At 32.7% G+C, this 115,343-nt stretch carries 96 protein-coding genes, 2 tRNA genes and 1 other RNA gene; 52 read left to right on the top strand and 47 right to left on the bottom strand.

The genetic code is table 11. The annotated features are described in order from the left end of the window. Positions 1-16: 16 nt before the first annotated feature. The 19 genes from EG240_RS02060 to argS all read right to left on the bottom strand — a co-directional run bounded on the left by EG240_RS02060 (position 17) and on the right by argS (position 23,571). Positions 17-3,106, bottom strand: a complete 3,090-nt coding sequence (locus EG240_RS02060) for an efflux RND transporter permease subunit (RefSeq protein WP_125016899.1) — start codon at positions 3,104-3,106, stop codon at positions 17-19. A 3-nt stretch (positions 3,107-3,109) separates the two neighbouring features. Next, complete coding sequence (locus tag EG240_RS02055; RefSeq protein ID WP_125016897.1) at positions 3,110-4,213, bottom strand: efflux RND transporter periplasmic adaptor subunit; 1,104 nt, start codon at positions 4,211-4,213, stop codon at positions 3,110-3,112. Between the two features lie 2 nt (positions 4,214-4,215). Beyond that, positions 4,216-5,469, bottom strand: a complete 1,254-nt coding sequence (locus EG240_RS02050) for a TolC family protein (protein ID WP_235830320.1) — start codon at positions 5,467-5,469, stop codon at positions 4,216-4,218. An 84-nt stretch (positions 5,470-5,553) separates the two neighbouring features. Beyond that, positions 5,554-6,903 (bottom strand): sensor histidine kinase, encoded by a 1,350-nt coding sequence (locus tag EG240_RS02045; protein WP_235830319.1) that lies wholly within the window; start codon positions 6,901-6,903, stop codon positions 5,554-5,556. 6 nt (positions 6,904-6,909) lie between these two features. Further along, complete coding sequence (locus tag EG240_RS02040; protein WP_125016893.1) at positions 6,910-7,584, bottom strand: response regulator transcription factor; 675 nt, start codon at positions 7,582-7,584, stop codon at positions 6,910-6,912. Positions 7,585-7,676: 92 nt separating this feature from the next. Beyond that, entirely contained in the window at positions 7,677-9,437 is a 1,761-nt protein-coding gene (locus EG240_RS02035; protein ID WP_125016891.1) for a MutS-related protein, read from the bottom strand. Then, a complete protein-coding gene (locus EG240_RS02030; RefSeq protein WP_125016889.1) occupies positions 9,437-9,919 on the bottom strand; it encodes a MepB family protein in 483 nt (160 codons plus the stop codon). The genes EG240_RS02035 and EG240_RS02030 overlap by 1 nt, the downstream gene beginning before the upstream one ends. A 122-nt stretch (positions 9,920-10,041) precedes the next feature. Then, positions 10,042-11,709, bottom strand: a complete 1,668-nt coding sequence (locus EG240_RS02025) for a S8/S53 family peptidase (RefSeq protein ID WP_125016887.1) — start codon at positions 11,707-11,709, stop codon at positions 10,042-10,044. Positions 11,710-11,880: 171 nt separating this feature from the next. Beyond that, positions 11,881-12,435, bottom strand: coding sequence for a peptidylprolyl isomerase (locus EG240_RS02020; RefSeq protein ID WP_125016885.1), 555 nt, complete (start codon positions 12,433-12,435; stop codon positions 11,881-11,883). 10 nt (positions 12,436-12,445) lie between these two features. After that, the gene (locus EG240_RS02015; RefSeq protein ID WP_125016883.1) at positions 12,446-13,162 is read right to left on the bottom strand and encodes an SH3 domain-containing protein; all 717 of its coding nucleotides are present in this window, start codon (positions 13,160-13,162) and stop codon (positions 12,446-12,448) included. A gap of 74 nt (positions 13,163-13,236) precedes the next feature. Further along, entirely contained in the window at positions 13,237-14,118 is an 882-nt protein-coding gene (locus EG240_RS02010) for a bifunctional 5,10-methylenetetrahydrofolate dehydrogenase/5,10-methenyltetrahydrofolate cyclohydrolase (protein ID WP_125016881.1), read from the bottom strand. A gap of 75 nt (positions 14,119-14,193) precedes the next feature. Continuing rightward, positions 14,194-15,531 carry a signal recognition particle protein gene (ffh, locus tag EG240_RS02005; RefSeq protein ID WP_125016879.1) on the bottom strand — a complete coding sequence of 446 codons (1,338 nt, stop codon included), beginning with the start codon at positions 15,529-15,531 and terminating at the stop codon, positions 14,194-14,196. Between the two features lie 144 nt (positions 15,532-15,675). After that, the gene (locus EG240_RS02000) at positions 15,676-16,308 is read right to left on the bottom strand and encodes an NAD(P)H-dependent oxidoreductase (protein ID WP_125016877.1); all 633 of its coding nucleotides are present in this window, start codon (positions 16,306-16,308) and stop codon (positions 15,676-15,678) included. Between the two features lie 2 nt (positions 16,309-16,310). Continuing rightward, positions 16,311-16,736, bottom strand: a complete 426-nt coding sequence (locus EG240_RS01995; RefSeq protein ID WP_125016875.1) for an organic hydroperoxide resistance protein — start codon at positions 16,734-16,736, stop codon at positions 16,311-16,313. Continuing rightward, a complete protein-coding gene (locus EG240_RS01990; RefSeq protein WP_125016873.1) occupies positions 16,733-17,161 on the bottom strand; it encodes a MarR family winged helix-turn-helix transcriptional regulator in 429 nt (142 codons plus the stop codon). Before EG240_RS01990 ends, EG240_RS01995 begins: the two co-directional genes overlap by 4 nt. A 122-nt stretch (positions 17,162-17,283) precedes the next feature. After that, positions 17,284-18,963: an MBOAT family O-acyltransferase gene (locus EG240_RS01985; RefSeq protein WP_125016872.1), complete on the bottom strand. Its 1,680-nt coding sequence runs from the start codon at positions 18,961-18,963 to the stop codon at positions 17,284-17,286. Positions 18,964-18,974: 11 nt separating this feature from the next. Then, on the bottom strand, positions 18,975-20,384 hold the full coding sequence (locus EG240_RS01980; RefSeq protein WP_125016870.1) for a LysM peptidoglycan-binding domain-containing protein: 1,410 nt from the start codon (positions 20,382-20,384) through the stop codon (positions 18,975-18,977). A 23-nt stretch (positions 20,385-20,407) separates the two neighbouring features. Continuing rightward, on the bottom strand, positions 20,408-21,724 hold the full coding sequence (locus EG240_RS01975) for a GDSL-type esterase/lipase family protein (protein WP_125016868.1): 1,317 nt from the start codon (positions 21,722-21,724) through the stop codon (positions 20,408-20,410). 68 nt (positions 21,725-21,792) lie between these two features. Further along, on the bottom strand, positions 21,793-23,571 hold the full coding sequence (gene argS, locus EG240_RS01970; RefSeq protein ID WP_125016866.1) for an arginine--tRNA ligase: 1,779 nt from the start codon (positions 23,569-23,571) through the stop codon (positions 21,793-21,795). A gap of 203 nt (positions 23,572-23,774) precedes the next feature. Here argS and EG240_RS01965 point away from each other — a divergent pair, with 203 nt between their 5' ends. Further along, positions 23,775-26,171 carry an outer membrane beta-barrel family protein gene (locus EG240_RS01965; protein ID WP_125016864.1) on the top strand — a complete coding sequence of 799 codons (2,397 nt, stop codon included), beginning with the start codon at positions 23,775-23,777 and terminating at the stop codon, positions 26,169-26,171. Positions 26,172-26,832: 661 nt separating this feature from the next. Here EG240_RS01965 and EG240_RS01960 read toward each other — a convergent pair. Next, positions 26,833-27,495: a sterol desaturase family protein gene (locus EG240_RS01960; protein ID WP_125016862.1), complete on the bottom strand. Its 663-nt coding sequence runs from the start codon at positions 27,493-27,495 to the stop codon at positions 26,833-26,835. A 66-nt stretch (positions 27,496-27,561) separates the two neighbouring features. Further along, positions 27,562-28,569 carry a 3-oxoacyl-ACP synthase III family protein gene (locus EG240_RS01955; RefSeq protein ID WP_125016860.1) on the bottom strand — a complete coding sequence of 336 codons (1,008 nt, stop codon included), beginning with the start codon at positions 28,567-28,569 and terminating at the stop codon, positions 27,562-27,564. A 200-nt stretch (positions 28,570-28,769) separates the two neighbouring features. Between EG240_RS01955 and EG240_RS01950 the strand changes: the two genes are divergently transcribed. After that, positions 28,770-31,193 (top strand): S9 family peptidase, encoded by a 2,424-nt coding sequence (locus EG240_RS01950; protein WP_125016858.1) that lies wholly within the window; start codon positions 28,770-28,772, stop codon positions 31,191-31,193. 97 nt (positions 31,194-31,290) lie between these two features. Then, positions 31,291-31,761 (top strand): lipocalin family protein, encoded by a 471-nt coding sequence (locus EG240_RS01945; protein WP_125016856.1) that lies wholly within the window; start codon positions 31,291-31,293, stop codon positions 31,759-31,761. Between the two features lie 12 nt (positions 31,762-31,773). On the opposite strand, the gene EG240_RS01940 is transcribed toward EG240_RS01945, so the two are convergent. Beyond that, positions 31,774-32,712, bottom strand: a complete 939-nt coding sequence (locus EG240_RS01940; protein ID WP_125016854.1) for an ABC transporter ATP-binding protein — start codon at positions 32,710-32,712, stop codon at positions 31,774-31,776. A gap of 41 nt (positions 32,713-32,753) precedes the next feature. After that, complete coding sequence (gene trxB, locus EG240_RS01935; protein WP_125016852.1) at positions 32,754-33,698, bottom strand: thioredoxin-disulfide reductase; 945 nt, start codon at positions 33,696-33,698, stop codon at positions 32,754-32,756. A 237-nt stretch (positions 33,699-33,935) separates the two neighbouring features. Here trxB and EG240_RS01930 point away from each other — a divergent pair. The 11 genes from EG240_RS01930 (at position 33,936) to EG240_RS01880 (ending at position 41,885) form a co-directional block, all read left to right on the top strand. Beyond that, positions 33,936-34,010: transfer RNA gene (locus tag EG240_RS01930), tRNA-Pro, on the top strand. Positions 34,011-34,048: 38 nt separating this feature from the next. After that, positions 34,049-34,123 (top strand) — tRNA-Pro (locus EG240_RS01925). A gap of 204 nt (positions 34,124-34,327) precedes the next feature. Continuing rightward, entirely contained in the window at positions 34,328-34,936 is a 609-nt protein-coding gene (gene udk / locus EG240_RS01920) for a uridine kinase (protein ID WP_125016953.1), read from the top strand. Positions 34,937-34,945: 9 nt separating this feature from the next. After that, on the top strand, positions 34,946-35,287 hold the full coding sequence (locus EG240_RS01915) for an FtsB family cell division protein (RefSeq protein WP_125016850.1): 342 nt from the start codon (positions 34,946-34,948) through the stop codon (positions 35,285-35,287). A 6-nt stretch (positions 35,288-35,293) separates the two neighbouring features. After that, complete coding sequence (locus EG240_RS01910; protein WP_125016849.1) at positions 35,294-36,664, top strand: methylmalonyl-CoA mutase subunit beta; 1,371 nt, start codon at positions 35,294-35,296, stop codon at positions 36,662-36,664. 44 nt (positions 36,665-36,708) lie between these two features. After that, on the top strand, positions 36,709-36,948 hold the full coding sequence (locus tag EG240_RS01905; protein ID WP_125016847.1) for a hypothetical protein: 240 nt from the start codon (positions 36,709-36,711) through the stop codon (positions 36,946-36,948). Next, positions 36,938-37,231: a type II toxin-antitoxin system RelE/ParE family toxin gene (locus EG240_RS01900; RefSeq protein ID WP_125016845.1), complete on the top strand. Its 294-nt coding sequence runs from the start codon at positions 36,938-36,940 to the stop codon at positions 37,229-37,231. Before EG240_RS01905 ends, EG240_RS01900 begins: the two co-directional genes overlap by 11 nt. Before the next feature lie 9 nt (positions 37,232-37,240). Then, on the top strand, positions 37,241-39,364 hold the full coding sequence (gene scpA, locus EG240_RS01895) for a methylmalonyl-CoA mutase (RefSeq protein ID WP_125016843.1): 2,124 nt from the start codon (positions 37,241-37,243) through the stop codon (positions 39,362-39,364). A 124-nt stretch (positions 39,365-39,488) separates the two neighbouring features. Next, the gene (locus EG240_RS01890) at positions 39,489-39,680 is read left to right on the top strand and encodes a hypothetical protein (RefSeq protein ID WP_125016841.1); all 192 of its coding nucleotides are present in this window, start codon (positions 39,489-39,491) and stop codon (positions 39,678-39,680) included. Positions 39,681-40,059: 379 nt separating this feature from the next. After that, positions 40,060-40,572 (top strand): hypothetical protein, encoded by a 513-nt coding sequence (locus tag EG240_RS01885; RefSeq protein ID WP_125016839.1) that lies wholly within the window; start codon positions 40,060-40,062, stop codon positions 40,570-40,572. Between the two features lie 338 nt (positions 40,573-40,910). After that, the gene (locus EG240_RS01880; protein WP_125016837.1) at positions 40,911-41,885 is read left to right on the top strand and encodes a T9SS type A sorting domain-containing protein; all 975 of its coding nucleotides are present in this window, start codon (positions 40,911-40,913) and stop codon (positions 41,883-41,885) included. 39 nt (positions 41,886-41,924) lie between these two features. Here the strand turns inward: EG240_RS01880 and EG240_RS01875 are convergent, their stop codons facing one another. Together EG240_RS01875 and EG240_RS01870 are read right to left on the bottom strand one after the other, a co-directional pair. Continuing rightward, a complete protein-coding gene (locus tag EG240_RS01875; RefSeq protein ID WP_125016834.1) occupies positions 41,925-42,488 on the bottom strand; it encodes a hypothetical protein in 564 nt (187 codons plus the stop codon). 32 nt (positions 42,489-42,520) lie between these two features. Next, positions 42,521-44,491: an endonuclease gene (locus tag EG240_RS01870; protein WP_125016832.1), complete on the bottom strand. Its 1,971-nt coding sequence runs from the start codon at positions 44,489-44,491 to the stop codon at positions 42,521-42,523. Positions 44,492-44,586: 95 nt separating this feature from the next. On the opposite strand from EG240_RS01870, the gene EG240_RS01865 reads away from it, so the two are divergent. Beyond that, positions 44,587-45,078 carry a TlpA disulfide reductase family protein gene (locus EG240_RS01865; RefSeq protein WP_125016830.1) on the top strand — a complete coding sequence of 164 codons (492 nt, stop codon included), beginning with the start codon at positions 44,587-44,589 and terminating at the stop codon, positions 45,076-45,078. Between the two features lies 1 nt (position 45,079). Then, positions 45,080-45,751 (top strand): thioredoxin family protein, encoded by a 672-nt coding sequence (locus tag EG240_RS01860; protein WP_125016828.1) that lies wholly within the window; start codon positions 45,080-45,082, stop codon positions 45,749-45,751. A 43-nt stretch (positions 45,752-45,794) separates the two neighbouring features. Here EG240_RS01860 and EG240_RS01855 read toward each other — a convergent pair whose 3' ends face one another. From EG240_RS01855 to EG240_RS01835, 5 genes are all read right to left on the bottom strand, one after another. Beyond that, the gene (locus tag EG240_RS01855) at positions 45,795-47,138 is read right to left on the bottom strand and encodes an FAD-dependent oxidoreductase (protein WP_125016826.1); all 1,344 of its coding nucleotides are present in this window, start codon (positions 47,136-47,138) and stop codon (positions 45,795-45,797) included. 190 nt (positions 47,139-47,328) lie between these two features. Continuing rightward, positions 47,329-48,405, bottom strand: a complete 1,077-nt coding sequence (locus EG240_RS01850) for an agmatinase family protein (protein WP_125016824.1) — start codon at positions 48,403-48,405, stop codon at positions 47,329-47,331. 99 nt (positions 48,406-48,504) lie between these two features. Further along, entirely contained in the window at positions 48,505-49,227 is a 723-nt protein-coding gene (locus EG240_RS01845) for a hypothetical protein (protein ID WP_125016822.1), read from the bottom strand. Between the two features lie 49 nt (positions 49,228-49,276). After that, positions 49,277-51,688 carry a TonB-dependent receptor gene (locus EG240_RS01840; protein WP_125016951.1) on the bottom strand — a complete coding sequence of 804 codons (2,412 nt, stop codon included), beginning with the start codon at positions 51,686-51,688 and terminating at the stop codon, positions 49,277-49,279. A 63-nt stretch (positions 51,689-51,751) separates the two neighbouring features. Then, positions 51,752-53,437, bottom strand: coding sequence for a M23 family metallopeptidase (locus tag EG240_RS01835; RefSeq protein WP_125016820.1), 1,686 nt, complete (start codon positions 53,435-53,437; stop codon positions 51,752-51,754). A gap of 160 nt (positions 53,438-53,597) precedes the next feature. Here EG240_RS01835 and EG240_RS01830 point away from each other — a divergent pair, with 160 nt between their 5' ends. From EG240_RS01830 to rny, 4 genes are all read left to right on the top strand, one after another. After that, a complete protein-coding gene (locus EG240_RS01830; protein ID WP_125016818.1) occupies positions 53,598-53,888 on the top strand; it encodes a hypothetical protein in 291 nt (96 codons plus the stop codon). 6 nt (positions 53,889-53,894) lie between these two features. Continuing rightward, complete coding sequence (locus EG240_RS01825; RefSeq protein ID WP_125016816.1) at positions 53,895-54,194, top strand: cell division protein ZapA; 300 nt, start codon at positions 53,895-53,897, stop codon at positions 54,192-54,194. A gap of 65 nt (positions 54,195-54,259) precedes the next feature. Then, positions 54,260-54,365: non-coding RNA, 6S RNA (ssrS, locus tag EG240_RS01820), on the top strand. A 47-nt stretch (positions 54,366-54,412) separates the two neighbouring features. Further along, complete coding sequence (rny, locus tag EG240_RS01815; RefSeq protein ID WP_125016814.1) at positions 54,413-55,978, top strand: ribonuclease Y; 1,566 nt, start codon at positions 54,413-54,415, stop codon at positions 55,976-55,978. Positions 55,979-55,996: 18 nt separating this feature from the next. Here the strand turns inward: rny and xerD are convergent, their stop codons facing one another. The 4 genes from xerD to EG240_RS01795 all read right to left on the bottom strand — a co-directional run bounded on the left by xerD (position 55,997) and on the right by EG240_RS01795 (position 59,174). Beyond that, on the bottom strand, positions 55,997-56,917 hold the full coding sequence (xerD, locus tag EG240_RS01810; protein ID WP_397337312.1) for a site-specific tyrosine recombinase XerD: 921 nt from the start codon (positions 56,915-56,917) through the stop codon (positions 55,997-55,999). A 56-nt stretch (positions 56,918-56,973) separates the two neighbouring features. Then, complete coding sequence (locus EG240_RS01805) at positions 56,974-57,579, bottom strand: porin family protein (protein WP_125016810.1); 606 nt, start codon at positions 57,577-57,579, stop codon at positions 56,974-56,976. 52 nt (positions 57,580-57,631) lie between these two features. After that, positions 57,632-58,420, bottom strand: coding sequence for a porin family protein (locus EG240_RS01800; RefSeq protein ID WP_125016808.1), 789 nt, complete (start codon positions 58,418-58,420; stop codon positions 57,632-57,634). A gap of 127 nt (positions 58,421-58,547) precedes the next feature. Continuing rightward, positions 58,548-59,174, bottom strand: a complete 627-nt coding sequence (locus EG240_RS01795) for an outer membrane beta-barrel protein (RefSeq protein ID WP_125016806.1) — start codon at positions 59,172-59,174, stop codon at positions 58,548-58,550. Positions 59,175-59,527: 353 nt separating this feature from the next. Between EG240_RS01795 and aroQ the strand changes: the two genes are divergently transcribed. After that, on the top strand, positions 59,528-59,944 hold the full coding sequence (gene aroQ, locus EG240_RS01790) for a type II 3-dehydroquinate dehydratase (RefSeq protein WP_125016804.1): 417 nt from the start codon (positions 59,528-59,530) through the stop codon (positions 59,942-59,944). A 69-nt stretch (positions 59,945-60,013) separates the two neighbouring features. Here aroQ and EG240_RS01785 read toward each other — a convergent pair whose 3' ends face one another. Next, positions 60,014-60,478, bottom strand: coding sequence for a Dps family protein (locus EG240_RS01785; protein WP_125016802.1), 465 nt, complete (start codon positions 60,476-60,478; stop codon positions 60,014-60,016). A gap of 111 nt (positions 60,479-60,589) precedes the next feature. Here EG240_RS01785 and EG240_RS01780 point away from each other — a divergent pair, with 111 nt between their 5' ends. Continuing rightward, on the top strand, positions 60,590-61,528 hold the full coding sequence (locus EG240_RS01780) for a LysR substrate-binding domain-containing protein (protein WP_125016800.1): 939 nt from the start codon (positions 60,590-60,592) through the stop codon (positions 61,526-61,528). Positions 61,529-61,571: 43 nt separating this feature from the next. On the opposite strand, the gene EG240_RS01775 is transcribed toward EG240_RS01780, so the two are convergent. The 4 genes from EG240_RS01775 to EG240_RS01760 form a co-directional block, all read right to left on the bottom strand. Next, positions 61,572-61,772 carry a hypothetical protein gene (locus EG240_RS01775; RefSeq protein ID WP_125016798.1) on the bottom strand — a complete coding sequence of 67 codons (201 nt, stop codon included), beginning with the start codon at positions 61,770-61,772 and terminating at the stop codon, positions 61,572-61,574. A gap of 81 nt (positions 61,773-61,853) precedes the next feature. After that, a complete protein-coding gene (mnmD, locus tag EG240_RS01770; RefSeq protein WP_125016796.1) occupies positions 61,854-62,522 on the bottom strand; it encodes a tRNA (5-methylaminomethyl-2-thiouridine)(34)-methyltransferase MnmD in 669 nt (222 codons plus the stop codon). Continuing rightward, entirely contained in the window at positions 62,522-62,971 is a 450-nt protein-coding gene (locus EG240_RS01765; RefSeq protein WP_125016794.1) for a hypothetical protein, read from the bottom strand. Before EG240_RS01765 ends, mnmD begins: the two co-directional genes overlap by 1 nt. Beyond that, complete coding sequence (locus tag EG240_RS01760; protein WP_125016792.1) at positions 62,971-63,477, bottom strand: DUF4920 domain-containing protein; 507 nt, start codon at positions 63,475-63,477, stop codon at positions 62,971-62,973. The genes EG240_RS01765 and EG240_RS01760 overlap by 1 nt, the downstream gene beginning before the upstream one ends. Positions 63,478-63,718: 241 nt before the next feature. Between EG240_RS01760 and EG240_RS01755 the strand changes: the two genes are divergently transcribed. The 3 genes from EG240_RS01755 (at position 63,719) to EG240_RS01745 (ending at position 66,601) form a co-directional block, all read left to right on the top strand. After that, positions 63,719-64,789, top strand: coding sequence for a branched-chain amino acid aminotransferase (locus EG240_RS01755; RefSeq protein WP_125016790.1), 1,071 nt, complete (start codon positions 63,719-63,721; stop codon positions 64,787-64,789). A gap of 78 nt (positions 64,790-64,867) precedes the next feature. Then, positions 64,868-65,056: a hypothetical protein gene (locus EG240_RS01750; RefSeq protein WP_125016788.1), complete on the top strand. Its 189-nt coding sequence runs from the start codon at positions 64,868-64,870 to the stop codon at positions 65,054-65,056. 276 nt (positions 65,057-65,332) lie between these two features. Then, positions 65,333-66,601: a site-specific integrase gene (locus EG240_RS01745; protein WP_125016786.1), complete on the top strand. Its 1,269-nt coding sequence runs from the start codon at positions 65,333-65,335 to the stop codon at positions 66,599-66,601. Between the two features lie 278 nt (positions 66,602-66,879). On the opposite strand, the gene EG240_RS01740 is transcribed toward EG240_RS01745, so the two are convergent. The 6 genes from EG240_RS01740 to EG240_RS01715 form a co-directional block, all read right to left on the bottom strand. Next, the gene (locus EG240_RS01740) at positions 66,880-69,855 is read right to left on the bottom strand and encodes a type I restriction endonuclease subunit R (RefSeq protein WP_125016784.1); all 2,976 of its coding nucleotides are present in this window, start codon (positions 69,853-69,855) and stop codon (positions 66,880-66,882) included. Between the two features lie 4 nt (positions 69,856-69,859). Further along, complete coding sequence (locus EG240_RS01735; RefSeq protein WP_125016782.1) at positions 69,860-71,185, bottom strand: restriction endonuclease subunit S; 1,326 nt, start codon at positions 71,183-71,185, stop codon at positions 69,860-69,862. Continuing rightward, positions 71,185-72,960 carry a class I SAM-dependent DNA methyltransferase gene (locus tag EG240_RS01730; RefSeq protein ID WP_125016780.1) on the bottom strand — a complete coding sequence of 592 codons (1,776 nt, stop codon included), beginning with the start codon at positions 72,958-72,960 and terminating at the stop codon, positions 71,185-71,187. The genes EG240_RS01735 and EG240_RS01730 overlap by 1 nt, the downstream gene beginning before the upstream one ends. Before the next feature lie 66 nt (positions 72,961-73,026). Continuing rightward, complete coding sequence (locus EG240_RS01725) at positions 73,027-73,983, bottom strand: hypothetical protein (protein WP_125016778.1); 957 nt, start codon at positions 73,981-73,983, stop codon at positions 73,027-73,029. Between the two features lie 3 nt (positions 73,984-73,986). Then, positions 73,987-75,567, bottom strand: coding sequence for an AAA family ATPase (locus EG240_RS01720; RefSeq protein WP_125016776.1), 1,581 nt, complete (start codon positions 75,565-75,567; stop codon positions 73,987-73,989). 11 nt (positions 75,568-75,578) lie between these two features. Beyond that, complete coding sequence (locus EG240_RS01715) at positions 75,579-76,625, bottom strand: helix-turn-helix transcriptional regulator (protein ID WP_235830317.1); 1,047 nt, start codon at positions 76,623-76,625, stop codon at positions 75,579-75,581. 509 nt (positions 76,626-77,134) lie between these two features. Here EG240_RS01715 and EG240_RS01710 point away from each other — a divergent pair. Genes EG240_RS01710 through EG240_RS01660 form a run of 11 tightly spaced genes read left to right on the top strand, consistent with a single transcriptional unit; the run spans position 77,135 to position 83,736 of the window. Then, entirely contained in the window at positions 77,135-77,527 is a 393-nt protein-coding gene (locus EG240_RS01710; RefSeq protein ID WP_125016947.1) for a single-stranded DNA-binding protein, read from the top strand. A 44-nt stretch (positions 77,528-77,571) separates the two neighbouring features. Continuing rightward, the gene (locus EG240_RS01705; RefSeq protein WP_125016774.1) at positions 77,572-78,645 is read left to right on the top strand and encodes a DUF932 domain-containing protein; all 1,074 of its coding nucleotides are present in this window, start codon (positions 77,572-77,574) and stop codon (positions 78,643-78,645) included. Positions 78,646-78,697: 52 nt separating this feature from the next. Further along, complete coding sequence (locus EG240_RS16775) at positions 78,698-79,081, top strand: hypothetical protein (protein WP_235830316.1); 384 nt, start codon at positions 78,698-78,700, stop codon at positions 79,079-79,081. Between the two features lie 20 nt (positions 79,082-79,101). After that, complete coding sequence (locus EG240_RS01695) at positions 79,102-79,584, top strand: DUF1281 family ferredoxin-like fold protein (protein WP_125016772.1); 483 nt, start codon at positions 79,102-79,104, stop codon at positions 79,582-79,584. Positions 79,585-79,595: 11 nt separating this feature from the next. Continuing rightward, positions 79,596-79,934 (top strand): molybdenum ABC transporter ATP-binding protein, encoded by a 339-nt coding sequence (locus tag EG240_RS01690; protein WP_125016770.1) that lies wholly within the window; start codon positions 79,596-79,598, stop codon positions 79,932-79,934. A gap of 14 nt (positions 79,935-79,948) precedes the next feature. Then, entirely contained in the window at positions 79,949-80,143 is a 195-nt protein-coding gene (locus EG240_RS01685) for a hypothetical protein (protein ID WP_125016768.1), read from the top strand. Between the two features lie 12 nt (positions 80,144-80,155). Continuing rightward, on the top strand, positions 80,156-80,782 hold the full coding sequence (locus tag EG240_RS01680) for a PRTRC system protein E (RefSeq protein ID WP_125016766.1): 627 nt from the start codon (positions 80,156-80,158) through the stop codon (positions 80,780-80,782). A 26-nt stretch (positions 80,783-80,808) separates the two neighbouring features. Beyond that, positions 80,809-81,027, top strand: coding sequence for a PRTRC system protein C (locus EG240_RS01675; protein ID WP_002978317.1), 219 nt, complete (start codon positions 80,809-80,811; stop codon positions 81,025-81,027). 17 nt (positions 81,028-81,044) lie between these two features. Beyond that, positions 81,045-82,211, top strand: a complete 1,167-nt coding sequence (locus EG240_RS01670; protein ID WP_125016764.1) for a hypothetical protein — start codon at positions 81,045-81,047, stop codon at positions 82,209-82,211. Continuing rightward, entirely contained in the window at positions 82,208-82,930 is a 723-nt protein-coding gene (locus EG240_RS01665; RefSeq protein ID WP_125016761.1) for a PRTRC system protein B, read from the top strand. The genes EG240_RS01670 and EG240_RS01665 overlap by 4 nt, the downstream gene beginning before the upstream one ends. Then, positions 82,930-83,736 (top strand): PRTRC system ThiF family protein, encoded by an 807-nt coding sequence (locus EG240_RS01660; RefSeq protein WP_125016759.1) that lies wholly within the window; start codon positions 82,930-82,932, stop codon positions 83,734-83,736. The genes EG240_RS01665 and EG240_RS01660 overlap by 1 nt, the downstream gene beginning before the upstream one ends. A 534-nt stretch (positions 83,737-84,270) precedes the next feature. Here EG240_RS01660 and EG240_RS01655 read toward each other — a convergent pair. After that, on the bottom strand, positions 84,271-84,837 hold the full coding sequence (locus EG240_RS01655) for a hypothetical protein (protein ID WP_125016757.1): 567 nt from the start codon (positions 84,835-84,837) through the stop codon (positions 84,271-84,273). 165 nt (positions 84,838-85,002) lie between these two features. Here EG240_RS01655 and EG240_RS01650 point away from each other — a divergent pair, with 165 nt between their 5' ends. The 6 genes from EG240_RS01650 to EG240_RS01625 all read left to right on the top strand — a co-directional run bounded on the left by EG240_RS01650 (position 85,003) and on the right by EG240_RS01625 (position 91,241). Next, entirely contained in the window at positions 85,003-85,635 is a 633-nt protein-coding gene (locus EG240_RS01650) for a response regulator transcription factor (RefSeq protein WP_125016755.1), read from the top strand. A gap of 112 nt (positions 85,636-85,747) precedes the next feature. Further along, a complete protein-coding gene (locus EG240_RS01645; protein ID WP_125016753.1) occupies positions 85,748-86,476 on the top strand; it encodes a sensor histidine kinase in 729 nt (242 codons plus the stop codon). 458 nt (positions 86,477-86,934) lie between these two features. Then, positions 86,935-87,891, top strand: a complete 957-nt coding sequence (locus EG240_RS01640) for an alpha/beta fold hydrolase (RefSeq protein ID WP_125016751.1) — start codon at positions 86,935-86,937, stop codon at positions 87,889-87,891. A 279-nt stretch (positions 87,892-88,170) separates the two neighbouring features. Beyond that, a complete protein-coding gene (locus EG240_RS01635; protein ID WP_125016748.1) occupies positions 88,171-88,989 on the top strand; it encodes a PD-(D/E)XK nuclease domain-containing protein in 819 nt (272 codons plus the stop codon). Between the two features lie 299 nt (positions 88,990-89,288). Next, on the top strand, positions 89,289-89,693 hold the full coding sequence (locus EG240_RS01630) for a hypothetical protein (protein ID WP_125016746.1): 405 nt from the start codon (positions 89,289-89,291) through the stop codon (positions 89,691-89,693). Between the two features lie 75 nt (positions 89,694-89,768). Continuing rightward, the gene (locus EG240_RS01625; protein WP_125016743.1) at positions 89,769-91,241 is read left to right on the top strand and encodes a hypothetical protein; all 1,473 of its coding nucleotides are present in this window, start codon (positions 89,769-89,771) and stop codon (positions 91,239-91,241) included. 365 nt (positions 91,242-91,606) lie between these two features. On the opposite strand, the gene EG240_RS01620 is transcribed toward EG240_RS01625, so the two are convergent. After that, entirely contained in the window at positions 91,607-92,050 is a 444-nt protein-coding gene (locus tag EG240_RS01620) for a response regulator transcription factor (RefSeq protein WP_125016741.1), read from the bottom strand. Positions 92,051-92,548: 498 nt separating this feature from the next. Between EG240_RS01620 and EG240_RS01615 the strand changes: the two genes are divergently transcribed. From EG240_RS01615 to EG240_RS01570, 10 genes are all read left to right on the top strand, one after another. Beyond that, a complete protein-coding gene (locus tag EG240_RS01615) occupies positions 92,549-93,484 on the top strand; it encodes a helix-turn-helix transcriptional regulator (protein ID WP_125016739.1) in 936 nt (311 codons plus the stop codon). 222 nt (positions 93,485-93,706) lie between these two features. Next, positions 93,707-95,905, top strand: a complete 2,199-nt coding sequence (locus EG240_RS01610; RefSeq protein ID WP_125016736.1) for a hypothetical protein — start codon at positions 93,707-93,709, stop codon at positions 95,903-95,905. After that, on the top strand, positions 95,905-99,378 hold the full coding sequence (locus EG240_RS01605) for a hypothetical protein (protein WP_125016734.1): 3,474 nt from the start codon (positions 95,905-95,907) through the stop codon (positions 99,376-99,378). Before EG240_RS01610 ends, EG240_RS01605 begins: the two co-directional genes overlap by 1 nt. 2 nt (positions 99,379-99,380) lie before the next feature. After that, complete coding sequence (locus EG240_RS01600) at positions 99,381-100,037, top strand: hypothetical protein (protein ID WP_125016732.1); 657 nt, start codon at positions 99,381-99,383, stop codon at positions 100,035-100,037. A gap of 5 nt (positions 100,038-100,042) precedes the next feature. Continuing rightward, positions 100,043-100,696 (top strand): hypothetical protein, encoded by a 654-nt coding sequence (locus EG240_RS01595; RefSeq protein WP_125016730.1) that lies wholly within the window; start codon positions 100,043-100,045, stop codon positions 100,694-100,696. Positions 100,697-100,749: 53 nt separating this feature from the next. Then, complete coding sequence (locus tag EG240_RS01590) at positions 100,750-107,310, top strand: hypothetical protein (protein ID WP_125016727.1); 6,561 nt, start codon at positions 100,750-100,752, stop codon at positions 107,308-107,310. A gap of 13 nt (positions 107,311-107,323) precedes the next feature. After that, positions 107,324-113,305, top strand: a complete 5,982-nt coding sequence (locus EG240_RS01585; protein WP_125016725.1) for a hypothetical protein — start codon at positions 107,324-107,326, stop codon at positions 113,303-113,305. Between the two features lie 307 nt (positions 113,306-113,612). Further along, complete coding sequence (locus tag EG240_RS01580; RefSeq protein WP_125016723.1) at positions 113,613-114,158, top strand: hypothetical protein; 546 nt, start codon at positions 113,613-113,615, stop codon at positions 114,156-114,158. Between the two features lie 19 nt (positions 114,159-114,177). Continuing rightward, a complete protein-coding gene (locus tag EG240_RS01575) occupies positions 114,178-114,975 on the top strand; it encodes a hypothetical protein (RefSeq protein WP_125016721.1) in 798 nt (265 codons plus the stop codon). A 17-nt stretch (positions 114,976-114,992) separates the two neighbouring features. Further along, positions 114,993-115,343: hypothetical protein (locus tag EG240_RS01570; protein ID WP_148096336.1), on the top strand; the 351-nt coding region annotated here is incomplete at its 3' end.

Raw genomic sequence — 115,343 nt, 5'->3', positions numbered from 1 at the left:
ATTAATAATAAAAAATCTATGATTTATGTTTATGATAAGCGATATAGAAAACAACTGGTAAAACAGTAAAAGAAAGAATCAAACAAATCAATAATCCACCTACAATCATAATTGCTAAAGGTTTTTGAATTTCAGAACCCATACTCGTCGAAAGTGCAGCAGGTAATAATCCCATTGAACCCATCAAAGCAATCATAACAATAGAACGAATTCGAGAACTTACTCCCTTTTCAATAGCTAGTTTTAGTGAATCTTTTTTCAAATATTCTTTCATCACAGCAATCAAAATAATAGCGTTAATAGTATTTACTCCAAAAAGAATGATTAATCCGATTCCTGCAGAAATACCAAAAACGGTTCCTGTTATCCAAAGTGATAAAAATCCGCCAATAAAAGCAAAAGGAATAGTTATCGAAGCAATTGCAGTATCTTTCATATTACCAAAATTACTATACAACAATAATAAAATAAGAACCAAAGAAATTGGAATTACAGTCATTAATTGATTTGTAGCACGTTCTTTACTTTCAAATTCACCAGCCCATTCTAAATGATTTTCTTTTGGAAGTTTAACTTCTTTGGCAACAACATCTTTGGCTTCTGCAATTGTACTTCCTAAATCACGACCTTCGATACTAAAACCAACTCCGATGTAACGACTATTTCCTTCGCGATAAATAAAAGCTGGTCCTGTTTGATATCCGATGGTTGCAATTTCTTGTAAAGGAATATTTTGACCATTACTAGTTGGAATTAAAATGTTTTTAATTTTATCTGGTGTATTTCGGTAAGATTCTTGAAAACGCAACACAACATCAAATTGTCGGTCATTTTCATAAAACTTAGTTGCAGCTTGCCCACCAATTGTCATAGCAATTACAGCTTGAACATCGGCAGTTTGAATTCCATATTTAGCCATTTTAGAATCGTGCAATTGAATGCGTAATTCGGGTAAACCGATATTTTTATAAACATTAATATCTGTAATTCCTTCAACTTTTTTTATTGAATTAGCTACGTCATTTGCGTAAGATTCCAAATCATATAAATCATCTCCAAAAATCTTGATAACTAACGAACTTTTAACTCCAGCAACATATTCTTCAACATTATCTTGAATGGGTTGACTAAATCCAAAATTGATTCCTGGATAATGATTTAATTGTGTTCGAAGTTCTTGAATAATTTCATCTTTTGATACCGAACGATTCCAATCTTTCTCGTCTTTTAATTGCACATTAAATTCGATATTAAAAAAACCTGTAGGATCAGTACCATCATTTGGACGACCTGTTTGAGTCAAAATAAAATCAATTTCTTTACAATTATCAACCATAATTTTTTTCATCTCTTTTGTCAATTTGGTTGATTCTTGCAAACTAATACTATTAGGTAAAGTAGCTCGAATATAAATAGCGCCTTCGTTTAATTGTGGTAAAAACTCAGAACCATAATTAGAAAATTTAATCGCACACAATGCTAACAAACCAATAAAAAATGCTACCGTAACTTTTTTGTATTCAAACGTTTTTTGAAACATTCCATAAATGGTTTTATGAAAAAAACGTGTAATAAAATTTTCTTTTTCTTCGATGTTCTTTGTGAACAACAATTTACACATTGCTGGTACATACGTCAAGCTTAAAATAAGCGAACCTAAAAGTGCATATCCTAAAGTAAATGCCAAAGGTGTAAACATTTTACCTTCAACTTTCTGAAAAGAGAAAATTGGTAATAGTGCAACAATTAAAATAATTAATGCAAAGAATATATAAGAGGCAACACTTCCAGCACTTTTTTTAATAGTTCCTAATTTACTCATTTTAGCAAATCGTTCTGGACCAACTTTATGCTGTAGCGTGGCTAAAGAAACAAAAACGGTTTCGACAATTACCAAAGTTCCTTCGAGTAAAAGACCAAAATCTAAAGCTCCCATCGAAATTAAATTAGCTGGTAAACCTTGAATCTTCAGCATAATAATCGCAAATAAAAACGATAGCGGAATTACCGAAGCAACAATTACTGTCGATTTCCAATTGTATAAGAAAACAAATACGATTAACGAAACCAATAACACACCTTCTACTATATTTTTAGAAACTGTATTTACTGTATTGTTCACTAATTTAGTTCGGTCCACAACCGTTTCTATCTGAACATTTTCAGGAAGCGTTCTTTCATTACGTTCTGTTATTTTTTCTTTTAACCTATCGATAACTTCAGAAGGATTTTCACCTCGAAGCATAATTACAATTCCTTCAACCAAATCATCGTGTTCATTGTAACCAACCTGACCTAAACGCGGTTTACTAGAAATAGCTACATTAGCTACATTTTTTATTAAAATTGGAGTTGAACCATTTAACTTAATTGTTATATTTTCGATATCCTCGATTTTATCTAACAAACCAACTCCACGAACTACGTAAGCTTGGTCACCTTGTTGAATAACATCTCCACCAACATTTATGTTAGATTTAGAAACAGCTTCATAAACATCTAAAGGTGATAAGTCAAAATTTTTAAGTTCGGTTGGATTGATTTGAATTTCAAATATCTTTTCTTCTCCACCAAAGCTAATCACATCGGCAACTCCAGGAACACCAAGTAATTCACGTTCAATTATCCAATCTTGAATAGCAGTAACTTCTTTAATCGGTAAATCACTTTTAATTACATATCTAAAAATCTCACCTGTTGCTCCCGAAGGTGGCTCAACAGAAACTTCAGCGTTTTCTGGCAAACTAATTCCATTTAATTTATTTGAAACATATTGTTGCGCATAAAAATCATCTACTCCGTCTTCGAACTGAACAGTAACAACAGATAATCCAAAAAGTGACACTGAACGAATGTTTGATTTTTTTGGAATGGCATTCATTTCTTTAGAGATAGGTAACGTAATCATCTTCTCCATTTCTTCGGCGCTACGTCCTGGCCATTGTGTAATGATTCGGGCTCTGGTGTTTGTTACATCCGGAAATGCTTCGATAGGCGTGTGCTTTAAAGCGTAAATTCCACCAAATAATAAACCTAAGGTCAAAAACATCACCAAAGAAGTATTTTTCAATGAAAACGTAACTATTGCTTGTACTAACTTCTTCATTGATTATGGCTTTAATTGTTCAAAAATTAATAATGCATTTGTTGTTACGATTTTTTCATTAGCATCGAATTTTTCTTTGATATAAGTAAACTCTTCATTTTGAGCAAAAGAATTGATTTTACGAATTTCTAATTCGCAATCGTTTTTATAAACCACAACATATTCTTTATTATTATTAAAAACTTTTGCTTTATTTGGAATAGCGAAAGCAACCTCATTACTCAAATTTTTATCAATAATAATATCTGCTCCAAGTCCAGGCATTAAATTTAAATCCTGATTTTCTAAAACAACTCGTGCTTTTAAAACGTGTTCATTGTCATCAAAAACATTATATATTTTATCTATTTTACCTTGATATAAATCATCAGGATAAGCAACAGTTCTAACTTTAACCGCATCTCCAACTTTTATGTATCTTAAATTACTTGCGTAAATATTAACCATGACCCAAACTTGCTTTAGATTTGAAATTGCAAACAAAGGTTCGCTATCTGAAGTTAAAGTTTGACCTTTGCTGATATTTTTTTGAATGATATAACCATTTTTTGGAGCAACAATCTGAAAAATTCCATTTCCTGCAGCTTTGTATAAATTTAAATTTTCTTGAATCCGATTTTTTTCCAATCGAGCTTGAGAAAGTTCGTTTTCTGTTTCTAACAAATCCGGAGCTGCAAGTAATCCGTCCTGTAACATTTCATGTTGCGATTTTTTCTTTTGCTCTAGAAAAACAATTTGACTTTGTAATGCTTTTTGTTGTTGAATTAATTCTTGAATTTGAAATGATTTAACAGTTGCCAAAACTTGACTTTGTTTCACATAATCTCCTAATTCAAATGAAACGTTTTCTACAAATCCTTCAAGTAAACTTTTAAAAGCAACCAAATCATTTTCGTTATATTCAATTTTACCAGAAAATGTCATTTGTTCTTGAACAGGTTGTTCAAAAACTTCTGAGATTTGAGTAGTCTTTTTTAATTGTTCATTTAAACAAAACTTCTGAGAATCTGAATTGCTAATAGGCATTTCTTCATTTGTGTTTTTCGCACACGAAAACAAGGTCATAAAAAAACCTGTAACTAAAATATATCGACTTATTTTTTTCATACCTAAAAATCTTTTCCTGCTAAATATTGTAACTTTTCGTAATTTGCGTAATATTGATTTACCCAATGATTATAAGCTTTTTGAGACTCTAAATGTGCTTGAGTAAAATCTATAAATTCCATTAAAGTGATGTGTTTATTCTGTAAATGTTTGTAATAATTTTGAAGTAAATCAGTCGCATTTTCTTGACTAAAATCGTTACGTTGCTTCATTAACTTTTCAAATTGAAACAACTGAGCAATGGCAAAATTAGAATCGTTTTCAATTTGACGTTCAATGGCACTTCTTTCTACTTTTTGCATTTCGATATTGCTTTTGGCAGCAGAAATATTTCCTTTGTTTCTATTAAAAACGGGCAAATCAAAACGAACACCAACACCAACAAAATCACGCATAATATTGCCTCCACGGTCATAGTTTACTTGCAGATTTAAATCAGGAATACGTTGCGCTTCTTCTAAATCTAATTGTTTTTGTGCTAAATCAATTTGGTTGGTTTGAAGCATTATAGAAATGTTGTTTTGCTGCGTTGTTTCAGAAATATTTAATGGAATTTTTTGAGACAAATTTGTAGGAATAATCGGAAAAACAATTTGCTCTAATTTTAAATTCGGAATTTGAGTTAATTGCTGTAACCTCAATAAATGTTCAGCCTGTTCTTGAAGTAATTCCGCGTTTTCAGATTGTAAATTCAAGAAAGCAGTTTGCACACGATATGCATCAGCTTGAGAAATATTTTTCAGATTTGCTTGTCGTGTGTATTGTTCATTTAATTGCTGATAAAGTTGCACTAAAGCTTCTGTTTGTTGACGCGTTTCACTGATTCGAAACAAATTCCAATACGTTAATCGAAGTTCTTTTTTAAGCTCACGAAGTAATTCTTCGAACTCAAAATTCGCTTGTTTAATTTCGTTTGCTTTAATCGCAACTCGTTTTTTTCGTTTACCTGCTGTTTCAATTAACTGTTCCAGTTCAAGTGAAATTTGTTGCGTTTGTCCGTATTTACCAAACAAATAAGGAAGTTGTTCAGCCGACCCATTTTTCCATAAATTCACTTCGCTGATTGCTAAGGATGGATTTGGAAGCAGTTTTTCTTGAATAAGCAAAGCTTCAGATTGAGAAATCTGATATTTTTTTGCAATTAAACTTAAATTATTTTGCAAAAAATAAGTTTCAATTTCTTGCAAATTAAAATTCTGCGCTTGTGTTGGTAAAACACAAAAACAAGAAATTACTAGGGTTGATAAGATATTCATTTTCACTTTCAAATCATTTGATTCAAAAGTAGAAGTTGAAAATTAAGGTAAATTTTAAGTTAGATTAGAATTCGATTAGAATTATTAAATATTTTCAGGAAAAGAAAGCTTTGCAATTGTTCCTTTTGGTTGATTATTTTTCAACTGTAATTGGATATTATGCAGAGTAAAAATGATATTTGCCATTGATAAACCAATACCTTTTCCGGTATAAAACTGCGTATTTTGTCCACGAAAAAAGTTAGCCGTTATATTTGGAACATCGTCAAGTGGAATACCAATTCCGGTATCAAAAACAGAAATCTCTAAATGATTATTTTTATCTTCAAAAAGAATCTTAATCGGTTGATTGTCTGAATATTTTATTGCATTTTCAATAATATTATTCAATGCTAATTGAAGTAACTGCGGATTGCCGTTTATGATTAAAAAATCAGAATTCTTAACCAAAATATTCACTTCGATTTGAGCATTATGATACAGAATCATTTGTTCAATAACTTGCCAAATAATTTCATCGATATGAATTTTAGTAAATTCGAATTTGGTTTTAGCGCCTGAAAGCAACATCATATTATCCAACGTTTCTTCTAAATCAATAACATATTGACTCAATTGATTTAAAACTTGTTGGTATTCTTCTTTTGAACGGTCTTTGTTATGCGTTACTTCCAAAGTCAATAACAATGCGGTAATTGGAGTGCGAAGTTCGTGCGAAACGTAATCGATAAAATTCTTTTGAATTATAAAAGTTTTGTCAATTCGTTCAATAAAATGATTGTAACTTTTAACTAAATCTTGAATTTCGGTATAAGAATCTTTGGTTTGTAAAGGTTTAGAAAAATTGACATTATCGCGTTCTTTAATTTGGTCGATAATATTTGTCAAAGGTTGAAAAGCAAATTTTCCTAATAAGTTCGAAAAAATATAAACCATCACAATTCCGACAAGAAAAACAATTGTCAAAATCTGTAATAACGTCAAAAGTTGTTGATTAAATTCAGATTTAGATTCTCGAGTAATGACCACAAAATCACCTTCGTTATCCTTATAAAACAATCCATTGTAAAAAAAATCTTTTGTAATATAATTGCTTTCGTGTTGCGAGCGAACTTTATTTAAAAAGCTTGTAGAAATATCTGTTGCGGCATTCATTTCTCCTCGAACCAAAATATTTTGGTCATTAAAAACGGCAATATTTGAACGCGAAATCGATTTTCTTAATTGGTCAATAACGGTTTCACGTTCTACAACGCCCGTTTCATCTGCTTCTAAATAATAAATGGCAGCTAATAAAGTTTTATTTTTTAATGAAAGTAATTCATTATGTTCCATCTTTTTATAAAATGAAAAATAAATAGCGGCAGAAGCAACCAAAATTACAATCGAAAAAACTGTAACAGAATAAAAAGATAAACGATGTTTTAGATTCATAACATTTTACTTAAACATATATCCGACGCCTTTTACTGTATAAATAAATTTATAATCTTTCATTTCTAATTTATTACGCAAATAAGAAATGTAAACATCTACAACATTGGTATGATTATTAAAATTGATGCCCCAAACGGCATTTAAAATTTGAATTCGAGAAACCGTTTTATTTTGATTTTCAATTAAATAAATTAACAATTTATATTCTCTTGGAGAAAGTTCAACTTCGACATCATTTAGAAAAACTTTGTATTGATTCAAATCGATTTTCAGCGCATTAAAAATCAGAATTTTAGAAACTTCATCTTCTTGTTTATAATTTAATCTTCGAGTTAAAGCTTTAATTCTAGATAATAATTCATCAAAATGAAAAGGTTTAGTTATGTAGTCATCAGCTCCATAATCTAAAGCCGAAACTTTATCTTGAACATTATTCAATGCACTTAACATCAAAATTGGAACAAATATTTTTTTAAATCGTAAGGTTTGAACCAACTGAATACCATCAATTCCAGGAAGCATAATATCGCAAATTATCAAATCCCATTGAATAGATAAAAAATCTTGCAAAACTTCTTCTGCCGATTTGCACAAAGTAACCAAATAACCGTTTTCTTCTAATCCTTTGATAAGAAAATCACTGATTCGTTTATCGTCTTCAACAACAAGTATTTGCATATTTTATTGATTTAAAAACAAATATAACAAATTCAGAAATTGTTTTTCCGAATTAAAGTCAATTCTAATTGAATTCTAATTTTGAAATCGAATTAAATAATTTCCATTTTCTTCATAATGAAAGTTGCGTTTTTGTTTTGGCAAACGCCGTCTTTAAGCTTGTAATCAAAATGTAATTCGTTGTCAATAATTTCAACCTCAAAACACATATTACGCATCGATTGTGGATATTTATAGGTAGTTTCGCAAACTTCTAAATCGTGCGTTGCAATCATTCCCAAAACATTTAAATGATGTAGTTTCTCAATAACACCAACCGTTCCTGATTTTTTATCGTCTGAATTTGTTCCTTTTAAAATCTCGTCAAGTAAAACAAATATTTGTTGCTTTTCAGCTTCGGTTACAATTTGTTTTAAACGTTTTACTTCTGCGAAAAAGAACGATTCGCTATCCGAAAGTGAATCAGTTAATCGCATAGAAACCCATAACGGTAAAGGAAAAACTTGAGCTGATTTACAATCGATTGGTGCTCCAACATAACTTAATACCAAATTGATTCCGACCGTTCGTAAATAAGTACTTTTACCACTCATATTACTTCCGGTTAAAATCACAAATTGTTGATTGGTAAAATCAATCGAATTTCGAACTCTTTTTGATTTAGATAATAACGGATGTCCTAACTCTTCAAACTGAATTTTATCTTGAGTAATCGTAGGATAAACATATTCTTGATTGTTGTATGCAAAATTTGCTAAGCTATTTAAAACTTCAATTTCTCCAATAATCGAAACCGAATCCCACAAAAAAGCTAAATATTTTTCTTTCCAATTTTGAAGCTTTTTATAAACCCAAAAATGATATTGAAACGTTCCGTTAAAAGCTATAAAAATAAAAAGATTGGCTACGGTATTTAATTTTTCGAAAATATTTGAAAGCTCAGTTAAAGCTTCATTGGCATTTACATTTTCATTTTTTAATTTTTCTTGAATCTGTTTTAAATATGCTGATTCGAATTCATTTTCATTAAAAAAACGAATCATTTTAGCATATTGCTGCAAGCTGAAAGCGATTTTATCACCTTTTCCGATTTCTTGTAAAATGAATTTTGTGAAAGCTCCAACAGCAAATAAATTCAAAGAGAAAACAAAAATCGTAAGTTTATCGAAAACTGGATGTAAATCGAAGAAAGAACCAATAATTGAAATCAATAAAAGCAAAGGAAATATAATTGCTAAAATTGAAAAGATTTTATTTGGTTTTGCAGTTTGCGTTTCTGTCCAATTTTTAATGGCGTTATTTTCTTTATCAGTTGTATTTGCAATAGCTGCTAAAGTTTGAAAATGCTGACGAAATTCGGTTTTTGAAGCTAGTTCTTCAACAGCTTTTTGCTTTAAAGAAATCGTTTCGGAAGTTGGAATTTCTTGCAAACTTACTGCCAATTTATTTTTCCCTAAGGAAGTTCCTGTACGATTAATGAATTGAAAAATGGAATTTCGTCCAAATAAATCCAAATCATACGAAAATGCGTGTTGCGGATTTAGAAATTCTTTACCTTCATCAAAATTAAATTTACCATCTAAAAAGGCAATTTCATCTTCATTAATCTTTTTTAAGGTTTGATGATAAATTACTTTTTCTTGTTTTTTAATGTAGATATTTACTATTACTAAAAAAACAACGAATAAAATCAATGCGTAAAATCCGTAGATTCCATCTCGGTTATAAAGCATTAAATAAAAAAAATAAATGGCTGCGATTAATAAAACCAAACGCGTCCAACTTAATATCGTTTTTTGCTTGTTTAGTTTATTTAAGATTGCTTGTTGTTCTGCTATGATTTTTTGATACATTATATTTTAAATATTTTATCGAATTGTTTCAAACTGTCTTTTTCATTTTGATTCAAATTTACAAAATAAGGCAATTGCCAATTTTGCGTTTTCATTGCTTGCGAATTTAAAGAAACGCACCAAGAAGGATATAATCTAAACCCACGCTTTCCTTCTTTGTCTGAACTTAAAATCTTATTTTGAATTAGAATTGATTTTGAAAACACAAAAATTCCCTTATTAATATCATCTTCAACTTCAATTAAATAAAAATCAAATAAATCTGAAGCTTCAAACGGAATGGTTTTTCCATCAGAATCACGTTTCCATAAAGCGACAAAACAACCTACTTTTTTAGGAGTAATTTTAGCCTTACGATATTTTATCGCTAATTTTTTGATTTCGAAATTGCAACCAAAATAATCTTTTGCTTCAATTTCTTGCGTTTGATTTATGATTTTCTCTTCGAAAAAAGATTCTATTAACGATTGAAAATTTTGCATTATTTAGTTAAAAATATAAATATGAGAATTTTAAGAATTATGAAATTTGATTTTCAAAATAAAGTTTGAAGATACAAAAAACCACCTCGATTTGAGATGGTTTAGATATATATTTTCTAAAACTATTTTATGATAATTTTTTTAGATTGTTCTGCATTATTTGATTTCATTTTCAAAATATACATTCCGCTATTTAAAAAAGAAACATCAATCGAACTATTATTTTCATAATTAGACATCATAAAAACTTGTCTTCCTAAAGTATCGAAAATCGTAATTTCATTTGATGAAAATTCATCTGGAAAAGAAACGAATAATTCATTTGAAGCAGGATTTGGATAAACGTTCATTGGAATTGCATCAACTTTATTTGTCGATAATAAATAATTATCCAAATTTAATAAAGCAGCTTGCATATTTGGAAGTGGTCCGATTGGCTCATTTGCATTTATTCCCTGAGTAAATCCAGTAGTAACCAAAATATTTTTTACTTCAGTAGGAGTCAAAGTAACATTCGAAGCTTTAGCACGTGAAAGCAACGCAATAACACATCCTGCTACGACAGGTGTTGCAGAACTTGTTCCATTAAATTGTGTATAAGATTGATTTGGATCGTTACCCAAAAGCGCATGATCTCCATAACCAGAAGTCAGAACATTCATTCCCCAACCTTGTAAATTCACACGTTGCCCGTAGGTACTAAAACTCAATCTTGCGTGTGAAATAGTTGATGAACCAGCACCAACAATAATTGCACCCGAATCTCCACGATTCATATAATTTTGATAAGCTGGACTATCTAAATTTTGATTTCCATTCCCTGCTGCAGCTACGATATGAATTCCAGCAGAAGTTGCCGCGTGAGTTATATCCCAAATTGAATTTACATATTCAGCAGGAGCATAATTTGGATCGTCACTTGTAGCACCAGCTCCTCCAGTTTGCATTTCATAAATTATTACATCACCAGCAAGAGATTGATTTACTGCAGCGACTACAGCACCTAATCTACTATAACCAGAAGTTGTATATTCTGGAAAAACTTTAAACTCTGAAATTCCATGTTGCATTCCAGTAATTCCATAATTTCCGTTATGAGCTGCAATTACACCCGCAGTTGCAGTTCCATGATCTACCCAACCTGGATCAACTGCTGTATTTATTGGATTTGCATTAGAGAATTTAGAATCTGTTAATTCTTCGTGCGTTAGTGACATTCCATATTCAACATCACGAACACGAATTCCTTGTCCAAAAACACCTTGATTCCAAGCATATTGCATATTAACACCAGGATTTGCCTGAATATATGTTTGTTGCTGTAAATAATTCGGTGTTACAGGAGGAATATCGACTGAAGGTGGAGCAATTGGAGTTAACGAATTTAATTCGGCATAACGTACAAATTTAAACGTTTCTAATTGAGTTGCAATCGTGTATAAATCTTGATTAGAAATATCGTTATTAACAACATAAATGCCTTTCAAAACCAAAACTGCAGCATGCGAATTTGAATATTTAATTGCATCTTTTTTTAATGTTTCAAAGTGATCTTCATCCCATTGAAAAGCAGATTCTAATTGTAAAGAATGAGAATTTACAAAATTTTGAAAGTCTTGGTTTTGATTATAATAATATTCAAAAACGTTGTCTTGATTATCTGGAATTTCAAATGAAATAACTAACTGATGTTTATCGTCATTACTCAATCGAAATTGCCCTTTTCTATCTTGAGAATTAGATTTTAAACTTAAAGCTAAAAATAATACTAGGAGTAATTTTTTTTTCATTTTTTTATAAAAACATTAATAACTGTAAATTTATAATTTTTAATTACTTTTCAAAAGAATTAATCACAAACATTGAATAATACCTAATATTTTAGACCATTTTATTCAATTATACAAACTTTAAATTTAATAGTCTGCAAAGGAGCATCGTTTTTATCTGTCTTAGTTTTGCTAATCATCGAATCCTTCTATAACTTCACCAAAAACAGTATAATCGCCATCTAAACGAGGTAAACCACCTTGAGTTAAATAGGCTTGAATTTGTTCATCAGTGAATTTAATTCCTTTCTGATTTTGCAATTTCTGTAAATCTTCCATTGTTACAGGTTTTCCAACGACAAAATAAATCTGATTTAAGAAAGAAGCTTTATCGATATTTTCATCTCTTCCAGCTCCTAAAGCTCCGAGCTTATGAAAAGCGCGAAGATCGAATTCAGGCAGTAGTCGTTTACGTTTTACTAAAGGTAAGTTAACTTCACGTTTTGCAATTTCATCATCATGTTCGCCACCTTGAACTACAAAGTTTTCGATTATTCGATTGAAAAATGCTCCTTGATAAACATCTTCTTTTATCGCAGTTAAAACTAAATCGCGATGTTTGGGAGTGAAATCATATAAGACCACTTTGAAGTTTCCGTAAGAAGTTTCGAAAAGTAGTTGATATGATTGAGCAGAAATGCTTAATGGAATAAGGAAAAATAAAACTATAATATAAGATCTTTTCATTTGCTAAAAATTAAAATGGAATCACGGTTTTCTTATTAATAAGTTTACCGTTTTTAATTACAAATAAAACAGCATAAGCTCCGGCAGCATCAGAATTCAAACTTGAAATTGTTATAATATCATCAGTTGAATCGTAACGAATGTCTATAAAAAAACTATCTGCTTGTTCCTTAAAAAAATGAGGCTCAAAAAGATTTTCAAATTCTAATGTGGGAATCTCAAAACGTTTAGCTTTCTGAATAATTACAATAGATTTATATTTTTTTCGAGGTATATTTCCATCAGTACCCCAAATTTCCTTTCCTTTATATGAACCGAGAAAACCGTTTTTTTTAGATAAATATTTTCCTTCTACTTTTTTATTAAAATCATCAATGGAAATTACAACTTCAATATTTAGGGCTTTATTTTCAAAATACATAACGTTATCAATAGTTTTTATAAAATTGATAGGAGTAAAATCTTTTAAACTTATCAATCTGGACTTATGAATAAAACCACCGATAGATTCATCATTATTTGATGAAAAATCAACATTCATCCAATTTGGATTATCCGTATAATCGAACTCTAAAACATACTCTCCCGATTTAATTTTAGAAACAATTTTACTATTTGAATTAGGTTTATCTCTAAGATTCACATAACCATCTTTATCAACTATTTTATAGAATTGTCCATAAATTGAAGTTGAAAATAAAATAAATACCAACAATATTTTTTTCATCTTAATTTTTTTAAACTTGAAGATACAAAAAAACCACCTCGAAATGAGATGGTTAGATATATAAAAATCGTAAATTATTTTTTTGCTTTGCGTTCTCTTGCGATTAATGTATTTTTCATTAACATTGCAATAGTCATTGGTCCAACTCCACCTGGAACTGGTGTAATCCAAGATGCCTTTTCAGCTACTTCATCAAAAGCAACATCACCTTTAATAACGTAACCTTTTGGATGATTTTCGTCGGTAACACGAGTAATTCCAACATCAACAATAACAGCTCCGTCTTTAATCATATCAGCTTTTAAAAATTCTGGAACTCCTAAAGCCGTGATAACGATATCAGCTTCACGAGTGATTTCTTCAATGTTTTGAGTTGCCGAATGCGTTAATGTAACGGTTGCATTTCCTGGATAAGCTTTACGACTCATTAATAAACTCATTGGCTTTCCAACGATATTAGAACGACCAATCACCACAACATTTTTACCTTTTGTTTCGATTTTGTTACGCTCTAATAATTGTAAAATTCCGAATGGAGTTGCAGGAATAAACGATTCTAATTCCAAAGCCATACGTCCGAAATTTTCTGGATGGAAACCATCAACATCTTTATCTGGATTAACAGCATTTAAAACCTTTTGCTCGTCGATATGTTTTGGCAAAGGCAATTGAACGATAAAACCGTCGATATCGTCATTGTCATTCAATTCGTTGATTTTAGCTAATAATTCTTCTTCCGTTGTTTCTTCAGGTAAAGAAACCAAAGTAGAATCGAAACCAACTTTTTCACAAGCTTTTACTTTACTTCCAACGTAAGTTAAACTTGCTCCGTTACTTCCTACCAAAATAGCAGCTAAATGTGGAACTTTTTCTCCACGTTCTTTGATTAAAGCTACATCAATAGCGATTTCATTTTTAATTTCTTCAGAAACTTTTTTTCCGTCTAGTAGTTGCATTCTTAATTGTGTTGTTGTTGTTTTTATATAAATGTAAAGGATTAAACTTCATTGAAATTTAATCCTCTAATATTTTTATTGCATTCCTTTCATTCCGCCCATCATTCGCATTAGGTTTTTACCTTTTGCACCTTGCATCATTTTCATCATTTTGCTCATTTGGTCGAACTGTTTAAGTAATTGATTTACTTGATTGATATCTGTTCCTGAACCTTTTGCTACACGTATTTTACGTTTTGCATCAAGCAATGTAGGTTTAGCTCTTTCTGCTGGAGTCATTGAATGGATAATAGCTTCGATATGTTTGAAAGCGTCGTCTTCAATTTCAACATCTTTTAATGCTTTTCCAACACCAGGAATCATCCCAACAAGATCTTTCATCGATCCCATTTTTTTCACTTGTTGAATTTGCGATAAGAAATCGTCAAAACCAAATTCGTTTTTAGCAATTTTCTTTTGAAGTTTACGAGCTTCTTCTTCGTCGTATTGTTCTTGAGCACGTTCTACCAAAGAGATAACGTCACCCATTCCTAAAATACGATCTGCCATACGATCTGGATAGAATACATCAATTGCATCCATCTTCTCGCCTGTTCCAATAAATTTAATCGGTTTGTTTACGATTGATTTAATAGAAATCGCAGCTCCACCACGAGTATCACCATCTAATTTTGTTAGAACAACTCCATCAAAATTTAAACGGTCGTTAAACGCTTTTGCTGTATTTACTGCATCTTGACCTGTCATTGAGTCAACCACAAATAAAGTTTCTTGAGGTTGAATTGCTGCGTGTACATTCGCAATCTCGTTCATCATTTGTTCGTCAATTGCTAAACGACCAGCTGTATCGACAATAACAACATTGAATCCATTTTGTTTTGCATAAGCGATTGCGTTTTGCGAAATCGAAACTGGATTTTTATTTTCTGGCTCTGAATAAACTTCAACACCAATTTGTTCACCAACCACGTGCAACTGATTAATCGCTGCTGGACGGTAAATATCACAAGCTACCAATAATGGCTTTTTGTTTTTCTTTGTTTTTAGGAAATTAGCTAATTTACCAGAAAAAGTAGTTTTACCTGAACCTTGTAAACCAGACATTAAAATAACCGAAGGATTTCCAGACAAGTTTACACCAGCTGCATCACCTCCCATTAATTCTGTTAATTCATCTTTAACGATTTTAACCATTAATTGCCCTGGCTGTAACGTAGTTAATACGTCTTGACCAATTGCTTTTTCTTTTACGCGAGTGGTAAAATCTTTCGCAATTTTAAAGTTAACATCGGCATCTAATAAGGCACGACGCACTTCTTTTAAAGTATCGGCAACATTTACCTCAGTAATTTTACCGTGACCCTTTAATATATGTAGAGCTTTATCTAGTTTATCACTTAAATTATCGAACATACAGTTATCTTTTTAAACTAAGCTGCAAATATATAATAATATAGCTGAAGTGTCAAATCCTTAGAAAATTAAAAATACTTTTTTTAAGAAAATCCAAAAAGAAAAAAGCTACTTCCGATTTGAAAGTAGCTTTTGGTGGATTTTCTATATTTCGATTACAAAATCAGATTTTGGATTTCGAACCTTTTTCATATTTTTCAACCAGTCATTTTGTTCATCTGAATAACCAACATACATTAACGAAACGCTTTTTAATCCTAATTCGTTTAAGTTTAAAACTTCGTCAACAACAGCATTATTAAAACCTTCTACTGGAGTTGAATCAATTTTTAATTCAGCGGCTTGAGCTAACGCCATTCCCAAAGCAATATAAGTTTGACGTGCAATATGTGCGTGATTTTCTTCTGCTGTTTGTTTCAGATAAATTTCTTTAATCATATTTGTATAACTTGAAAAACGTCCACGTTCTAATCCACGTTCATCTGTAGTTAAATCATAAATATCATCAATGCGTTTTTCAGTATAACGATCCCAAGCTGCAAAAATTAAAACGTGAGAACAATCTCTCATACATTCCGGATTTAACGAACCTGAAACCAATTTTTCTTTTACATCTTGATTTTTAACAACAATCAATTTAAATGGTTGTAATCCTGATGAAGTCGGAGCTAAACGAGCTGCTTCTACAATTTTATCAATATTTTCTTGACTTACTTTTTTTGTTGAATCATAAGCTTTAACAGCGTGTCTCCAATTCAAATCTTCTATTAAACTCATAATTATTCGTTATTAGAAACTGTTAATTTAACTTCCATATTTCCACGAGTTGCGTTTGAATACGGACAAACTGAATGTGCTTTTTCAATTAATTGTTGCGCAATTTCGATAGAAACACCTGGAATATTAGCGTGTAATTCTGCTGATAAACCAAAACCACCCGCTTCATTCTGACCGATAGCTACATTTGCAGTTACGCTTGTCATACCTGTTTTGATTTTTTCCATTTTGATAATCATATTCAATGCGCTGTCAAAACAAGCAGCATAACCTCCAGCAAATAACATTTCTGGATTTAAAAAATCATCATTTAAGCCACCTAAAGCTTTAGGCATTTTTACATCAATGTTTAAAACTCCATTTTCAGAAGTTACTTTTCCGTTTCTTCCTCCGGTTGCAGTTGCTGCAGTTGTATATAATGTTTTCATTTTTCTATGGTATTAAAAATTTTATTTATAATTGTTTTGAATTGTAAAATCTCTTCAGGTGATAATTGAACTTTTTCCATTAACTGAACTGGAATGCAAACGGCATCTTCTTCTAAAGCAATTCCTTTTTCAGTCAAAGAAACATCAACAATTCGTTCGTCTTGTTTTGAACGTTCACGTTTAACAATTTGTTTCGCTTCTAATCGTTTTAATAAAGGCGTCAATGTTCCACTATCTAATCGTAGTATTTTACCTATTTCGCAAACATTTAATTTTTGATGTTCCCACAAAACCATCAAAACCAAATATTGTGGATAAGTTAAATCTAACTTTTCTAAAAGTGGTCTGTATTGATTTGTGATTTCCTTTGATAAAGCATAAATCGGGAAACACAATTGATTTGATATTTTCAGTAAATCTTCCATTTCTATTTTTTACATTACAAATGTAACTTACAAAATTAAATTGTGCACAATTTAATTTTATAAAACTTTGTTAATCTTTTTTCAAAAAAAAAACCACCTAAAAAAATTAAGTGGTTCTATTTTTAAAACTGAAAATAAATAAACGGTTGTGGTCCTTCTTGTGCGGTTGCGAAAACCAACCAATAAACCAATGCCAAAATAATTGCTTTTCCGACAAGTGGCATAACAATAAAAATATGCTGAACTTTTTTCATCCAAGCTTCTGGAATAAAATGCCAAACCAATCCGAATAACATAACCAAGAAAACATTTGTGTAACCTTGATAAATAATAAACCATTGATTGAAATCGAAAGTTAGATTTCCAATATTTTTGATAATATCTAATGCTGTTGGAAAATCTTTTGCTCGGAAAAATATCCAACAAAAGGTTACAAAATTGAAAGTCAGAATCACAGCAAAAACATTCCAAACTGATTTCAACGGTGACTTTTTATCGTTATCTGGAAAATAATCTAAAAATAGTTTATGAACTGCTAAAGCTCCTCCGTGTAACGCTCCCCAAACAATAAATCGTAAACTTGCACCGTGCCACAATCCACCTAATAACATTGTTGTCATTAAATTGACATCGGTAAACATCGTTTTCTTTTTGTCTTTTGCGAATAAAAATGAAATACAAAACACTAAAAACGAACCAGAAGCGATAATTAAAGGTACATAAGAAGTTTGATACATATAAATTCCCCATCCAAATAAAGCAACGAAAAACAACACTGGAAATAAGAATCCAGCAAAAGTACCTTTACGGTTTCCTCCTACGGAAATATATAAGAAATCTTTTAACCAAGTTGACAACGAAATATGCCAACGACGCCAAAATTCGGTAATCGATTTGGATTGATATGGTGTTCTAAAATTGGTTGGCAATTTGAATCCTAACAACAACGCAATCCCGATTGCCATATCTGAATATCCAGAAAAATCACAATAAATTTGAATTGCGTATCCATAGGAAGCCATTAAATTTTCGAACGGTGTGTATGCGTTTGGTAAATCGTAAACGCGGTCAACAAAATTGGAAGAAATATAATCTGAAATGACTACTTTTTTTATCAAACCTCCGATAATCAAAAGCATTCCATAATTCATATCTTCTTTTGTGATTTTAAGCTCAGTATAAATCTGAGATAAAAAATCTTTTGCACGTACAATCGGACCAGCAACTAATTGTGGAAAGAATGAAATAAAGAATAAGTAATCGATATAATTTTTGGTTGGTTTAATTTCTTTACGATAAATTTCAATCACATAACTAATCGATTGAAACGTAAAAAACGAAATCCCAACAGGTAAACCAATTTTCTGAAATTCGATATATGATTCGCTCACCGTGTTGATTGAATCAATAAAGAAATTCATATATTTAAAATAGCCAAGCAATCCTAAATTTACAATTACGCTCAAAGAAACAATCACCTTTTGGGTGGTTTCAGATTTGGAATAATACATCCGTTTGGTTACAATATAATCAAACAAAGACGAAATCAAAATCAACAAAACAAATGCGCCACTCGATAAATAATAAAAGAATAACGAGAAGCAAATTACATATAATAAACGAGGATAAAACGTCTTTCTGAGTGAAATATAAATCGCATAAAACACCAAAAACATTGCAAAAAAACGAGCTGTGTTAAACAACATCGGTTCGGCTGGGTTGAAAGTAAACCAAGAACCGACAGTTTCTGCATTAAAAAATTCCAATTGTGGAATAATGTGTTGGTCAAACCAATTTTTCATATAGTAAAAAACTACTTGTTAGAAATATAATTTTGGTACGCGTTTAAAAGTGCTTCAGCTAATATTTTCCCTTGTTGTTCATATCCTTCTTTGGTGTAATGAACTTCATCTTTCGCTAAAAAACCTTTTTGTTTATTAATTTTCACACCATTTTCTCCACCAAAAGCTTGGTACATATCAAAAACGGCAAAGGTTTTATTTGTATTTGCAAATTCAATAATTCCCTTTGTATATTCTGCGATAAAGGTATTTTCGAAACGTTTGTGCAAAGTAGAAGGCGGCGGCGTTGTTACTAAAATTGCAGTATTTGGGTTAGTTTGTTTTACTTTCGAAACAAAGATTTGCAAATTGACCATATAATCAGCTACAATAAGTCGGTCAAAAGATTCATTGGTTCCTAAACTTACAATTATCAAATTTGGATTTAAAATTTGTAATTGGTCAAAAAACATATCAAATTGATTGTAATCAGAAAGCTTGGCGCCGTTTACTCCAATTCCGCTAAAAGTGATTCCAGATTGATTATTTTCTAAAAGCAAACCACTTAACTTATAATCTGATTTAGATTCGTTTGCAATCAAATAAAATTCATCTATTGCTTTTGGTGAATTATAAGAAAATGATTTATCATCAAAAGTCAAATCAACTAAATCAAAATTTGGAATAGAAACTTCTGATTCAATCTCTTTTTCTTCTCCAACTTTTAATGATTTTCCAATTGCTAATTTATTCGATTTTAAACCATTTGATTTTTTTATAAAATCAACAGAAACTCCATATTTTCTAGAAATACTAGATAACGTTTCTCCTTTTTTAACTTTATGATTTTTTGCTTTAATGGTTTGCTTTTCTAAAGAAATTCGATTTCCATTTGCAAATCCAACATTAAAAAAACGTTCCTTATTTGGAGTAATTATTTTTATGGAGTTCGGATAATCTTGCTCATTTTTTATATCAACTTCAATAACCGCATTTCTATTTGATGTAGAAATGGTATAACCTGAAATTCCTATTGGATTTTCATCTGCTGGACGTACATTTCGACTTGAAGAAAAATTAGCATTCGACTTAAAATTGACTTTAGAAGTTCCATTCGTTTTTACTAATCGATGAGGAAAAATAAAACCCAAACCAGCGTTTCCGAATTTTTGTTGAAAAATATCCTTAATAAAAACGCTTGAAAAATCAGCTTGAATGTGCGAATCTCCAATCTGAACCATTCGAACTTTTCCTTCTTTTTTAGTTTCTAAACTTTGTAATTGTTTGAAAAAAGGAAACAAAACTTCTGGATTTAGAATTTCAAGAGGATTTGATTTTTCAATAGAAATCGTATCTGACGTAGAAACATTATCAGAAGACTGAGCAAAAGTGGTTTGACCAAATAGAAAAACAAATAAGCTTATTGATAGTAAATATCGCATTTCAAAAGTGATTTAGGTGGTTATTATTTGTTTGATTGTTTTTTATATTCATCATAACCAAACATAATTTTGTCATAAATCAAATCAGAAACTACTTTAGCTCCACGGAAATTAAAATGTGTATAATCTTTATTCGCTTTCTTTGGTTCTTCGTCAGCCCATTTTATCATCGAACCTTCACCACCCATCAATTGAAATAAATTGACAAATGTTGCATTTGATTGCTTGGCATAATTCAATTGTGCTCTCATTAAAGGAATAACAGCAGAATCTGTTTGCATTTTAGAATCATATTTCGTTGATTTATCTGCAATCGAAATAATCAAAATCGGAACGTTTGGTATCGCTTCTTGTAAATGTGCCAAAACTTTTTTCATCTTATTTTCGTACCAAGTAAAGTTTTTTGAACCGTAACCCAAAACGTTAGTTCCATATTGAAGTACAATCAAATCATATTGTAAATCTTTATTAAAACTAGACAAAACTGCAGGCTTAATACTTGTAATAGGTAATCCAGAATTCCCTCTGTTTGAAAAATTATCTACATAAACCCCTGTTTTTCCAGAAAAATCAACTCCAAAAATTGGAACATTACCAGCGTTTTTAAAATCTAATTTCAGCTTCTGGCTCGAACTTCCTAAAGTCAATTCATTAACCATCTGACTAGGTTTCAAATCTTTATAAAGCGTATCTTTTCCTCTAATTACAAGAACTTGACCGTTATTAGATTCTGATTTCCCATAGAAAAGCGTTGGATTATTTAATTCGGTTAAGTGTTTGATTTTTGAAGCTTCAAAACTTACCCAATTGGTTGCAGCTGTATCTTTAGGAAAGAAAACATTTCCGCTAATTCCAAATGAAGTAGAAAGATTCTTGGTATTTACAAACGAATACGACTTCCATTTTTTGGAAAATTGTTGTTTGATAGTTATTCTTGAAGCAGCCGATTCGGAAGTTACATTAACAAAACCTACTCCTTCTCCACCAAAACGATCTTGAAAATTACTTCTAAAATCTTGAACAATCATATCACCATCGTTCATTGAATCACCAAAAAAAGCAATACGAATTTTGTCGTTATTACCATTCTCAATTTGAAGTAACTTTTCGTAAAAAGAAACTAGATGTTGGTAACCTACATAATCGGATTCATTAAAATCTACAAATTGATTATCATCTTGTAGAGTATCATTATTAATAGCGTTTGAATCTTCTTCCGCAAGTGCTTCGAGCATTAAACTATCTACAACAATATTTTTCATAGTTGTATCAGCAACAGGAAAAAGCTTCGTTGGCAAAAATGGTTTAATAAAAACAAATGCAATTATAGATAAAATCATAATTGCAAATGTTTGAATAAAATAATTCTTATTTTGATTCACTTTATTATATAAATAAAATCCGGAAATTACATTCTATTCGGAACTTCGATTCCCAATAATTGGAACGCGTTCTTAACAGTTTGTGCTACTTTGTTAGATAATTGAACACGGAAAATTTTCTTAGTTTGATCTTCTTCTCCAAGAATTGAAACCGATTGGTAGAATGAATTGTATTCTTTTACCAAATCATACGTGTAATTTGCGATTAATGCTGGACTAAAAGATTTAGCCGCTTGCTGAATTACCTCAGGGAATTGAGCTACTATTTTCAACAACTCTTTTTCTTTTTCGTGTAATTCGGCAACCTCAACATTTACGTTATAATCAAAATCTGCTTTACGCAAAATAGACTGAATACGCGCGTAAGTATATTGAATAAACGGACCTGTATTTCCGTTAAAATCTACAGATTCTTTCGGATCAAATAAGATTCGTTTTTTAGGGTCAACTTTTAAGATGTAATATTTCAAAGCTCCCAAACCAATAATTCGATATAATTCTGCTTTTTCAGTATCAGAATATCCGTCTAATTTACCTAATTCTTCAGAAATTTCACGAGCTGTTTTTGTCATATCAGCCATTAAATCATCAGCATCTACAACAGTTCCTTCACGAGATTTCATTTTTCCTGATGGTAAATCAACCATTCCGTAAGATAAATGGAATAAGTTTTCTGCCCAATCAAATCCTAATTTCTTTAAAATTAAGAACAATACTTTAAAGTGATAATCTTGCTCATTTCCAACAGTATAAACCATTCCGTCAACATCTGGAAAATCTTTTACACGCTGAATTGCTGTACCGATATCTTGCGTCATATAAACAGAAGTTCCGTCAGAACGAAGAACCAATTTCTCATCTAATCCATCTTGAGTTAAATCAATCCAAACCGAACCATCTTCTTTTTTATAGAAAACACCTTTTGCTAAACCATCTTCAACAACGTCTTTTCCTAATAAATAGGTGTTACTTTCGTAATAATTGCAATCAAAATCAACACCGATATTTTTGTAAGAAACCTCAAATCCTTCGTAAACCCAACCGTTCATCTTTTTCCAAAGCGAAACCACTTTTTCATCACCAGCTTCCCATTTACGTAACATTTCTTGCGCTTCTAACATTAAAGGCGCTTGTTTTTTCGCTTCGTCTTCCGTTTTACCTTCAGCAATTAAAGTGTTGATTTCTTCTTTATAAGCTTTATCAAAAGCTACATAATAGTTACCAACTAATTTATCTCCTTTTAAACCTGTTGATTGAGGAGTTTCTCCGTTTCCGAATTTTTCCCAAGCCAACATTGATTTACAAATATGAATTCCACGGTCGTTAATTACCTGAGTTTTATAAACTTTTTTTCCCGAAGCTTTAATGATTTGTGCAACCGAATATCCTAAAAGTACGTTACGAACGTGACCTAAATGCAATGGTTTGTTTGTGTTAGGTGAAGCATATTCGACCATAACAGCTTTTCCGTTTGCATCTGGTTGTACAAAACCAAATTCATCGTTTTGTTTTATTTCTGAAAACTGATTTGTATAAAAAGAATCTGCAATTACAATATTTAAGAAACCTGCAACTACATTAAATTTAGAAACTACCTCAACATTTTCTACTAAATAGTTTCCGATTTTAGTTCCAATCTCAACCGGATTTCCTTTAATTAATTTTAATAAAGGAAAAATAACAACGGTAACATCACCTTCAAAATCTTTACGAGTTGCCTGAAATTCAACCTTTTCAAAAGAAACTTCAAACAAACTTTGAACAGCTTGCTGTATATATGGAGTTAAAATATTTTGTAACGACATTTTATATTTTTTTAAGAGTGCAAAGATACATTTTTTACACTCAAAATTATACAGAAAAAGTAGTAAGAAATTTCGATAAAAAAAAATTAAAAAAAAAATCATTTTAACTGTAACAAAGAAATCAATTCATCTACTAATTGATAAATGCAATCAAAAACGCTTTGCTATTGTGTAATACAAAGTAATATGTAAAACAATCAACCATGAAAACAAAATTATTTTTCTTCTGTTCCTTTTTATATTCAGGTATAATGATGGCGCAAAATCCAGGAACCGTTACTGGGATATTAAAAGACGAAAATAGCAAAGAAGCTATAAGTTACGCTTCAATTTCTATTAAAGATGGAGATCAAATCATAACAGGTGATTTATCTGATGATGAAGGAAAATTTACCATAAAAAATATTCCTTTGAAAACTACCGAAGTAATCGTTGAATACATTGGATTCAAAACTTATACAACGACTATTACATTATCTGACAGTAATAAAAAAATCGATTTAGGTACAATTTTATTACATCCGGATTCAGAAATGCTTGAAGGAATTGTTATCAACGCAGAACGTTCGGTTACAGAACAATTGGTTGACAGAAAAGTAATTCATGTTGGAAAAGATTTATCAACTGCAGGTGCAACTGCTTCTGAGATCATGAATAACATTCCGTCTGTGAACGTTGATCAGGATGGTAATATTTCGATGCGTGGAAATGAAAACGTTCGTGTTTTAATAGATGGAAAACCAACGCAAATGGATCCAAAAACATTGCTAAAACAAATTCCTTCAAACTCAATTGATAAAATTGAATTGATTACAAATCCTTCGGCTAAATATAATCCAGAAGGAATGTCAGGAATGATTAATATCGTTTTGAAGAAAAATATGCAAGACGGTTTTAACGGAAGTTATAACGGAAACATCACTTTTGCAAAAGTTCCAAAATTCAATCAAGGGATTGATTTAAACTTAAGAAAAGGAAAAATAAATGTTTTCGGTAATTACAATTACAACGATAGTGAAACATACAATTGGGGAGAAATCACACAATTAGACGATAATAGCCAACAGTTATTTGATATTGTAAACAAAAATAAAATCCATACATTCAAAGTAGGTTTTGATGTTTACGCAAACGATAAAAATACGTTGTCATTCTATACAAACCAAACGTACGCAGATGGAGTTGGAACGGTAGATAACAGGATTTTATATCCAACAAATACAGCATTTTATCAAACGGATAGATATTCAGGAGATGATAAAACTCAAGTTTATAATGCAGCTTGGAAAAAATTATTCGCAAAAACAGGTCAAGTTTTAGATCTTGAAGTAAATTATAACACAACAAAACAAAAACAAGGTGGTGAATTTGCGATTATTGGAAATCCAAATAATCAATATAGTGATATTAGTGACAATACAGTAAATGCAGTTCAAGCAAATTTAGATTACATCCATCCGATTGGAGAAAAGTCGAAATTAGAAGTTGGAGCAGAATATCGCGAAACGAATATTGATAATACATACGACACAACAAACATCATTGCAAACAAAACGGATTTTACGTATGACGTGAGTATTGCATCTGCTTACGCAACTTTCGGAACAAAATACGAAAAATGGGGTTATCAATTGGGAGCACGTATAGAAAAATATGATGTAAATGCAAATTACACAATTTCAAATAATAAAGATAAATTCAAAGATGATTATTTAAATATTTATCCATCGGCATTTTTAAGCTATACGCCTACCCAAACTGATTTCTTTCAATTAAGCGCAAGTCGTCGAGTGGATCGTCCGAATGTTTGGCAAACACGTCCGATTCGTGATTATAGTACACCAAGAGTTATCCAAGTTGGAAATCCAGAATTACAGCCACAGTTTACAAATTCATTAGAATTTAATTATACAAAAATCTTAGGTGTTAAAGGAAGTATTTCTGCCGGGGCTTATTACCGTGTGATTAGTGATCCGATTGAAAGAACATTTTTCTTAGACACTTCAACTCCAGAAGCAATTGCAGAAAACAAAATGATTATGAGTTACGGCAACTTTGATCAATCTTCTGCATACGGAGGAGAAATCTCTGCAAATTACAAATTGAATAAATGGTGGGATATTCAGCCAAGTGTGGAATATTATTTCAGAAATCAAAAAGGAATTGTTTCTGTTTTAGACCAAAATACAGGACTAGAAAAATTTGAGAACAGAGAAATTGACAACGGTGTTTTCAATGCGAGATTGAACAATAATTTCAAAATTACACAAAATTTCCGTGCTTCATTATTCGGATTCTATCGTGGAGATTCAAAAGGAATCAATGCAGAAATGAAAGCAATGTATAAAATTGATGCCGGATTACGTTATTCGTTCTGGGAAAACACAGGAAGTTTAAGTGTTCGTTTCAACGATGTTTTCAATACAATGAAAGCTGCATTTATCGGAGATTCGCCATACCGTCAAAAAGGAGAATTTACTTGGGAAAGTCAGTCCGTGTTTGTTGGTTTTAATTATATGTTCGGAACGGCAAAAAACAGAGCTGCTCAACGTAAACAAAGAGATAATAACGAAGTACAAAAATCAGGAGGTTTCTTTTAATATATTTTGAATTAGTTAGCAAAGAACTATTATTAAAACCCCGAAAAAATGCTTAAAATCTGCAAAAATTAAGCACATTAAATCCAATTGAAAGAGCTCGTTTTCACGAGCTCTTTTTTGTATCATAATTTAAAATATCGTTTATTATAGCCTTTAATATTAATTAGAAAAATACCTATTGGATAAAAAAAAGATGCTAAAACAAGTGCGGTTTTCTCAATAATTGATTTTGGTAATTGCATTACACACTTAATCAAAATGGAATAGTTTATAATTATAGATAGAAAAATAAAAATAGAAGTTATAACAAACATTCCATAATAAAATGAAGCTAATAAAATTCGTACAAAAAATGAAACTGATAAAAAAATGATTATTAAATCTAATACCAAAATTACAAGTGTTATTTTATTGAAATTCCTGATTCGATTAGCCCAAATATAATTCGAATAATAATTATTGAAAATGATATTTGAAATTAATATCAACCAAATTACTTGAATTATTAGATTAATAATCAACCAATCTTCAAATCCTGAAAATTCAAAAACTAACAAACTAATTAAAAAAAGGGTAATAAATAAAATTTTCATTACTAGAAATTTTAATATCCATAAATATATAAAAAATCCTCAGAAGCAACCGCCTTGAGGATTTCGTATTATTTATCAAACATTAAATCTTTTACTTTTTCTTTATTTACTTTTTCTTTTTTCACATCGAACATCGTTCCGAAAACGCGGTCCCAAAACGTATTACTCACTCCAAAACCAAGTTCCTCATCTTTGTAATGATGCAAATGATGATTGTCCCAAAGTGGTTTCATAAATTTAAAAGGCGGCGCTATTGCATGAATCAAATAATGCATAGATGCATACAACAAATATCCAATCATAAAACCAGGAAAAAAAGCAAAGACATAATTTCCAATAATCAAATATTGAATTCCGAACAACAAACTTGCTAAAATTAAACTTGGAATTGGAGGCATAAACAGCCGTTGTTTATCTCTTGGAAAGTGATGGTGATTACCGTGAAATATATAAACAATCCGTTCGAGTTTTGGATTTTCTGTCATAAAATGAAAAATATAACGATGCGCAATATATTCAAAAAATGTCCAAAAAAGTAATGCTCCAAAAAAGATTGAAACCATCTGTAAAACAGAAAATCCTACAGAAATGTATGCGTAATACAAACTGTAGGATAATATTGGAATGTACATCGCCCAAATTACGGCTGGATATCCTTTTGTAAGATTTTCTAAAAACTTATTTTCAAAGATTTGAGCTTGACCTTTGTTGTGTATTTTTTCAAATTTCATACAATATAAATTTAGTTTCTTAAAATTAAGAAAAAAATCATTGTATTTTAAAAAAATTAAGAAAAATCACCAACGAATAATAGCACTTGCCCAAGTGAAACCACTACCAAATGCAGCTAAGACAACTAAATCGCCTTCTTTAATTTTACCTTGCTCCCAAGCTTCGGTTAATGCAATTGGAATTGAAGCTGCTGTCGTATTTCCGTATTTTTGAATGTTGTTATATACTTGATCATCTGTCAATTTAAACTTGTTTTGAATAAACTGAGAAATTCTCAAATTCGCTTGATGTGGAACCAACATATTGATATCAGAAACTTGTAAATTATTTGCTTCTAAACCTTCGTTGATAACTTCACTAAAACGAACCACTGCATTTTTAAATACAAATTGCCCATTCATATAAGGGAAATAAGATTCATCATCAGGATTATCATCCTTTAAAATATCTGTGACCCAACGTTTACCCATTCCTGGCGCAATCAAGGCAAGTTCTTCTGCGTGCTGACCTTCAGAATGCAAATGTGTTGACAAAACTCCTTTAGTTGTATCTTCTTCTCTTGATAAGATCGCTGCTCCTGCTCCGTCTCCAAAAATCACAGAAACACCTCGACCTCGAGTTGTCATATCCAATCCTTTTGAATGAACTTCTGAACCAATAATCAGAATGTTTTTATACATTCCAGTTTTGATATATTGATCTGCAATAGATAGCGCATAAATAAATCCAGAACATTGATTACGAATATCTAACGCTCCAACAGTTCGTAAACCTAATTCTTTTTGAATCATTACACCTGGACCTGGAAAATAATAATCTGGACTCAAAGTAGCAAAAACGACAAAATCAATATCTTGAGGATCAATTTTAGCACGTTCAATAGCAATTTTCGCAGCTTTAATAGCCATTCCAGAAGTAGTATCTTCTTCTAAGGCAACGTGTCTTCTTTCTTGAATTCCAGTACGTTCTTGAATCCACTCATCGTTTGTTTCAATTAACTTAGATAAGTCATCATTAGTTACAACATTCTCAGGAACATAATATCCTAATCCAGTAATTTTTGAATGATACATGTTTATATTTTTATATTAATATTTTAGTCATTTTAAGCTGTCAAATTTACAATAAATACTTCATTGAAAAACAGTTAAAAAATTGGATTTAACATTTTTGAAAAAGTTTTTCGTAAATATTCGCAATTAACGCGTCGTTTTTTGGCTATTTATTGATTATCAACTAAATTAGCATTTTATCCGTTAACTATAAAAATATAATGAGGAAATATTACAAAACATTATTAGCCCTAATCATTGGAACAACAACTATGTTTGCACAAGAGAATGTTACGTACCAAAAACCATCAAAAGAAATTTTACAACTTGCCGATTTCGAAAGAGCGCCATCTGTATCGATGGATTCAAAAAAAGAATTAATGCTTTTGACTTATCGAAATACCTATAAAAACTTAAACGACTTAAACCAAGACGAATTGCGTTTGGGTGGTTTACGTATCAATCCAAATACAAATATTAGCAGTACAGCGACTTTTATCAACAACATTAAATTGAAAAAAGTTACTGACAAACAAGAAACACAAGTTAAAGGCTTGCCTGTTGACGCTAATATCAGTAATTTGAGTTGGTCTCCAGACGAAACAAAAATCGCATTTACAAACACAACAAATTCAGGAAATGAACTATGGATTCTAGATATTAAAACAGCAACTGCAACGAAATTGACAGATGCAGTTTTAAATGCTAATTTAGGAAATCCGATTACTTGGTTTAAAGACAATCAAAACCTAATGATTAAAGTTTTACCTGAAAACAGAAAAGCTTTAATTGATCCTGCAAAAGATATTCCGACTGGTCCAATTGTTTCAGTTAGTGAATCAGGGACGGTTTCTCAAAACAGAACGTACCAAGATTTATTAAAAAACAAAACAGACGAAGCAAATTTTGAAAACATTGTTACTTCTGAATTGTACAAAATCGATTTAAAAGGAAACAAAACGCTTTTCAAAAAAGGTGATATGTTTGTTGGTGAAACTTTTTCTCCAGACGGAAATTATATTATGTTAACTGTTTTGGAAAAACCTTTTTCATACATCGTTCCATTAAATCGTTTTCCAATGAAAACAATAGTTTACGATGCGAATGGAAAAGAAATTAAAGTAGTAAACGAATCTCCAATTAATGAAATAATGCCAAAAGGTTTTATGGCTGTTAAAACAGGAAAAAGAAGTTTATCTTGGCGTGCAGATCAACCTGCATCTTTATTTTTCGTTGAAGCTTTAGACGGCGGAGATCCAGCAAACAAGGTTAAATTTAGAGATGAATTATTTACTTGGGAAGCACCATTTACAAAAAATCCTGAATCGTTAACTAAAACTCCACAACGCTTCGGTGGAATTTCTTGGGGAGATGACCAAACAGCAATTGTTTACGACCAATGGTATGACACACGAAATGAAAAAACATATTTATTTAATCCTTCAAAAAAAGATGGTTTAAAAACAATTTGGGATCGTAATTCGCAAGATATTTATTCTGATCCAGGTGATTTCCAAACTACAAAAAATAAATTCGGAAGACATACTTTACAAATTGAAAACGACCAATTGGTTTTAGTTGGTGAAGGTCATACTGCAAAAGGTCAGTTTCCTTTTATCGATGTTTTGGATTTGAAAACTTTAAAAACGAAACGTTTATACCAATCGAATTTTACTGATAAAATCGAATCGATTTCTTCGATTGTTGATTTCGACAAAGGAAATATTTTGGTAAACATTCAATCAAAAAATGATTATCCGAATTATTATTTCAGAAACATCAAAAAGAAAAACGATATAAAACAGATTACATTTAACGAGAATCCGTTTGTAAGCATTAAAGATGTTCATAAAGAAGTAATCAAATACAAACGTAAAGATGGAGTTGAACTTTCAGGAACTTTATATTTACCAGCAAATTACGATCGCAAAAATAAAACAGAGAAATTACCTTTATTAATTTGGGCTTATCCAGCGGAATATAAAGACAAAAACAGTGCAGGACAAAGTTCAGCAAATCCAAACGAATTTACGTTCCCGTATTACGGTTCGTTCGTTTATTGGGCAGCGAAAGGTTATGCAGTTTTGGACGATGCCGCTTTCCCAATTATCGGAGAAGGTGAAACAGAACCTAATGATACATTTATTGAGCAGTTGGTTGACAATGCAGCAGCAGCGATTGATGCCGTTGATAAATTAGGTTATATCGACAGAACAAAAGTTGGAGTTGGAGGACATTCATACGGAGCATTTATGACAGCAAATTTACTTTCACATTCAGATTTATTTGCTTGTGGAATTGCAAGAAGTGGCGCTTACAACAGAACATTAACTCCATTTGGTTTTCAACGTGAACAACGTAATTATTGGGAAGTTCCTGGTGTTTATAACACGATGTCTCCTTTTATGAATGCTGAGAAAATGAAAACTCCAATGTTATTAGTTCACGGAGAAGCAGATAATAATCCTGGAACATTTACTTTACAAACAGAGCGTTATTTTCAAGCTTTAAAAGGATTAGGAGCTCCAGTTCGAATGGTTTTACTTCCAAAAGAAAGTCACAGTTATGTTGCTAAAGAAAACATTCTTCACCTACTTTGGGAACAAGAGCAATTCTTGGATGAACATTTAAAAAATAAAAAATAATATCTTTTCTAAAAGAGTTCGATTTTATCGAGCTCTTTTTTATTTTTTTATTTCATAAAAAAATGTACTTTTATACCATAATTAACAAATAAAAAAAATGAAAAAGATTATTTTAGGAATCACAACAATAGCTTGTTTAGCTATTGCTTCTTGTTCTAGTGACGACAATTCGACTCAGGACAATCCAGTTGTGGAATCTCCATCTAAAAAGTTCGAAGGTAAATGGAAAATGGTTACCGGCATAGTTATTTACAATGGTCAAACTCAAACACAAGATTTAAAACCTGGTGATTGCGACTATGATTTTTATGATTTAAAATCAAACGGTTCAAAAGATGAAGTTTACCATGAAACTGAAAACAATTGTACAGAAACAAATTGGGTTGGTACTTGGAATTATAATGCCGACGAAAATACGATTACAGCTATAGATTCAGATGACAACTATACAGTTGTTTTTGAAATTATAGAATTTTCAACAAACACTATGAAAGTTAAACTAATTGAAGATGATGGTGTAAATCCAGAAGATTCCGGTTTTGAAATTTATTCTATTTTACAGAGATAAAAAAAATCTGACTTAGGTCAGATTTTTTATTTTAAATTTAATTTTGCCAAAGTAATCCTTTTCAGCATTTACAAAAAGTTCACTTTCACAAAATTTCACTTTCAACAGAAATCCATTCCCTTTAAAATACGATTTAACAACCTGAGCTTCAAAACCATCATAAGAAATTATAATCTGATGCGGTCGTAGAAACAAAACATTTCCATCTGATTTTCCAAAATAAGCAGTCGGAATAACATTTATATCACCTGTAAGACGAGCGATATATTCCGTTTTAGGAAAATTGTAGATTTGATTTGGAGTTGCTTTTTCAATCAAATTTCCATTTTGCATTACGATAATTTCATCTGAAAACATCAAAGCTTCATCTGGAGTATGCGAAGTAAACAAAACGGTAATTCCTTTTTTCTTACAATAATCAAACAGATGACGACTGATTCTATTTTTCTGAAAAGAATCGATGTGACTAAAAGGTTCATCAAGCAACAAAACTTCTGGTTCTAAAGCTAAAACACGAGCCAAAGCCACACGCTGCATCTGGCCACCGCTTAACAACTTAGCTTTTACATTTGCAAATTCAGTCATTTCAACCAATTCTAAAAGTTCGTTTACACGATTGGCTTTTTCTTTTAAATAAAAATTCGAAAGAAAACGACCAACATTTTCAGCTACTGAAACATACGGCATCAAATCAAAATCTTGAGCTAAATATTTCATATAATCCATACCAGGAACCAAATGGAATTTAGGTCCTAAAATCTGTTTTTTATTCCAAAACAATTCACCTGAATCAGCATCTAAAAGTCCATAAATCAATTTCAATAAAGTTGATTTTCCTGAACCACTTGCTCCGATGATTGAAATAACTTGTCCTTTTTCTACAGAAAAACTAACCTTATTTACTACAGAATCATTTCCATACGAAAATGACAATTGTTTAATTTCTAACATAAATCTAAAAAAGAAAAAGCGACTAAAAAGTCGCTTTAAAATTATTTACTAGCTAAATAACGCTCAGCATCTAAAGCTGCGATACAACCCGAACCTGCTGCGGTAATAGCTTGACGGTAATCTTTATCTTGAACATCTCCACAAGCAAAAACGCCTGGAATGTTTGTCTTAGACGTTTTTCCTTCTGTAATCAAATATCCTGTTTCATCCATATTCAATTGACCAGCAAAAATATCTGTATTTGGCTTATGACCAATAGCAACGAAAACTCCAGTTGCAGCAATTTCATGCTTTTCACCCGTCACACGATTTACTACACGAACACCTGAAACCAATTGACCATCTCCTAAAACCTCATCAATTTCAGAACTCATTAAAATTTCGATGTTTGCCGTATTTCGAACACGTTCTTCCATAATCTTAGAAGCACGGAATTTCTCAGAACGAACCAACATTGTAACTTTATTACATAAATGCGATAAATAATGCGCTTCTTCACAAGCAGAATCCCCTGCTCCAACAATAATTACATCTTGTTTTCTGTAGAAGAAACCATCACAAACAGCACAAGCAGAAACTCCTCCACCCATTTGTAAATAATGTTGCTCTGAGGGTAATCCTAAATATTTTGCAGTTGCACCTGTAGAAATAATTACGGTTTGTGCGTGAATTTCAATCGTATCATTAATCCAAACTTTTTTCACATCTCCAGATAAATCAACCTTTGTTGCCCAACCATCACGAACATCAGTTCCAAAACGTTTTGCTTGAGCTTGTAATTGATTCATCATTTCTGGACCAGTAACTCCTTCTGGGTAACCTGGGAAATTTTCAACTTCGTTTGTTGTTGTTAACTGACCACCTGGTTGCATTCCTTGATACATAACCGGATTCATATTAGCACGAGCTGCATAAATTGCTGCTGTGTATCCCGCAGGACCTGACCCGATAATTAAGCATTTGATATTTTCTATATTTTGTGACATTATATAATGTTTTGAATAAACTAAGTTTCAAACAAAAATAGCTATTTAAAAAGAAAATCAAATCATTTAATTCATATTTTGTATCAATTAAAGGATTGGATAAATTTATAATCGAAATTATTTCTGAATTAAAAAACTGAAAATCTATGTTTTAAAAAAATGTTTCAAAAAAAGATTTGAATTTACTTGCAGATATAAAATTTTGCCCTAAATTTGCACTCGTAATAATGAAGCTATCGGGGTGTAGCGTAGCCCGGTTATCGCGCCTGCTTTGGGAGCAGGAGGTCGCAGGTTCGAATCCTGCCACCCCGACAAATTTCTTCTTATTACTAAAAAACAGATAACCACCTCGGGGTGTAGCGTAGCCCGGTTATCGCGCCTGCTTTGGGAGCAGGAGGTCGCAGGTTCGAATCCTGCCACCCCGACAAAACAAAAGCTTCAAGTTTTCTTGAAGCTTTTTTATTTCTCCCCAACTTTTGCGCTTGACCCCAAAAAAGCATCGAAAAAGATTAATCAACTTATCTAATCAAAAACTGAAGTAAAAATCACTAACTTTATGACTTATAATTGATTCATTTAAATGCTTTAATAAGCTTAAAATTATTATTTTTGTGGAAAATAAAATCAATATGTTAGTTATAGGAATTGCTGGAGGAACAGGAAGCGGAAAAACAACTGTAGTTCATCAAATTATGAGTGAATTACCAGAAACAGAAGTAGGAATAATTTCTCAAGATTCATATTATAAACAAAACGACCACTTAAGTTTTGAAGAAAGAGCGTTAATTAATTTCGATCATCCTAGAGCGATTGATTTTGAGCTTTTAACGCAACACATTAAACAATTAAAAGAAGGAAAAAACATCAATCAACCCGTTTATTCTTTTGTACATCACAACAGAACTGATGATTATGTGTTAACTCATCCTAGAAAAGTAATGATTGTTGAAGGGATTTTAATTCTTACAAATCCTGAATTACGTAATTTATTTGATATTAAAATCTATGTTCATGCAGATTCTGACGAACGCTTAATCCGTCGTTTAAAACGTGATATCGCTGAACGTGGAAGAGATATGAACGAAGTTTTATCTCGCTACCAAAACACATTAAAACCCATGCATGAGCAATTTATTGAACCAACAAAAGCTTATGCAGACATCATCATTCCAAACGACACGTATAACACAGTAGCAATAGATATTGTTCGAACAGTAATCAACGAAAAAATTTCTTAATTTAGTAAAATGAAAAAAATAATAACCAAACTTACATCAAAGTATCCATTTTTAAAATGGATGACTAATCGTTTTATTTTAGTAACGGTTTTCTTTGTGACATGGTTATTCTTTTTTGATACTTATGCCTTTTTTGACCATTTAAAAATAAATGAAGAAATCCAAAAGTTAGAGGAAAATAGAGATTATTACAAAGACGAAATCCTTAAAGATGAGCAAACCATTAAAAAGCTTCATCGAATGGAAGAAGTTGAAAAATATGCTCGTGAAAAATATTATATGAAACGCGAAAATGAAGATATCTACATCATTGATATTGAAACCGTTTCTGAATCCGATTCAAAAAAATAAAATTACATGACTAATAATTTATTTAATGAATTTGAAAAAATCACTTCAAAACAGTGGAAAAATCAAATTCAATACGAATTAAAAGGAGCCGATTATAACGAAACCTTAATTTGGGAAAGCTTAGAAGGCATTAAAGTAAAACCTTTTTATCATAATGATGAAGATGTGGTTACAAATGCTGTTGAGACAAAAGCTTCGAATTTTAAAATTGTTCAAGAAATTTTTGTTCACGATGTTGAAAAATCAATATACCGAGCTAACGACGTTTTAAATCGTGGAGCAGATAACATTCGTTTCATTATCGAAAATCAAGAAACCGATGTTGTTTCTTTATTAAACGGAATCAAATCAAACGTAAATTCAATTTACATCCAGTTAAGTTTCTTATCAGAAACATTCGTTGAAAAAATCAATACAGAAGCTGGTAAATTAGCTGCTGAGATTTTTGTTTTGGTTGATCCAATTCATCAACTAGGAAAAGATGGTAACTGGTTTACCAACCTAAACACAGATTTTGAAGCTTACAACAAAATTGTCAACGCTTACAAAAACATCAATTTCGTTACTGTAAACGCTCAGCTTTATCAAAATGCTGGTGCAAACATGGTACAACAATTAGCTTACACATTAGCACATACCAACGAATATTTAAATCGTGTTCCAAACTTTGAAGGAACGATTACCGTTTCGGTTGCAGTTGGTACAAACTACTTCTTTGAAATTGCTAAACTAAGAGCTTTACGCTTACTTTTCGAAGCCTTAGTAAACGAATACAACCCGAACATTACTTTACATATTTTAGCAACTCCTACAAAACGTAACAAAACCATTTACGATTACAACGTGAATATGTTACGTACTACTACAGAATGTATGAGTGCAATTTTAGGTGGAGCCGATGCAGTCGAAAACTTAAATTACGATGCTTTATTCCATAAATCAAACGAATTTGGTTCTCGTATCTCAAGAAATCAACTATTGGTTTTAAAAAGCGAAAGTTATTTGGATAAAGTAAACAATCCAGCAGACGGAACATATTACATTGAAAACTTAACGCAACAATTAGCAGAAAAAGCGTTGACTTTATTTAAAGATATCGAAGCTAATGGCGGATTAATTACGCAATTAATCGAAGGAACGATTCAACGTAAAATTGCCGAATCTGCAACTAAAGAACAAGCTTTGTTTGACGAAGGTAAAGAAGTGCTTTTAGGAACAAACAAATATCCGAACGCACAAGACAAAATGGCAAATGATTTAGAATTATTCCCATTTGTAAAAAACAACCCTCGCAAAACATTAATAAGTCCAATCATCGAAAGACGTTTAGCTGAAAATTTAGAGCAACAACGTTTAGAAGTTGAGAAGAACAGTTAAGTTATCTGCTTGTTTTTTTGTAACTTACAGAAAATATAATAATTATGGAAGCAATCAGACAATTTGTAAAAGTTAAGAATCGAGAGGTAAATATCGTTTTACCAGATGATTTTATCGCTGATGAAGTTGAAGTTATTGTTTTAGCAAAATCAAATGATTCAATACCTTTTGAATTAACAGACGAGCAAAAACAACTTTTAGATACACGATTAGCTGAGCCTGAATCTGAATATATTTCTTCTAAAGAATCTTTAGAAAAGATTAGAAAAAAGTATGGCTTTTAAACTCATCGTTTCTAAAAGAGCACAAAGCGAAATTGAAAATGCAATGGATTATTATGCTGAAATCAACAAAACTTTGGCACTACGGTTTTATTCTTGTGTTGAACAAGTTTATGATATATTAAAAATAAATCCGTTTTACAAAAAGATTCATAACGATTTTAGAATAGTTCCGATAGGTACATTTCCATTCAATATTATTTTTCATATCGAAGAAGCAAACGAAACAATAAAGATACTATCTTGCTTTCATACATCAAGAAATACAATAAATTATCCTAGATAATTCAATCAAATGAGAAAAGATATTCAAAATATACAATTACCGAAAAACAAAAATATCCAAGCTTCAAACGAAAATATGTTTGAAACTGCTGAAGGTATTTCGGTTAAAAAAACCTACCAACTTGCGGATATTGAAAACGCAGAACAAATTGGTTTCGGAGCTGGTTTTGCTCCAAATTTAAGAGGTCCGTATGCAACAATGTACGTTCGCAGACCTTGGACAATCCGTCAATACGCAGGATTCTCAACTGCTGAAGAATCAAATGCTTTTTACCGCAGAAACTTAGCTGCTGGTCAAAAAGGACTTTCAGTTGCATTTGACTTAGCAACGCACCGTGGATACGATTCTGATCACGAGCGTGTGGTTGGAGATGTAGGAAAAGCTGGTGTTGCAATTGATTCTGTTGAAGACATGAAAATCTTATTTGATCAAATTCCTTTAGATCAAATGTCGGTTTCTATGACCATGAACGGAGCAGTTCTTCCAATTTTAGCATTCTATATCGTAGCTGCAAAAGAGCAAGGAGTTGATGAAAAGCTACTTTCAGGAACGATTCAAAACGATATTTTGAAAGAGTTCATGGTGCGTAATACGTACATTTACCCACCTACTCCATCTATGAAAATAATTGCAGATATCTTTGATTATACCAGTAAGAAAATGCCAAAGTTCAACTCGATTTCAATTTCTGGATATCACATGCAAGAAGCTGGAGCAACTGCAGATATTGAGTTAGCTTACACTTTAGCAGATGGTTTAGAATACATTCGTACAGGTTTAGCTGCAGGTATGAAAATCGATGACTTCGCTCCTCGCCTTTCATTCTTCTGGGCAATTGGTATGAATCATTTTATGGAAATTGCAAAAATGCGTGCTGCACGTATGATTTGGGCTAAGTTATTGAAACAATTCAACCCAGAATCAGAAAAATCGTTAGCGTTACGTACACACTGTCAAACTTCTGGTTGGAGTTTAACAGAGCAAGATCCATTTAATAACGTAGCTCGTACGGCAATTGAAGCTGCTGCTGCTGCATTTGGTGGAACGCAATCGTTACATACAAATGCTTTAGATGAAGCTATTGCTTTACCAACAGATTTCTCTGCACGTATCGCACGTAACACACAAATTTTCTTACAAGAAGAAACTAAGATTTGTAAAACAGTTGATCCTTGGGCAGGAAGTTATTATGTAGAAAGCTTAACTTCTGAAATTGCTGACAAAGCTTGGAAATTAATTGAAGAGGTTGAATCTTACGGTGGAATGACAAAAGCTATTGAAGCTGGAATTCCGAAAATGCGTATCGAAGAAGCATCTGCTCGTAAGCAAGCACGTATTGATTCTGGAACGGATGTAATTGTAGGAGTTAACAAATTCCGTTTAGAAAAAGAAGATCCGTTACAGATTTTAGAAGTAGATAACCAAGTAGTTCGCCAACAACAAATTGAGCGTTTAAATTCAATTAAAGCTTCTCGTGATAATACCAAAGTACAAGCTTGTTTAGCTGCTTTAACCGAAGCCGCAAAAACAAACGAAGGAAACTTATTGGATTTAGCTGTTGAAGCTGCAGAAGCTAGAGCAACTTTAGGAGAAATTTCTGATGCTTTAGAAGAAGTTTACGGACGTTACAAAGCACAAATTAGAACCATTAGTGGTGTTTATAATAAAGAGATGAAAGCAGACGAAAGTTTTGAAAAAGCAAAACAATTAGCGGATGCATTTGCAAAACAAGAAGGTCGTCGCCCACGTATTATGATTGCGAAAATGGGACAAGACGGACATGACCGTGGTGCAAAAGTTGTTGCTACAGGTTATGCCGATGTTGGTTTCGACGTAGATATGGGACCCTTATTCCAAACGCCAGCTGAGGCTGCAAAACAAGCTGTTGAAAATGACGTGCATGTTTTAGGAGTTTCTTCTTTAGCGGCAGGTCACAAAACTTTAGTTCCGCAAGTAATTGAAGAATTAAAGAAATACGGTCGTGAAGATATTATGGTTATTGTTGGTGGAGTAATTCCAGCACAAGATTACCAATATTTATTCGATGCCGGCGCGGTTGCCGTTTTTGGTCCTGGTACCAAAATTGCAGAAGCTGCCATTACCATTCTGAATGTTTTAACAGACAATGAATAAACTAAAAGTCCTGATATAATACATCAGGACTTTTTCGTTTTTAAAAAAATTACTAAAACTAAGTCTTCTAAAGTAAATCCTTTTTAGGCACATCCGATTCATACTAATGTGAATAAAAAGTGAGATGGTTAGAATTAATACCCAACTAAAACTTGCAGTTACTAGAAAGAAATATAAATCAGATATGTTCAATTACGACGGAATCATCGCATTAGGTAAAACGTTTCCTAGTATAAAAGACAATCGGATGATAAAATGGTTTACTACTAGCGATGAAACCCTATACTGCAAAACCAAAATATATGCATCTTTATAATTAAAATATAACAAAATCAGGAGCTTACTCAGTTTCGAGATTGCTTATTACCTTTGTTGATCAATGAGCAAGTGAAGATAGATTAACAATTATACTCCAAAAAGAAAGACCTCATCGGTCTTGATTTTTGGTATTAAAACGAGAAGCTTCTCATTTGCTATCGAGAAGCTTCCCTTTTATAACACTAACTTTATCTTGATAAATCTAACGCATTTAAATTCAAATAAAATTTAAAAAAGGCATATTAAGCTAAACCTTAATTCATATATAAAACAAATAAAATTACATAAATCGAAATGCTATTTAAAGCTTGTAGTTGAATTGATTTTCAAAAAAAAAAAATTCAACTAGAATCAAAAGCTTATCTTTAAAGTAAAAAATGGAAAAGATACTTAGAGTAGAACATCACAAACTGATAAGTGCATTATTTGCATTATTCTTTGCGATGTGTATTACGGCTTATGGTTCGTTTAATGCTTTCGTAGGCGCATTTTCAGAAAACTTAATTGCCTTGGTTATTGCAATACCATTATTAATTTTCTTTCTATTCTTAAGTTATTTCTTTTTCAAAATTGCAATCAATTACAATACCTATTATCTATTAAAATACAACGAAAGAGGTTTTTCTTACTTACATCAACCTAACATTAAAGGAACTACTCGAAGTATGACGATTCAGACTTTTGAAAAATATTACTATAAACCTAAATATTACAACTTCCCTTTTTTGTACGTAAAAGCCTTTCAACTAGCAAACAACAAAATTGAAATTGTCTATGAAAACAATCGTATTGAAAAATTTCCTGTGGAGCTTTCTCAAGAAAAAACGAAGAAAGGAATTGTTTTATTAAATAGCTGGCTCGATGCGTACAATAAAAAGAACATTAAATAATGTTTGAATTACTACTTAATCATCTGAAACATAAAGGTTTTTTCACCTACAGCTATGCAATTTATATTCATCTGAATGAAATAAAGGGTAAATGAGCTGTATCTTTTGCGCTACCTAAATAGGATGAGGTTTGGAGTTTAGATGCTGACAAATAAATTCCTAAACTTGAAAAAATCAACCAGCAGTTGCCAACAAAAAGAAATACGAAAGTATTATTATCAACGAGCCTGAAAAACATAAAAAATTTGACATCAATTATTATTTACAGTACTTTACAGTTAATATTTAATCAAAAATGTCCAAAAAAAGACTAATTTAGACAACTAAAACTTTTAAATATGAAAAAAATTACACTTTTAGCAATTACGCTATTAACATCTATTTGTTCAACTGCACAAAATTCATATACCTTTAGTGCTACTCAAGGAACATATACAGATTTGGTAAATCCAACATCAATGAACAATAATCAGTTTTGGGATTGGGATGAGTTTGGCCCAGTGGCTTTACCTTTTTCGTTTTCAGTGTTTAATAATTCATTTTCTCATTTTATGTTTTCTGATGATGACTTTGTTCTATTAGATTCTAGTTCATTAGATAATATGGAGAGTTATACCGTACTAAAACCACTAGTCGCATCCATTCAAGATAGAGATATTACAGAAAATGGTTCGCTATCTCCTATTTCGTATAAAACAGAAGGTACAACAGGAAGTCGTATTTTTAAAATGGAAATTAAAAATGCAGGTTTAGAAGAAGAATATTGGGAAAATGAAACTTTAAATTCATTCTTGAATTATCAGATTTGGCTTTACGAAGGAACTGGTAAAATCGAATATCACTTTGGTCCAAGTTCAGTAAGTAATTTACTATATTTATATGGTGATGATGATGAAATTTATTCACTTTTTGCAACTGAAACTCCAACTTTTTTTAATTCTGTATTCCTTACTGGATTAAATACAAATCCAACTTATACTGAAAATTCTGATGAAAATTTGGAACCGGGAACTGGTCTATCTGCAATTCCTGCAAATGGTCAGATTTATACGTTTACTGGCGGAACATTATCTACAAAGAATGAAACAGAGATTAGTTTTAAACTTTTCCCTATTCCAACAGAAAACGAATTGAATGTTTCGTTAACTGAGATAGCAGATTATAATTATGCTATTTACGATATTCTTGGTAAAAAAGTAATTTCAGGAGAGATGAAAAACACAAACGAATTTAGTATTAATACTTCTAATTTAACTTCTGGAAGTTATTTAATAAAGATCAATAATACGATTAAAAAATTCATTAAGAATTAAGAACACAAAAAAACGCTCAACCTATGTTGAGCGTTTTTGTTATATTATACTTCCTATGTAATTATCGTTGGTAACGGTTCGCCAAACCTCAACATTGTTAATCCATTTGTCTTTGTAAGGCAAACTTTTACAGTTTAACTGAAGCAAATCCACTTGATTAATTTCTGTTAGATGTGCGTTGTCTTCCCAATAATAAGCAAAAACTTTTTTGTTGGTTTTATCTTCTGGAAATAAAGCAACGGTATGTTTGATTCGTCCTTTGATTTCTTCAGATTTTAAGACTTCCATTCGTTCTTTTTTGAAGTTGGTTTTAACCACAATCAAAAAGTTATCATCTCCGATTTTACTTACTGGCGTAATTTCTTTTAGAAAGAAATCTGTATAAATCTTATCGGCAATGTATTTGGTACGAATATCAAACTCAAAATTATACAAGGGATTTAAATCCTCAGGAAGAGCAAAATCTTCAGAAGCTGCAAAACAAATCGTGGTTACAAATCGATAAAAAGTATATTCAACACGAATTAACTGTTGATGTACTAGCTTCTCTCCTACTGTAAAACTTGTTTTGGAAACTTCTTTAATTTCTCCTGTGATAATCATACTTTGCTTTTATTTCAATGCGAAAATACAATTTATTTTACAATAAGCTTTTGTGTTTTCGTTTTATCGTTCGAAGTTACTTTGACCAAATAAACTCCACTTTCAAAAGTTACAGGAATTGTTGCTGTTTGATAGAAATTATGTTCCGAAACTTTTTGACCAATCATATTGTAAATAACCACATTTGCGTCGTTTTCAATTCCAGAAATCGTAACTTCATTCTTAGCAGGATTTGGATACATTACAAAATTTACTGAAGTAAAATCATCGTTAGATAAAGTTCCATTCCAAACTTGTCCTGCATTTTCTCCCCAAATGTAACTTGCTAAAGCTGGCATATCAATAAACGGATTTCTGTTATACTGCCACGTTTGAATATAATTGTTTCTGTTCATTTCAAAATCATCAGCTGGATCAAGGTTATTCCAAGATATCAAAGTTGCTAAATCACCCATTTGATAATCTAAAGTTGTATTTCCGTTTACTAAATCAAGAGCATTGTAACGTATAGCCATATAAAACAATGAGCGAGCAACGTCACCTTTCCAGCTTCCTTGATCTCCTTCTATTCCATTATACATCCCTGTTTCAGTTCCGTAGTTTTTATCACTTCTTGAACTGTTTACTGGTCCGTCTTCCGCTCTGATATGATGTGCGTCTGAATGTCCTGCAAAAATATCATCTGCGCTTGTTGGCTCCCAAATGTTTATTCCATCAGGAATATCTTCTGTTCCTTCAGCAAAACCACCAGTAGATTGAGGGAAAATATGTTCTCTGTTCCAGAAACCTGTCGAAACACTTGTTGTCTGATATAAATTTTTGGCGCGAGGCGCCTCAGAATACAACAACCAAACATCATTACTGTTTAAAGGATTTTGGTCAGCAACTTTTAAAATATCAACAACATCACCATAAGCATGCTTTCTTACCACATTAGGATTAGCAATAATATCTTGAATTGCTTGTTTCAAAGCATCTCCAGATAACCCAATTAAAGAACTATAATAATCTTCTGTATAAGTTGGAGTTACTTGTCCATAAGTTGGATTTAAAGGTGTTCCGAAATTTGAAACCGTGAAATTCACATCAACAATATTGATATAAATAAGGTCATTCATTCTGATGAAACCTGTTGGAAGAGTTCCGAATTTTAAACGAAGTACTTCATCTCCTTCTGTCAAATCATCGTCAAGAATTTGAACGGTCTTTGTTACAGAAGTTTGTCCAGCCGGAATGGTTACATTTAAATCAGCTACATAATCACTCGCATTGAAACTTCCGCTCGTTAAAGTATAAGTAAAACTTAAATCGGTTGTAACCGGTTGTTGCGTTGTAAAAGTAATCGGAAAACTCGTTCCTTCTAATTTATCAGAAGTATCAACTGTAATTGTTACACCATTAAAGGTGATTCCTGTTCCGTCATTTAATGCTCCTGGAGATGGAATTCCTGCGCTATAACTTCCATCGTTGTTTCTCCGAATTGAATGTACAGTTTGTTGACCAGATTGATTTTCATAAGCATAAGTTGTAATTCCTAAAGCTGTTAAAAGCTCTGTTGGTGGTGTTGCGGTATTTCCGTGTCCAATAGCGTGAATTAAATTGGTTGGAGAAGCAGGTGTAAATTCTTGATAATCCAGAATGTTTCCTTGATAAATAGCTACTGCATCAGGTCCGTTTTGTATTGTTGAATTTGGAATGACGTAACTTGGCGTTGGAGAAACAGCTGCGTTTCCTACAACCACTAATCCGTTTGCATCAGTCGTAAGTCCAGTTAAGTCAACCGAAAAATAAACTTTTAAGGCTGTAGAACCTGAAGTATTTCCGTTAAAAAAGACTAGAACATAACCGTCTAAAGAAGCAAAAGGTTGCTGCGATTTTATTTCAACAAATTCTAACAAATCAGTACTTGGTGTATCTGAATCAATTTCATTAATCACAAACTGTTGTGCGTTTACAGATAAACCAAAAAGCAAACCTGAAAAACAAAGTAGTTTTTTAATCATTTTTTAATATATTTATGCAAATATACTTCTTATTATAAAAAACATAACACATAAAAGACTAATAATCTTCAACTTAACAATATAATAACTTTATAATGAATAAATATTTAATAATTTTATCGTCTTTATTTTTTTTAGCTTGTAAAACTGAGAATAAAGAAACTCAGAAAATTGAAATGGGAAAGCATGAAACTGTCTTTAAACATTTCGAAAAAGACAACGATACTTTATATGTAGTGAATTTCTGGGCTACTTGGTGCGCACCTTGTGTGGAAGAGATGCCTCATTTTACAAAAGCGAATGAAACATTTAAAGATAAAAAGTTTAAAATGATATTGATTTCATTGGATCGCTCGAAAGATTTCGAAACTAAAATGAAACCATTTATTAAGGATAACAACATTGTTGCGGACACCTATTTATTAGATGACAACACAAGGATGAATACTTGGATTCCGTTAATTAATAAACAATGGGATGGTCAAATTCCGGTAACTGCTTTTTATAAAAATGGAAAACAAATTGGCTTTGTACCAAACACATTAAACTACGAAACATTAGAACAAATCATTAAACAAAATTTATAATATGAAAAAACTTTTAATTCTATCAATGGTTGTAATGAGTTTTATTTCTTGTAAAAAAGAAGATAAAGCAACTGAACAGAATACCACAAACGACACCATTAAAAAAACAGAAACTGTAGAAACAGTAAAAACAGGTTACCAAATCGGAGATGAAGCAATCGACTTTTCATTAAAAAACATCGATGACAAAATCGTTTCACTTGCTAATTTCCCAGATGCAAAAGGTTTCATTGTGATTTTTACCTGTAATCATTGCCCGTATGCAGTTGCATATGAAGACCGAATTGTAGCTTTGAATAACAAATATGCTTCTTTAGGTTATCCAGTAATTGCAATAAATCCAAACGATCCTGCGGTTCAGCCAGAAGATAGTTTTGATGCTATGAAAGTTAGAGCTAAAGAAAAAGGATTTGCTTTTCCTTATTTATTCGATGAAGGACAACAAGTTTATCCAGTTTATGGTGCTACAAAAACACCGCACGTATTTATCTTAAATAAAGAAAATGATAAAAACATTGTGAAATACATCGGTACAATTGACAATAATTATGAAGATGCAAACGCAGTTACTGAACGTTATGTTGAAACAGCTGTTGATGCTTTATTAGCAGGAAAAGAAATTCAACAACCAACAACAGTTGCCGTTGGATGCACAATTAAGACAAAAAAATAATAGAACTAAAAAGCCGTTTCAGATTTAAATGAAACGGCTTTTTTTATTTTAATTTAGATAAAATCATAGATTCAATTTCTTCAGAATCCCAAATGTTTTCAATGTTTTCGATAGACATAATTTCATCCATAATGTTTTTTTGTTGATCTCCAATTGCTAAAGCATCAATATATGGATTTAAACTAAAAGTTACACGATCGTATAAAGGCAACCATTTGTTTGGATATTTTTCGGTAAACTTTGCCTCGATTTTCTTTTGTAATAAGAATTTTTCATCAGCTGTATTGGTTCCCATTTCAACGAAATTACGGAAAGATAATTCTGCAATTGCATCGGCATTGGGTTTACGAATCTTTTGATATTCTTCAAAAATCGTTTCCCAATCATTGCCGTGTTTTTCCATTTGACGATACATTTCCGAAATATCTTCGAAACCTGCATTCATACCTTGTCCGTAAAACGGAACGATAGCATGAGCTGCATCTCCAAGTAAAGCAACTTTATCTTTAAAAGTCCAAGGATAACAATGTGTTGTAATTAATGAACTCGTAGGATTTTTGAAATAATCAGCAACCAAATCTGGTATTAATTCTTTGGTATCCGGAAAATTATTCATGAAAAAGTCTTTTACTTTCTCTTCTGTATTTATAGCTTCGAACGAATTTTCACCTTCAAAAGGCATAAATAAAGTACAAGTAAAACTTCCGTCTTCGTTAGCTAAAGCTATCAACATAAATTCGCTACGCGGCCAAATATGAAACGAATTTGGATCAATCTTGTGAGTTCCATCTTCGTTTGCAGGAATACATAATTCTTTATATCCTAATTTCAAAAAAACTTGGCTATAATCAAAAAGATTCTGACGTTGCATACGATGTCTAACTCGAGAAAAAGCACCATCGGTTCCGAAAACTTTATCGAACTTCAAATCTGTCCAATCGCCACGTTCTGTTTCTCCAATATGAATAATTGCTTCTTCAAGATTTACATCCCAAATCTTTTGTTCGAAATGAAAATGTATTCCTTTTTCTTCTGCAATATCAATCATAAGACGATTTAAACCACCGCGAGAAACCGAATAAATACTTTCGCCTTTCATCCCGTATTTCTGAAATGCAAGCGTTCCGTCTTTTTTATGAATTGCACGCTTGTCCATCGGAATGGCAATTTCTCTGATTTGATCTCCAATCTGAACATCATCAAGAGATTTCCATCCACGAGTTGAAATAGCTAAATTTATAGATCTTCCTGAAAATTCTATTTTTCGAATATCGGCACTACGATCAAAAACATGAACATCGTGACCTGCTTTTTTTAAGTAAATAGCTAATAAAGTACCAACTAAACCAGCGCCAATTACGGCTACTTTTAAAGAATCTTGTTTCATTCCTGAAGTTTCTTTGTTTTAATATAAAACAAAAAATTATTAATGCCTAAAAGTACAATTTAAATTTTGTGTAACAATAAAATTGTTTAAGAAATAAGAAAATCATTGTAAACTATTTTATTATTACCTATTATTTTTCGTTTGATTGAATTATACACAAAAAAATCCCCTTAACGGGGATTTTATATATTTAGAAATTTATTCTATTTCCAACATTCAATTTGTTGTTTTTTGCAAAAACTCCACACATATGGAAAAGTAATCTTGCACCAACATTTCCATCCCAATCATCTTCACCAGGAGCAACCTCAACTAAATCCATTCCGATTATGTTTTTATTAGAAACCGCTAATTGATTTAATAAATATGTTGCTTGCTCATAAGATAATCCGCCTGGAACTGGAGTTCCTGTGTTTGGACAATACCAACGATATAAAGCATCAATATCAAAACTTACGCAAACATTTTCAGGTAATTCGTTAATGATCTCATCACATTGTTGTTTCCAAGTTTTCCCTTCGAATTGAGCCGTTTTTAAATCAGCATCTGTGTGAACAATAACTTTGTTTGATGATTTTACAACCTCAACTTCTTGCTCACAGAAATCACGAATTCCTACTTGAACAATTTTAGAAACTTCTGGTAATTGAATGGCATTATACATAATTGATGCGTGCGAATAAGTAAAACCTTCGTAAGCTTTTCTTAAATCCATGTGTGCATCGAAATGTAAAATTCCAAACTCTTTATTATTTTCGGCTAAAGCTTGATAATATCCAAGTGGAGTTGAATGATCTCCTCCTAATAAAATCACGCGTTTACCTTTATTTTGCCAATATAAAACTTTAGCTTTTACTTCTTCGTTTAATGTTTTACAAGCTTTATTGATTTTATCTAAATCTGACTGTAAAGTTGGAAACGTTTCTATATCTTCTCCGTTTTCTAAAGCTTCGATAATTGGTTGTGCTAACCCTTTATATTTTTCACTTAAAGTTGACCAAGATTCTGGCGCTTCATCTACGTAAATTCCTAATTTCCAAAGTTCAGGAAATTCTTGATGTAATAAATCAATTTGAAAAGAAGCATTAAAAATTGCTTCTGGTCCTTCTGATGCTCCTGCACCATAACTTACCGTAACTTCCCAAGGAACTGGAACAATAATGATTTCACTTTCTTCTGCAGTGAATGGTAAACCATAAATATTAGCATCTGCTAAACCCGGTTGTGAAGGATCGAAGTTATCAATCTTAGACTGTTTTGTTGACATTTTTATTTCAGTAATTTTTTACAAATGTATCATTTTTGTTTGAATACGATTATTCGAACACAAAAAAAATCAGCCTGAAAAAGCTGATTTTATAGTAATTTATTTTAAAGGAGAATACGATTGAAGTTCCCATTTTGGTGCATTCAAATCGATATAATAATAATTGATTGTATCATTAGAATCAAACTCTCCGTTTTTATTAATATCTTCAATAGATCTAAAATACAAACGATTGTTTTCAAGAACTACATTCCAATCTAATAATTCCTGAAACTCTGGAGTTAACTTTGTGAAGTTTGTTCCGTCTGCATTGGAAACATACAATGCTTTAATATCATTTGAATCATACTTCCCATCACGATTTGTATCTTTATCTACTAACGAATAAACCAATAATTTCTTACCTGTTTTAAGTGCGAATTCGTCTAAAAAAGTAATGCTCTGAATTTGCATTTTATTCTCCGTTAAAGGCTTCAAATCCAATGAATCTTTATGTTGAAACATTACATTAGACATATATCCTGTGATTTCTGGAGAACTATAATTTGAAACTTTGTAGCTTACATGTTTTGTTTTCGATGAACCATACTTTGAGTTTCCTGTACTATAAACTCGTACGTCACCAACTGGATGCAACATATAATCTGTACCTTTTAATAAAATAGGTAAATCGGCAATTTTAATTTCGGTAGAATCAATTTTCTGAAAATCGACATTATCTTTTTCTTCTGGGTAAATAACCTTTGGTGTTTCTTCTTCGTTCTTACATGAAACGAATGCAACTCCAATCAAAAGCAAAGTGAAAATATTTTTTGAAAACATAATCTGTTTTATTTATCATCAAATATAAAAAGATTTAAAGTAAAGTCAATTACATTCTCATATTTAATTTTACATTAATCATTCTTTGCGTCATATAATTTGGCATTCCGTACATAAACTTAGAATACGCATCTCGAACCCAAGTTCTTGTAATTGAATTTTGATTGTTGAATAAATTATAAACTTCAAATCCTAAAGAAACTTCATCAAAACCTTTTAACCATTTTTTATTTGAAGTTGTTCCTTCATCTTTGAAAACGTAAGTAAAACCAGCATCAACACGACGATAATCTTTCAATCGAGATTGATACATATAAGGATCTGCATAAGTTGGAGCCCCCCCCGGCAATCCAGTATTATAAACTAAATTTAGATACAATTTTAAATTAGGAATTGCTGGCATATAATCTTGAAACAACAATCCAAATTTTAAACGTTGATCTGTTGGACGAGCGATATAACCGCGATCATTATAATTTTCTTCTGATTTTAAATAACCAAACGAAAGCCAAGATTCAGAACCTGGAACCAATTCTCCATGCAAACGAAAATCTGCTCCATAAACATAAGCTGTTCCTAAATTATCAGCCATATAACGAATACGAACATTTTCTAAAGTATAGATATTTACGTTGGTTAAATTTTTATAATATAATTCAGAAGTTAATTTAAACGGAATATCATCAATCTTAAAACTAAAATCATTACCCAAAACAAAATGTGTTGATTGTTGTGCTTTTAAATCAGAATTAATCGTTCCGTCCATAGCACGTAATTCACGATAATTTGGCGGTTGATGATACATTCCAGCAGCCAAACGAAACAACATATCAGCATCCCAATTAGGTTTAATTGTGAATTGAGCACGCGGACTGATTGTAGCTTGCGTTTTATTTGTTTCTCCGTTTGCGTTAATATTCCATAACTGTGTACGAACTCCCGCATTTAACCAAACTTGATGTTGACCAATTTGAGTTAATTTTGACCATTGTGCAAATGCATTAAAGCGATTAATTTTTACATAATTCGTTGCTTTTACATTTTGATAAGGTTCTAACGGATAAACATCTGGCGAATATGGCTGATTGTTTTTGAAATCTAGAATTGGAGCTGCTAATGAAAAACCAGCAGAATCAATTACTTCCCATTCCAATAAACGGTCACGAATGTCTTCAGAAACATAACGAACTCCCCATTCGATTTTATTCCCTTTTATATTATGTTGTCCTTTAATTTCAACACTCGCAATTAAAGCATCATAATCATTTCTGCCATGATTAAGTTGCGTTCCTAAACCACGTGTATATTTAATTTCATCAAAGGTATCCGAACCAATATTACGGTCAACTTCAGCTAAATTATACGAAGCCAAAATATCATAATATTCACTTTCTTTTGTATGATAAGCCGAAGCAATAAATTTATAAACTGAATTTTCATTTGGTTTGAAAGCTGCTTTAAATGCACCGAAATATGTTTGATATTTATCAAGTTCCTGACCTTCGTAATTTACTAACAATGTAACAGGATTATCAATTGTGCCAAAATTTGTTACTCTTGTTTCTGGTTGAATATGATAAACATTTGACGAAATACTTCCTAAAAAACTCAATTGCCATTTTGCAGAAGCATTGAAGTTAACAAGCGTTTGAAAATCGACATAACGCGGATCATATTGCGCTTTGGTATCTTGCGTATTCACTAACAAGGCATTATTTCTATAACGAATTCCCGAAATATTACTCCATTTTTGATTATTCGAAACCAAATCAACTGTTGCGCTTCCGCCCATCAAACTTGCTTCTAGTTGCGCCTTGAATTTTGTAGGATTTCGATAAGTAATATCTAAAACCGAAGATAATTTATCACCATATTTTGCTTGGAATCCTCCAGCAGAAAAATCCACATTAGAAACCATTGCTGTATTTGTAAAACTCAAACCTTCTTGTTGTCCAGAACGAATCAAAAATGGACGATAAACTTCAATTTCATTAACATAAACTAAGTTTTCATCGTAATTTCCTCCACGAACAGCATAAGAAGTACTCAACTCATTATTTGAATAAACACCAGGTAATGTCTTCAAAATATTTTCGACACCAGCATTTGCACCAGGAATCAAACGAATAACTTTTGGAGAAATAACTGTTAATCCTTGAACATTATCTTTTGTATTTTTATCAATAATCAATTCTTGTAATTGCTCAGATTTTTGATTGAATCGAATGTTCAATTCTTTATCTTCATTGGTTTGCAAATATTGACTCAGAATTATCGTTTGATAACCTAAATGTGTATAATAAATTTTTATTTCTTGATTTGCAGGAACCAACAATTCGTAAAAACCATTCTGATTTGATTCTGTAACATCATTTCCAACACTAATAGTAACATTAGAAATTAATTCATCATTAGTATTAAGAACCAATCCTTTAATTTTCGCATTTTGTGCAAAAGACATCAATCCGCATAAAAGAATTGATAAAGTATAAATCGATTTTATATTCAAAACTTTGTGTTTATTTTAGTTCATTTGAAAATTGGTTTCAAAAATACTATTATTTCCGACTTGGTCAGTCACAGAAATTAATACTTTGTTCAAACCTTTTTTAGCAATTCCATCTTTTAAATGATGTGTGATTTTTTTGTCTTTATATTCATATTCAAACAAAGCCCATTCCTCATTAATATAGCCGTTTATTTCTTTGATTCCAGACAATTTATCTTCAATCTCAAATACGAGAACGTCATTCATTGTAAGATTATTGCCTTCTGTAAAGTTAACTGATTTGATTAAAGGAATTTCCAAATCTTCAAAAATTTTATAAGTTCCTAAACTTTTCGTTCGAATACTTAATTTGTTATTTTTCTTCCAAGTATAAAAATGCGAAATTGAATTACCGTTTACAAGTCCAATAAAAACTTTTTGAGGGTTGAGATTCGAATTTGATATATCGAACTGAACGGTCATGCTTTTATCTAATGGAATCAAATCACGATGAATTTTAATTTCATTTTCAGAAAAAACAATATCCAATTCGCAATCGTCATAAAAAGTCAAAGCTTCCCATTCAACCGTTCCATTATTTTCAGACAAAATATAATCGCGTTTCGAATCAATTTTTTTTAAATTTTGATTTGGACTTGTAATTGCCTGAGCTTGGTTTTTACTAAAATTAATTGGAACATTTATTTCAGTTTTATTATTGTGAAAATCAGAAATCACAATTTTGTAATTGTAAGATTCCCCTTCACCAACTTCAATCTTACCATTATTTTTGGCAGATTTAATCAAGTTCAAATCAAAATTAGCACTCTTAAAAAGTTTTTGAACGCGTTCTTTCGTCAAACCTAAACGCTCATAATCAATAAGTAAATTGATTTTTCGAGTTTCATCAAAACTAAATCTATCAAAAATAATTTCATAAGTTTTAGAACCATTTAAAAAAGTTTCTAATTTGTAAACACCATTTTTTGAATATCGATTATTCATCACATCGTAAGTATTCACACCAAAACCAATAATCCCTTTAGCATTTACTTTTTCGGAAATATAAACACCATCACTTTGTTTATTCAAACTTAAAATTATGGGAATATTTTCATAATTTGCGACTGCATCAGTTGAAATAGGATAAACAACTAAAGAATTGATGATTGGTTTTTCTACGTCCGAAATCAAATATCCAACTCCAAATAAAAATGGGTTTATAATTTCTTCACTTTGTGTATCACGAATTTCATAATGCAAATGTGCTCCTCCAGAACTTCCAGTATTTCCAACATATCCGATAACATCTCCTTTTTTAACAATTAATTCATTTTTCAGAGGAAACATTTCAAGCGCATATTTCTTTTCTTTATATTGATTTGCTTTTACAAAATCTCGAATACCGCCAGAATAATCATTTAAATGCGCATAAACTGAAGTAAATCCGTTTGGATGTTTGATATAAATAACCTTTCCATAGCCTTTTTCATTAATCTGAATACGAACAACTTCGCCATCAGCAACTGCAAAAATAGGATCTCCAATTTTACGATTACTTCCAAAATCAACACCTGAATGAAAATGATTGTAACGCAATTCACCAAAACTTCCTGTTACATTTAAATCAATACCAAGGGGTTTCCCAAAATAATCCTGAGGATAATCTTGAGAAAAGGCTAAATTAGAAAATAAGATAAATGCAGCTATAAAATTCTTCATAATTGACACTATAAAACAATTTAAAATTCATTTTTCACACTTAAAAATACAATTTTATTTCAAAATAAATTATAATTTACATTATTATTATTTTTTATTCGTAACCTATTTTTTTTTTCAATAAAAAAACTAACTTTGTATTTGTAATGATTTTTGCACTATGAGTGAACTTAATATTTTAATAAATACTATTGAAGCTAAATTAGAGGCACTTATAAACAAAATCGATATTTTAGAGCGAGAGAAGATTGAATTGGAGAAAAGATTAACTTTAGAAATCGATGAAAAAAAAGTAATAAATGAAAGTCTAAATCAATTAAAGTTGAATTATGATTCATTAAAATACGTAAATTCATTACTTGGCAGTGAAGAACATAAAAGAGAAACAAAACTCAAAATAAATTCATTAATCCGCGAGATTGATCATTGTATTTCTCAGCTTTCTAAATAAAATATTATGGAAGAGAAATTAAAGATAAAAATATCAATTGCAGACAGAGTTTACCCATTAACGGTTGAACCTAATTTAGAAGAAGGCTTGAGAACTGCTTCTAAAAAAATTGATACCATGATCAAACAATACGAAGAAAATTATGCTGTACGCGACAAACAAGATGTTTTAGCAATGTGCGCTCTACAATTTGCTTCTGCTCAAGAAAATCGAAAAATTCAAAGTACTGAAGAGTACGAAGATGCACTTTTGAGATTAAAAAAAATTAATGAAAAAATAGATTTTGTTTTGAATAAAAATATATAAAATTATAATTTCTTAATTCATTTTTAAGAACTTACAATACTGCCCATATTAGAAACGTTTGATAAACTCAACGCCAACAAATTAAAATGGACGAAACTTTGCTACTATAGCACGCTACCTCGAGTAGATCCTTGAACAGCAAGATAGTTCAAAACTTGTTTTTAAGAGTTTATACAACTCACCTAATATGGGCTTTTTTTTTAACTATCAAACTTATTATGGATACAGTAATATTTATCATCATTAGTGTCATTGCTGGAGCAGGAATAGGCTTTGCGATTGCAAAATATCTAGAAAAGAACAATGCTTCTTCGATACTAAAAAATGCACAAAACGAATCGAAAACCATTCTTAAAGATGCTCGTGTAGAAGGCGAATCTATCAAAAAAGAAAAAATTCTTCAAGCAAAAGAGAAATTCATTGAACTTAAAGCTGAACACGAACAAGTTATTTTATCTCGTGACAAGAAAATAGCTGAAGTAGAAAAAAGAACTCGAGATAAAGAATCTCAAATTTCTAGTGAATTATCAAAAGCTAAAAAAGCAGCTGAAGAAAGTGAGAAAAAAATCAGTGAATACGAAACAAAACTAGAAGCTGTTGAAACAAAAGCTGAAGAAGTTGAGAAAATGCACAAAATTCAAGTTGAAAAACTAGAATTAATTGCTGGACTATCTGCCGAAGAAGCTAAAAATCAACTAGTTGAAAGTTTAAAAGCAGAAGCAAAAACCTCAGCAATGTCGCACATTCAAGATACGATTGAAGAAGCGAAAATGCAGGCACAACAAGAAGCTAAGAAAATCATCATCAACACCATTCAACGTGTAGGGACAGAAGAAGCAATTGAAAACTGTGTATCTGTTTTCAATATCGAATCTGACGATGTTAAAGGTAGAATTATCGGACGCGAAGGAAGAAACATTCGTGCTTTAGAAGCTGCAACTGGTGTAGAAATTATTGTAGATGATACTCCAGAAGCTATTATCCTTTCTTGTTTTGATCCAGTTCGTAGAGAAATTGCTCGTTTAGCTTTACACCGTTTAGTAACTGATGGACGTATTCACCCAGCAAGAATTGAAGAAGTAGTTGCTAAAACTGCTAAACAAATTGACGAAGAAATTATTGAAACTGGTAAACGTACAGTAATTGATTTAGGAATTCACGGATTACATCCTGAATTAATCAAAACAATCGGTCGTATGAAATACCGTTCATCATACGGACAAAACTTATTACACCACTCAAGAGAAGTTGCTAAACTTTGTGGAATCATGGCAGCTGAACTAGGATTAAATGTAAAACTTGCAAAACGTGCTGGTTTATTACACGATATAGGAAAAGTACCTGATACAGAAAGTGATCTACCTCACGCATTATTAGGAATGCAATGGGCTGAGAAATATGGTGAAAAACCAGAAGTTTGTAATGCAATTGGAGCTCACCACGACGAAATTGAAATGACATCTTTAATTTCGCCAATCATTCAAGTTTGTGATGCTATTTCTGGAGCAAGACCTGGAGCAAGAAGACAAGTTTTAGATTCTTACATCCAACGTTTAAAAGATCTTGAAGGTATTGCTCAAGGATTTGGAGGTGTTAAAAATGCTTATGCTATTCAAGCTGGTAGAGAACTTCGAGTAATCGTAGATTGTGATAAAGTTACAGACGAAATGGCCGCAAATCTATCTTTTGAAATTTCTCAAAAAATTCAAACAGAAATGACTTATCCAGGACAAGTAAAAATTACTGTTATCAGAGAAACAAGAGCTGTTAACATTGCTAAATAAAAAAAAGAGTTCGATTATTTAATCGAACTCTTTTTTTATATTCAAACCTGACCAAGGATGATGCAATTCCATAACTTCTTTTAAACGTGAACGATCAACATGCATATATATTTCTGTAGTAGTTATCGATTCGTGACCTAACATGGCTTGAATCGAACGTAAATCAGCACCATTCTCCAAAAGATGTGTTGCAAATGAATGTCTAAATGTATGCGGACTTACTTTCTTTAGAATATTCGATAGTTTTGCTAAATCTTTAACTATCGTAAATATCATTGCTCGAGTCAATTGTTTTCCTCTTCGATTCAAAAACAAAATATCTTCATCTTTAGGATCTATCTTTAGATGAACGCGAATTTCATCTTTATAAATAGTAATCCATTTTATGGTTTGATTCGCTATTGGAACAAATCTTTGTTTACTTCCTTTTCCAGTTACTCGAATAAAACCTTCTTCAAAAAACAAATCTGAAATCTTTAAATCAACCAATTCACTTACACGCAAACCACATCCATATAAAGTTTCTAAAATAGCTTTATTTCGATTACCTTCATCGGTACTTAAATCAATATTAGAAATCATATTGTCAATTTCTTCAATAGCTAAAACTTCAGGAACTTTACGACCTAGTTTTGGAACATCAATAAACAAAACCGGATTTTGATTGATATATTTTTCTAAAACCAGAAAATCATAAAATCCTTTCAAACCTGATATAATTCTAGATTGAGTTGAAGGAGCAATAAATTCTGAAATTGAATAAATAAAATCTCGAACCAAAGTTTCGTCAACATGTAATAAATCAACGGTTGATTCTAAATCTTTCAGGTAATTCTGAAATTTATAGATATCGAAAAGATAACTCGTTATGGTATTTTGAGCCATCGAGCGTTCGAGTTTTAGATAATTCTTATATAGTTTTACGTATTTCTCCAAAATTATAAAATAAAAAAGCCACCAAATTAGGTGGCTTAAATTTACTATTTTTAATTGGATTAGAATTTATATCCTACACCAACTTGGATAACTTCATTTTTAGAACTTGCAAAATATGTATCTGCCTTTCCAACTTTTGTTAATCCAAAGTTATAACGAGCATTTACAAAAAAACCATTAGTTAAATCATAAGCTAAACCAGCACCAATACCAAAATCAAAAGACTCAAAATTATCTTTATTATCAGATTTATCACTACCAGAAACTCCAGAAGCACTAACATTTCCTTCACCTTCTGCTTTAACTAAAAATCCAAATTGAGGCCCCACTTCTACAGAAAACCCTTTATAAACATAATACTTAGCTAAAATTGGAATATTAATATAATCAACTTTCTGTGTTCGTGATGCTGAAATTCCTAAAATAGAAATTTCAGATTTTACACCTTGAGAAGAATAAATCAATTCAGGTTGAACAGAAAATTTGTCGTTGAATTTAATTTCAGCAACAGCTCCTACATAAAAACTAGTTAATGATTTACAATTATCAACATTTGACAAAGAAGCAAAATTAACTCCTGCTTTAGGACCATATTTAACTTCTTGTTGTGCATTTGCACCAAAACCAATTGCGATTAACGCAGCCAAAGTAAAAATCTTTTTCATATATATCTATTTTAAATTTAACTTTATTTAACAAAACTTGTGCCAAAACACATTAAAACCGATAACCAACAGAAATTTGAATAACAGTGTTTTTCGCTTGCTTAAACTCCAATTCACTGTTTAATTTATTTATTTCATTAATAGCAAACTCAGATGCACCTTCTGGAATCAATATCTTCGAATATTCATTATCTGCTTTATAAACATCTTTTAATCCTAAATAATATCTACCTGAAATAAAAATTCCGTTTTCGAAATTATAAGAAAGTCCAGCAGAAATACCATAATCAACTTTGTCATAATATTTTTTGTAATCAGAACTTACATATCCATTCGCATCTAATTCGCGATCAACTTCTGATTGATAATTCATAAAATAAGGACGAGATTCATAGAATTTATATAAATCATACGCACCATTAGCTCCCATCAAAAAACCAATTTGAGGTCCAACTTCTATAGCAAAATTATCTTTGAAATAATATTTAATCATTATGGGTACATTCAAATAATGTAATGAAACATTATCAAGCTTGTTCTTACCAATAACTTTACCAGTGGTTTCGTCACGAATTTCAGTTTCTTTACCTTTATACCCTTGATTTGAATATTGTACTTCTACTTGCAAAGCGAACTTTTTATAGTAACTCAACGGCAATTCAACCAAACCACCAATATGGAAGGAAGGCTTCATTTCTTGAGTATTTTTATCAGCTGATAAATTTGTAAGATTCAAACCACCTTTTATTCCAGTGACAATAGGATTTTTAGGATTAGACTGCGCATTTACATTTAAAGCAATCATTCCTGTAACAACCAATAAAAGTAATTTTATTTTCATAAATATTTTTTTTTAGTTTGGTTAGACAATTCTTTATTAAAACAATTTTACAAAAAAAAAATCAATTTAACTAAAAAATAAAAAGCCCTTCTTAAATAAGAAGGGCTTTTAAAAATATTGTAACAAATTAGAATTTGAACGTTAAACCAAACGTTGCAGCATCAAAGAAGTTGTTAAAGTTATTGATATTCATATTAAAATCATTTTGCGCTTTACCACCTTTTGGTTTAGTAGTTGTATAATCAACTAAATTAGCGAAACCGAAATTAATAGCGATTTTTGGTGTAACAAAGTAGTTAACTCCTAAATCTAATCCTGCATTTACTCCACTACCTTTAGTTTCAACAGTTGGTAAATTAGCTAATTCAACTGTGTTTTTTGCATTAGCAAATCCAACATTAGCTTGTCCGTAGAATTTAAAACGTTGTCCTAATTCTAAGAAATAATAACGCCCGAAAACACCAACGTTAAAAGCATTTGTCTTATTAATGTTAGTTGTACCTGAATAATTATCAACTTTAGTTGAAGATAAATCAAAATATAGTCCAGCAGCAAACTTATCACTAATAAAATAACCAACTTGAGGTGTAAAATTAAATGCATTTTCTTTTACTTCAAGTGCTTTATCGTCTGAAGTTGAATAACGAATACTACCTTCCAACATAATGTCTCCTTGGTTGAAACCATAACCTTCTTGAGCTTGCGCTGAGTAACCTAAAGCCACTACAGCCAATGATAATAAAATCTTTTTCATATTTGTATATTTATTATTACGAGACAAAATTAATCAATAAATACATCAACACAAAACATAATTATATAAATTTTAACATAAAAAACAAATCCCAAGACAAACCATTAACATATAGAAATAATCATAATTGAAAAAATTAACACAAATGCCACATATTATTTTTAAATACAATATTTTTTTTAAATAATTTACAATATAAATCAAATAAAAGGATTAAAAAAGCTTGTAGAATTTAACTTAAACATAAATTAAAAAACTTGCATTCTTAATATCTAAAAAGTCAATAACATCTCTTTACTATTAGAGATTAATTTAAAATATAATTTTTACCTTTATTTTTTAAAATCAACAAAATGAAAATCATAATCATAAACGGACCAAATCTGAATTTACTAGGCAAAAGAGAGCCTACTATTTATGGAAATGAAACTTTTGAAAACTATTTCAATACACTAAAAAGTCAATTTAAAAACATTGAATTAAGTTATTATCAAAGCAATATTGAAGGTGAGTTGATTGATAAAATTCAGGAAGTTGGTTTTGAACACGATGGAATCATAATAAATGCAGGAGGCTATACACATACATCAATAGCAATTGCTGATGCAATTTCAAGTATTTCGACTCCAGTTATAGAAGTTCATATTTCTAATACTTTTGCACGCGAATCATTTAGACATAAATCTTTTTTATCAAATGTTTGTAAAGGAATCATCATTGGATTTGGATTGGATTCCTATAAATTGGCAATTCAATCATTTGAAAAATAAAATCAATATATATAATAAAGAGTTCGATTTACAAAACCGAACTCTTTAATATTATTATCAAAATAAAACTTATCCTAAAAAGGCTTTCATCATCCAAATATCTTTTTCTTGTTCAACGATTAAATCACTCATCATTGAAGTTGTTCCTTCATCGTTAATTGAAGAAGCTGTTTCTAAAATTTCTCTTTCAATTACTAATAATTTAGAAAGTGAATCGATAATCAATTCAACAGCTTTTTCGTCTTCTGAAATATTTTTACCAACAATCAATTTATTGTGTTGCATATAATCATCAAACGAATGTAATGGAACACCTCCTAAAGTTAAAACGCGCTCTGCAATTTCATCAATTCGCAATTGTGCATTGTTATATAATTCTTCAAACTTTACATGTAAATCAAAAAAACGTTTTCCTCTAATGTTCCAATGCAATCCTCTTAATGATTGATAATAAATTTGAAAATTCGCCAATAAAGTATTTAACGAATCAATATTTTTTTCTGTTTCTTTAATTGGTAAGCCTAAAATGTTCATAAGTCTAAAAATTTATTTCTTTTTTATTCACTCAAATTTACGAATAAATACCCGATATTTGTATAAATAAAATTGATATTAATTATTTAATTATAGATAAAACCTTTAGAAATGACTATTACACAATTAAATTATGTATTAGCAGTTGCCGAACATCAAAACTTTACATTAGCAGCTGAAAAGTGTTTTGTTACGCAACCGACTTTAAGCATGCAAATTCAAAAATTGGAGGATGAATTAGATGTGAAAATTTTTGATCGTAATAAAAAACCGATTCAATTAACTGAAGTTGGAAGACAAATTGTTATTCAGGCTAAAAACATTGTTAACGAATCAGACCGAATTAAAGATATTGTTGATCAACAAAAAGGATTTATTGGAGGAGAATTTAAATTAGGAATTATACCAACAATCACTCCTACTCTTTTACCAATGTTTCTTACTAATTTTATTAATAAATATCCCAAAGTGAATTTGGTTATTGAAGAATATAATACAGAGGAAATTATTTACAAACTAAAAAACGGTCAAATTGATGCTGCAATTGCTGCAACACCTTTATTAGAACAAGATATTAAAGAAATTGTATTGTATTACGAACCTTTTGTTGGTTATATTCCTGAAGATTTTAGAAACAACAAAGTTGAAATTGAACCCGAAGATTTAGATATTAATGATATTTTACTTTTAAAAGATGGTCATTGTTTTAGAAATGGTATTTTAAACATTTGTAAAAGTTCCAAAACAGATCCAAATAGAAAATTTGAATTGACAAGCGGAAGTTTTGAAACATTAATAAAGCTTTCAAATGAAGGATTAGGCGTAACTTTATTACCTTATTTACATTCTTTGAGTTTAAATGATATAGATAAGAAAAATATTATTCCCTTTAAAGACCCAAAACCTTCAAGAGAAGTCAGCTTGATTTATTTTAAAAGCGAATTAAAATCGCACATCATCGATGCTTTACGAAATGTAATTTCTGGAGTTGTTAGAGGAGCTATTGCTTTTCAGGATGTAAAAATCATCAGTCCAAAACTAAAAAAATAAGCTACTTTTCAGTAGCTTATTTTTATTTAGTTTATAAATTCAATTAATAAGAAAAGTCAAGTTCTTGAGAATTTAATTCTGGTTTACTTTCTAAAAACTTAACCAACCATTTATGTAACTTCTCTAAATCGTAAGGAAGTAACTTCTTTCTTGCTTTCGATAATTCTTTAAAAAACAATTCCTTATCAAAACTCACACTGGTTAAAACCTTAATAGCATAATTTACAGGATCAACAGCACTCATATTTAATGTATTTTTTTATAAATATATATAATTTTTTAAATAATAAAAAAAATAAACATAAAAAAAATCAAAAAATACAAATTAAATCAAAATAGCACGTGTCATTTCTCTTTTCCCAGGAGGCCCTTCTAATTTTTCAATTTTAAAACCAAGTTTCTTTAAAGTTCTATTTACTTCACCTTTACAAGCGTAAGTTACTAAAACTCCATTTGGTTTCATTGCCTTTTTAATTTTTGTAAAAATTGATTCAGACCATAATTCTGGTTGAAACTGAAACCCAAAAGCATCAAAATACACTAGGTCAAACTGATTTTCGAAATCGATATTTTCAAACATCAATTGTTTTTTCATCAAACTAAAATCGGATGAAATCATGTTTTCTTTTTCCCAATCCTTTTGATGTAATAAAGAAAATTTTGATTCATAGTTTGGATCAAAAAAGCGTTGATAATTTAATGAACTCCATTCATCTTCTTGTAATGGAAATCCTTCAACACCCGTATAAAAAATTTTTTTCTGATTTTTTTCTGATTCAATAAAAGTCATAAAACAATTCAAACCTGTTCCAAAACCAATTTCAAGAATATGAATTTGTTCGATATTTTTTTGAAAAACAAAACGCAACCCGTTTTCAATATAAACGAGTTGCGCTTCTTGAATTGCTCCGTGGATTGAATGAAAACTTTCTCCCCACGCTTCGACTAAAATCGTACTTGAACCATCTTCTGTTTCAATTACTTTTCGCTTCATTATTTTATAAATAGTTTTTTTATTCTTGGAATCGGCCCTCCGCATTTTTTAGCATGACAAGCTAAACAAGACTCAACCATTGCATTAAATTTTTCTTTAGCTTGATCAGGATTTGCGTAAATCGCTTTTTGAGCTTCAAGATAAAATGCGGCTTGTTCTTGATAAAACGCATCATTTTCAGTCGGATCGGTCATTACTGCTGTATGAATTTTTTCAAACTTTTCAGGAAATTCTCCCAAACTATCGTTATCAATAATTCTTGAACGAAGCTGTTGATTATAAGCATACATTTGCTCCATCAACAAAGCTAATTCGGTCATTTCATACATCTGAAAATTAGATTCTTTTTTTATCGAATCATTAGTTTTCACACTAGAATCTTCACTCTTTTTATCTTGACAAGCAAATGCAAAAAAACAAGCGAATAAAAGAACTGTAATTTTTTTCATTATTTAGTATCAGCAATTAAAACACCGTCAGCCATAAAACGTAACGTTCTCTTTGGTTCAACAATACTATCAATTGCTTGTTGAGATTTCCCAGCATCTTTTGCATAATGTTTTAATTCATCCACTGATATTTCTTCGATAAAAGCTTTACCTTCAACTACTGCATAATGTTCTTCTGCTCCTTCTTTAGGAACGAAAAATGCATAATCTTTAAACTTAACAAAAGATTCTTGACCATCAGCTAAATTTAATGTCATCCAACATCCTTTTTTTGCACAAGTAGAAATAATATCAGCTCCAAATTTCACATTTAAAGTATCTGTTGATTTCATTGTTTCATATTTAGCCAACATTTCTTCTTTTGTTAAAACACTTTCATTAGTAATAGAATCACCAAAAGATTTGAAATTCACTTGCTCAACAACTTCAGCTTCAGCAACTTCTTTTTTATCATTACAGCTTATAAAAGCCATTATTCCAATAGAAAATAAAATTATTTTTTTCATGTTTCTTGATTTAATTCGGCAAATATACACTTTTTTTAGTTTAATTTAACAGAGAATTCTAGCCTGAAAAACATTTTAATTCTATAATTATCAGCTAATTAATTAAATATAGATAAATTACACAAATAGACAATTGATTTAAAATTATTTAAAAAAAATGAGTTTGCAAGTATTATTTTTGCTAATTTTGTAAAATTACATATGTTTACAGAACAACATAACTCATTATAAAATATTAAAAATGGAGATAGATATCTTAAAAGACTTCTCTTTTACGCCCGTAGAAAAATCTAAAATTGACACATTTGACTTTGAAAATGTACAATTTGGAGCAAAATTCACTGATCATATGTTGGTTTGTGAATACAAAAACAATGCTTGGCAACAAGCTGAAATCAAGCCTTATGCACCGATTCAGCTAGATCCTTCTGCACGTGTTTTTCATTACGGACAAGCGATTTTTGAAGGAATGAAGGCGTACAAAGATGTAAATGACGAAATTTGGTTATTTAGACCTGAAGAAAATTTTAATCGTTTCAATAAATCAGCTGTGCGTTTAGCGATGCCAGAAATTGACGAAACAATTTTTTTAGACGGTTTAAAAGCTTTAATTAATATCGAAAAAGAATGGGTTCGTAAAGGTTTAGGAAACTCTTTATACATCCGTCCATTTATGATTGCTACAGAAAGTGGCGTTATTGCTTCTCCTTCAAATGAATTTTTATTCTGTATTTTATTATCACCAGCAAAATCATATTACGCAGGAAAAATTAAAGTACAAATTGCTGAATATTTCAGTAGAGCCGCAAACGGAGGAATTGGAGCTGCAAAAGCTGCAGGAAATTATTCTGCTCAATTCTATCCAACTAAATTAGCTCAAGAAGCTGGATTTAATCAAATTATCTGGACAGATTCGACTCATACAAAATTAGAAGAATCTGGAACAATGAATGTTTTCTTTAGAATTAATGATACGATTTATACAGCTCCAACTTCTGACCGAATTTTAGATGGTGTTACTCGTAAAAGTTTAATTGATTTAGCTAAAAAAGAAGGTTACAACATTGAAGTTCGACCAGTTTTAGTTGATGAAATCGTAGAAGCTGCAGAAAACGGAACTTTAAAAGAAATTTTCGGCGCTGGAACTGCTGCGGTTATCAATCAAATTGAAGCTTTCTCTTATAAAGATAAAATGTACGAACTTCCAAATATGGACAACGAAGGTTCTTACGCTTTAGACTTAAAAGATAAGTTAACAAAAATTCAAAACAAACTTGCCGATGATTCTTTCGGATGGACAGTTAAAATATAATTAATTAAAGAGCTTGTTTTTACAAGCTCTTTTTTTATTCTAACTTTTAGCCGTAAATTTGTTTCAAAATATAACAACATGTTTACAACTGGTCAAATTTACTTTGGAATTCTTTTCGCAATTGTTTTTGTAGCTGCAATGATTTACACTTATAGAAAAGATTTACGTTTACACAAAACATATTACAAAGGAAGTAGTTGGATTTTTCTAGGATTTTTAGGTTTTATTGGATTATTATTTGTAATTAAGCTTTGGCTAAAAGAATAATTTCTATTTTTGAATAAAAAAGATTAATAAAAAGCAAAGATAAGCAAAACGGTTAAAACCGTTGCTATACAGTGCTTTATAAAACAGTAGTCTTAGTTTGGGACGCTGTGTCGGATTGGTTTTGGACGTGAAAATACAAAGTTAGGTTACTAATTCGTTACCGATTACAAAAGGTAACTAAAGTACTTAATCGGTTATATTTCAGCTTTTTGCACTTCTTTTTATATTTCCTTGTAACTCAATGTAATTTAATTTTAAACATTAAACATTTGAGTTATGGAGCAGACAAAAAAATCGACGTTCAAACTTCTTTTCTATCTGAAAAAGAACGAACTGAAAAAGAACGGTAATGCCCCCATTATGGCACGTATTACTATTGATGGAATAGCTAAAACTTTGGGAACAAAGTTAGAAATCAATCCTAATAATTGGGATTTAAAACACGGAAGAGTTCAGGGTAAAAGTGTCATCGCTTTGAATATCAACCAAAAACTGGATAACATTCGTGGGCGCATTGACAAGATTTATGAAGATATGCAGAAACGTGAGGGCTTTGCAACGGCACAAAAAGTAAAATTATCGTTTTTGGGTGTTGGTGTAATGGACGATGCAATACTTAAAGTATTCAACGATCAAAATATCGAATTTAAAAAACTGGTTGATAAAGGAGAACGCTCACAAAGCACCTACAACAAGTATATCACGGTTTACAATCATCTTAGCACGTTTATAAAAGAACGCTACCATCGTGATGATATGGCTTTTCGAGAATTGACTTGCGATTTTATCCGTGAATTGGATTTTTACCTTCGATACGATTTGCAGTCTTCCCATAACACGATTTGGGTTTACACAATGCCTGTTTTAAGTTTGGTGGAGCTGGCTATTAAAAAAGGTTTGATACGTGATAATCCTTTTGAGGATTATGAAATCAGTATGGAAGAAACCGATCGAGGTTATATTCTGAAAGAGGATGTAGAAAAGTTGATGAAGTGTGTACCACCACACCCACGATACGAATTGGTAAAAGATCTATTTATTTTCAGTTGTTTTACCGGACTTGCTTATGCGGATATTAAAAAACTAACCAGAAACAATATCCAGTCTTTCTTTGACGGTCATCAATGGATTATCAGCAGAAGAAAGAAATCAGATATTGCTTCCAATGTTCGGTTAATGGAAATCCCTAAACGTATCATAGAAAAGTATATTGGCACTACACGTAATGAATTTATCTTTCCCGTTCCTACCAATGTAACCTGTAATAACCACATTACTAAACTGATTGAAAAAGCAGAAATTAATACAGAGCAAAAAGTAACTTTTCACACGGCAAGACATACTTTCGGAACAATGTTTCTTACTGAAGGTGTTCCATTGGAAAGCCTCAGCAAAATGATGGGACACAAAAATATTTCTACCACACAGATTTATGCCAAGATCACAAGTCAGAAAATTAGCAAGGATATGGATTTGGTATCACCAAAATTCGCAGGAATGGAAGCTGCATTTATTCAAATGGAGCAAGAAGATTTAGCTATCTAAATTATACTAATCAATAGTAAAGTTTAAGCAGGATTTAACGATCCTGCTTTTTTTATACCCATACTTTTTGTAGCCTAAGCACATTTACTTTCCATCGCAATTCCCCTCGCAGTAAAAGAGCTTATCGCTATGTTCTGAAATAGAAAATCAAAAAACATAGCCCCACACCACCCACTTCATTATATTTTTCAATTCCCTATTGCGGGCTTTCATAGCCCGGTCAATTATTCATTCCTTAAAAAATTAAAAGAATATTTCTAGAATAACCAAGTATAATCTTATACTCCTCTCAATACCCGATCATACACTTCGTTAAACCAAAGACGTTTAAACTCTTTATTTACCCGATCATCTGTAAGTTTGTTGTATAAACTTAATTTACCATCAATAAAATTCAAAAGCTCATCATCGATAGTTTCATCGAATTTATCCTGAATATTGGCTTTAGAGTTATTCTTATTAAAGAATGTCATTAGCTCTTCGTTCTGATAAACATTCTCTTTCATCTTCATGAACTCGACTTTGTCTTCATCTTTTAAATCTAAACCAAAGGTATCATTTAATACTTTTATGATTTTGGTTAACAATTCAAATTCATCTTCTTGAATACCATTAGCACCTCCAGGTGTTTGACCTTGCATATTTACTTCGGCAGACTCTAATTGTAGGTCCGTTGTATATTGGTGCTGAAGTTTGTAACTATCTAACTCTACATTCTCTAAGACATCAGTGGGTAATGAAACTCTATTCGATGGTAGTTTTTTAAATAATGCTGTTAATAGTACATAATATTTCTCTAAATCAATATCGGTAAAGGTTATAATTTGTGATAAAAATCTATACAAACGAATAAAGTCATTGATAGTAGCTTTTAGTTCAATTTGAACTTCATTTTCAAGACCGTTAAATCGTTCTACCAAATTATTTAAAATAGGTTGTAATAATTCCATATTATCACCTTTTCTAAAGAATATTTCTGCGAAAGCTTCTACATCATTCTGGTAAATTAAATTCGCGGATTCAATTTTATTCAATACATCATAGACTGAATTTTGGTCAGTCTGATCTCCAAAATCCATACGGTTACTACCATAGTAGAATTGAAAATCTGCCTGTACTTTTTCGGGATCATTTACAAAATCTAAAACCATCGTAGAATCTTTCCCCTTCCGAGTACGGTTTAAACGACTAAGAGTTTGCACTGTACTTGTACCTCCTAATTTCTTATCCACAAACATGGTATGTAACAAAGGTTCATCGAAACCAGTTTGGTACATATTCGCCACAATAAGTATACGATATTTAGGTAATTTTAAAGCTTCTGGAACAGATATTTTACCTTCTAATTGATTCATGGACGCAGATGTGTGTTCTGCTCCCGTATCGCCATCTGTAACTGTACCACTAAACGCTACTAAAGCTTCATAAGGTAGATTCATTTCACGCATGATCTCATCAAACTTTAGTTTGTAACGAACGGCATGTAATCTACTTTTTGTTACCAACATGGCACGTGCCATACCTTGTATTTCATTCTGAGTTTGCGATGCAAAGTGTTCTAGCATGATACGTGTTTTCTTCTCAATAGCATGATCTTGTAAATCAACGTAATTTGCTAATAAACGTAAGGTTTGTTTTTTAGAATACTCTTTATCCTCTACTTCAGAACGTTTCACTAATTTGTAATAACGTCTCCAAGACATATAATTTTTCAGAACATCTAAAATAAAGCCTTCCTTTATGGCTTGTTCCATAGAATATAAATCAAACTCGGTTTTATCGCCAGCTTGATTTTTTGTACCAAAAATTTCTAAGGTTTTACTTTTTGGGGTTGCTGTAAAGGCAAAAAACGAAATGTTTTTTTGATCGCCTTTGCTCTTGATTTCATCCTCAATGATATCATCTAAGCTTTTTTCTACCACGTCTTTTTCTTCAGCCTCTTCTAAAGACAATGACTTGCGTAAGTGACGAGCTGCTTCACCCGATTGAGAGGAATGTGCTTCATCTATAATTACGGCAAATTTCCGCTCGCTAAAATGTGAAACAGATTCAGAAATAACTGGGAATTTTTGTAAAGTTGTCACAATAATTCTACTTCCGTTCTCTATAGCTATTCGTAAATCTTGTGCTGATTTATTTTCATCAATATAGGCTACAGCTCCTGGTGTTTGTTCAAACTGGCGAATATTGTTTTGTATCTGCTTATCTAATACACGACGGTCTGTAACCACTATTGTGGTGTCAAATAATGATTTTGGATCAGATGGATTTTGATACAAATCTGATAAGCGATGTGCCAACCAAGAAATCGTATTCGATTTACCAGAACCAGCTGAATGTTGTATCAAGTACTTTTGACCAACACCTTTATCTTTTACATCTTTTAATAATCTATTGACTGCACGACGTTGATGAAAACGGGGAAAAATCAGTACTTCTGATCTCTTTACTTCAATAGCATTAGTTTTTATATTAAAAATCTTCTCTTCATTGGTTTGTAAATTGATAAAATTCTGAACCAAATCAAGTAAAGAATCTTTACGCATTACATCGCTATACCAATATGACGTAGCAAAATCATCTTCGCGGTAGTTTTCTAAATCTTGATTGAAAGGTAAGAAAAAAGTCTTTTCGTTTGCCAATCTTGTGGTCATGGCAATCTTTTCTGTACTCACTGCAAAATGAACCAAACAACGTTGAAATTCAAATAACCTTTCTTTGGCATCTCTATCTTTACGATATTGCTCTATGGCTTGTGATAGATACTGACCAGTTAACGCATTTTTTAGTTCGGCAGTCGCTACAGGAATACCATTGATAAAGAAAGCTAAATCTAGCGAATTGTTATTTTTTGTAGAATAACCTAACTGACGGACTACAGTTAATCTATTCTTTTTATAGTTATCTAAATGCTCTGGCGAACGGTCGTGGTTGGGCTTAAAATAAGCCAGTTGCAATTTTACCCCACGATCTTTTAAGGCACCTTCGCGAAGCACCTGTAAGGTTTTGTTTGTAGCAATAGATTTAGCTACGTTTTCAACAATCTTCTGATCCGTTAAATCGCCGTATTGCTGCTCTAATTTTTTGTACTCATCCGGCTGGGTGTCTTTTACAAAAGCAATAACATCTTCCTCTATAAGACATAAGTCTTTATTGTAAACAGAAGTATGTTTCTCTTGATATTCTTTTACGGTATTTACTAAATAATTTACCACATGCGCCTCGAAAGCACCTTCGTTTGTTCCTGTAGCCATAGCGTTATATATCTATTTTGCCTGTTACAGCTTCTGAGATTAATGATTGACGGTATTCTTTAAGTTTGTTGATTTGAGCTTGGATTTTATTGCTAATTGAATTCAATTCAAGAACTTTTGATTTAATCGTATCAACAATTAATTCCTGCTCTACTACATTTAGTTTTGGAATTATAAAGCTTTTCAGATTTTCAAAGTTTAAACCTTCTCTATTTCCTCCTGTTATACCTAATCTAATTTGAGTTTGGCCAATATTAGAATATAGAAAATAATTTAGGTATTTAGAATTTAATTCGTCAGTTGGTCTAATGATGCATACATGCTGATTTACATTGAATTCCTCATTCATTTCAACCACGCATGATCTACCGATTGATCCTCCAGTAATATTTAATAAAACATCATTAAATACAACTTTAGAGTTTTCCATCTGCAAATGTGTTTTTTCATCAATAAAAACGACATCATCTAACCTTAAACCATCAAAATAAACATTTTGACTTCTAATAAATTTAACACCCTCTTCTGTATAAACTTCAGCTCCTCCTCTTGGCGTAACACCGCTTCCTACTTTTTCAGTAAGATACTTTAATTGTGTTAATTCCCAATGCTCTGGAATTTCACCAAGCCATTCGATACCAGAATCCTTGACTTCGACTGGCTCAGTCCAAGCATTTCCATTCCAAACTTTTTTTCCCGTTATCGCTTCGTTGATGATGGCTTTTTTCTTTTCTTCTAAAAGAAGTAAAAGACTTTCCTTTTTCTGTATAATGGTATCAATCTCAGCTGTCTTTTTATCTAAAAATTCAGCAATACGGATTTGGGTTTGCTTTGGGGGGATTGGTACTTGGAAATCATTTAGATTCGTTAATGATACTCCTCCAATTAGCCCGCTTAATGAACTATTAAATTGAACCTTAAATCCGTCACTTTGTAAATAATAATAGATAAATTTTGACGATTCACTATCTTCACCTGTAAAACAAGCTAGTTTATTTACAAAACAAACTTCTTGTTTAGTGAAAGTTAATTTCTTTCCTGCACTACCTCCCTCAATACATAAAAGAGATGAACCAAGTGGAGCTAATTTATATTTAGTTTCATTGTAGGGTATAATTATATCCGTGTCATAATTACAAGAATTATTATTGACATTTATATCCTTAGAAGAAATGTAAATTCTACCTTCTAGACCATCTTCGTCATTAGAAAATTTATTTTTTTCAGCATCATTCAAACTATTACCAGTATAAATGGATGAAAAATACTTTAGTTTAGAAACTGACCAATTTACAGGGATATCTGAATATATATTAATTATATCTCCCATTATACAAACAATTCTTTAATTAAATCAGAAATACCCTTTTCTCCATTTTTGCCAAATTCAAGATTTAATATCTCTTCTTTGATATCTGCAGATGCACGTAACGGTACATAGTTATAGAAATATTTAGAGAAGTTAATTTCGTAGCCAATTTTAATTTTGTTGGCATCTGGCCATGCATGGTCTACATGTGGTAAGATATTTTCTGTAAAATAAGTGCGTATATCATCAGATAACGGAATACGTTCTGTACTACGCTTTTTGCTATCGGCGACTAACTCTCCCTTTTTGTCTTTTTTGAATTCGCCATTTTTTTCCAATGTAGGTCTTTCTACTGGCACACTATAATAACCAAAGAACTCATTATCGAATATTTTAGAATACTCACTCTCTTCAAAATGGGTGTACATATCTACCACTGCATCAATATGATGTTCTAAGATTTCGTTACGCTTATTACCTAAGCTACGTTTGTTAGGAGTTGCAAAACCTATTTTACCAGTACGCTTGTCTTCTACATCAGATGCGTTGATGAGTTGCACTTTACCACGACGATGAACAGGTTTGTTATTGTCTAAAAACCAGATATACGTACCGATACCTGTATTGTAAAACATATCTTTAGGCAACGAAATAATACAATCTAACAAATCACTTTCTAGGATAAACTTACGGATATCGCTTTCGCCACCACCTGCACTACCAGAAAACAAAGGTGAGCCATTGGTTACTACAGCTATTTTACCACCTGATGCCTCCATTTTAGAAATCATGTGTTGCAAGAACAACAATTGTCCGTCACTTTTCGCAGGTAAACCTGCATAAAAACGACCTGCAGGATTGGTACTTTCATTGTTTACAAAATCGTAATCTTTTGCCCAAGTTACACCATACGGCGGATTAGCAAATTGGTAATGAAATTTTTTATCTGGAAAGCGATCGTTTGTTAATGTATTTCCATGCTTAATATTATCGACATCACCACCCGAAATAAGAGCTTCTGCTTTAGCAATAGCATATGATTGTTCATTTATTTCCTGCCCATAGGTAAAAATAGTTGGTTTTGGACCAGTAACAAATAATTCATCTACAATATAATTCTTTGCTAAGTTAACCATACCACCTGTACCCAATGTAGGATCATAAATAGTACGAATGATTCCTGGTTGAGATAATTCTTCTTTTTCTGTTGAGAAAACTACTTTGTACATTAATTCAATTACATCTCGTGGGGTAAAATGTTCCCCCGCAGTTTCATTGGATTGCTCATTCGAAATACGGATCAATTCTTCGAATACATAACCCATATTTTGGTTATCGTATTTGTCTAAGGATAAATCCACATCGCACATGGCTTTCACCATTTCGTACAATAGTTTGTTCTTTTGCAAACGAGCAATGATTTTTTCGAATTGAAAGTTCTCTAAAATTTCAATTACAATAGGATTGAAACCATTTATGTAATTATGAAAATCGATATCAATGGTTTTAGTACTTTCTTTTAATGAGTCGAACGTGTGTCGTGATGTGTTATAGAAATTTAAGCCCCCCGCTGCCTTTTTTAAAATAGGAGCTAATTTATCATCCGCTACCTTTCCTTTAAAGTTTTCATAAGCAGTGCGTATGTTCTCGTTTTTATCTTTAAGGATACAATCTAAACGGCGTAATACAACGAAAGGTAATAACACGTCACCAATTTCGTTTTTCTTGAAAACGTTCCATAATACCTTATCGGTAATATTAAAAATGAAGCTTATATCGGGTCTTTGTGTAGACATGAAATTCTAATGTTTGTTTTTGTTAATACAAAGATATGTTTTAATTGTGCAGTAGAGATGCATTGGTTAAGAGAAATTAATGAATCTCGATTTTTTATCACCAATTATGTTTCCTGCGACTGCATTATTTACTATTGTTTGCAAATCAGATAAAGTATTCTTGTATAATTTATAATTGTTTTTGTCAGCTATACTTGCGAAATGAATTTCCTTCCCTCTTGTTATTTTATTACCATTTGCTAAGAAATAATTAAACGTATCACCAGAATAAATCCTTAATAAATTTCGTAATATCGTTCTATCATGCTCTACATAATGTTTTATTATTGTAACATTAGGACTATCAACATATTTAGCTTTTACAAGTACACTGATTGAAGTTTTTAATTCAGTATAATCAATATTCATTTGGTCACCCTTAACAAAAATTACAATATTTAAAATTTTTCTACAGTTATCTACCAATGAATTATCAATAATTCCATTAAGATTTGTTGGGATCAAACTTTTGTCTGTTAGTATGTAATTATCTACAATTATTATATCAGTATGTGATGTTTGAAAGTTTTTAAATATTTTCCAACTTGAAAATTCTTCTCCGATTCTCAATTTTAGTTCAAACTTATAGTCGTCATTTTTAAGAAATAGAGTTTTAAACATTCCTATTTCTTCTCCAATATCTGCTATCAATAAATCATCTTTTTCCTTTAATTTGTTCAAATCAGAATTATTGATAAAATAAACAGACAAAAGCTCATCAATTGAAAAATTTTTGTGGCTATTTGATTTAATATCCCTTGCAGGAAATTTCTCTGGTATATACTTTATCACTTTATCTCCAACACCATCGCTTAATAGCTTTATAAAGTTCATTAAATCCTCAGATTTCTTAAAATCTTCCTTATTAAAATTAAAAGATAGGTCTAATTGCTTTTTAATAAGTTTTAAACAATCATGGTAAAAATCATCTTTAGGTTGTTTTAAAAATGACTCTAAATTTTCTAAATCAAAATATGCTACCATAAACTACATTAATTCAAAAGCTAGATTAGACGATTCATCAAAAAAACCAGATCCAAATTCATTAGAAAAACGTCCATCTTGACGGTAATTCATATTCCAAACTTTTAAATCATCATTAAAATATAACACTGCAAATGGGTTCTCATTAGGTGCTACTTCAAAATCATTTTCTTTTACAAGCAATTGTGTTGTACGAATGATATATTCTGAATGAGTTTCTATAATAAACTTCACTTTGTATTTGTCGTAAACCTCAAAAAACAAATCACACAATTTACTTTGTAATGCAGGATGTAAATTTAATTCTGGTTCTTCAACAATAACAAAATAGTTGAATTTCGCTTTCTTACTTTCTTGCTCTTTGTAATAAATAACAGAGGCTAATCTGAGAATTAACAATACCGCTTGAATAGATCCCATTCCTTTATCTGCTAAAGGGATAAATACTTCATTTTCTTTTAAAGTGATATCATAAGCCTCTCCATTGATTAATTCAATTTTTAAGTCAGTTCCAATCTGAAATTCCTTAATCCATTCTTTAACAAAACCTGAGATGATAGGGTCATCTTGTAAACCTAATTGATAGTATTTATGTACTACATCGGCCAAATCATTATTCTTATCTCGAATTGATAATAGAGCTGACTGTTTGTTAAGTGTTGCTGGCAAATAAAACACTTTGGAACTATTTGTAAAACTTAAAAACTGATCAGAGAAATTTTTGAAATTGTTGCGATTGATGTAATAATAACGTAAATCACTGAAAACTTCTTCTTCATCGCTTTCTATAACTTCTTCATTTTGAGAAATTTCCTCTGTAACATCGCTTTCTTCAATATTGTTGACTTGACTTTCTTCTATTAGCTCTACATTTGGGTTTTCAATCCAATATTGAACTTCCAGTTCTGTGAATAAATCATCAAATAATTGAGTAAAATCATTGCCGCTATAATCCGCTTCGACAGTAAAAGATGTTTCAATCTCTGTTTTAGCATCTTTTAAATTCTCTATGTTTTTAGATAATTTTTCTATTCGACTTTTAATGTCAATACTATCCTTGGAAAGCTCATCCGTTATAGACATAAGTGCTTGTTCAAGTACTTGCTTTTGCTGAATAGCTTCGTTTAAAGCATCATTTTCAATCGTTTCTCTATAATTATATGAAATTATAGCATGTTCTTTTTGCGGATCAATCTCGACCGTAAAAAAAGACGATGTATCAGTAATTTTAAAAGTAGCCACATCTAAGATCGTACTATCTTTTTTGCCTGTTACGTTTAGATAAAATTCATAATTACCTAGCTTCAATGTAATAGGAATGTATTCTTTATTTTCTCTTTCACTCATCGTTTTGCATAATGCCCGATCGAATGTTACGATATTTAATAGTTCTACACTTCCTTGGTTTAAATCTAATTGTTTCAGATTACCCGATTTAAGATAATTGTAGACCATTACAAACGCCTTAACAAAAGTAGATTTACCTGAATTATTCTTACCTACTACAAATGTTATATCGTTAAAATCTAATTTTGGAAAATCTTCGAATTTTCTAAAATGCTTAAATGCTATGTTATTTTTCATTAAAGTCTTTTTTAATATTGGTTTAATGTACTTTTTAGTCTTTCAATAAGACGATTTTTCAAATTTATTGGCTCCAATACTTTCATGTTTTCGCCATAAGACAAAATGAGTGTTTCTAATTCGTAATTCAGTTTTACATGTATCGTCAAAATATTACCTTTCATTTTTTGCGAACCATGAATAGGTTTGGATATGATATATGGGATAATATTTTCCGATAACTCTATTGAAACTTCAGTAACTTGATTTTCTTCGAAATTTGTTACCCCTATAATATCTTCGAAATATTCTTCAAAGTCTATATCAGTTTCAATAAAACTCTGATTTCCAATTTCAAGATTTATAATACGATCTAATGCTAAATTTTGAATATTTTGAAAATCATGATTCCAACCAAACAAAAACCAACGACTGTTGTGTTGTTTTAAATAATATGGCGAAATAACATATTCATGAACTTCATTAGATTTAAACGATTTATAAGTTATTAGGATAACTTGTTTATTTTTGATAAAGTTAAAAACAAGTGTTAAATTTTCTATGCCTACCAAAAACTCGTTCTCCTCAAATGAAATGATGTGATTTCTATTAGAATCTTTAGTTCCAAGTAATTTAGTCTCTAAACTTTCTAAATTACTTAAACCAGAAATCCCCTTAATTCTGGAAATAATTTCTAAAGTATTATCTATTGATTCTAATTCGTCATTAGTTAAAGGCTTTTTTAAAATTGAAAATGAAGCATCTTCATATTTATAAAATACCCTACGACCATCTTTTATTGGAATTATTGGTGCTTCAAATCCAGCGTCACTTCTCATAAAATCAATATCTATAAAAATTTGCCTTCTCGAAACAGTAGCTTCTTTTCCATAATGTTCGGTTAATGCGATTGAACAATGGTTAATCAAATCATCAATATAAAAATTTTTATACGGATTTGAAAAACACTTGTCTAATACTTTATAACGAATCTGAGCATTTTTGTTAACAGCCATGTACGATGGTTTAAATCTTCCAAAAATAATCAATTCATAATTGATTGTTTGCTTTAATAACATCAATAATAAGTTTTATGAAGAATATCTATTTTTTATGTCATTACTTTTTGTAGCCTAAGCACATTTACCCCCTTTCACGTTCCCCTCGCAGTAAAAGAGCTTACGACTACTCTTTGAATAGAAAATTGAAAAACACAGCCCTCCTTTTCCTTCTCTTTATATTTTTCAAATCTCTATCACAGGCTTTTAAAGCCTGGTCATTTATCCCAAAAATTTATTACAAGAATATTTCCATAATCAACCGGTAAAAAGGCAGCCAAAGTACGGCGGTCACCCCACGCTCAATCCCAGCCAAAAGACTACGGCATAAACGGTTTCCTCCCTAAAGGTACCCTCCAATTATTCCGTTTCCTTTTGGCTTTTCCTCTTGACCGCCTTGATAGTCTGCTTTCTTTTTTCCGGTTTTTCTTTTGGAAAAAATTATGCGAAGCGAAGCAAACCACAACAGGAAGCAGGAAACGAGAAAAGCGAACATAACAAAATGTAAAACTTTTAAAACAGGAACGATTATGAACATCATCGGAAGACTGACAAGAGATGCGGAAGTACGCACAACGTCACAGGACAAACAAGTAGTAAACTTTTCAGTAGCTACCAACGAAAGCTACAAGAACAAACAGGGCGAACGCATTGAGCAAACAACCTATTTCGACTGTGCCTATTGGCTGTCTGCAAAGGTAGCATCACTACTGACCAAAGGCACTTTGGTAGAACTCACAGGCAGGGTAAGCACGAGAGCGTGGACAGGCAAAGACGGAGAGCCGAAAGCAGGTTTGAATTTCCACACTTCAAATATAAAGTTTCACGGAGGTATCAAAAGAACCGAAACCGTACAGGCTACAGCACAAACAGGAAGCAACAGTACAGCAGGGAAAGGCACAGAAGACGACCTACCATTCTAACAACAATCATTTAATCATTTTTCAAACTTCAAAATTTTATCAAAATGGCACATAACATTCATTTCAACGAGAGAACAGGAAAGCACAGTTTCTTTTCAGTACAGCAAAAAGCGTGGCACGGTTTGGGGCAAATCGTGGAGCAATACCCAACAAGCGAAGAAGCTATCCGACACGCAGGATTAGATTATGAGGTGGTAAAATCCCCTTTGTTTACCAAAGGTTCGGGAATTATCGAAACCGCTAACGGCATAGAAATAGGCAGTAGCGAATTGGAAGTACCTAACTATTTCGCCAACATTCGCACCGATAACAATGCCGTATTGGGCGTGGTCGGTAAGGATTACCACATTGTGCAAAACCGTGAAGCCTTTAATTTTTTTGATGCTATCGTAGGTGGTGGCGAGGGAATATTTTATGAAACCGCAGGAGCATTAGGAAAAGGTGAACGCATTTTTATCACAGCCAAATTGCCCGACTATATTCGTGTAGGCAATGGCGATGATGTAACCGAGAAGTATATTTTCCTTACCACTTCTCACGATGGTTCGGGCAGTATCACAGCCGCTTTTACACCTATCCGTATCGTATGCCAAAACACGCTGAATGCTTCATTACGCAGTATGACCAATGTAGTCCGTATCAAACACACTTCGGGAGCAAAACAGCGTATCGAGAACGCTCACAAGATTATGGGACTTGCCAACACATTGAGTAACCAATTAGAGGGTATTTTCAATGAGTGGACAAAGGTAAAAGTCACAGACCGAGAGGTTAGAAAGTTAATCCAGTTGGCACTTTGTCCGAACAAGGAAACGCTTGACCTACTCAAAAAAGGTGCTGAGGATGAAGTTTCCACCGTGTTCAAAAACGTAGTTGATGATGCTTTCAGCTATGCGATGATGAGCGATACCCAACAAATGGACACGACAAAAGGCACATTGTTCGGAGCGTATAACGCTGTGACAGGCTACTATCAGAATGTAAGGAATTACAAGAATGACGAAGCCAAGCTACAAAGCATAGTACTCGGTGGTACTGCCCAACTGAAATCACAGAAAGCATTTGAATTGTGTACTTCATTTGCTTTGGACGGTGCGGAAATCCTAAGCCTTAATTAAATAACAACAGGCTACCGCCTTAAACGGTGGTAGCCTACTATAAACTAGAATTATGACAATAGAGATATATGAAGCAACGCTGAAGCACGACACAGGTACGACAATGCTAAGGGTATTTTCATTAAGTGGAAAGCAGGGAGCTATACAGCAGATAACAACCACAGAGGGTTGTCCCGAATGTGCCATTGTGGATATAGTGAAAATTGATAACGATACAAAACAGCAGGATATGAAAGCAAAAACCATAGAGGAAGCAAAAGAATTGGCTAAAGGTAAGAGCCTTGAAAAAAAGCATAAGGACGACACAGTACATATTATCTACTGCAATCGTACGGAGTATTTCTACATATGCACGGACGGTTTAATACGCCTTTGGGAGCAGTCATTCGGCTACTATGTAAATGGTATTTATACCGCTGAAAAATCACATTCTTAACCCTTAAACAAAAAACGATTATGGCTAATTGGTGCAGTAATACGGTTGTTTTCGAGGGAGAACCCGAAGCAATCGAACAGATACAACGGCTATTCAAATCAATGGCTGAAAAACAACAGAAAGAAAATTGCGGACAACTGCCCGAGTTCATACAGGACAGTAACGGTGGCTATTTCTTCGACATCTACCAAGACGATGATGTTACAGGCATATTCCAATACGAAACAAAATGGTCGCCCAATATAGAGGTAGTACAAGCGATAGCAGAACACTATAACGTGAATTTCACACAGGACTATGAGGAATTAAGTAACGGTGTATGTGGCAGGGCAATGTTTTCTGACAAGCTACTCACAGATATTTATTTGGACGAAGAAGAATTTGAGCAATACGAGTTCGATGAAGAAACGGACACCTACCATTTCGAGGGTGAAGAATACGAAAGTGATTACGAGATATTGGAAACCCTATTGGAGCGAAAAATCGCCATTCATCAATCTTAAATGCAGACACAATGGAAACAAAAATAATAGCCACAAAGTTTGTCCGCCACGATGTACCCGAACTGAAAACCCTGCAAAACGCAAAAGTCTATCTGTTAAGGGAAAAACTCAACAAGGGTGAAAAGATGAACCGAGCCGAAAAGAATTGGCTTGCAGAAGCCGTAAACCGAAATGCTTTCTTCAAACGAGCCGTTCCCTTGCAGGGTTATTGCTTCGGGTTTGAAGATGTATTAAAAACCTATGTGGTAAAGCAGTACGGCAATTGGGCAGAATACAACGCCCCCGACAAGACAAGCCTTAAAACCATTGTTTACGGCAGGATTGACCAGATAGCAGAAATCAGTAAGTAACAATTAGAACAGTAATGAAAGTAACAGATTTGAACGGTTGCGAAATAGAAATAACCAACCTAAAGGAAGCTATCAAAATAGCTAAAAGGAACACAGGATACAGCCACGAAGACAAAAGTTTTTCAGAGTTCGACAAAAAACAAAAAGCCTATTGGACGGACATACACGAGAAACTGACGGCAATCAAAAAACGAACAGATAACAATTAAAATTTCAGAACGATGAATATCAATTTTTTCAATCAGATACAAGCTTTGGACTTTACAGGAGTATTGCAACTGAACATTTCCAAAGGAGCAGAAAATAACCTAATTGTATCGGTTCTGCTTAACAACGAACAGTGCGGAGATAACGCCAAAAACCTTATTCCCCCATTGACATTTAACGCCACTCCACAGGAATTTGACGAGGGATTTTTTGAGCAGATAAAAGCACCTATTCAAACCGTTTCGGGTGTAATGGTGGATATGGAAAAATTCCTAAAACAAATGGAAGAAGTCAAAAAGCAATCGGCAATGGAGAAAGAAAAAACCGAGAAAGCCAAAAAGGAAAAAGAAGCCAAAGACAAGAAATTTAAAGACGGAATGGCAAAGGCTGACGAACTCGAAAAAGAGGGCAAATTCCGTGAAGCGTGGATGAAAGTTCCCGATATAACCGAGTTCCCCGAAAAAGCGGACGAGATACGCAGACGCAAAACAGCATTGTCTGCAAAATTCGCTACACCAAGTCTATTCGGAGAAGCGGAAGAACCACAACCCGAACCGAGCCAGGAGGAAGAAACCACAGCCGATTGCCCGATTGATGAAACAGGCAATTGCCAATTTTACGAAACAGACGAAGAAGAATAAAAGTATTAATCCAAAAATTAGAATTTATGTTATTAGCAACGCAATTAGAACGAGTGTTTATACTCAAAGATAAAGGACAGGACATCAGACTGACCGACCCCGAACCACGTTGGAGTGTGGAAGCCGTAATGAATTTTTACGCCAATATGTACCCCATTTTAACAACGGCAAAAGCATCTGCACCGCAGATAAAAGATGATGCAGTAGAGTACAAATTTGAGAGCGTAATGGGAACAAAGGGTTAAACAAAATATGTAAAACGATGAATTATGCAACGCAACATCATATCGGGAACTATCACAATACCCGAACAGAAACGGCAACGGCAATTGCACCGACAGTTGGGCGAGTTCGCCAATTGGCTACAAAGACCAAAGGATGCAAACCAAGTGCGGAAAGACAAGCAGAAATCCGTACCGATAGCAATGCTACCAATGGTATTCTAAAGTTTACGTTTCTGCCTAAACTGAAAACAGCACCATCCGTACAGGCTTGTCAGAAAACGGAGAGGGATTTTTACAAGTCCCTTTCCAAACTTGCCGAGCATTACAGCATTGAGCCAATGCAGACACAAGATTTTGAATTTCCCAACAATATAAAATTGGCTATGTGGGATATGGAAACCAAACTAAAACGTACCCATATCAATTGGGATAGTTTACGTTTGGTACAGGACAGCAAGAAAGCGTTTTTGAAAAGTGAGGAACGGTACGACACAGGCACAACCTTGTATTACATTCCTATTGTGCCACTCTTTAAAATGCTCAAAGACCCGAAACGGAAAAAGTCGGCACAGTTGCTTGTTTCGGTTTGCAGTTATCTGTACCATATAGCCGACATTCCGTATTACAGACAAGAAAACACTTATTTGTATTGGTTGTATGAAATGCACAAAGATTGGGTAGAACAGGACGATGAAACGGAAGAAACCCAATACTATAAGCGAGAATTTGCCAAAGCGGAATTGATAGGCGATTGTATAGAACAAAGACTATTTAACCGCATCAATTTAGAAATGTTTGAAAAGCGTTTAAGCAGTTTTGTAAGCCGTGATGTGTTTGAAATAGAATGTTGGCAGTTGGCTTGTAACGCCTTTGCCCTTTATTCGGAATATCCCAAAGCAAGTATTTTCAGAAACGCACCATTACCCGAACAAGACCCTTATGACGATGATTGCGACAATGAAGCAATCGGAATGGAAAAGTACATTTCATTTATTGCAGACACCAAAGGTTGGTTGTATGAAAACCTTTCAGACAGCATCAATAATGAGTTTAACGAATACGGAATAATGGAAGAACCAAGTATCAGTAAATCCTTTGACGGAAGTAAAGTAACACAGGAAAGCCTTGATTTTGAAAACCGTCTTTTTGCTGTATTGGACGACTTGTGTAGTCTACTATATAACTATAAAACAACAAGGCAATGAACACCATAAACGATATAACCGAGAATTTTGGAACATTGTATTATCCAAAATCCGCTTTGGTTTTCTACGAAACCAAAGGAACAGATACCGCAACTTATGTGGAGCATTTTGATATGGACAAGAACGGCAATCCTATCAACGCCCACCCATTGACCGTAAGGGAAGCCAATGTGTTGGCAAAGTCCTTACAGACCGATGATGAAAAGAACCAAGCCTTTTTAAAGCCAAAGGGAATTTTACCGACCAATGTTTTACACATCAACCCCAATGCGGAAAAAGGTACGGTATTATGGTACACCAAAGCACAACAAAGACAACTGTACTTTGTGGACAGTTTGGGAATACCCAACGGAATGGCACAAGTACCGCCAATGCTTTGGTTAGCGAGCAAAAGCAGTCTTACAGTATTTGCTTTGGCAAATGACAGAAGACCCACCGAGAAAACGCCATTGCATTATGCACCTTTCTTTAACATCTATGAAAAAGGCAATGTATGTATGGGTACGGTAAGCGTGGATATTAAAAATTCCGCTTCGGTTGAGGAATTTATACAGGCGTGGGAAGACTATTTTTTCAACAGCTATTTCAGTCATTCATTGAGTGCAAACTTGACAAAAAAGAACATTGTAAGCCTTTGGAAAAGCCTTATCAATACAGATAAACCCTTTCCTACAGAGGTATTGAAAACGAATAACAAAACCCTTAAACACCTATTGTAATGGAAACGACAAAAACAGCAGTCCATTTTACGGACAATTATTTACTTAACCCGACCAACCCGATTTCGGTAAACCTTATCGGAGCAGGTGGTACAGGCTCAAAAGTATTGACCGCCTTAATGGAAATAAACGAAAGTTTGATAGCATTAGGACATGCAGGGTTGCAAGTCCGCCTTTGGGATGATGACGTTATCACGAGTGCCAATTTGGGCAGACAGCGTTTTGCAGAAAGTGAAACAGGATTATACAAATCCGTTGCTTTAATCAATCGTTGCAACCGTTGGGCAGGTACAAATTGGAAAGCCAAAACAGTAAAATTTGAAAAGGATAAGTTCGGCAGATTTCCCGAAGAAGCAAGGGCAATCATTACCATTACTTGTGTGGATAATGTACAGGCGAGGTTTGGCGTTGCTGAAATTCTTAAAGAAATTAGCTACCGCAGACACTACCAAGATGAGCCGAAATATTGGTTGGATTTTGGCAACAGCCAACACACAGGACAAGTGCTACTATCTACTATCGGAGAGATAAAACAACCCAATTCAGAGAAATACCATACGGTGGCAAGCCTGCCATTTGTTACCGATGAATTTGGCGAATTGCTGAAGCAATCCGAACAAGAAGACAACACGCCAAGTTGCTCACTTGCCGAAGCATTGGAACACCAGGACTTGTTTATCAATTCATCATTGACCCAAATGGGTTGTTCTTTGCTGTGGAACTTATTTCGCAGGGGAATGACCGAATACAAAGGATTTTTTCACAATCTGAAAGATTTCCGAACCCACCCCATAAAAGTCGCCTGACCCGAAAAATCGGGCGGCAAAAATGCAATTCCTCTCTACGGTCGGAAACGCATTTTTGCGGTTTAAATAGGTGCAACCCCTTTGTCAAAATGCACCGCTCCACAAATTCCCTTTCCTTACATTTTACCAAACAGGTTGCGAGTTTTCTTCGTGGAATATTCGGTATCCCTTTTTTTGTTTTGGAAATATTTTTATGGTTATGTCTAAATATCAGTTGTTTAATAGTTCTTTTTGACACAACATCTTCAATTAGCCTTTGGAATTGTGCATTTCTAGAATGCAAAAAAAGAGTTGCCAATCCGACAACTCTTGAAAATTTTTGTCTTTATAAAGTTTTTCTACTTTCTTTTTCTTAAATTCCTGATATATAGCAATAAACTTGTTAGAAACAGAGGAGTTATAAAGACAGCAATTATTAAAAACAAATTTCCGTTTTCTAATTTGTTGGTTTTTAAATAACCACCATAAATCGAGAAAAATAAAGACAATAACCCTAAAACTAATAATACATTTTTATTTCCCATAATATTGTTTTTAATCAATCCACCACCAGTCAAACGTACGATTATTAATGTCAATTTCAAAACCAATTACATCCCAAGAAAATATTCCGCCAACTGTAACATCTATTGATCCAGTTATGCGTCCGTCTTTGTATGACAAATTAGATATAGAAGGAGTAGCAATCATAGTTTGATACTCTGGCTCTTCATTTTGTGTTGGGGGTTCGGTAGGATATTTTATTGGATGAATTTCATTTGACTCATTTATAATATCCAAATTTTTTGTTTTAAGAGAAATTGAATCGATATTATTATCACTTGAACCGATGTGAGTACCTAAAATTGTTGCTCTTGGTCTATCACCACTCCTGTCAACAATTAATAGAGCTGAAACCAAATTATCCGATTTTGAAGAATCAGCATTTTTATTAAGCAAATGATAACCAACAATTTTTCCAGTTTCAATATCTGGCATTGTTGCAACACTCTCTTGAGTTAATTTTGCTCCTGACGTTGTCTCAAAGTCGGAGATAATTGGAGCAAATTCTCTCTTTTCTTCTGCTGTTAAGGGTCTAACTTGACCATAATTTGTAGTCATAATTTTTACATTTAAAAGATTATTAATAATTTTATAATGCAAACATAGCTTGATTAAAAAAATAAAATCCCACCTTATAAACTGAAATTTCCCAGTTTTTTACCTGTAGTTATCTTTTGAATGAATAGCTATCTTTGTAAAATGTGATTATTAAAAAAATATAGAATGAGACTTGCCATTATAGAAGATCATAATATTGTGAGGAAAGGACTTATTGAAATAATCTCAAATTTCGGAAATTTTGATTTTGTGATTGAAGCTGAAAATGGTAAAGATTTTATTGAAAAATGTAACCAAACAGAATTCTTACCCGAAGTATGTATTGTCGATATAAAAATGCCTGAAATGGATGGTTTTCAATTAGTAAATTATTTAAGGACTAATTTTCCAAAAATAAAAATACTTATTTTAACTACTTACGATGAAGAGTACTTTTTAATCAAAATGATAAAATTAGGCGTAAATGGATATTTGTTAAAAGACTGTCATCCAAAAGAATTGAAATCTGCTTTAATGGCAATTGATAAAAATTCTTATTTCTACAATAACATTTTCTCCAAAAGATTACAAAAACTTGTCGAAACGAGTTTTATAAAACTTCCAAACATTACGGAAAATGAAAAAATATTCCTCAAAATATGTGGAGAAGACTTGACTTACAGTCAAATAGCTCAAAAATTAAATAAAACACAAAGAAGCATAGAAGGATACAGAGATAGCTTATTTAACAAATTTGATGTTAACAATAGGGCATCACTTGTTCTTTTGGCTATAAAATTAGGAATTATTAAAATTTAAAAAATATGACACCGATTATTATTACATTATGCCTTGCATCAATAAACTTATTTTTGCTAGTTTCCATTTTTATTAACGTTGCTAAATTATATATTAATGAACCTATTAAAATATGAGTTTCATACTGCCAATTGTTATTATTCTGGTTTTGGTTCTCAATGTTGTCCTTATTTTAGTAACATTACGAGAACTAAAACTATATTATGACAAACGAAAAGATAAAGCTTTCAAAAAAAGCATAGAAAAAATAAAAATAAAAGAAAGAACGCAACTTATAAATCTCATTTCATCAGAATTGCACGATAATATCTCTCAAATGATAAGTTTAGCAAAGATGAATGTAAAGTCTTTAGATACAAATGCTGTAAATCCAAAAACAAAAGATAATATCATTTTGCTACTTGGCAAAGCTTTAACTGACATTAGATATTTAAATAAGATGATAAAGTTACAAGAAACGATAGATATTGATGCAGACTGCCAAGTGGAAGAATTGATTGAGGTGTTAAATCAAAGTTCAACTGTTAACTTCAAAAAAAGAGGTCAAATTGTACAATTAAAACAAGAAGCAAACTTTTTATTATTCAGAATAATGCAAGAAATTTTGAATAATATAATGAAATACAGCCAAGCATCCGATGTAGAAATCAAAATTAATAACGAACAAATTTCAATCTTTCATAACGGTGTAAGTTTTATTCCTTCAAATAACGATTATCATAAAAGTTTTGGGCTTACAAACATAAAAGAAAATAAGAAGCTCCTAAATGCGGAAATTGAATACAGCTTAAACAATCCTAAAATAAAAATAAAATTACCACAAAATAGTTTGGTAAAATAATGGAGTTAAATTAAATGTTCTGTCTTTTTCTTATATAAGTAACGGACCAAAGAAAAGAAGCAAAAGAACGTCGCTATTAACGTTAGGTTTTCTATGAACGCTTGTCAAAGAAAAATTTATTTCGCAATTTTATTGTAGCAAATGCCTTTAGATTAATGAACATAGAAACTTGGATAAATTGCGTATTAAACACATTCAATAAAGTTTCTCAAAAAATAATCAAGGTGGCTTATGAATAGTGAAAATCATGAAGTCCTGTTACAGTATTCAGACTGTAACAAGACTAAGTTTTAGAATAGGAAATGATTTTTTAAAAAATCGATTAGTCTTTCTATAAAGAAAACATCAATAAACTTTTAAGCTAAATAATTCCTTTTCAACAGTATGAAAATACAAAGAATTTTTATTTTTGTGCCTTAAACCCTATCAACATTTGGAAATTTAAAATCTTACATAAAATGACCACACGACTATTGAGCATTATATTTCTTTGCTTTATCGGATTGTTTAATACATCTTTCGGACAAAGTAAAGATTATCATGAATGGTATTTAAGAACACCGGACAGTCTCGATGTTTATAATCAGGATATTTACGTTCGGGAATTAGGAACCGGAAAAGATACGGTAATAGTTGTGCATGGTGGATTTGGTGCTAATCACGATTATATGCTTGATGCCATCAAAGGATTAGAAAAAAAATATCATTTTGTATTGTATGATCAAAGAGGATCTCTACTTTCTCCCGCACCAAAAGAGAAACTCACCTTCCAGAAAAATGTTGGTGATTTAGATTTACTCATCAAACAACTTGGAACTCAAAAAGTTAAAATAATGGCTCATTCTATGGGAACATTGGTTGCGATGGAATACCTCAACCAACATCCGGAAAAGGTTTCAAATCTTGTTTTAATTGGGGCTATTCTTTCAAAATCCGATAGTATAGGAAGTGTTTTTTCAAAACGTTCCAACGAGCAGGTTAAATTTCTGAGTACCAGACAAGAAATTAAAGATTTACCGATTTACAAACGATATAAAGAATTAAACGGAAAATTTTCGAGTGACAGAGAAAGAACGGATTTTAACCGAATGGCTTTTGCAATGTCTAATATTTATAAAATCGACCGATACCAATTGATGCGGGGCGGTTTTCATTATTACAAAGCAGACGCATCTGTAATGGTAGAAACCGTGAATTGGAAATATGATTACCGAAAACAGCTTCATGATAATACTAAAACTACCATTATTTTTGGAGATTACGATTTTCTTGATTTTAACGGCACTATTCATCAGGAACTCATTAAAGATTTCAAGAATATTCATTTTAAATTAATAAAATCCGCAGGTCATAATATTTGGATCGACCAACCCGAGGTTTTTAGAAAGGAACTGGATTTAGCTTTAAAAAAGTAAAAATCACTCCGTTTCAATTTCTACAATTCCTTTCCTTACATCTTACCAAACAGGTTGCGACATCATTGCATGGGATATTCGGTATCCCCTTTGTTGTTTTAGTGGACTTCTTTTCTTTTCACACAGCGACCAAAGAAAAGCAAAAGAACGTCGCTTAATTAAGGATGGCTTTTTCTTAATGTATGTGGAAGCAATATTTTATTTCAGTAAATTTGTTACAGAGTAAATTATGCATTGCGCATATAAAGTAAGTTACTAGAAATTATTAATAACCAGACAATGACCAAAATCAAAAGAATTGAGACCTACTTATACGACTTTTTTGAAAATAACATTTTCGAATTCGACCTGTTCTATCAGACAACATATGACCAACGGCAAGAAGGAATCTATAAATTAGAAAACGGTGTACAAATTTTAGACTTTTTAAATGATGTCCATGGAAATATATCTGAAAGACTTCGGTACAATCCATTAGTCCCTCATAGATTTACAACACCTGATGAGTTATTAAATTACTTAAAAAGCTTTCGAGACTATATCGTAAGCAAGAGCTACCTATTAAAAGAAGCTGAAATAAATGAAAACACAAGCTACATTATTATTCATTTCGCTGAATACAAAAACAAAATTGTAAAGGCAATCGATTATGCTTTTGAAATATATGATCTAGAAGATGAAAATATTCTCTTGTATCAACAATTGAGGTATCATTTAATCAAAGAAAATGTTCCTTCATTTATACAAGACCTGAAATCTATCTTTTCAAGTGTATCATATGCAATAGTTCGTGAAACTGAAGGTTACTATCATGCTAATGTTTATCTTATACTAAAACTACTCGGCTTTGAAATAATTCCGGAAGACACAACAAATATTGGACGGATTGATTCAGTCATTAGGTTCTCGAATAAAATTTATATAGTAGAATTCAAATTTTCAGTTGATATTGATGATAGTCAAATAGCATTTGATCAAATTGTTCGAAAAGACTATGCTTCAAAGTATCGACTTGAACAAAAGCAAATCTTCGGTTTAGGAATTAGTTTCAATGAAAATATCCGAAGTATTCGAAACTATAAATGTGAAAAATTATAACTACTGGTAACTTCCCATTGGCAAAGTGGCGGGTTAAGTGCTAAGTTGTTTTTTTTTGCGTCCCTAATATCTTTGCTAATTGAAATTACCGAACGGTAAATTTTGGCAGTATTGCAAGATATTAATTTTGAAATAAAATTTCCTACAAATGGTAGAATAATATTCTGCGTTTGTTGCAGAAAGTTATTAATTCTTTAAATTTGTTATTCATACGTCTCTCTATCAGAGAACACTAAAATTCACGTATTGTTTGTAATTCTGAGTACGTGAAAATATACACAACAATTAAATTAAAAGATATGCCAATAAAAAAATATACGGATGAAGAACTAAGCTCATTAGTAATACAGCTGATACATAAATCATATGATAGTCCTGAAAAAATTCTTGAAACTTTTCGTGTTAATATTTCAAGAAAAGTGCAATCTATGAGTATGAAAAAATTGACAGAAAATGAAATTCAAGAAAGTTCTTTAAAGGTTGCTACAGTAGCTTTTAATAATTTGAATAGAATTTCAAGAGAAATGGCATCTGCAAAATTATCAAGAGAAATCACTCAAAAAAGTCGTCAGACAGGAATTGATTTAAGCGAGTATAAAGACTATTTTCATGGTCTTGCAAAGGATATGGTTAAAGGTCTAATTCAATGGAATTATGATCAGGCTAAAAAGGAACGAAATAAGATATTAAAAAAGAGAAAATAAAAAATCCTTAACTAAAAGTAGTTAGAATACGTAATTTCAAAAATTAAACATTCAACAATCTTATTTATATAACCTATGAAAATAAAACTACTTTTATTATTAGTAACAATCTGTTTTGCAGAGCAAAGCTGGGGGCAAGATATAACAAGCATAAGATTAGATTTTAAGAATAAATGCTTTTACCCCGAAGATATAAAAGCATTAGAGAAACTTAAAAAGGGAGATTTTTATCAACTAAAGATAATTGATGTTAATATGAATTTGTATAAAATAGTATTTGATAAGAGAGATACTATTATCACATCAAATGTTGAGTTCCCTACTTTTGATCTGGTTAATATAGAAGGAATTGGAGATTTGTTAGGGAAGATAAACTTTTCTACAAATTCAGTTTCAAACTTAGTAGATGCTTTTAACGCATCTGCAAAAGGAAATCATAGCATTATGCTAATGGAATGGGCAAAATCTAATGATCGAAATTTAGCTAAAGAAAAGACTATAGAAGATATAAAGTCTTTGATAGATGTTCATAAAGATAATCTAATATTAAAAGATGGTTTGTTAAAGTCATATAAAATGGAAGTAGACGAACTTCAATTTACAATACAAAAAAAACTACATAGTTACTCTGTATTGGATAAATCAAACAGTACGTATCAATTGTTGTCAGGGAACATAAATTTTGACAGTATTTTGGTGCAAACTCAACGTTGGAGAGCTAATATAAAATCAAATTCTAATGCGATAATCAAGCAACAATCCGAATATTTAAAAATTGTATCTGTAGATAACATCAAAAAAATTATAGAAAATGATACAGAATTGAAAGAGGCGGATAAAACTCTTAAAGAAGCTTTTACAAAAGCGATTTCAAATACAGATAAATTATATGAAAGTGTTAATTCAGAAAAAGTAGCCTCGTGGATAACAGAGCTTGTTTATAAAGATAATAATTCCACTTTCTCATATACAACACTTCCCCAACAACTAAATGGAGATCAAACCAAATTAAATATTCAGCTAATTCGAATCAAAGAAGATTCTGATTTACCAAACTATCAAACAGAAATCCAATTTCCACAAAAACGACAATTTTATGTAGGATTAGGAATGTCTTTTTACTATGCGGGATTTAGAAATGAAGCATACAGCGTGAAATCAACAGTTAGTAATGAAGAAAATACAGAATATAACATTGTTGATGAGAAGAATAGAAAGGGGGAACTTGGTTTAGCTACACTCATCCATTTTGGTTGGCGACCATTTTATGATAAGAGAACAGGAGATTGGTTTGCTGTCAATCTTGTTACAGGTCCGGCTTTATCTTTTACCAATACAGTTAAACCCCGTGTTGCAGTTGGAGGTGGTTTTGCTTTTGGCTATAAAAATATGCTAACGATAAACGGACTGTATATGGGTGGTTTTGAGGATAGAAAGAGCGAAACCTATAATGCTGATGCAGTATATAGTAGCAAACCCGAAAATGTGACTGTTTCAAAACTTGCTGGTTCTTTTGCTATTTCCTTAGGATATATCTACAAATTTTAGGAATATAAGTAGGAGCATTTTTTGCTCCTGCTTTTATAACTCTTCAACAAAGGCTAAAATATGTCCGTTAGGATCGCTAAATTTCATAACCAGAAATACCATTCCTGTTGGCTGGATGCTGTTTTTTTTCTGCTATTATTGTGGCAATGCCATTTTCAGGCATTATTCCAAGTTTCAATGTAGAAGACAATTCAAACTCTGTTCTGTTATCCCAGACACTTCCAATGTTAGTTCTTTTAATAATAATTTGCTGGAAAAGTCTGTACTTACCTTCTGGTCTGTTGCATATATAATAAACTGAAAAAGCTTCGTAAACGTAAAGAATTAAATCGTTAATTATTGGGATACAATTTACAAAATTGTCTTTATTGCAAATGTTTTTCAGCTATTTTATAAACCCCCATACTAAAATATCTCTTGCCATTAGAAACAGTTTCAATAGCTTTTCTGAAATCGTTTGCATCACTACCAATCAGCAAATACCCTCCAAAGCCAATTTCTATAAGAGCCCTTACAGCCTTTTCGGTATCAATATCGCTATGGGCAATAAGATGTAAAGATGGATACTTCATTCTTAATTTTTGAAGCTCTATCAATACATTCTTGTCGTAAAAGTCGAGGTCAATAATACAAACTTTTGGAAGCTCTTTTAATGCTGATAATTGGAATAGTCCGTTTTCAATATGTTCCGAGCGGAGCAGTATCTCAAATCCTAATTTAGTAAGGTCATTGCAGATAATATCTACAATCGGGCTTTTATCATTGATAAAGGCGAGGGTGATTGTTTGTTGTGTTGTACCAGTTTTCATATAATACCTTATTTGAGTTGATGTAGCCTTGCACAAAAAAAGAAAGCGCAGGCAACCACACTTATCGACACTAAGGCACTGGTACGCCCTTCCCCGAATAAGCGAGCGCCCACGCCATAGCATGAGCGTTCTTACTTATTTGTCTCGGGGATTTAAAAATTACCAGTTTCTAATGTGTCGAGACCTAAAGCAAAAACACTTTAAGTTTTTTCTATAATAGAGCAAATATAGGAATGTTAAGTGTTGTAAACAACGACGTCATCTATAATTTTAAATAAAGAACAATCGCTATAAATCTAAGATGAAATTTTGGTTCAAATTTGGGTGTTTTTACAGACGTATTCTAATTCATTTTTTACTATCTTGCATAATCCGAAACAATAGCAGCTGGTACAAAAAAACAGTAGCTGAATATAATAGAAAATGAAAAAATCAATAAATCTTCGTTAAGATATAAGAACACTGTTTTTATTTCTTAACGAAATAAACACGTGTGCTATGAAAACACCATATACCTTACGTTTCAGGGAAAACTACATTAAAGAAGAAATATTGACCGCAGACCATCTGCCTGAACAATGCAGGTTCCCTTTGGAATTTACACAGAAGAATATCTTTTACCAGAACAAACCTTCTTCAATACTTCGTCAGTTGTTCAACTACAGACCTTTTTTTATCGATCTGGTCGAGGTAAATTCCGACGATCCTTTTGAGTTTATGTTCAAAATTCACGGAAAACAGGTTTTTCTGTTCTTTATGCTCGTGGGTGACATGGAATTTTACGACAGTTCGCACCGCCTGATAGCCCATACGCTTGAAAATAACTTTCTGATGTCATTTTATGATTCAGGTCTATACAATGTCAGGGTTGATAAAGGTAAACATATCGCACTTGTAATTACTATTCACCCCGATTGGTTGGAAAAGGTGAGCACAGAATACAAAAATATCTATCGCATCCTCGAAGAATTCAATAAGGATACCAATCCTTATCAGGCAATGTACCAAGGCAAGATTGACAGGAACCTGCATAAGTGGCTAAGGAAAGTATATAGCAGCCAAAAGCAGGACATCGGTGTTTTTGATGGGTTCCTGCGGATGCACATGGCACTAATGCTGAAACACTACGACCGGTTGCTGGATAGCCACTGGCTCGCATTTGACATACGCGAATTTATCTTAGAAAACCTGACCGATGAAAATCTCGGTATTGAAATGCTCTGCGACAATTTCGGTTTAACCAAACGTGCACTTCGGTACCAGTTCATGCAAACCTTTGGAGAAAACATCCTGACTTATTGTAAAAACAGACGCATGGAACTTGCCGATCAACTCATACGTGCAAATAACCTCACTATTTCAGAAGTTTATATGCGGATTGGCTATAAAGACGAAAGCACATTTCGATACCATTTCAATAGATACAAACCCTAAAAACCGAGAGTGTTTGTTTTGAAAAAAGATAAAATAGAAAGATTGTACTAAATCTCTTGATTGAAAGTTTAACAAAAAACTTGAAGAAAGTGACATAAAATTGTAATTCCGACAGAATCTTGTCACTTTTTCCCTTTTTCAGAATATCAAGACTATGTAATTTTATCACATAATAACTTGAAGAAAGTGTCTGGAAAGTAATAACAATTAAAGTACTAAGATATGCCAATTCAAAATAGTCCTCAATATGAAGATTTAACGACTTCAAATGACGGAAGAAATGTTAGAGCTTCTCTCCAAATGATTTCACATTTCTTTTTAGAAAACAGTTCGTTTTCACAGGTAGAAGCAAATAGCTTTGGTGCAATATCTACCGTAGAATTTAGTACTACAGCTAAAGTTTCCTTTTCCGGAAGTAAAAAAGTCTATGCAATTTGTCAAGGTCAAATTTTCGTACAACCGCAAGTAGGAAACAATGATAAGGTAAATGTTATTCTCAAACCCTTTAAGCAACCTATTAGCGGTTTATCAATAAAATATTTTGTATATAGAGGGCTTAATAAAAGTGACTTTTTCAGTGATGTTGTTGTTGAAGGAGTAAACAGGCTAAAGATTGCCGGTAGCGAAACCTCCGGTAGTGATTTTGCAAAGTACATCTGGAAAGAATTTAATAAATTTTACAGTAGCAATCCTTCAAACCAGCCACCTTTTTTAGAAGAATTTATTGGGTTTCCCGGTCCTGGTAGTTCTCAGCAATTATCTGATTTTATTGACGAATATTTCTATAAGATTGTTCAATATGACAGTAATGCTGAGGAGGAAATACCTCAATTTGCTTATGAACTCCCTTTAATCCCCAGGGGAACCCAGTTAGGTAATGCAACTGGTGAAATTGGAATTGATGTAGTCTTGAATAATGGGGATTATTTTATAGAGGATGATACCAATCCTTTTCAATTTAATTTGGCATTTGCACGTTCTCCGCTTCATAAGCTCGAAACCCAAACATCTAATTCTGATTTCCAAAATAGACAAATCAGGGAAATGAGCACCCAATTTATTGATATAGCTTCATTCTACGGATTACATGCAAGTGGAAATGGAAAACTCTATATAGGAAGTTCAACTTCACCTGTAACTTCTGCGGGAGATATTTATTCTGCAATTCAAAATTTTCATACTAAAAACACTGTTTTCCTTTATATACAAAGCGAAAGATTAAGATCGTATAATTTTTACGGCAATTATGTTATTTCAGATACCAATCCAAATAATATAAAAATAGGAAGTGATGAACTAAATCTTACTGAAACTACTTTTGGAACGAGCGGTTGGCCCGTTCATAAAGTTAATAATATAACTGATAAACTTTTTTTCGCTTTGCTTACTGATGGTTCCGAAAATACATCTGCATATATTGAAAACGGATTTTTGATTTCAGATCATGAAGATAATTTTATACGGAATCAAAACATATTGTTTCCTCAAATTCCTGAAGAAGATCAAATACAAGAAATTATAAGTTATACCAAGCCATTGGCTCTTCAATTTCCAATAGCAAGTGGCAACACCATATCATCAATAGTACGCATAATTTATGAAGGCAATCAATTATTCATTAAAGAAAACACCGATGACTTGTTCCATCAAATAAAGGATGTGGATGATATTTTCGGATTATTTAAGGTAAAATCATTTACTGTTAGCCGATCTGGGCTAGAATTACCAATAGTATCCGAAAATCAAAATCAAATTATCAACTTTCCAAATGCTCTTAAAACAGAAGATATAGGATTAGTAAAATCACGACGAATCTTTGATGCAATTGCCGTTGATGGTCAATCTTATTTACAAAGAGTAACCTATGAAACTCTTTTAGATACCATACGGCAAGAAACTGGAATTAACTTAGAAACTACAAGTACAAATATTGATAGTTCAACTACTGGGACTGTTAATTATGAGCCTGAGGTTAATAATAATTTTTATCAGCCCGAATTACCATATTATTTTCAGGTAGAAGAATTTGTGTATGAAGGAACTTCTATTCAAGGTGTAACCCTTTTTACCGCGGATCTGACTAAACCCTCGAAAAAAATACTTGGGATAACTAATTCTGAATATCAATATCTACAGGATTTGATTGTACAGGAAAACTTGACTAATAGTAGAATATTCTTTAAAAATACCCTTCCTTTAGAAGATGATACTTATCTATCTACTGAAAATATTCGATTTAAAAGCTATTTATTATTGATTTCAGCTGAAAATCCAGCTGGAGAACCAAAAATTTATAGTCCAGTCCAAAATGTATTGGTTTACACAATTGACGGATTTGTTTTCTTTTCTCAACTATATAGTGAAAACATGACATCATTGGAACCGATACCATCTACTAACTTTGAAATGCCTGATTTATAATGGAAGATGTTGTTTTAGCATATAATGGATTACCATTACGGCTCTATACGGATACTTATACCGTAGCGAATGATTATTATTACAATACTGGTGAATTGTGGAAATTTGATTTACAAATTGGTAGCGCGACCCTTTCCTTTTCTTACTACGGTAAAACTGATTTTAAAGACAAGGATCAAGGTAAATGCACACCAGGTTATTATCAGAATAGTTCATTTTATAAGTACAAAAATGGAGGTATAACTGTAGAAGAATTAACCTCAGGTACAGTTATTGGTACAGGTCAAAAACATCTTTTCCCTATAAACATTTTCGAAAACAATGACAATTGGGGCTTTAAGTTAGGTACTGAAGGTGATTTGATAAAGATTAAAAGACTATTTCCAAAAACTCCATATAACGAATACTATTATAATAAATATTATGAGTTCAAGATCAAGAATGATCCCGATCCTAATATTAATCAACCTTTAAGATACAGGTCTCCTGAAGATTACCCTCCAGTGAAAGGGAATATCTCAAGTTCTGACTATTCCAAGGTGGATGTAGTTTTAGAGGACAGGTCTGATACTGCTCCAGAATGGTTCTATAAAAAGAATTTTGGAGATCATATTGCAGGCTGGGGAGTTTCTGAACAGCAAAAGCAGGCATTTACTCAACATAACATTTTCATCTGCTGGAAAATCTCTCATTGTAAAGAGAACGTTGAAAAACTTGCAATTGAATCTTTTCAAACAATTTATGATGCATTTGATGATAAAACATATAATAATAATCCGGCACCTTATGATGCCTTACAACTTTGTGACCGTATTGTAGGAGAAATATTATTGAATTGGGGGTATTTTTATATTCATTCAGGTAAAACCAAATTTAATGTAGACCCTATTCTACCTACTTCCTATTCGGAAGAGTACGAAGCCATTATCAATCAATACTATAATTCATTAGTCAACTTTTATATAAACACCTATTACAGAACAGCAGCACAGATATTTCCTAATGATACTGGTACTTTGAAAGAACGTAGTGATAGGCGGATTAAATATCTGATTAGTATTTTACCATCTTCTGCAATAGGTATTATTCCAATTCCCCATAGGGTTGAAATTCTAAAAATGTTAGTCAATAATGCGCTATACAATAAGGACGAGCTTATCGCATTAACAATTATAAAATCAGTTACATTTCCAGATGCCGATGAGTTCCTCGGGCTATTACTTTCAGAATCTGTTAAATGGAACAATAGTAACGTAACTCTTTTTGAAGCTTTATACCGAAGAATTGATGACAGAATTATGTTCTTTGGGGAAGACAACAGGAAGGCGTATATGCTTACAATGTATATGTTGTGGTTTGTGTCATCATATAATCCAATGAATTCAGATACTGATACTGATGAATTATCGGATACCTATGAAGGCAAGCCTGTCACCCTAAAATATGAATCTGAATTATTCTTTGGGTTTTATATGGACAACATGAATTTTGTTTTCAAGAGTAATAATATTGAAGCACAGGAAGAGAAGATTGAAGTTGTACCAACTTATAAAGAATACCAATCTGGTATTAGAAAAACTTGGGTATCGGTTGGTGTCTATAATATATATCAAGCTATAACATTAAATGAATATAAAGACGAAGATGTCGCTATAAAAATACCGTTAATCGGTTTAAATGCTGCTCCCAATGGTGAGACACAAGCCCTATTACCACTTTTCTTTTTAAAGTATATTGACGATAGAGGTGACAAAGAAGATCTTTGGACAGGAATTGGATTAGCATTAGACGTTGCACTTACTTTTACAGGTATTGGTAACATCACAAAATTACGTCACTTAAGGTATTTAAGTAAAATTGGTCAAGCATGGAGAGGTGCAATAACTGGTTCGCAGAGAGTTTTTTTGGTACGATCAGCATACTACAGTGTGCAGGGAGTTGCGGGAACTTTTGAATTTACTGCCTCACTTACACAGCTGTTTAGACAGTACTATATGAATGGTACAGATTGTGCAACATATCACGGAGTAGTTGACAATAATGTGAACGATGCAACACCAGAGGGTCAGATTCCTGATGAGCTTCCAAGTGCTTCCGAAGAAGCTAAAAAGGCATACAAACGATGCAAAGCGATAGATAATATTCTTTTCTGGATGCAGATGGGCTCGTTAGGGATGGATATCTATGCAAGCAGGATGATTAGAAAAAAAGCAAAAGAACTTGCAGATTTAGGTTATCCACCTGCGTGGGATACCGGGCAATATCTTGAATTAAAGGTAAGGTTCCAACAGCTTAATAATGGTGTTGATGTATTGGGCGATTACGAAAACATGATTAACCTGATACCTAGTGGTTCTGTCATTTCAGGTAAATTAACAACCGATATCGATAAGATAAATTTCTTCAATGATTTTGGTATGGTTCAGCGCGATAATGCTTTCTGGGCGCAATTAACAAAAAATAGTGGTGAAGCTGTGGATAACTGGAAACAATTCCGAAACCTTAATATAACAGACGAAATAACCAATGTAGCTTTACTTGCAGACAATGCAAAAGCAGCCAAATATATAGCTTATTATGGCGACAATAATCTAAAATCGGCGATTGCAAGCCTCGACAAAACATTAAGAGATGAATTTATAAGACAACACGGTCACTTAACCCCACTCCCGGGCGGTCCCGGCTTTATAAAAGCATGGACAAAAATGACAGGAGATGCCTTGGGCGAGTTTGCCAACAACGTACCCGTACTGCGCCAGTTTGATAATATGACGGACGATATGATTGACAGCATAGTGTACGAAATGAAACATGCAGACCGTGGAGCCGGTGTACGCTCACGTATTAAGCAAAGCCCAGGCGACATTAATAATGTTATGAAACCCTGGCTACAAGATCCTGCCTTTGCGTATGCTGCTAGGGATAATACCAATGCACGCTGGCTAGATTGGAGAAAAAGTATATTTGCTAAACATATTTTTGGATTAGGAAGGGGCTTTGAAAACCTTTGTACAGACGGACTTCTTGATAAAAATTCAGGAGTTTTTGATGATGTAAGGCAAAGGATATTAAATGCAACTCAAGGCACAAAAGACATTGGGAATGGCTATGATTTCTTTCCAAGTATTCAATTGAAAATTGGCAATACGGAAAATTACTTTGTAGCAGACCAGTTGTTTGTGAAATATGGAGTTGACCAGTTTGATAAAGATATTATTGAAGATATAATAATACTCGAAACAAAATTACAAACCACTACCAATTTAAGTGCAAGACAGCTGGAAGCATTGCAAAATGCAAGCCAAGGGTTTAATGTAAGAAGTTTATCTTCTGCATCTAAATATGATGATAATATACGGTTGAATCCAAATAGTGATAAATTAGTATTACCAGGTGGAGCGTCACCTACCTTTTTTAAATTATTTGATAAAGCCGATGGCACAGAAATACAAGGTGTAACTAAATTAAATTAACAATGAGCGATACAGTATATAATAAAGAGAATTTTATTCAACATTTAGAAGTATTAAAACCAAACGGATATACTTTAAGCAATGAAGGTTATTATTATAAAGATGAAGTTAATAGAAAAATACGTATTTTTTTAGATGCAGACCAAGATTTTCCTTTTGATGTAAGGTTTTACGGAGCTGGTGTACAGGTATGTTTTACAGAAGTAGAACAAATTTTTCATCAGGTTTGGCAAAATTTTTCAAGTTTAAAATTTGAGCATAGTTTAAATGCCCCAACCTTTAAAAAGGGATTTCGTGAAAATGTAATTGGAACATCAGGCTATCAGTTTCTTTTACAGAACCGTGTTGCTGATACGGCTTCTTTTAATGAAGCATTCCCATATTTAAATCAGTTAATGAATGCGTCTGTCAATTTTATCACCCAATATACAACGCTGCAAGATTTTTATAATTATGGGGAAGGTTTGGCTACCGGTCGGGAGAGAGCAAGTTTTTACAATCAACCCCTTCCCGCAAGAAAGATGATTATAAAAAAGCTGTTGAACATTTCTGATTATTCAACTTATTCAACAGACGTTGTAAATCATTACAATCAACAACCAGATGTAGAAGAAGCCGCATTTTTACAGGCATTAAAAAATTATTTGGATACATTATGATGACAATGAGCGATACATTATATAATAAAGAGAATTTTCTGCAACATTTAGAAATGTTGAAACCTAATGGATATACATTAGATAATAAAGGTTTTTATTATAAACAGGACAGTAATAATAGAATAGAGATACAGTTTAGTTTTGATGAAGATTTTCCTTTTGATGTAACATTTTATGGCATAAGTGTTGGAATTTGTTTTACAGAAGTAGAGCAAATTTTTCATCAGGTTTGGCAAGGTTTCCCAAATTTAGATTTTGGTCATAGTTTAACTGCTACAACTTTTAATAAAGGATTTAGAGAAGATATTATTGGTGAATCTGGTTACGACTTTTTGTATGATAATCCAGTATCAGATACCGCTTCATTTAATGAAGTATATCCCTACTTAAACCAATTGATGAATGCGGCTGTGAACTTTGTAAACCAATATCCTACATTACAAAGTCTTTTCACCTATGCCGAAACTATGCCGATACAAGAACAGGCAAAATTTTACAATCAGCCATTACCTGCAAGAAAAATGATTATTCTGAAATTGTTGAATAATAGTAATTACACAAGTTATGCAACAGATGTTGTAAACCATTATAATCAACAACCCGATGCTGAAGAGGCTGCATTCTTACAAGCATTAAAAAACTATTTGGATACGTTATGATCCGTTAAAACATAACATTCAATGAATTAAGTAATACTAAAAATACTCTGACTATGCCAAACGGAACATCTCAACCACCGGTAACCAGAAGATACTATCCTACGTTATCTTCTGTCATGAGTCAGGATGATATTCCTGAAATATTAGGCTTTGTAAAAGATGGCGTTTTATGGCTATTTGATAAAATTTACTACAAAGATCTGCAATATAGTAAAAGCCCAAGAGGAGACGCCGCTTCCTACAGCCTCTCTATTGTGTCATCCGATAGATTAGATATAGAGCTTCCGGGTACAGGTATTTATTTAGTGCTTAATCCGGATCTTACAGGAGGAGATACTTCTATATCATCTTTCCCTATTACCATTGAATATCAATGGAAGATTTTAGCATATCTGCGTGCGTTCAATTTAGGTAGTTTCTCTTTTACTCCTGAAGCGTTTTTTGAAACGGCATTAAGGGTTTTAAATATTACCGAAGAGCAAGCCTTAGCTCAGTTTATTAACCTATTCGTTGTCCCTGATAATGATACCATTACTCCTTTGCAGCAATTTGTTTCGGATGTTAATGATTATTTAGGAAGTAGTATTCCGGCACCTACTGATGAAACTAAACTTAGTGAGGTTGTTAAACAAATTTATATAAGTAGTGGAAACAGTTATAGTTCTATTGTTGCCTGCGGTACCTATTTAGTAACAAATGATATCAATGAAACGCTGGCGAATATTAAGACTTATTACCAAAGTTTTATACCTCAAAATATAGATGATTTTATCAAAGATGTTATTGTCCCTAAATTCCGTGCAACGTTAACACTTATTGCAGGTATAGAGTTTCCCAGAACAATGCTAATACCAGTCTATGATGAGTCTAGTTCCACTCCATATGAACCAATTCCACCGACAAACCCCAATGCACCTTTAGCAGAACAGGAGCCTAAAGCTCTATTTACATTTGCAGAAGCATTATTTTATGCAGATACCACACAAGGTTTCGGTTATAATATGGATTTAGTTATCAATACCGTTACCCCTGTACAGATTGGAAACACGGGATTAATTGTTAATATTCATAATTTAAAAGTAGATTTAAGCACTACTTCTAATTTTCCAGAGGCAACAGCAGACGGACGTCCTATGGAATTCATGGGAATCTATACGGAACAAACGGATATTATTTTACCACCAAAATGGTTTTCTAAAGATGAAAATGCAACACAAACCTTAAAAATTTCTGGAAAGCGATTATTAATTGGAACAGGAGGAATTTCAGGAACAATTGCGTTAGAGGCACTTAATACTGGAAACCCTCCTGGAGAAACTGATTTCTTTTGGATAAAGCTAGGCAAAGATCCTGAAAAATCATGGAAATTAGGATTTAACTCTTTTGATATCACCTTTTCACAAAATGATATAGTTTCTTCAAATATACGAGCAAGGCTAACAATACCAAGTTTTAAAAAACCAAACGGAGATATTGCTGAAATTGATGTAGTAGGTCATTTAGAAGCCAACGGTGATTTTAAACTTACCGCTTCTACTACACCGCCATACCCAACCATTGAATTTGGAGACGTTTTTAAACTCCACATGAAATCGGTTGAACTGGGACGTGAAGATGATGATTTCTTTATTGGCGCAGCAGCAGATATTGAGTTTAAAGGGTTACTTGCCGGTTTATTAGAAGGTCAGGGAATTACCATTGGTGCCGCTCTGCGAATTTACAGTAACGGTCGTATTGATTTTAAAGTAGATGGCGGAAGCCTTGTACTGCCTAAAACGGTAAAACTTAAAATTGGTCCGGTAGAGCTTTCCGTAAGTGCCATTCACTTTGGTTCGCATGAGCGTGAAAAAGATGGACAAATTCGTAAATACAACTACTTCGGCTTCGATGCCGGTGTCAATATCGGTATTGCCGGAATTGATGCCCGTGGAGATGGTATTAAATTTTACTATAGTATTGATGAAGGACCAGGTAAACCTCACGATTCATATCTGCATATACAAACCATCCATGTAGATTTGGTTATACCGGCAAACTCCAGTGATCCGAGTGTGATGATTAACGGTTGGTTGTCTATTCCTGAGCCAGGAGGATTCCCTGAGTTTAAAGGAGGTGTTAACCTTAAAATAAAAAATCCGCGAATAGCGGGTTATGTAGATATGCGTCTGGCACCGAAATATCCTGCCTTTTTGATTGAAGCAGGAATCGAATTGCCAAATCCAATTCCATTGGGTCCGGTATCTATTTACGGCTTCAAGGGACTATTAGGGTACAGATATGTAGCAGAAAAAGAGGCAATCGGTATGACCTCAGACAATACCTGGTATGAATATTATTCCGCACCTACAAAAGGTGTCGGTGTTGAGAAATTCAGCCGTCCTGATCAAACCGAACATTACGGTTTCCCATTCTCTTTAGGTGTAGGAGCTATCATTGGTGATACAATGGCTGCCGGAAATATCATTTCCGCAAATGCTATGCTTTTATTATCACTGCCTTCTATGGTCATGGTAGATGCAAGAATGAAGCTGCTGTCCAAACGGGTTTCGTTTGCAGATGACCCTCCGTTCTTTGCCTTCTTTATTTTTGGTGACAACTCATTGGAATTCGGTTTCGGGGCAGATTATAAATTCCCGGAAAGTTCTGGGGATATTATAAAAATCTATGCCGAGATTCAGGCAGGTTTCTTCTTCAACAACCCATCGGCATGGTACATCAATTTTGGAACACAACAGGCACCTATTTCAGCCAAGCTGTTAAAGGACATCTTTACACTGAAAGCCTTCCTGATGATTTCCGGAAAAGGAATTCAGGCGGGTGCCCGTGGTGAGTTCCGTTTTGAACGTCGTTTCGGTCCTGTATATATTTTGGTTCTGGCTTACCTTGAACTGGGTGGACGCATCAGTTTTGAACGTCCGCAGATTGGAGGATATTTCGAAGCAGGACTGGCAATCGACATCAATGTTAAGATTTTCAGGATTTATGCTTCCGTAACCATATTACTGGCAGTAGAATCTCCACGACCATTTTTAATTTATGGTAAGTTTACCGTACAGTTTAAGATTAAAGTAATCTTCTTTAAGATTAAATTTAAAGCTCAGATAGAGTTGAAATGGGAGTTCAATAAGCAAGTGGATAGAACCCCAATAGATCCGTTTACGGAAGTATCCGGACAAATTGGGGCACTTGCCATGATGCAGATTGCAGCTGCGGCTGGAGAAGGAGACGGATTGGTAAAAGGAATCAGTATGCTTACAGGTGAAGCCTTTGGACTGGCAAACCTGAAACAACCAAACGGTTCTATTAATATTGACCTGACTAAAATCCGACAAAAGGTGGTTCCATTGGACACCTATATTGATCTTAAAACAACCAAAGGTTTACTTCCCGGAAATATCACAGGGGCAAATATTGGTGGTGTAAGCAATCCGCCAGGATTATATACAGACCTTGTTCCACCTGAAAAAATAATGAAAGGACTGGAATTAAGACAGGTTAAACATCAATACAGTATTCAGAGCATAGAGATTATGGCTTACAGCCAGACCATGGGATGGCAACCTTATAATCCTTATCGCGCATTGTATCCCAACGATCCGGATCCGATCCTCGACCAGATGAATGTAGGACAATGGCAGAAAAAAGACAACCAATATAATGCTATCCGTTTGTTGGCTACCACGCCTTTTTCTTATACCGAATTAGGAGAGCCGGGATGGTTTATACCGGAACAATACGGCATAACGCCAACGACATTATTCTGTGAAGGCGAACAAATCAAACGCTCTGTTTCCGATTTTCTGGATAAGCCTTTAAATACACAGTATTATGCCTATAGTAATACCTTCTTTTACAGTAAAGGAGCCGCCTATCAGATAGATGGAGATACCAATTTTGTATTAAATCCAAATAATACTTTGAGCCTTACCGGAGACTATGCCATAGTTACTAACGAGGCAAATATCTTTGCTTTTGATAAGTCGTTGCAATTTCCGAATCATACGCCATTGATTATTATGCTTCCTGCACCATCGTCAGAAATAGAATTAAAACTTTCTACCTACGATTCGGGTGTAACTATTGAATATTACAAGCCTATAATCAATGACAGCATATCTTTCGTTCAATACGAGCTGGTAGAAAGTGTATATAGAACAAGAATCGAATTGCAGGATCCTGTTTATGCAGAATTTCCACCAATTAACGGCATTACGAAGATTATCATAAGACCGGATGAAAATAATTTGCTTCAAATTAATTCTATTACAGCTCAAATGGCTGCCTTAATGGATCAGGGTTACCAAAACGCCTTGAATAAAGGAGGTGTGGTTAAAGAAATTACACCAAGCGACCCGAAACGTTACGCTGAATTAGAAAAACAGCTGGTAAGGGTAAGCGAGAAAGGTTGCAGGGGAATTCAACCTGTTAAGGATAAACGTGCGTGCGAAATGTACCCTCAGTTAGTGGAATATTTTTACAATAACTTTGAACAACCGTTTATTTATTATCCTGACGGAAAACAGCCTGACGAAAAAGAACTTGTAATAGAACATGCTCATTTTATAGATCGTAACAGGGAAATCTATTTCAGAACCAATGACATATTCAGGGAAAACCGTTTTGAAGACAGAAGTTATGAAATAAATCTTGACCAATACAGTAAATCAATAGAGGGATTGGTCTCTTATCTTGACAACATTCCGAGATTTGATTACGAACATTCCAGAGAAGTAGTACAATTATTCAAACCTGTAAAAACGAAATATGAACAGTTAACGGATATTGTAAGTATTAAAAGGGATTGTTATGACCGTGTACTTTGTGATTTAAGCACTCATCTGTCGTTCCAGCAATTTGCAAACATTTCGGATAAGCCACCTGTAAGTGAATCACCACTTTTGGATGCTTATTACATTTTTATTGAACAGAATCCACAGTATAGTTATCTAAACAATATTTTACAGCATCAGATTAATGTAATACAAACTATTTTAAACAATGGAGCTATTGCATTCCTTCAACATCGCGACGAGTTCAATGAGGCTTGTGAACAAATGATTGCTATGATTGCAGATTTAGGTAATTGTAATGGTAAAATCAAGTGCTTTACACTTTTCCATGAAGTAAGTTGGTTAACAGTTGAAAATTATCAATACAATATAAATATCCCAGGTCAGCCCGCTATTACCGGAGATGCACAGGAAGCTGTTGCTGGTATCAACCGTTTCATTCAACCTATTTGGAGACCTGATACCAGTTATTATGTACGCTTTAAATTAAGGGACGAAGTGGATAACGGACAGGAAGAAGGGCTGTACGATTATGCGTATGGTTTCCATACCGCAGGACCGGTTGGATTCTTCCATCTGGATCAGTATTCGCCTTACGGACCGATTCCTTACGAGGAACAGGATCAGTACCCACATACGTCAATTCGTTCTTACATTGATTATGAACGTTCATATCCTAATGCAGATGGAAATCTGGTTAGTGCCAAACCATTATTCTATGATGACGATACTACTGAAATATCATTGTATTTTACATCAAGATATGCTTATAAACATTTAGAAGGCTGGGAAGCGGTAATGGATGGTTCAACCGTTAAATTCCCTGAATTGGGTGGAACTATGAAAATCATTATCAAAGACCCTGTTGAAGATGTAGAAATTGTCAATCCTCCGAGGCTAGATACTACCGTGGAAAATATAGAAGATTCACCGGTTAACATTCCGCAGACAATTGAAACCTGGGAAGAAGATCAAAATCCGCTGATACCACCTGTACTACAACAATGGTTCAATATGTTGAATGCAGAAAACTGTACGGGAATCGTTGAGGTCATTAAACCAAAATCTTATTTCAGAAAGATTACTCCAAAACGTTTGAAACCTCAGAAACTATATACAGTACAGGTATTGAATTTCTATTGGGGAACAAATTCCTTTGATGTATCCGATATTACGGATCCTATGAAAGCCGATTACGCAAGGGAGGTTCATAAATTTGTATTCCAGACTTCGCAATACCGAAATTTTGAAGAGCAGGTACAAAGCTGTTTTATATCGTATGAAGAAGATGGTACACCACAAGTTAAACAGGCTGTTTATAACCTAGAAAAAGCATTGGATGCGGCAAATATACAGGCTGGATTAGACACGATAAAAGGTATTTCAAATTCTTTATCAGATGCGATTACTCAACAATTCCTTGATCCATTTGATCGCATAGTAGAAGGTTTGTTCGGATTTTCTCCAATGGAAGATGCCGTAACTACGGAATTCAATAAAATTATTGATAGTAACACCGGTAAAGTTATAGCACTTTTAGTACGCAATCCCGAACCTTTTAATCATCCTAAAATACCATTAAAAGATGTACAGAGAAATGGCTCGGATGCAGGAATGGTTGAAGTACTGATGAATAATCTGGTAACGATTGATACTAGTTATCATGTGCTCTACTCAAAAGATTATTCACAAGCTCTTATTATGAATGATGCTAAATGGATTCAGGCGGCAGAATTGCATTTCCAATTCCTATACAAAACATGGAACGGTAATGAATATGTGATTTCAGATACCCAAAAAGCAACGAATATTTTGATTAATTAAAAAAGGTAAAAACATGGCTTACGTAAATATATATCAGTACGATCAATTTACTTCGGTAGAGGTTAAGAAATTCATATACAGCGGAACTTCAACCTATGTAGTTGGTAAGGTACGCCGTGGAAATGAACAGGTTCCTGAACAGATGTTTATCGGTAAACTGGATGCCGACGGTAACTATCTTTGGCAAAGACGTTATATCTATCCTGACACACAAGTGACAGGAGGATATGTCTGGGCATTTCCTCATTTTACCGATGTTGTTGAAATTCCCGGCACAAAAGATATTGTCGTTTTAGGATTTGACAGGGATGTTGCACTATTAATGAGATTGAAAGAGAATGGTGACATTAGCTGGATTAAGAAAATTTATGATGTTCAAACCGTAAAACCTATTTATGATAATGTAAATTTTAATCCGTGCCTGCATATTTTTGATGATAATTCACTGGTAGTTCATATCAGGGAGAATCACAATAAAGGAGCAGGTCCCGCCCAGATAAATCATAATATTTACAGATTTGACCCTGAAGAAGGCTATGAAATTCAGGCAATTCAGATTCCAACCCGTTCACCAATGCTTTTGGTTCGTGAGGAACGGATGGAAAAAGGATTGTTGACTTTTTACGGAGGATATGCGGAAACTGGTGCTATAATGCAGATTGACCAGAATTTAAATATTGTACGGTCAGTCGGTTTCTTCTATACAGGACCGTTAAAAGGCTATAACAGTTTTCATATTTATGCAGCCAGTCCGGTACATGAAGGCAGGTACACTGTTATGGGATCATTTTATCATTATGACCCCTCTGCACCTGTTGAAGACAGAATAGGTTTGGAATGGGTTATTAACAGGGAAATCCGATTTAATTTCGATGTACTTGAACTAATTAAAAACTTTGAAAAACCTGTTCCAAGACAGTACACCAACTTTTTTGTAGCAGAAATCAATCAGGAACATGATCAGATTATAGCTATTGGAGAATCAGACAAAGATTTTGCAGCAGTCATGCAGACTGTTGCATTAAATGATTATGGAACTTTTTGTTCTGTCGGGTCAAGTCTGTATCAACTTGATAGCGGTATTTCTCATTCTCAATGGACAAAGGCTATACAGCTACCAGAGATGAATAATTACCATCTGGGAATATCTGAACATACAGATAATAAAATAACATCCTTTTCTTATAATTTAAGTACAGTGGCTATTGCACAGTCGCTACCTGATTATGATACTTGCAGGACTATTCCTGTAGATGAAGTATTAAAATTTCAACCTCTCGAAACTAAATGGAGAGAGTTGGAGTTTTCAGTAGAACGCATTTCACCTGAAAAGTATGAAGAACCCAGAATTGAATTCTATGATCTAAGGTCAGAAAAACAACAGGTAATCTGTCCTCCTGATGATGGTGGAACAGGAATTATTATAGATGCCAATACACACCTGCAATCTGCTGATATTTATCTTCAGGCAGCAGGTTCTACAGGAGAAGACAGTACAGCTGGTATTCACCTTAGATGGCTATTGAAAAACAATTTGCAGACACATTTGCCTAAAGGAGATTATTATCAGGGACAACCACAAGGCAACAATAAACCTGATGATTACGTTCAGATTTTCAGAACACCTTATAAGCCGGTAAGTTTACAACTCTCTTTTTCGCAGGCTCCACAATCCGTGGTAGATGCACAGGCATTATGGCTTTACAGTATAGGAGGCAAAAGCATCTATGTTTATTTCCGCAATACCACCCGATATCAGCAGGTACGAAGTGCCATTAATCCTTTGAACAATCCAATAGGTTTTTTGAACGAATATGGCAACAATCTGATTGAAGTAGAAAGTCCTAACCATCTTTTTTTCGGAGTACGGCTAACACCTTCTGTAGGTACCGGAACGGTAAAAGCAGAAATCCAGTCTGTTGAAACAGAACAACTAAATCTACCGAAGAACGTCACATTCCGAAACAATATGAGTGCGGTTGAAATGGGACGAACGGTATATGCAGAAAATGGTCGAAGCGTGCGTTTTGCTCCTTTTAACTGTATTGTAAATGCTATAAATTTTGAGTTTTATCTTGACTTTATACAAACTGCCAATAAAGGGCAGGCATGGCAGGATATGGGAAAATACAGTCTGACTTTAGAAGACGAAGAAGCCTATAAACGATTGGAGCCAAGACCTGACGAACGTCCCGTTCATGCAGTATGGCCAAGATATAATGATGGAGAGTTTGTCAATATAAAAAACTACCACGTCAAATGGAACGGTGATCTGGAAGACCCGAGACAACGTATAAAAGATTCTGTAGAACGCTATCTGGAAATGAGCAACGATCCCATGAACCCGTTGGCTAACGAAATCTATTATCTGAATGATGAGCCTAACGAGGAAATGGACAATGGGTTGGAAATTTCTCATTTGATGATGCTGCAAATGGCATCAATGGATTATCATGTAGCCCGTATGCTTGGACTAGGTATCCTTGATCTGGAAAGTGAAGTGTACAAGGGACAACAATATATTTATGTAGCACAATATTTCACTTTTGAAAATGGAAATAGTGATGTAAAAAGCAATCATTTATATATGTCGCTGCCTACCTCTTTAGATGACCAGCGATTGACACTTCCCGTAATTTTAAAAGAACCGGTTCCGGGCATCGTTTCCGCAGATTCAGAATTAGATCAGGGACAAACGATTACGGATGCTGACGGTTATGCACATGATGGAAAAACAAGGTATATCAGTCTTTTTGCTGAAGAGCTGAAACCTGACGAGCCTGAAGATAGCCCTTTCTATTATTCAAGCGAGCAATTCTATATGGCAACATTTACCTATCCGGTTTATGTAGGAATTGAATACAAGAGAGCCACAGAACCTGAATGGCAAAAACCGGAATTACCTAATGATCCTGCGTATCTTAATGTAACTGATACAGGAGCTGAATCTAAAAATGAAACGGTAGGAATTGCTATTCCTGAAGTCGGGCAACCTGCATTTATACACAGAGAAACAAGATCAGGTGTACATACGTACAGTTCGTACGGTGTAAACTGGTTCAGCCGTGCTATATCCACACATACCAGATGGGATGTGGAAACTAAAATTGTACCCAATAATAATTTATTACCGCCTTCAAGCATCAATGCTTTACTGATACAGGAGGAATCTCCCTTGTTCCTGACCTCTCAGAATGAGCAACAGATGTTGACACAGATAACCAATACAGATAAAACATTTATACGCTTAGCACTTGAGTATGATACCGTTCAGGATATGATTTCATATCAAAAAGCCATTGACGGGCAGGTTTTACCTGATTTTAATCCTTTACCTGATAACGAGGAGGTATTTGCAGATGAAATGGAGATATTCTTTAGCCCTGAAGTTCCCGAACAATTGTTTGGTGTTGTGACCAGTGTAACGGATTTTCCGGGTAATCCTTTGATCTCCGTTATCCAGTCAGAACCAATGGTGCTGGCAAGTGCAGGACAAACGCTTTATCCTACAGTAGATGTAGTAGAAATCCCGTTTTATATAGGGGGAGTTCTACAGATTGGTGGAGATGATTTTATTATACACGATATCGAAATTCCGTCTGCAACACCATTGCTTCCGAAATTCCATGTATTAAAAAAACAGATTGGCGATGCTTTTGGCGAAAACTCCAATGTTCCTTTTGACCCTGCTGATTTTATTACACCTGCTACCGGAGTATCTTTTATGTTTACAAGAAACATGCTTAATGTTGATAGCTGGGGAGCTGTTAATCCAAATCCTTTCAAGGTACAGATTGGCAATAACTGGAATATTCAGCAAGAGGAAGTTACCATTGAAGCCGGAACAGGAACCGATACCACACAAAATACTTATTTGCGTAAGTTTCGTGGATTTGTATTTAACAATGCCAGTATAAAACAATACACCGATTCTTATTCACCGACTTTTGCCGGCTTATACGAAATTACTTTCCCCGGCTATACTATTGGCAACCATCCGCAGTTCAACCCGAATGTGGAGGAATTGAGTGTTCAGTGGTATCGTGGCAGTATCCGTGTACCTTATCAGAACAATGTAAATGGTGAACGTAAAACACTCAAAGTAATCCGCTTCCATGAAGATGCCGGTAACCTGATTGTTTATGCACAGGATGAAAACTATGATACAGCCCCTTTGCAAACCATAGCAATAAGAAACAATACATGGGTGAATTTCTATCCAGGGTATCGGGTTTATCTGTATCATAATATACCATGCCGTTTGACAGAAGGTCATATTTTACCACAGGAAGAAGGTATATTGGATAAATACAGCATTTTTGGTATGAGAAGCAGGGTTGCAGGAAGTATAGATTTTATATCTCCTATTTCAACTCCAACTTTTATGTTTGCCAGAAGGTTTGAAAAACCGCAAACACCCGAGCAGCCTAAAGGTGCCCTCTACGCCACACGTCCGGATTATTTCGGTCGTTCTACCTATACCTTTACCACACAATATACGCACAAACCATTCAGTGTGGCGATGTGCCGAAGCAATGATGATATACTATTCAGTTCATTGTATCTGCAGACACCATATGGCGAAGCTCCGCTTCCCAATTCTGTAGAAGATATTCGTATTCAAAATGCCGATGATTTTGCCAATGATCGTTTATTAGATTTTGCAAACGCAACAGTAGATTCCGGTTACTTATTCCCTGAACATAACGGTTATCGTTTTCCGATTCCGAACAGTACTGCATTTTTTGAAAGTATCAACGGATTTATTGCTGAGCATAACAGTCATTACGGAGATTCGGTTCCTTTCATTGCTCCGAATACGCTTAGCAATATGAATCACATTGTAATTCCGGGCGTACCGGGACGTAATGAACAGCTTACATTCTACGATTTTGTAAAACAAACTGTTGATAACAGCTATGTACCGTTAACAGAAGTACCTATGATTTATCAGTATGTTAAAGACGGAGCTTATATGCCAATCCCGAAAGCACAGACAATTCGTGACAGAAACGGAGTGTTGTTAAAGCCGACTGATGCTGATTTTGATATTGCACCCATGATGAAAATCGTAAGTACAAATCCTCACAAAACCCTATTTACAGATTTCACTCTTGATGGTGCATCTACAAGCGTATATTTCTATGCCGTTAGAGAAACGGATGCACAGATGAAACAGGGTGAGCTAAGTACGGCAATCGGTCCGGTAAGACTGGTGAATTCTTATGCTGTGAAAACACCTGAAATAAAAAGCGTTATCCCGATTCTGGAAAACGAAATTTTGGGAATATCTCCGGCAATGCAGATAGAGGTTAATTCTTATGAAGCTATTCACAACGTTACCAAAATTAACCTGTACCGTGCCTTAAATATGGGCGATGCAACATCGGTTCGTGCCATGACTTTGGTTAAAACTATTGATTTGGAAACTGACGGTTTATTGGAAGAAGGTATATGGACTATAACAGATGACTTTGCAGACCTTACCGAAATACCTTATGGTGATGCACTTTACTATCGTGTAACAGTAGAAGCTAAAGTTGAATATGCAGAAGCTAATTACAGTTATGATGATAACAATCCTAACAATGTATTTACGATTGTAACAGATTTTGCACCTTCAGAGCCGTCCAAACTAATGATTACAATGATTACGGAGAATGTAATACCTGATTCTCCAAACCTGTCTTATACTGCTACTACAGTGAACCCAACAACATTGGGAACCGTTGTATTTGAGTGGGATAAACAGGTATATAAAGGCAAATATTATTTGCACAAGATGAATGAAAAAGGAAATTGGGAACAAATCGCTTTTATCGCAAGCAATGATGCGGTTATAGTATTGCCTTTGGTGGATACTGATTGGGGATCTGACCAGCTTATTATTCAGGATAGTGAAGGAAATCCGGTTTATCATCATTTTAAAATGATAACCGAAAATACAGCGGGAATGTCAAGTACGGATGAAATCATCCTTACGATACCTTCCTGAGGTGTTTAAGTTGATGAAGAACAAAAGGGGCAAATGCCCCTTTTGTTTATAATAGGGCTATTGTGGTACTGTTTTTGAGTAACGTATGTAAGTTCAATTTCATTTAACCTTATCGACTTTTCCAAGTCTAAAAACAGACCATAAATTGTTATTTCCAACCATTTATATGATTTTATCATCTATCTATATAGGTATAAATCATACAATAAGTTTTAGTAATCAGTTTACCAAGTGAAACACATACTTCACCAAGTATGCCCGAAAATTAAAAAGATACTGACTACTTTAACCGCTAAAATATAAACCTATGAAGCACAAACTTTTTATACTAATTTCTTTTTTGCTCTCATCGGGAACGATTTTAAATGCTCAAAAAAACGATGTAGCAATCCGTAAAGAATATCAACGAATTGAAAATCTGAAAACTTTGAAGATTGACAGCCTTACTCATATAAGAGGAATTGACTTCAATCGAGGAAATAGTGTAGATGAGAAAAAATACAAAATTTTCAAAGAGAAAAAGAAAATTGTAAAGATTCAGTACGAAGAAATTGGAGGTATTGGAAATAGCAATCGAGAATGGAACAAAAGAACTATAATATACTTGAAAAATGACATTCCATTCTTTATAACCGAAAATACTAATGGAATGATGACATTATATTTATTGGAAGGTGGCGAAAAATCAGAGCCGTACAATGAAACAGTAGAAATCTATATTTATGACTGGAATAATGAGAAGGTTAAGAGAGTATATAACGGAAACGAAGCAAAACCTCAAATGAATATATGTAAATCCTGTTATGAAGAATTAATTGAAAAAATCAAAATGGAATTTAATTCAAAACAATGATAATATTATTACTACTGTAATGAAACAAAAACTATACATACTTATATCAACTATACTCTTATCGGGAGCGGCTTTAGGGCAAAGCATCCGTGATACGGTTTTTAATGATGTGATTTTGATTAAAAAAACAGATGTATCAACAAATGGTCATTTTTTAGTTGATATACCTATCAAACCTCAAAAAGAACCTATCATAATTTTCAATGATGATTTTAGTATTCCTGCAAAATTATTTTTCAGCAGAAGCTCTTTTTTATGGGAACAAAATGAAATCATACTTATTACAACAGATTGGGTATTTGAGAAAGAAATTAGAGAACGAGAAAAAAGAGAAGGAATACATATAAAAGCCCATCAAAATAAAATTTATCACATTAAAAGACGTGGTGGATCGGGTTATGAAGTAGATAGCTTAAGTGTTGTTATGCACGACCCGAGGAAACCAATAAAAATAAACTTTAAAAACCCGGAACTAAAAGAGAACGAAGTGAAATATTTCTTCAAAGAATGTTACGGTTCAACTTGCTGTCCAGAAGACCCATCTTGGAAATTTGAGAAAGAGAGAAACGAAATGAGAAATAATTTCAATAATGAACATAAGGTAAACACATATAAAAATGCTTACAGAGAAATTAAGGGTAAAGAAGGCGAACATTGCGATTATTACACATTAAGCGATTTGACAAATAAACAAAGGATTGAATTTCTTTTTCCACCAAAATCTTATACAGAAATAGATGATGTAACACAAGGTTTTTTTGTTATTATCTTACCGTCAGTTATAAATACTGAAAATATGAAAAAATTACATCATTAAAAAATATAACTCCAATAATGAAAAACCAGCTATACATACTTATCTCCTTTATACTCTTATCGGGAGTGGCTTTCGGGCAGACAACTGGTAAGAATGTATTTAACGTCAAAATCAGATTTGATAAAGAAATCCCTGTCGATAAAATCGAAGTATTTTATAATCAGGAAGGGCTTAAAAATGGCTTTCAGTATGTAAATTATAGGATAGATAAAATAAAAAACGAAATAGAGCTATTTGGAGAAAACGGCTGGATAATTGGAGGGAAGCACGTTTGCCACTTTCCTGTAATTGTATTTTCTTATTCAGAAATGAAAAAATACGATAATGGTTTCAATAAAAAAGAGGAAAGACAGACCAACACGTTTTAT

The organism is Paenimyroides tangerinum, from assembly GCF_003865405.1.
GTDB lineage: Bacteria > Bacteroidota > Bacteroidia > Flavobacteriales > Flavobacteriaceae > Flavobacterium > Flavobacterium tangerinum.
Note: the sequence above shows the minus strand (reverse complement) of the source record. Positions and strands in the feature narration are given on the sequence as shown.

Bases quoted from the DNA above. Each gene is read 5' to 3' on its own strand.
- EG240_RS01760 (WP_125016792.1), bottom strand. From the start codon at position 63,477: ATGAAAAAAATAATTTTATTTTCTATTGGAATAATGGCTTTTATAAGC.
- EG240_RS01915 (WP_125016850.1), top strand. From the start codon at position 34,946: ATGAAAAAAATAATAACCAAACTTACATCAAAGTATCCATTTTTAAAA.
- EG240_RS02040 (WP_125016893.1), bottom strand. From the start codon at position 7,584: ATGCAAATACTTGTTGTTGAAGACGATAAACGAATCAGTGATTTTCTT.
- EG240_RS01960 (WP_125016862.1), bottom strand. From the start codon at position 27,495: ATGAAATTTGAAAAAATACACAACAAAGGTCAAGCTCAAATCTTTGAA.
- EG240_RS01670 (WP_125016764.1), top strand. From the start codon at position 81,045: ATGAATTATGCAACGCAACATCATATCGGGAACTATCACAATACCCGA.
- EG240_RS01980 (WP_125016870.1), bottom strand. From the start codon at position 20,384: ATGCGATATTTACTATCAATAAGCTTATTTGTTTTTCTATTTGGTCAA.
- EG240_RS01900 (WP_125016845.1), top strand. From the start codon at position 36,938: ATGGCTTTTAAACTCATCGTTTCTAAAAGAGCACAAAGCGAAATTGAA.
- EG240_RS01725 (WP_125016778.1), bottom strand. From the start codon at position 73,983: ATGGTAGCATATTTTGATTTAGAAAATTTAGAGTCATTTTTAAAACAA.
- EG240_RS01975 (WP_125016868.1), bottom strand. From the start codon at position 21,724: ATGATTTTATCTATAATTGCATTTGTTTTTATTAAACCATTTTTGCCA.
- trxB (WP_125016852.1), bottom strand. From the start codon at position 33,698: ATGTCACAAAATATAGAAAATATCAAATGCTTAATTATCGGGTCAGGT.
- ffh (WP_125016879.1), bottom strand. From the start codon at position 15,531: ATGTTCGATAATTTAAGTGATAAACTAGATAAAGCTCTACATATATTA.
- EG240_RS01730 (WP_125016780.1), bottom strand. From the start codon at position 72,960: ATGTCTACACAAAGACCCGATATAAGCTTCATTTTTAATATTACCGAT.
- EG240_RS01580 (WP_125016723.1), top strand. From the start codon at position 113,613: ATGAAGCACAAACTTTTTATACTAATTTCTTTTTTGCTCTCATCGGGA.
- EG240_RS01680 (WP_125016766.1), top strand. From the start codon at position 80,156: ATGAATATCAATTTTTTCAATCAGATACAAGCTTTGGACTTTACAGGA.
- EG240_RS01955 (WP_125016860.1), bottom strand. From the start codon at position 28,569: ATGTATCATTCAAAAATTACTGGATTAGGATATTATGTTCCTGAGAAT.
- EG240_RS01890 (WP_125016841.1), top strand. From the start codon at position 39,489: ATGGTTAGAATTAATACCCAACTAAAACTTGCAGTTACTAGAAAGAAA.
- argS (WP_125016866.1), bottom strand. From the start codon at position 23,571: ATGTCGTTACAAAATATTTTAACTCCATATATACAGCAAGCTGTTCAA.
- EG240_RS01855 (WP_125016826.1), bottom strand. From the start codon at position 47,138: ATGAAACAAGATTCTTTAAAAGTAGCCGTAATTGGCGCTGGTTTAGTT.
- EG240_RS01845 (WP_125016822.1), bottom strand. From the start codon at position 49,227: ATGTTTTCAAAAAATATTTTCACTTTGCTTTTGATTGGAGTTGCATTC.
- EG240_RS01995 (WP_125016875.1), bottom strand. From the start codon at position 16,736: ATGAAAACATTATATACAACTGCAGCAACTGCAACCGGAGGAAGAAAC.
- EG240_RS02060 (WP_125016899.1), bottom strand. From the start codon at position 3,106: ATGAAGAAGTTAGTACAAGCAATAGTTACGTTTTCATTGAAAAATACT.
- EG240_RS01665 (WP_125016761.1), top strand. From the start codon at position 82,208: ATGAACACCATAAACGATATAACCGAGAATTTTGGAACATTGTATTAT.
- EG240_RS01940 (WP_125016854.1), bottom strand. From the start codon at position 32,712: ATGTTAGAAATTAAACAATTGTCATTTTCGTATGGAAATGATTCTGTA.
- EG240_RS01785 (WP_125016802.1), bottom strand. From the start codon at position 60,478: ATGAACATTTTAGGCTTACCAATTAAAGAAACAGAAAAAAATATTGAT.
- EG240_RS02010 (WP_125016881.1), bottom strand. From the start codon at position 14,118: ATGCAACTACTAGACGGAAAAAAAGTTTCTGAAGAAATTAAAAATGAA.
- EG240_RS01905 (WP_125016847.1), top strand. From the start codon at position 36,709: ATGGAAGCAATCAGACAATTTGTAAAAGTTAAGAATCGAGAGGTAAAT.
- EG240_RS01615 (WP_125016739.1), top strand. From the start codon at position 92,549: ATGAAAACACCATATACCTTACGTTTCAGGGAAAACTACATTAAAGAA.
- EG240_RS01715 (WP_235830317.1), bottom strand. From the start codon at position 76,625: ATGTTATTAAAGCAAACAATCAATTATGAATTGATTATTTTTGGAAGA.
- EG240_RS01745 (WP_125016786.1), top strand. From the start codon at position 65,333: ATGGAGCAGACAAAAAAATCGACGTTCAAACTTCTTTTCTATCTGAAA.
- EG240_RS01865 (WP_125016830.1), top strand. From the start codon at position 44,587: ATGAATAAATATTTAATAATTTTATCGTCTTTATTTTTTTTAGCTTGT.
- EG240_RS01860 (WP_125016828.1), top strand. From the start codon at position 45,080: ATGAAAAAACTTTTAATTCTATCAATGGTTGTAATGAGTTTTATTTCT.
- EG240_RS02045 (WP_235830319.1), bottom strand. From the start codon at position 6,903: ATGAATCTAAAACATCGTTTATCTTTTTATTCTGTTACAGTTTTTTCG.
- EG240_RS01755 (WP_125016790.1), top strand. From the start codon at position 63,719: ATGGAGATAGATATCTTAAAAGACTTCTCTTTTACGCCCGTAGAAAAA.
- EG240_RS01595 (WP_125016730.1), top strand. From the start codon at position 100,043: ATGAGCGATACATTATATAATAAAGAGAATTTTCTGCAACATTTAGAA.
- EG240_RS01675 (WP_002978317.1), top strand. From the start codon at position 80,809: ATGTTATTAGCAACGCAATTAGAACGAGTGTTTATACTCAAAGATAAA.
- EG240_RS02025 (WP_125016887.1), bottom strand. From the start codon at position 11,709: ATGAAAAAAAAATTACTCCTAGTATTATTTTTAGCTTTAAGTTTAAAA.
- EG240_RS01650 (WP_125016755.1), top strand. From the start codon at position 85,003: ATGAGACTTGCCATTATAGAAGATCATAATATTGTGAGGAAAGGACTT.
- aroQ (WP_125016804.1), top strand. From the start codon at position 59,528: ATGAAAATCATAATCATAAACGGACCAAATCTGAATTTACTAGGCAAA.
- EG240_RS01735 (WP_125016782.1), bottom strand. From the start codon at position 71,185: ATGGGAGATATAATTAATATATATTCAGATATCCCTGTAAATTGGTCA.
- EG240_RS01825 (WP_125016816.1), top strand. From the start codon at position 53,895: ATGGAAGAGAAATTAAAGATAAAAATATCAATTGCAGACAGAGTTTAC.
- EG240_RS01775 (WP_125016798.1), bottom strand. From the start codon at position 61,772: ATGAGTGCTGTTGATCCTGTAAATTATGCTATTAAGGTTTTAACCAGT.
- EG240_RS01685 (WP_125016768.1), top strand. From the start codon at position 79,949: ATGAAAGTAACAGATTTGAACGGTTGCGAAATAGAAATAACCAACCTA.
- EG240_RS01750 (WP_125016788.1), top strand. From the start codon at position 64,868: ATGTTTACAACTGGTCAAATTTACTTTGGAATTCTTTTCGCAATTGTT.
- EG240_RS01695 (WP_125016772.1), top strand. From the start codon at position 79,102: ATGGCTAATTGGTGCAGTAATACGGTTGTTTTCGAGGGAGAACCCGAA.
- EG240_RS01875 (WP_125016834.1), bottom strand. From the start codon at position 42,488: ATGATTATCACAGGAGAAATTAAAGAAGTTTCCAAAACAAGTTTTACA.
- EG240_RS01620 (WP_125016741.1), bottom strand. From the start codon at position 92,050: ATGAAAACTGGTACAACACAACAAACAATCACCCTCGCCTTTATCAAT.
- EG240_RS01635 (WP_125016748.1), top strand. From the start codon at position 88,171: ATGACCAAAATCAAAAGAATTGAGACCTACTTATACGACTTTTTTGAA.
- EG240_RS01985 (WP_125016872.1), bottom strand. From the start codon at position 18,963: ATGAAAAATTGGTTTGACCAACACATTATTCCACAATTGGAATTTTTT.
- EG240_RS02000 (WP_125016877.1), bottom strand. From the start codon at position 16,308: ATGAGTTTAATAGAAGATTTGAATTGGAGACACGCTGTTAAAGCTTAT.
- EG240_RS01950 (WP_125016858.1), top strand. From the start codon at position 28,770: ATGAGGAAATATTACAAAACATTATTAGCCCTAATCATTGGAACAACA.
- EG240_RS01795 (WP_125016806.1), bottom strand. From the start codon at position 59,174: ATGAAAAAGATTTTATTATCATTGGCTGTAGTGGCTTTAGGTTACTCA.
- EG240_RS02050 (WP_235830320.1), bottom strand. From the start codon at position 5,469: ATGAATATCTTATCAACCCTAGTAATTTCTTGTTTTTGTGTTTTACCA.
- EG240_RS01575 (WP_125016721.1), top strand. From the start codon at position 114,178: ATGAAACAAAAACTATACATACTTATATCAACTATACTCTTATCGGGA.
- EG240_RS01840 (WP_125016951.1), bottom strand. From the start codon at position 51,688: ATGTCTTTTGCACAAAATGCGAAAATTAAAGGATTGGTTCTTAATACT.
- EG240_RS01740 (WP_125016784.1), bottom strand. From the start codon at position 69,855: ATGGCTACAGGAACAAACGAAGGTGCTTTCGAGGCGCATGTGGTAAAT.
- EG240_RS01880 (WP_125016837.1), top strand. From the start codon at position 40,911: ATGAAAAAAATTACACTTTTAGCAATTACGCTATTAACATCTATTTGT.
- EG240_RS01990 (WP_125016873.1), bottom strand. From the start codon at position 17,161: ATGGAAGATTTACTGAAAATATCAAATCAATTGTGTTTCCCGATTTAT.
- EG240_RS01640 (WP_125016751.1), top strand. From the start codon at position 86,935: ATGACCACACGACTATTGAGCATTATATTTCTTTGCTTTATCGGATTG.
- EG240_RS01655 (WP_125016757.1), bottom strand. From the start codon at position 84,837: ATGACTACAAATTATGGTCAAGTTAGACCCTTAACAGCAGAAGAAAAG.
- EG240_RS01610 (WP_125016736.1), top strand. From the start codon at position 93,707: ATGCCAATTCAAAATAGTCCTCAATATGAAGATTTAACGACTTCAAAT.
- EG240_RS01835 (WP_125016820.1), bottom strand. From the start codon at position 53,437: ATGAAGAATTTTATAGCTGCATTTATCTTATTTTCTAATTTAGCCTTT.
- EG240_RS01600 (WP_125016732.1), top strand. From the start codon at position 99,381: ATGAGCGATACAGTATATAATAAAGAGAATTTTATTCAACATTTAGAA.
- EG240_RS01765 (WP_125016794.1), bottom strand. From the start codon at position 62,971: ATGAAAAAAATTACAGTTCTTTTATTCGCTTGTTTTTTTGCATTTGCT.
- EG240_RS01625 (WP_125016743.1), top strand. From the start codon at position 89,769: ATGAAAATAAAACTACTTTTATTATTAGTAACAATCTGTTTTGCAGAG.
- EG240_RS01645 (WP_125016753.1), top strand. From the start codon at position 85,748: ATGAGTTTCATACTGCCAATTGTTATTATTCTGGTTTTGGTTCTCAAT.
- EG240_RS01660 (WP_125016759.1), top strand. From the start codon at position 82,930: ATGGAAACGACAAAAACAGCAGTCCATTTTACGGACAATTATTTACTT.
- EG240_RS01910 (WP_125016849.1), top strand. From the start codon at position 35,294: ATGACTAATAATTTATTTAATGAATTTGAAAAAATCACTTCAAAACAG.
- EG240_RS01945 (WP_125016856.1), top strand. From the start codon at position 31,291: ATGAAAAAGATTATTTTAGGAATCACAACAATAGCTTGTTTAGCTATT.
- EG240_RS01710 (WP_125016947.1), top strand. From the start codon at position 77,135: ATGAACATCATCGGAAGACTGACAAGAGATGCGGAAGTACGCACAACG.
- EG240_RS01965 (WP_125016864.1), top strand. From the start codon at position 23,775: ATGAAAACAAAATTATTTTTCTTCTGTTCCTTTTTATATTCAGGTATA.
- EG240_RS02055 (WP_125016897.1), bottom strand. From the start codon at position 4,213: ATGAAAAAAATAAGTCGATATATTTTAGTTACAGGTTTTTTTATGACC.
- EG240_RS02030 (WP_125016889.1), bottom strand. From the start codon at position 9,919: ATGCAAAATTTTCAATCGTTAATAGAATCTTTTTTCGAAGAGAAAATC.
- EG240_RS01585 (WP_125016725.1), top strand. From the start codon at position 107,324: ATGGCTTACGTAAATATATATCAGTACGATCAATTTACTTCGGTAGAG.
- EG240_RS02015 (WP_125016883.1), bottom strand. From the start codon at position 13,162: ATGAAAAAAATATTGTTGGTATTTATTTTATTTTCAACTTCAATTTAT.
- EG240_RS02020 (WP_125016885.1), bottom strand. From the start codon at position 12,435: ATGAAAAGATCTTATATTATAGTTTTATTTTTCCTTATTCCATTAAGC.
- mnmD (WP_125016796.1), bottom strand. From the start codon at position 62,522: ATGAAGCGAAAAGTAATTGAAACAGAAGATGGTTCAAGTACGATTTTA.
- EG240_RS01605 (WP_125016734.1), top strand. From the start codon at position 95,905: ATGGAAGATGTTGTTTTAGCATATAATGGATTACCATTACGGCTCTAT.
- EG240_RS16775 (WP_235830316.1), top strand. From the start codon at position 78,698: ATGACAATAGAGATATATGAAGCAACGCTGAAGCACGACACAGGTACG.
- EG240_RS01830 (WP_125016818.1), top strand. From the start codon at position 53,598: ATGAGTGAACTTAATATTTTAATAAATACTATTGAAGCTAAATTAGAG.
- scpA (WP_125016843.1), top strand. From the start codon at position 37,241: ATGAGAAAAGATATTCAAAATATACAATTACCGAAAAACAAAAATATC.
- EG240_RS01870 (WP_125016832.1), bottom strand. From the start codon at position 44,491: ATGATTAAAAAACTACTTTGTTTTTCAGGTTTGCTTTTTGGTTTATCT.
- rny (WP_125016814.1), top strand. From the start codon at position 54,413: ATGGATACAGTAATATTTATCATCATTAGTGTCATTGCTGGAGCAGGA.
- EG240_RS01805 (WP_125016810.1), bottom strand. From the start codon at position 57,579: ATGAAAAAGATTTTTACTTTGGCTGCGTTAATCGCAATTGGTTTTGGT.
- EG240_RS01885 (WP_125016839.1), top strand. From the start codon at position 40,060: ATGGAAAAGATACTTAGAGTAGAACATCACAAACTGATAAGTGCATTA.
- EG240_RS01850 (WP_125016824.1), bottom strand. From the start codon at position 48,405: ATGTCAACAAAACAGTCTAAGATTGATAACTTCGATCCTTCACAACCG.
- EG240_RS01800 (WP_125016808.1), bottom strand. From the start codon at position 58,420: ATGAAAATAAAATTACTTTTATTGGTTGTTACAGGAATGATTGCTTTA.
- EG240_RS01720 (WP_125016776.1), bottom strand. From the start codon at position 75,567: ATGAAAAATAACATAGCATTTAAGCATTTTAGAAAATTCGAAGATTTT.
- EG240_RS02035 (WP_125016891.1), bottom strand. From the start codon at position 9,437: ATGTATCAAAAAATCATAGCAGAACAACAAGCAATCTTAAATAAACTA.
- EG240_RS01705 (WP_125016774.1), top strand. From the start codon at position 77,572: ATGGCACATAACATTCATTTCAACGAGAGAACAGGAAAGCACAGTTTC.
- EG240_RS01780 (WP_125016800.1), top strand. From the start codon at position 60,590: ATGACTATTACACAATTAAATTATGTATTAGCAGTTGCCGAACATCAA.
- udk (WP_125016953.1), top strand. From the start codon at position 34,328: ATGTTAGTTATAGGAATTGCTGGAGGAACAGGAAGCGGAAAAACAACT.
- EG240_RS01630 (WP_125016746.1), top strand. From the start codon at position 89,289: ATGCCAATAAAAAAATATACGGATGAAGAACTAAGCTCATTAGTAATA.
- EG240_RS01690 (WP_125016770.1), top strand. From the start codon at position 79,596: ATGGAAACAAAAATAATAGCCACAAAGTTTGTCCGCCACGATGTACCC.
- EG240_RS01590 (WP_125016727.1), top strand. From the start codon at position 100,750: ATGCCAAACGGAACATCTCAACCACCGGTAACCAGAAGATACTATCCT.